Here is a 112,314-nt window from a genome sequence, read left to right on the forward strand (position 1 = left end):
CGCCCCCGGCAGCTCTTGCCCCCCCCCACACCCGCAGTGGTGTATCCGAGGCTCGCAAGTATCGTGCGACGCTCCGCGTCGCATGCCGTTCTGGACGCTCTGCGTCCTCTAGCATCAGCCGTCTATCGGCCTGACGATCACCGTGCAGGTCATTCCCGCAGCCAGCAATACGCTTTCCGGTACGGAATCCAGATGAATGCGCACCGGCACGCGCTGGGCCAGACGCACCCAGTTGAAGGTCGGGTTCACATCAGCGATCAATTCGCGACTTTGCGGGTTGTCGCGGTCGTAGATACCGCGTGCGATGCTTTCGACATGGCCTTTTAGCACTTCGCCACTCATCAACTGCATATCGGCAGGATCGCCCACGTTAAGGTGCGGCAACTTGGTTTCCTCGAAAAAACCGTAGACCCAGAACGAGTTCATATCGACCACGGCCATCTTCGCTTCGCCAATGCGTGCATAGTCGCCACGATGGACATTGAGGTTGGTGACGTAACCGTCCACCGCCGCCAACACCCGCGTGCGGGACAGGTTAAGTTCGGCCGCTTCCAGTTGCGCCTGCGCCAGCTGGTAATCAGCCAGCGCCGAGGTGGCGACATTGCTCGCGTCATCACGGTTTTCTGCCGAGATGACCAGTTCATCCATGTCGGCACGGCGCTTCGCGTTGAGCTTGCGCATCTCCCACGTCGCCTTGCGTGAAGCCAGCAATGCCTGCGCCTGGCGGACTGCGATCCGGTAATGTTCCGGGTCGATCTGCATCAGCAAATCGCCGCGTTTTACCCGTTGATTGTCGTGCACCGGCACATCGACCACGGTGCCGGACACATCGGCGGCTACATTGATGATATCGGCGCGTACCCGACCATCACGAGTCCACGGCGTATCCATGTAGTCGACCCACAGCGTACGACCAACCCAGAGCGCGATTGCCAACACCAACAATGTGGCAAGAAGGCTATAGAACTTTTTCATGCGGATATTTCTCGACTCAGGCGTCAACGATAAAGGGGCAGCGCCAGAGCGCCGAAGATGCAGATAAACACGCACAAGCGCAGCAAGGCCGGGTGCCAGAAATGCCGATACAGGTCAAAACCAGCCAGCAGACGATCCAGCGCCCATGCCAGAACGACAGCCAGCAGAAACATCAGCGTCAGGCTCGGCATGTACAGACCGTGGAAGGCTATTTCACGCGGCATGGGCCATTCCTGAATGGGCGCGTTCGACGCCATAGGCGGCCAGCGGCGATTGCGGGTCCAGCAGCGAGGTGCGGATAAAGTGCAGATAGCTTTTCACCCGACGCAGCACCGAGGTGTCGAAATGCGAGGCGAAGGGTTCATCGGCCTCCTGCACCCGTTTGATGGCCTGATCGACCGCCGACAGGCCGCGCTGCAGATTGACCGCATCGGGCTGGATGAACAGGCGTACCAAGGCGCGTCCCATGACGCGCAACGCGATGCGCCAGGGTTGGTATTCGGCGTAGGCCGGATGAATCGGCAGAATTGCCTGTTCGCGGCGCAGCTCGATAATGGCGTGGCCGATTTCCAGCACCACGAACATCCAGCGCAACAGCTCGCGCTGCACCAAGGGTTTGCTGATCGCCAGACCGTACGCCTGATGCATCAGGTCGCGGGTCTGGCTTTCGAAGCTTGAACCCAGACGCTTGAGCGGTGCGCCAATCGCAAACACCACCTGATTGCGCAAGGCCTGCTCCAGACGCTGCCACATCCAGCGGCTGTTGGGTGGCAGGATGATCGCCCCCGCTGCGGCACAGATCAGCATGCCGATGACCATCGCGAGGTAATCGTTGATGAAGGTGTAAGGGTTGTAGACCGTCAGGTTGTCCGGCACCGAGCCCAGGCTGAAAAAAATCAGCAGCCCCAGGCCGTATCCCGTCCACTGCGGACGTGAACCCAGAAAGGCGCCGAGCACAAACACCGGGGCCAATAGCAGGCACAGCAGCGGGAAGCCGTCGATGTGCGGGAACAGAAAAAAGGTTTCGACAAAACCCAGCAGTGCGCCGAGCAAAGTACCGCCGGCCATCTGCAACGACATGCGCCTGGGGTTGTGGGTGGTCGATGACAGCGCGACAGTCGCCGCCGAAGCCAGGACCATGCTCGCGCCGCTGGGCCAGGCTGTCAGCACCCAATATGCACTCATCAGGCCGACTACGCAGGTCGCGCGGGCTCCGGACGCCAGGGCTGTCATCCAGTGGGTACGCGGCACGAATGAAGCGTTCCACTGCTCACGCGCATGGATGTGATCGGCCAGCGATGCGTGGGTCAGTGCGTAATCATGCAGCTCGCTGACCAGCCGGTACAGCAGCTCGAACGCCGTATGAAAATCGAGTCGTTCGGCGTCGCTCGGCAGGGTGTGTTCCAGCTCGGCGCGCAGGCTTCTGACCCGCTCGGGCAACTGCGCCCTGCACGTCTCAAGGCGCGTGACCAGCAGCGCAGCATCATCGTTGGTCAACGCGCGGTCGGCGAACACATCAAGCAGCTCTGCGAGGGTTTCAAGACCGGGACCGATGTACCTCAACACCGTATCGGCACGTTCCAGCCGCAGCCGTTCAAGCAACTGATGCAGTGCATTGAAGCGCGTCGTAACGGCCATGAACTCGCTGTTCAAACGATTGAGCCGCCCGTTGCGTCGGCGCATGTGCGGGTCCTCGAACACTGTGACGCTGCGCAGCCCTTCCAGACCGATGGCCTCGGCGACGAAGCGCACGTTTCCGGTTTCAAATGCCGTGCGTGCAATCTCCCCGCGCAAACCCTCGGCCATGAAACGGGCGAATACGCCGAAGCGCTGGTACAGCGCATTGCGCATGGCGGCACTGGAACTCTGCGGCAGAATTGCCGCACTCACCGCAGTGGAACAGAGGATCCCCAGGGTGATTTCCAGCACTCGCCACACCGCTGACATGAATGAACCTTCGGGATGCGCCAGGGCGGGCAGCCCTACCATCGCGGCCGTATACCCCGCCAACACGAAGCCGTAAGCACGAAAGTTGCGATAACGCGCCGCACCTGCGGAACAGATACCGACCCAAAGCGCCAGGCTGCCGAGAAACGGCAGCGGGTTCTGCGCAAACAGGGCCATCAGCAGCACCATCATGGCCGACCCGGCCAGCGTACCCAGCAGGCGGTAAAAACTTTTGGCGAACACCTGCCCGCTCTGCGGCTGCATGACGATGAACACGGTGATAATCGCCGTGTGCGGCTGCGGCAACTCCAGGCGCAGAGCCAGCCAGTACGTCAGAAATGCAGCGATCAATACCTTGAAAAGGTAAACCCAGGTCACCCCGTCACTGCGCGCCCAACTACGAAATTCACGACGCCAAGGCAAAGCGGTCACGCGCTCAAAGGCAGCAATCATTTCGCACACTCAAGATCAGCAGTGGTGCCTGAAGAATGGCAACCGCCGCTCTCCCCGCCCAGCGCTACCACCAGCCCGGCATAGGCATTAAGGCGCGCAGCCTCAACCTGTTGCTGAATCTGCTGCTGGCGAAACAACTGGGTCCGGGCGTTGAGCACGTTCAGGTAATCGGTCAGCCCGCGCTGCCAGGCAATCAATGCGATGTCGTAGGTCTTTTGTGCCGACGTTACCGACTCGGCGGCCAATGCCTGTTGCTTGTCCATCGAGGCGCGACGAATAAGCTGGTCGGAAATACTTTTCAACGCCATCACCAGCGTCTGGTTGTAATGCGCCACGGCCTGGTCATAAGCGGCCGACGCCTGACCCAGCTGCGCCCGCAAGCGCCCGCCGTCAAAAATCGGCAAGCTGATGGCTGGCCCGACCTTGTAACCCAGCTTACTGCCGGTCAGAAACTCCAGCATGCCGCCGCCCGTGGCCATGTAGCTCAGGCTGCCGACCAGATCGACATTGGGATAAAAGCCCGCATGCGCAACGTCGATACCGCGCGCCTGCGCCGCAACCTGCCAGCGCGCGGCCACCACATCGGGCCGCCGTCCCAACAGTTCGGCGGGCAATGCCGACGGCATTTTCAGCTCGGTGTGCAACGACAGCGTGGGCCGTTGCAGCGCCGCGCTCTCTCCCGGCCCTTTACCTGCCAGAGCAGCCAGCTGATTGCGGCTCAGGGCGATGGCCTCTTGCAGCGCATCAATCTGCCGGTGGGCCTCGGGCAATGGCGTTTCGGCCTGACTGATCTCGAAATGCGTGCCGATCCCGCCCTTGAGGCGACGCTGCGCCAGATCGAGTATCTGTTGCTGCTGGGCCAGCGCTGCCTCGGCGATGTCCAGTCGGGCGTATTCAAGGGCCAGCTGGATGTAGGCGCGAACCACGTTTTCCTGCAATTCGAGCTGCGCCTGACGCTGCTCGGCAGCACTCACGTGCGCCAGATCAAGGGCCTGCTCGCTGGCGTTGCGTTCACGCCCCCACAGGTCCAGCGCGTAGCTCAGGCCCAGCGACGCATTGTTGTCCCAGGTGCGAGTATCGGCCAGCGCTCCGGGACCATAAAACTGATCCTCGGGCCAGTCGTGGCGCATCAGGCTGGCACTGCCCTGCACCTGCACCGACTCGGATGACTCGGCGATCTGCGCCATCGCTCTTGCCTGGCGCACACGGGCAGCGGCCAGCGCCAGACCCGGGCTGCCAAGCGTAGCAATATCGACCCAGTGATTGAGTTGCGCATCGCCGTAGGCACGCCACCATTGCGCTGCGGGCCAATGGGCGTCGAGGGCAGCGCTCTGAATCGCCTGATCGGTGGCCAGGCTGTCCGCGTGCAGAAGACTGCCCTGCGGTTTGATTCCATGTGTTCCGATACAGCCGTTGAGGACCAGCGTAAAAGCCAGGATACCGACGGGCCAGAGCCCTCTGATGATGCGACGCGGCACAGCTGCGAGTTCCCGAACGGAGGTAATACACCTTGAATGGCGGCGATTCTAGGCGGCGCTTGACGCGGCGATAAGCGGGGATATTTGTGAATCTTTGTTACTGAAACGGCGATAATCCTTTGGTCTGGATACATGCATCCGTTACTTCATGTCACAATTTGCCATCTACTCAGAGAAGTACCCATGGACACCCTGCAAAACATGCGTGCCTTCAGTTGCGTGGCGCAAGCGGGCAGCTTCACTGCTGCCGCCGCCGTGCTGGATACCACCACCGCCAACGTCTCGCGCGCGGTCTCCAACCTTGAAGCACATTTACAGACGCGCCTGCTCAATCGCACCACCCGACGCATTGCCCTCACCGAAGCAGGCAAGCGCTACTTGTTGCGCTGCGAGCAGATTCTCGCCTCGGTAGAAGAAGCCGAAGCCGAAGCCAGCGACGCGCATGCCCGCCCGGCCGGGCAACTCAAGGTGCATTCGATGCCCGGCGTCGGCCAGCATTACGTGATTGACGCCATCGCCCGTTATCGCCGCAACCACCCTGACGTCGCGTTCGACCTGACCATGACCCACCGCGTGCCGGACTTGCTGGAAGAAGGCTATGACGTGTCGATCGTGCTGGCCAGCGAACTGGCAGACTCCGGCTTTGTGTCTCAGCGACTGGGCATTACCTACAGCATCGTGTGTGCATCGCCCGAGTACGTCAAAACCTTTGGCATGGCCCACAAGCCTGCCGACCTGCTGAATCATGCGTGCCTGCGCCTGGTCAGCCCGGTGTTCCCGCTGGACAAATGGCTGTTCGATGGCCCGGAAGGTCAGGAGATGGTCACCATCAACAGCTCGCCGCTGCTGGTCAATTCTGCGGATGCCATGAAAACCGCGATTTCCAGCGGCATGGGAATTGGCATTCTGCCGATCTATTCGGCAATAGAAGGGTTGCGCAACGGCACGTTGGTGCGAGTGCTGTCGGATTACCGCTCGCAGGAGCTGAACCTGTACGCCATCTATCCGTCACGCCAGTATCTGGATGCCAAGATCAGAACCTGGGTCGAATACCTGCGAGGTTCCCTGCCGGAAATTCTCGCGGCCGATGAGGCGGATCTGCATGTGCAGGCCCTCAAGTCCTCGTTCTGACATCGTACAACTGTAAAAAGCGGCTGCCAAAGAGCGGAGAGGAATGTTAGCGTGCTACTCATTCAACCGCTCAAGAGTGACTGCCCAATGAAAAAAACCGTACTCGCCTTCAGCCGTGTTACTCCAGAAATGGCCGAGCGCCTGGCACAAGACTTCAATGTGATCGTGCCCAACCCCAAGCTGGGCGACATCAGCGCCCAGTTTAACGAAGCCTTGCCTGAATCCCATGGGCTGATCGGCTCAGGCCGCAAGCTGGGTCGCGAGCAGCTGCAAAATGCAACGAAACTGGAAGTGGTTTCCAGCATCTCGGTGGGCTACGACAACTACGATGTCGACTACCTGAGCGAGCGCGGCATTCTGCTCACCAATACGCCGGATGTACTGACCGAGAGCACCGCCGACCTGGGCTTCTCGCTGATCATGAGCAGCGCCCGCCGCGTCGCCGAACTGGATGCCTACACCAAGGCCGGACAGTGGACGCGCAGTATCGAGCCTCCGCACTTCGGCACCGACGTGCACGGCAAGACGCTGGGCATCGTTGGCATGGGCAATATCGGCGCAGCCATCGCCCGTCGTGGCCGTCTGGGCTTCAACATGCCGATCCTGTACAGCGGTAACAGCCGCAAGACCGAGCTTGAAAAGGAACTGGGAGCACAGTTTCGCAGCCTGGACCAATTGCTGGCCGAAGCGGATTTCGTCTGTCTGGTAGTGCCACTGAGCGAAAAGACCAAACACTTGATCGGCCGTCGCGAACTGAGCCTGATGAAGCCCGGTGCCATCCTGATCAACATCGCCCGTGGCCCGATTGTCGACGAGCCCGCGCTGATCGAAGCCCTGCAGAACGGCACCATTCGCGGTGCCGGTCTGGACGTTTACGAAAAAGAACCGCTGCAAGAATCGCCGCTGTTCCAGCTCAAGAACGCCGTCACCCTGCCCCACATTGGCTCGGCCACCACCGAAACCCGTCAGGCGATGGCCGAGCGCGCTTATCACAACCTGCGCAATGCGTTGCTGGGCGAGCGGCCGCAGGACCTGGTCAATCCGCAGGTGTGGAAGGGCTAAGGCATTCCTGCTCTATAACCGAGGATGAACATCGACTCAGGCCAGTTTGCCGCCGACCAAGACGGCAACCGGCCTGGTCTTCCTGAACACCAGCACATTGCCCGCCATCACCAGCACAAGCCCGAGCAAGGCAGCCACGGTCCACTGGTAGCCTTCGACCCACGTCGAGATGTTCAGCGCCACAATCGGGAACAGCACAGTGCAATAAGCTGCGCGTTCCGGCCCCATGCGCCCGACCAGGGTCAGGTAGGCGGTGAACGCAATCACCGAGCCGGGAATAACCAGGAACAGCAGTGAGCCTACGTAACGCGTGTTCCATTCGAAGGTGAACGGCGTGCCGCTGAGCAGGCAGTAGAGCCCCAGTATCGTCGCCCCGTAGAACATTCCCCACGCATTGGTGGTCAGCGGACGCAGGCCGGCTTTCTGTTGCAGGCTCGACAGCATGTTGCCCGCCGAGAAGCACAGTGTGCCCAGCAGGGCCAGGCCCAGACCGATCAGGGTCTCGCGGCTGGCGCTGTGCCCGGACAGCTCGGGCCAGAACAGACATGCCAGCCCGATCAGGCCCATGGCACCACCGGCCATAACGTTACCGGCGATTTTCTGGCGAAAGAACACCCGCGCATTCAGCGCATTCCACAGCGTCGAAGTCGAGAACACCACAGCGATCAGCCCGCTGGGTATCCACTGGCTGGCCGTGTAGAAACACATGAAGTTGACGCAGAACAGGCACACGCCTTGCGCAAGACAAATCAACTGACCACGACGGTTGACCGGTTGCAGACGCTTTGTCAGCAACAGGAATGCAAACAGCACCAGAGCCGCCAGCGCGAAGCGATAGACGATCGATACCGGAATCGCGACATCGCCGAGTTGAAGTTTCAGGGCGATCCAGGTCGTACCCCAGATCAGCACAGTCAGCAGATAAAGCGAAATGTTCATGGTGCAGGCTCCTTGATGAGCCATCAGTCTGCTGCGTACCGGTCTGCCAGCGCTTGCACAATCTTGCGCATTTGCTTCAAGCGCTACTGGCAGCGGCGTCGCCAGCGAGTAGGATACAAATCCTAGAGGAATCGTCATGCCCGCTATTGAATCCATCCAGGTCTTTCAGGCCCTGAACAGTTCACCCAATGCCAATCTGGAGCAGAGCGCCCCGCTGGGCGACGGGTTGGTGGCGGCGTTGTGGAACAATCGGCATGACTCGCAGGAATATCACGCACCGACCCACCACACGCTGTCGTGCTATATCGAGGACGGCACCGGGACGTTTCGCCGCGGCAGACCCGACCAGAAAGGTGCGCCGGGCAAGCTGTGCATCTTGCCTGCCGGTCATGAGTCCGCCTGGGTGGTGAACGGCGAGATCCGTCTGGCGCATCTGTATTTCAGCCCGGAACAGTTTGCGCTGGGCTGCGTGACACTACTGGATCGCGAGCCGCGTGAGATGCAACTGCGGGAAAACACCTTTCTGGAAGACCCCGCACAAGCCGCACGCTTCCGGCAGTTGATCCGCCTGAACTGGGCAGAGCCCGGCGAGCGTCTGCTGACCAGCAGCCTGGCGCACGAGATGGTCAGCCATGCGTTGCTCAGTCAGGTAGGGTTGCGCGAGGGGTTGCGCCTGAAAGGCGGCCTGGCACCACACCTGCGGCGGCATCTGGTGGACTTCATCGAAATGCACCTCGCCGACCCGCTGAGCCTCGGTCAACTGGCAGGCCTGTGTGCGCTGTCGGAATACCACTTCGCGCGAATGTTTCGCGAAAGCTTCGGCTTGCCGCCACACCAGTACCTATTGGCGCGACGTATCGAACAGGCTCGCCAGTTGCTGCGCAGCACCGGCAAGCCACTGGGCGAGATCGCGCTGGCCTGCGGCTTCGCCAGCTCCAGCCATTTCAGCAACCGGTTTCGTCAGGCCACGGGGGCCACGCCGGGCGAATACCGGCTGGCGTTAGGCCAATAATTGACTCACGGCTGCCAACGGGCTGAGCAGCACGCCACAGCCTGCCAGCGCCAGCACCCAACGCGGCCGGAACGGCAGCAGCGCAACCAGCAACACCGCGCTGCTCATCAATGCGGCGAACCAGTGCACCGTGCCCATCATCCAGCCATCGGCCTGAACCGCCGCCCATGACGACAACAGCAGCGCGCCCCAGCCGACCAGTTTGAGCGCCCGACGCCGCTGTTCAGTCAACGGGCCTTTGAGCAGTTCACTGTAATGGCGCGCCATGGACAGGCACAGGCAGGTGAACCCTACGTAGCACAACAAGGCAGCCAACAGCATCAGTGGCTCTCCTGAGGTGTGGGCTGCAAGGCAACGCCGGATGTTTTACGGGCGGGTACAGCCGTGAACTTCAGTGCCGCCCAGCCAAGAAACAGCCCGGTGACCAGCGCCGTCAGGTCAAAGGCCGTCATTACCCAGCTTCCCGACATCAGCGAACCCAGCAGATAGCGGCCGCTGGTCAGCAGATCGAGCAGCGGCAGCCCGGCAAACAGCACCGCGCCCAGCCCCAGTTGCTCGCGCCATGCACTGCGCCCTTTGCGCACCAGGGCGTGCAGCACTGACAACGCCCAGCATGTGAAGAACACGCTGACTTCCCAATCGGCACGCCCGATGAAACCCGAAGGCAGCAGACGATTGGCCCAGAAGAAGCTGGCCACGGCAATCATCAACCCGGACATGCTGGCGATGTTCAGCACTTCCACCAGACGCAACTCCAGTGGCAGCACGCCGGTTTTAGCGTGCTTGAGCTGACGCTTGCCCAGCCACATCACCAGCCCGGTGCCGATCATTGCGGTTCCGGCGACCCCGAAAATGAAGTACATCCAGCGCAGCAGCGGCTCGGCGAAATGGCCTACATGCAAACCGTACATCCCGCTGGAAATCAGCAGCGCGACCGGGCGCTCGGGTACTTCGTTCAGCAACGCGCCGCTCGACCCGCTGAACGTCAGCGCCCCGCCCCGATCCGGCACGATGCTGCCCTTGTCATCACGCGTCAGCAGAACCGAGGCGGTGCTGTCGCCCGGATTATTGACGATCACCCGACCCACCTGACCGCTGTCCCACTTCGCGTTCGCCGCATTGACCAACGGCGCAAGTGCTACCAACGGCGCAGGCTTGCCTTCTCGCTTGAGCATTTCCGGGGACGGATAGGCTTCGCGGTAGAACGCTTGAACCGTGTCGTACTGGCTGAGGATGCTCGCGGGCATCACCATCGACATGAAGATCACCAGACTGCTGTAAGTGATCATCAGATGGAACGGCAACACCAGCACGCCAAGCGCGTTATGCCCGTCCAGCCAGGAACGCTGGCCCTTGCGTGGACGAAACGTGAAGAATTCCTTGAAGACTTTTTTGTGAATGATGATGCCGGTGATCAACGCAACGAACATCACCATCGCGGCGCTCGTCGCCAGCCAGCGCCCCCAGGGATAAGGCATCTGCAGTTGATAGTGAAAACGGTAGAAGAAATCACCGCCGCGCGTGTCGCGTGCCTGCACCTCGCTGCCGGTCTGCGGGTCAAGTAGCTTGCGCACGAAGTTATTGCGTTGGCCCTGCTTGCCTTCGGGCAGCCAGCCAGCCGTCAGGCCCGGCGTGCGCTCGTCCGGCAGGCTGATGAACCAGCGCGTAGCCCCGGCGGCGTGGCTTTGCAGATAATCCTGAGCCCGCTGCACGCTGGCACCGGCATCCAGAGCGCGCACCGGAATTTCCGGCTGCATCCACTGGGTAATTTCATCCTTGAAGTAGGAAAGCGTGCCGGTCAGAAAAATCGCGAACAACAGCCAGCCGAACAGTAAGCCGACCCAGGTGTGCAACCAGGCCATCGACTGACGAAAACCCTCTTTCACAATAGCCACCGACCGCAGGCGCAGGCAGCCGCCAGCAATGCGCACGGCGCTAGCACTCCGACCCAGGCCTGCAACGCCGTGCGGCAGGCAAAACACCAGAGCACCGCGACCAGATAAACCAGAAAGGACAGCATCATGCCTGTCACCACTGCTTCGGCGCGGGGGATGGGCAGCCACTGCGCACCGCAGATGCTGACCACTGAGGCAAGCAGATAACCGGCAAACACGGCCGCCAGCGCCCGCGAGGTAACGGCAAGCCGATAGGCAACCGTCAGGCCCTTGCTTCTGGATTTCGCCATGCGTTTTTCCGGCAGCGAACCGCTTGCGGTGGTGACATCCATCAAAGGGTCTTCATTGATTCGTGAAACCTGGGAAGCCGGCTCACCAGCCCTCGGGAAGAGGCCGCGATGAATGCCAGCTGTTTGCGCCATTCGTCCCTGAGTGGGATAAATGAACCGCAATATTAATGATAAATATTCTCATACGCAAAAGAGTCTGCCAGAATCCACGCCATCAACGAGTCCCCGTGGATTGTTCCCCGTGATGCCCATCGCCCACTCCGCTCTCAATCACACTGTCGAAAGCCTGTACAGGGCACACAACACCTGGCTGACAACCTGGTTGCGGCGCAGGCTCGGCTGCCCGCACAGCGCAGCGGATCTGGCCCAGGACACCTTCATCAAGGTATTGGGCGCACGCGATACGCAGCAGATCGTCGAGCCTCGCGCCTTTCTGACGACGATTGCCAAACGTGTGTTGTGCAATCACTACCGGCGTCAGGACCTGGAGCACGCCTACTACCAGGCGCTGGCCGAACTGCCGGAATGCGTGGCGCCTTCGGAAGAAGAGCGGGCAATCATTCTCGAAACACTGGTGGAACTCGATCAACTGCTGGACGGCCTGCCGCTGCTGGTCAAGCGGGCGTTTCTGATGTCGCAGGTCGACGGGTTGAGCCACGGCCAGATTGCCGCCGAACTGGGCATCTCCATTGCAACGGTCAAACGCCATCTGAACAAGGCCGCACTGCGCTGCTATTTCGCCTTATGAACCCGAGCAACGAGTCCTTGAACAAATCCGACATCTCGCCTGGCGTGGCGCAGCAGGCGGTCGGCTGGCTGCTGGAAATGCAGGAAGGCACGCTGGATGCGCGTCGTCAGCAGGCCTGGCAGCTCTGGCTCAATGGCAACGCCGAACATCAGCGGGCCTGGGCGCATATGAAGCGGGTCAACCAGCGCCTCAGCGGACTGTCTTCGCCGCTGGCGCATGCGACACTCAATGCGCCGAAATCCGCCAGCCGTCGGCACGCTCTGAAACTGCTGTTGTTGCTCGGCGCAGGCTCGGCAGCAGGCTGGAGTCTGCGCGAGCAGATCGCCCTGCAACCCTTGCTGGCCGACTACAACAGTGGCGTTGGCGAGCAGCGCAAGGTGGCTTTGAGCGATGGCAGTCAGGTGCAGTTGAATACTGCCAGCGCGGTCGATGTGCGTTTCGATGCACAGCAGCGCCTGATCAAGCTGTTGCAGGGCGAAATCCTCATGACCGCCTCGGCGGACAGCCGCCCGCTGAGCCTGTTGAGCGCCGAGGGCACGGTCAGGGCATCGACAGGCGCCAGCCGTTTCAACCTGCGCCAGCTGGATGGGCGCACGCAATTGGCGGTGTTTGCCGGAGCCCTTGAAATAGCCCCGCTTGGCAGGAGCGGCCCCGGTTTGATGCTGCGGGCCAGCCAGCAAGTGACCTTCAGCCGTGATGCCTGGGACAGCGTGAAACCTATAGATGCGGGCAGTGGCGCGTGGGCGGACGGGATGCTGGTGGCGTCGCGCATGAAGCTCTCCGACTTCCTTGCCGAGCTGGGTCGCTATCGACGCGGTCGTTTGAACTGCGATGCAAAAATCGCCAGCCTGCTGATTTCCGGCAGCTATCCGCTGGCCGACAGCGAGCGCATCCTCGACATGCTGGAACTCGCCCTCCCGGTGCATGTACAACGCTTCACCCGCTATTGGGTGAACGTGCAGGCGCGGGTTTGATGTCTCCTCAAATGCTGACCGCTCGCTCCTGCGTTCCAGTGTTTATGGAGATACCGAAATACGAGGCTGAAACCACGCTGACTATCGTTCCCACGCTCCGCGTGGTAATGCAGTTCGTGACGCTCCGCGTCACACAACTCTGCGATTCAGTGAGATTTCGGCTCGACTCAAGTCACCTTTTCGCCCCTCGGCGAGTTACTTTGAAGGGGCCAAAGTAACCAAAGCCCCTCGCTCCTGTTTCCGGCCCGACTTCGTCGGGTTCCTTCGCCCTGTCACTGATCCGGGGGTCGCAATTTGCGTCGTCTGTGTCATCGGGGTAGACAAGCGCTTTTATGCGCAGTGAACGCTGCAGCACGGCGCAGAGCGTCGCCAAACGCATCACCACGCGAGGCGCGGGTACGATAATCAAACCCGGAAAAAATAATTTCAAAACCCGTGAGCCGTTTTCTGTTGCTCGCGTGACAGACAGGGAAAGCCTCTCTCAACCTTCCGGTCAAAGGACTCCTGCATGTCAGCCCGCCCTACTCAACTTTCACCGCTGGTGCGTACGTTGCGCCATGTCATTTTCGGTGCCAGCCTTTCGGTCGGCAGTCTGTCGATGGCGCAGGCTGCCGAGGTGGCACCCAAGGCGTATCACATTGCGCCAAGCGAGCTTGAAGCTGCGCTGAGCCAGTTCGGTCGAGAGTCCGGCGTGTTGATTTCCTACGGTTCGCAAATCACCAGCGGCCTGAAGAGCCGTGGTCTGGAAGGTCAATACACGCCCGAGCAAGGCCTCAATGCGTTACTCGAAGGGACGGGGCTGCAGGCCTTGGCCGACGGCAATAACGGCTTCACCCTGCAGCAGGCCAATGCTGCTGGCGCGCCGATCGAGCTGGGTGTGTCCACCGTAGTCGGCGACTGGCTGGGAGCCGCGCAGCAGACCAACGTTTTCGAACACCCCGGCGCACGTGATGTGATCCGCCGTGAAGAGTTCGAGCGTGTCGGCGCAACCTCGGCGCGTGAAGTGCTCAATCGCATTCCGGGCGTCAATGCGCCGGACAACAACGGCACCGGCAGCCACGACATGGCGCTGAACTTCGGCATTCGTGGCCTCAACCCGCGTCTGGCGTCACGCTCCACAGTATTGATGGACGGCATCCCGGTGCCGTTCGCACCTTATGGTCAGCCGCAACTGTCCTTCGCGCCGATCAGCATGGGCAACATGGACGCGGTCGACGTGGTGCGTGGCGGTGGTGCAGTGCGTTACGGGCCGCAGAACGTGGGCGGTATCGTCAACTTCGTGACCCGTGCCATCCCCGACGCCCCTACCCTCAAAGGCGGCATACAGACCGAAACCAGCCCGTCGTCCAGCCACGATGGCTTCAAGACCACCGGCAACCTGCTGGCAGGCGGCACGGCGGACAATGGTCTGGGCGGCGCGATTCTGTATTCCGGCGTACGCGGCGGTGACTGGCGCGAACACAGCGATACCCAGATCGACGACTTGATCCTCAAAGGCAAATACCAGATCGACGAAGCCAACAGCCTCAACGCCATGGCGCAGTATTACGATGGCGAAGCGCAGATGCCCGGCGGCCTGAACGTCAGGGATTACGATGCCGATCCGTACCAGTCGACTCGTCTGAAGGACAAGTTCTGGGGCCGTCGCACCATGTTCAACTTCGGCTACCGCTATGAAGAGGATGCGCGCGTCTTCACCGCCAACACGTTCTTCACCAAAACCCTGCGCAGCGGCTATCTGGATCAGGGCAGCTTCGTTTCCCTGTCGCCCCGCGAATATTGGGTACGCGGTCTGGAAACGCGCTTCTCGCAAGGCTTTGCACTGGGCGAAACCTGGCATGAAGTCGGTGTTGGCTACCGCTACGTCAACGAAGCCGGTCACGAACTGCGCTATCGCGAACCGGTGACCGGTAACCTGCCGACCACCGCCAGCCGCAACGACCGTGACACCCGCGGCGCGACTGAAGCGCATGCGTTCTACATTGATGACCGTATCGACATCGGCAAGTGGACCATCACGCCCGGCGTTCGCTACGAGATGATCGACACCGCGCAGAACAACAACCTGACCAACGCCCGCTATCAAGGCGACTACAGCACCGCACTGCCAGCGCTGAATGTGCTTTATCACCTGACCGACACCTGGAACCTGTACGCCAACACCGAAGGCTCGTTCGGCAGCGTGCAGTACAGCCAGATGCCCAACCGCGTTACCGGCGATGAAGTCAAACCGGAAAAAGCCCGCACCTGGGAACTGGGTACGCGCTACGACAACGGCAACCTGCGAGCCGAGATCGGTGCATTCCTGATCAACTTCGATAACCAGTACGACAGCAATCAGACCAACGACACCGTGATCGCACGCGGCGAGACGCGTCATCAGGGGATCGAGACCAGCGTCAACTATGCGCTGGAAGGCCTGAGCCCGGTATTGGCCGGTTACGATGTCTACGCGAGCTACGCTTTCGTTGACGCGACAATCCGTGAAGACGGCCCGAATAAAGGCAACCGCGTGCCGTTCTCGTCAAAACACAAAGGAACGATGGGCGTCAGCTACACCGAAGGGCCGTGGAAGCTGAATTTTGACAGCTCTTTCCAAAGCGACCAGTTCGCCGACAACGCCAACACAGCGGCCGAAAGCGCCGACGGCAGCACTGGCAAGATCCCTGGTTACATGCTGTTCAGCACCCGCGCCAACTACGACTTCGGCCCGCAACTGTCGGACCTCAACGTAGCGGTCGGGATGAAGAACATCTTCAACCGCCAGTACTACACCCGCTCGTTCGACGACAACAACCGTGGCAAATACGTCGGCGAACCGCGCACGGTGTACGTACAAACGTCAGTTGCATTCTAGTTCCCGGACGCCAGAGCGTGAGAGAAGTGTTATCCCGGACACCTCTCGTTCCTCACGCTCCGCGTGGGCGTGCCGTTCTGGACGCTCTGCGTACGCTCCTGATTCTCAGCCTTGAATCAGGGCGGCCATTTTTTGCTGCGAAATATTTCTTACACATTGGGGTTGAATTGTCAGGCCATTGCCGCCAACACTGTGAATGAGCGCAAACGAAATCGATTCCGCAAGGAATCACGTAGTCCAGCCTCGCACGAGCAAGCCCTAATAAGGATTAACTATGCAAATCCAGGTCAATAGCGATAATCACATCGAAAGCAGTATCCGACTGGAGGAGTGGGTTCGTACCACCGTTGAAAGCACGCTCGAACACTACGATGAAAACCTGACCCGCGTGGAAGTCCACATCCGCGACGAAAACGGCGACAAGCCTGGCCCGCACGACATCAAGTGCCAGATGGAAGCTCGCCCCAAAGGACACCAACCTATTTCTGTTTCCCACAAGGCCGATACGGTAGATCAGGCTGTGGATGGCGCTGCTGTAAAACTCGATCACGCCCTCGAGCATCTGTTTGGCAAGCTGCGCGGCAAACGAGGTGCCGCACCGATCATCGCCGAGCAGGATGAAGATCCGGTCAGCCCGGACGCGCTGCTCGAAGAAGAATTTCTGGAAAAAGAGCAGGAGAAAGAAGCCGCTCGTCTGACCTGATGTTCCACTGACACGTTTTGCAAAAAAAGGGCGAACCGGCAACGGTTCGCCCTTTTTGTTTGCCATGGATTGTTCCCCATGAGCAGGCAAACGCAGCGCTCCACGCACGCCGACAATCTGTCGACCAGCGTGCCCTACACACGGTTGTGCCCCAATCAGTGCGCACCACAAACGCTCGCTGCACAGCTTTGGCCACCTTGCCCCATCGCTCGCCTCGCAGCGATCTCGATCGCCGGTTGCCGTCTATCGAATTTAACATTCAGCACCGGGCAGTCCGAGCACGGCACCTGACAGCCATAGGCGAGCAAAAAATCATGCCCCTTGCCTACATGAGCAGGCGGGTCAGCCCTTCAAACCGACAAGCGTTCAACACTCACCCTGCCGCTCTGCAGCAAGACGCTCAACGTCAGGACCTGGGCAGCAGGCGAGTACGGTTTCGACCCGTCTTTACGAATCTCTGACGCCAGAATTCGGTTGTCGGAGTGTCAGACAATCACTCGAAAAAGTCGTACGCAAACTGCATTCGCGAAAGGAGCAGGCCATGTCAGGGACGTGTTCTTCGCGCCTCTTCAAGAGCTCTTTTGCCAACCAAATCACCGGTTCGCATTGAAGCCGAACAAGCCGTGAAGCAACTGCAATGGGCTCCCGTTCAGCGGCTTATCGCGCATCACACATGCAATATGGCCCGAACCATGCAATGCCCTGCAGTACGCGCCACGAGGCTGGCCATCAGGAGGGCCACTTCCAGGCGCGGACTCGTTAAAGCGTCTCAAACGAAACCTGTCATCCACGCGAAAGACGACAGCAAACTGTCAGCAGCAGGCGAAGGAGTAACGCAACCGCTGATCAGTCGTCGAGAACCAAAAGGACTATTACCCGGTCAACTTATGCAGACCATTGAGCAGGTGAATGATATGGACAATCCTTTTCAGATGATCACGGACACTTTTCACCCCGACTATCGGGTGAATCTGAGCATTCAAGGGCTGGACGGCAGCATCATGCTGACCCTGTCCAACGAATGCGGAGTCGTTGCCAAACGCCTGATCAGCGCCGCGCAACGCAATGACCCACAACGCCTGCGCAAGCTTATCGAAAGCGTGCAATTCGGCATCGCCATCGAGCGTGGCGAAAGCGCGATCAAGATTCTTGCAGCGATGACTGATGGTGCCACGCTCAAAAAGACACCCGGCCCGGCCAATGGTCTGTGGTCGCAGAATCAGGCCGCGGTGAATGCCGGGGTTTGACGGGCGCTTTCTTCTTCCGATTCAGTGCCTTTGATGGCGCTGAATCGGGATGGAATTCATTGATGCCGTTTTTCATCAGTTACGTTAACTGAATATCTTCAGCGGCGTGTATCGCGGCCGATTGGTCATCAACTTCAAGAAAAAACCCATACTCGCCATGCCCCCTTGTGCAGCCTGCAAGGCCTGAAAAATCAGGCAGTTCGCCATCAAACTCCCTCCCGCCTCTTCAGCAAAAGTACAGATACATCCTGCTACAACAATCCTTGCGCAGAAACATTCGAGCGACTGGGCACTGCGTTCAGCGCCACTGCACCTGCGGATGATTCCGAGGAGGCAACATGTTCTTAAGGTATGGGGTATTGATCGCATCACTTGCGATAGCGTCAGGCTGTGTCGAAGAGCGGGTAGTCCATGAGCGACCACACGTACATCATGAATACGTCGAAGAAGTCATCGCGCCACAACCACCCCCTGAGCGAGTAATTGAAGTAGAACCGGCGCCTCGTCCCGGCTACATCTGGGCACGCGGTTACTGGCACTGGAACGGGCAGCGGTTCGTACCGGTTCATGGTCACTGGGAGGCGGAACGACCTGGCTACCACTATGTGCATCCGCACTGGGAAAGCGCCGGAGACGGCTGGCACTGGCGTGCCGGTGTGTGGCTTAACTGACAGGCGACTTCCATAGCAACGTACTGGCGGCATCGATCACGGATGCCGCCAGTGTCTCGATCAGACCTCGCCTTTCTCTTCGGTCACAGCGCCTTTGACCGAACTGGACGAATCAGGAATCTTCGCCGACGGGTATTTGTACGACGCGTAGCGCACCACCAGAATTGCAAACGCCAGCAACAGAATGCCGCCACACAGGTAGATGATGCCAATGTCCGGCGGGTTGTGGTGGGATACGTCGGAAATCAGCAGACGGGTCAGTGCAGTGATCGCAACGTAGATCAGGAAGCGCACGGGCATGTGGTTGGTCTTGAAATAAATCCCGGTCATCGCCCCCAGTTCCAGGTAGATGAACAGCAGCAGGATGTCATCGACCGTGACGTTGCCTTTCTCGACCATGCCCAGGAACGCAACCACTGACGCCCAGGCAGTGATCGCGCCAATCGCGAACAGCGCCAGAAAGTGAAAGCTCTCGACGCAGAGATTACCCAGTGACTCGGCCTGGCCATGCACGCGGTGTCTTATCTTTACTGCCCATTTGTTTCCCATGACGCTCTACCTCTGAACCTTCGTTTATGCCGACCGGATAATGCCGGGTGCTGGTGACACCTTTGTGGCCTGCTTTTTAAAGCAGGAACAGGGCCATAGGCTATGGTTGAGAGCGCGACGGGTTGTCGCAAGGCACATTTGCAGCGCAAAAAAGATGCTTAAACGCCACTATTCAGCGAGGGGTTGATTGGTACAGGCTTTTTACTGTATAAAAACACAGTAATCAAGAAATCACCTTCAACGCCGATGCGTCGGAGAGCGGGCTTCATGCAGACCCTCATATGGATATGCATGCAGCGCCCCGCTACACCTGACCGGCATGCTGGTCTTGCAGGATCAATGCTTTTGCATACCCGCTGGTCAGAGCGTGAAGCGCTGAACGTCCGGGTCTAGCCCTTTCAACACTGGATAACACGACGAGGCCAAAATGGCTGTTGAAACCCTTTACCGCAGTACCCGCGATCTGGAGACTACTTTCGTGGACCGTAAACTCGCCGATGCGCACGATCAAATGCTCGAGCTGGCCGAGCTTCTCACCGACGTCCTGATCAAGAACGTGCCGGGGATCTCGGAGAAGCATGCAGAGGATGCGAGTATCTACATGGCGAAAAATCGCGCCGTCTTCGCCGCAGCCTTCAAAAACAACGCGACTGCGCTCAGCGAGCTGTCGGAGCCTGCCGAGTCGGAAGGCTGATTGCGTTCTGCACCGCGACCCCCTCATTTGGAGGGGTTCGCTAATCATTCTCATTTAATAACTGGGCAACTGTCCGCATTGCTGCTACAACTCAATAGTGCAGCTCACTTAACTTTAGCGGTATGTAAGCTATTCCTTAACATCTCGTTCACCTGCAGCGCATCAAACTCGATACAAAAGCAAAGTTCCACACTGTCATTATATCAGCGCCATTTTTGTGAACCCCTTCGCTTTTCCTGTCATTAATCAGGCGTCAGTATTCTGCTGTAGTGATGCACGCCACAGCACGGCGATTTTTGTTGGAACTTTTTGCCATCATGGCGACTTTCAGCACATTAGCGTCCTTTGAAAACAGCCTGACCGACGCTATCATGCGCCCGCAAAACCCCCGTATTCATTGGGCAAAACGGATTTTTCAAAAGTTATAACCCTGAACTGACCATCCTGAAAAACCAAAGTTCCTGAAAACTATTACTTTGAAAAATAGTTAATAAAACATTTTGCTTTATTATTTTGTTCTGCTAATAATCCCGACAATTCCGGGTAACAAGGCACATTGCTACATCACATTGAAGTGAATATCGAGCTATGCACTCCGATCTTCCCCGCCCGAGAAACTCATTAACTCGCCAGCTGGTCACGCTGCTCTCAGCCTGGCTTTGCTATTGCGCGGCGCGCTCAGAGCGCGGGAGGAAATAATGGCTGGTCAGCAACCGAGGATGAAGGTCCTTTCCATATTCGGCACTCGTCCAGAGGCCATCAAGATGGCTCCGTTGGTCAGAGCACTGGCCGCAGAGCCGGGTATCGATTCGAGAATCTGCATCACCGGACAGCATCAGAGCATGCTGCAACAGGTGCTGGACATGTTCGAGCTCAAGGCCGATTACAGCCTTGATGTGATGCGCCCCGATCAGACTCTGAACTCCCTGACCGCGGCGCTTTACGCAGCTATCGATCCGATTCTGGACGAGATGAAACCGGACAAGGTGCTGGTTCATGGCGACACCACATCAGCAATGGTGGCGGCCATGTCGGCCTTTCACCGACGTATTCCCATCGGCCACGTCGAAGCGGGCCTGCGCACTGGCGATATCCGTCAGCCGTGGCCTGAAGAGATGAACCGTCGTTGCATCGATCTGATCTCCGATCATCTGTTTGCACCGACGGCCGAGTCGCGCCGCAACGTACTGGGCGAACGCCTGCAAGGTATTTCGTTCGTGACCGGCAATACCGTGATCGACGCCCTGCACCTGACGGCTCAGCGGATCGACAGCAACCGCCAGCTGCGCCACGCACTGGATCGCCAGTTTTCATTTCTGGTACCTGAACGCAGGGTGTTGGTGGTGACCGGGCATCGTCGCGAGAATTTTGGCGACGGCTTCCTGAACATCTGCAAGGCGCTGAGCGAACTGGCCCGACGCGACGACATACAAATCGTCTACCCGGTGCACTTGAACCCCAACGTACTGGGGCCGGTCACCGAGCATCTGGGCGATTTGCCGAACGTGCACCTGATCAAGCCTCTGGATTACCTGTCGTTCGTGCGCCTGATGCAACGCGCCCACGTCATCCTTACCGACTCCGGCGGCGTGCAGGAAGAAGCGCCGTCGCTGGGCAAGCCGGTGCTGGTCATGCGTGATGTCACCGAGCGTCCCGAGGCAGTCGCAGCGGGTACTGTACGTTTGGTAGGCACCGAGACCGACGCGATCATTAGTGGCGTGAACGCCCTGTTTGATGACGACGCCTTGTGGCAGAGAGCCTCCCATGCCGCCAACCCTTACGGCGACGGCAAGGCCAGTGCGCGCATCGTCGATGCCCTGATGGGTCGTCCGGTGGATGAATTTGTCGCCGAGCTGCCGCGTTATCGCACCGACCCGGTCGATGTGCAGCTCGACACGCTTATCCAGCCTCAGCCTCAGCACCAGCATAACCAGATGCGCTCGATGGCAGGTTAGCGAGAACACGCGCAGGTAGCGCAAAAGAACACCAAACATATCCGCAGGAAGCAGTCCGCAGACGATACGGGCACCCGGTTCACACCGAGTGCCCGAAAAACGTTGTAGCAGACCGGCAGCCTGTATCAAGACCCAATGGCCTTGAGCCTTTACCGAGATCTGCACGATGAAATCTTCCGTTGCCGTAAACATGGGCGCGTTGAACGTCCTTGCCTGCGGGATGAGCCTGCTGGCTCTGATGCCTGCATTTGCCCTGGCTGCCGAAAGCCCGTTGACCCAGGCGATCAACCGAATCACTGCCGACAGCCGTCAGGAGCGAGTGATCGAGCTGCGGGAACTGGGCATTGATCGCCCGATCATTCTCAGTGCCACTGATGCGCGCCGTGAGCTTTACCTGCCGGTGCCCGCCAATGTGCCGCTCACGGATGCGACGCTGAATTTTGACGCTAGCTATCTGAATGGCGAAGCAGGCCGCAACACGCTGCTACTGTCGCTGGACGGTTATCCGGTGCGCGCGCTGGGCCTCAACGAAGAACAGGGTAATGCCAGTGCCGTACTGGGCGTCGACAAGGCAGCCCGGGAAAGCGGCTCGGTGCGCCTGGGCATTGCCTGGTCCTCGGTGATCTCGAAAGTGCTCTGCGAAGACGAACGCGCCATCGGCAATGTGCTGCGCATTGATCCGCACACGCGCCTGACTTACGGCTATGACGCCAGCCAGTTGCAGGATGTGGGTGCGGCGTGGAATGCACTGCCCGGCAAACCTGGCCTGTTGGTCGCCCCAGGCACCTTGTCGAGCGCCAGCTACGACGCCGCCTGGCGTCTGGGCGTAGCGCTGGAACGCATCGGTAAACAAGCGCGTATCCTGCCGTTTCCTGCCGTGCAGGACAGTGTGGACCTGAGCGGCCTGAATATTCCGGCAGAACTCAAGCAGATTCCGGCATTCGCCAGCCTTGACGGCAAAGGCCAATACACCTTGCTCGACCCGGCGCAGATCGGCGCATTGCTGATGCTTGGCCAGACCCCGGCATTGCAGGGCGATCTTGCGATCAGCGATCCGCAACTGCTCAAGGCAATCGACGACGCTCTGAACGCCCTTCAGGCACAGGTACAAGGACTTGACGCAACCGCCGCCGCAGCACTGGGCCAGTGGCGCGAACGTCATATCAAGCAACCGCTCGCCAACAGCAGCGAAGACGTGAGTCTGGCCCTGCTGGGCAATCGCGCGCTGCTGATGATCAAGCCGGAGTCGGCGAACAAGGCCATCGGCCTGTTCAGCTCTGCGTGGAACAAACTGGCGCGCAATCGCCAATTGACCATCGGTGAAGAAACCGCAATGCCACTCAGCGAAGACGGTCGCGTTGCGCTGACGCGCCTGGGCGGCAAGCCCGGCACTGTGGATGTGCTGGCTAAAACCGATTGGAGCGCCTCGTTCCCGCTGGGCAGCGTGGCCTATGACGGGCGCGTACCGGTAACCGCGATGATTGATGTTGCTGCGGCCCCCGGCGCATCCGGAACGCCACCGGTTGCGACACTGTTTCTCAACGACTACCTGATCGGTGCGATGCAACTGACTGCCGATGGCAAGAAAGAGCGCATCGAAGCAAGAATTCCGCAATATGCACTGGCAGCGCAGAACACCTTGCGCGTCTCGTTCCAGCGTCAGCCGGTCAGCAACCAGTGCCTGGAGACGCCGCAGGCGTTCCCGATCTCGGTATTGCCGACCAGCCATGTGGTACTGGACAAGGTCACGCCTGACGAAAACTTTTCGGGCATGGCAGCACGCTTCGCTACGGACACTCAGATAATGGTGCCCAAGGCCTATCTCGAGCGCCCGGCCAGCAGCCTGCCGCAAGTGATCCGCGTCGCCAGCGCTTCCGGTGTCTCGCCGCTGCGTGCGCAACTCAGCGTCAGCGATGACGCCAGCGTAGCCGTGACGCCCGCCAAAGCGTTTCTGGCGTTCGAACTGCCAGTCAAGGATGGCGCCGAGTCGGTCAAGGCCAGCAACGACGGGCATCTGCTGATCAATCACAAAGAGCAGACGCTGCTCGACCTCAAATCCCTCAACCACCTGGCCTCGTTGCAAGTGATCGACGCGGGCGGCCAGCACGGCATGATCTATCGCACGCTTGGCGGTCAGGCCCCGGTTTTCGAGCGCCCGCTACTGCTGGAGCGCGGCAACGCCACGCTGTTGGCTGACAACGGCCCGATCGCCACCTTTGACGCCAAGGATCCGACCGGCAGCCAGATGATCGAAGACGAGCAAAGCACTGGCCTCGACGCCTGGCGCAAACCGTCGCTGCTGTGGCTGATTCCGGCTGGCATCGTACTCTTTCTCATCCTGTTGCTGGCTGGCCGTAGCGCCCGTCGCAATCGCTCGTAACGGGCCGCCGCAATGACGTCGCTCTATTGGCCTTACTGGCTGGCCCATTACTACAGCGTGCTGGAAGTCGCGACGATCGTTGTCGGGCTGATTATCCTGGTATCGAGTATCGATGACCTGTTCATCGATATCTGGTACTGGGCCAGGCGGCTGTACCGCAAGTTCACCGCCGAACGCCGCTACCGGCCACTGACCGCCGAGCAGTTGATTGCCCGCGACGAGCAGCCGCTGGCAATCATGGTCCCGGCCTGGCTGGAATACGACGTCATCGCGCCGATGATCGAAAACATGGTGTCGACGCTCGATTACCAGAACTACGTTGTGTTCGTCGGCACCTACATCAACGACCAGCGCACCATCGATGAAGTAGAGCGCATGCGTCGCCGTTACAAGCAGTTGCACCGCGTGGAGGTGCCGCACGCCGGCCCCACCTGCAAGGCCGACTGTCTGAACTGGGTGATCCAGGCGATTTTTCTGTACGAAAAGACTCACGCCGTACAGTTCGCCGGGACCATCCTGCACGACAGCGAAGACGTGCTGCACCCGCTTGAATTGCGCCTGTTCAATTACCTGCTGCCACGCAAGGACATGATCCAGTTGCCGGTCGTGTCACTGGAGCGCAACTGGTACGAATGGGTTGCAGGCACCTACATGGACGAGTTTGCCGAATGGCACGGCAAGGATTTGGTCGTGCGCGAAAGCATGACTGATACCGTGCCTTCGGCTGGCGTCGGCACCTGCTTCTCGCGACGTGCACTGATGGTGCTGGCCGATGAAAACCAGAACCAGCCTTTCAATACCGAAAGCCTGACGGAAGACTACGACGTAGGCGCTCGGCTGGCGAAATACGGTATGCAGGCGATCTTTGTGCGCTTCCCGGTGCAATTTCGGGTGTTGCGCAAATCGTGGTTCCGCAAGCCGTATGAGTCGACGCTGGAAATGCCGCTGTGTGTGCGTGAATTTTTCCCGGACACCTTCCGTACCGCCTTTCGCCAGAAAGCGCGCTGGACTCTGGGCATCGGCCTGCAGGGCTGGGAGCAAATGGGCTGGACCGGGTCGCTGGCCAACCGTTACCTGCTGTTTCGGGATCGTAAGGGCGTGGTGACATCGTTCGTCAGCATCCTCGCTTACTTTATCCTCATTCAATTGCTGGCCTTGATTGTGCTGCGCTCCAGCGGACTGTGGAACACCAGCTTTCCGACCCCGTTTGAAACCACAGGTCTGATTCAGTACCTGCTGGTGGCCAACGGCATCGCGTTGCTGTGGCGGATCCTGCACCGCTGCTACTTCACTACGGTGCTTTACGGTTGGCAGCACGGCTTGTTGTCCATACCGCGCATGGTGGTGGGCAACTTCGTCAACTTCATGGCTGCGGCACGCGCCTGGCGGATGTTTCTGGTGGGCAAAGTGCTCAACCGCAAGCTGGTCTGGGACAAGACCATGCATGACTTTCCGTCTACCGATCTGGTCGCCGTCGCGCCACGTCGTCTGGGCAGCGTGCTGATCTCATGGCAGGCCATCAACGACGAAAAACTGCAGACCGCGCTGACTGAGCAACAGACTCGCCAAGTGCCACTGGGCCGGATTCTGTTGAGCCATGGCTGGCTCGATGACGAGACCCTGGCTGAGGCCATCGCCTTCCAGAACGACCTGCCGCGGGTCTTCGACGTCGCTGGCAAACGTTCGGCAACCAGTGTCCTGGCCGATGAGTTCTGCCTGCGCTGGCGCGTTGTACCGTTGCAAATGAATGCGCTGGGCCGTCAGGAAATTGCCGTGGCCAGCCCGTTGACGGATGAAGGTCTGCAACAGATTACCGAGCAACTGGGTGCCGAGCCGGTGCAGTTGATTGCGCGTGAAAGCGACATCGTCGCGCAGTTGCGTCAGCTTCAGGTAGTCGAGGGCCAACCATTGCCAGCCACTGCCCCGCTGCTGGGCGACCTGCTGATCGAGCAAGGCCTGTTGGACCGCGAAGTATTCCAGAAAGCCATGCTCGGCTACCGCCCGCATGTGCATGGCCGGATCGGCGATTACCTGGTCGACATCGGCGTGCTGCCCCGAGAAACCATCGAGCAGGCAGTGGCGCGTCAACACAACCATTACCGATCTGACGATCATACGGAGCAGCCACTATGAAGCGCCCCTTCATCCTGTCGCTGCTGGTGAGCGGCCTGAGTCTTGTTGCACCACTCAGCCAGGCAGAAACACTGCCTTTGCCGTTGACCGGTCCTGCGTATGCCATCGCCAACGAAGCCTACATGGCCTACAACCGCAAAGACTACGACCTCGCTATTGCCAAAGCGCGAGAGGCATTGCGCCAGCGTGCGGATGCCGATCAGTTGCGTGATCTGATTGCCCTGGCCGAACGCGACAAATACCGACGCGATCACCCTCAGCGCTTCCCCAAGGCTCGCCCAAAACCGGGCTACCTGGAGGGAAATCAGGCGCTGCGCGCGTATGCCAATCGCGACTACGACGGCTCGGCAAACCATGCGCGCAAGGCCATCGCACAGGCACCGAAAAATCTTGATTACCGCATGATGCTGATCGAGGCGCTGCAACGTCAGCAGCGTCTGGACGAAGCACAGCTGGCCATCAACGATGCAGAGCAGGCAGTCGGTCCACAGCCGGTTTTGACTCGTCGTCGGCAAGCGATTCAGGAACAGGCAGCAGTCGATAAGGCAGCCTCTGGTTATAAGGCACTGGCACGCGGAGATAACGACACCGCTGTCAGCGAGGCGCGGGAGGCTGTGCGCAGTTTTCCCAAACAGATGGCCTACCGCAAGCTGCTGGTCAGCGCCCTGATTGCTCAGGGGCAATATGCCGAAGCGCGCTCTGCGGCTACCGAAGCACTGGCGCTGAATGGCAACGACGCCACCCTGCTCGTCCAGCGCGGACAAATGCGTCAACGCCTGGGCGATCAGGACGGTGCGCGTCAGGACTTCGCTCAGGCACTCGCCGTGGGTAATCTGCCCCTGCGCGAGCAAGCTTCCTTGTACGCAGCGATGGACCAGCCGAGCGAGGCGCTGCAACGTCTGCAGAAAGCTCGCGATGCGGGCGAACTGCAACCCGGCGATGAAGTGCAGATTGCCTATTTCCTCAGCCAGGCGGGCGACGATCGTGGCGCGCTGGACGAGTTCAAACGAGTCGACCGCAGCGCCGGGCTCAAGCCTCGTGAAGTCCAGGACGCGGCCTACAGCGCCATGCGTACACCGGACGACGTGCAGGCCATCGCCTACTTCAAACGCGTGCTCGACTATCAGCAGGCCGGTGATTTGCAGATGCCCGCGCAACAGGTGTTCGACACCCGGCGCGCCGTTTCCGATCTGTCCCGTGAATGGGGTTTGACCAACACCACGACGTACCGCGGTGCCAGCACCAGCAGCGGCCTGAGCGGCGCGCCCGGCGGCAGCAATGACAGCGTGCAGAACAGCACCGAAGTGTTTTGGCGCCCCTTCGGTTACCGTAACGCGCGCTTCGTCGAGCTTTACGGACGCGTCACCGACACGCTGTGGAGCAAGGAAGGCGACTCTGACACAGGCGCGGATGCCTTGCAGGGCGCGCTGGGGGTCAGGGTCAAGCCGTTCAGCTCAGTCAACGTCATCGGTGCTTTTGAGCGTACCTTTCCGTTGGGCAACTCCAACGCCGACGGCGACTGGCTGGTACGTCTGGGCTATGGTTCCAGCATCGGTACTGATTTGCGCGTCGACGTGCCCAGCTGGTGGACCTCGCAGCTGTATGCTGAGGGCGGCCGTTATTTGCAGGACAAGCGCAACTATTTCAACAGTGAATGGCAGGTCGGACGCAGCTTTCGTCTGGACAGCATCAGCCCCAGACTGGTGGTGTTTCCACACGTGGTCGCCGCAGTGGATTACGATTCGAAGATGCGCAGCGAAGTCGACAGCAGTGGCCGCAGCAGTACGTCATCCGGCAACGCTGGCGGGCTGGGTGTCGGCACCGGCGTGCGCTACTGGTTTCGCGAGGACACGTACAAGGCGCCACAGTCGTATGTCGACTTCTCGGTGCAGTACCGCGAGAAAGTCTTTGGCGACGACCGCGCAGAAGGCGTGTTCGCACGCATGACATTCTCGTGGTGACAATCGCGAGTCATCCATCAGGGAGTAATGTTTGAAGGCTTTGGCCGCACTGCTACGACAGACAGCATTGATCAAGACCTCGCTGGCAGCCGCCCTGGTAGGTGCGCTGACCCTCGTCTCCAGCGAGCTGTATCAACTGATACAGCCCAGTGGGCCGGGAATTGTCGGCATCGTCTGGCAACCGGATAACGCAACGGTGGGGATAAGCGGCAACTGGGACAAACTCGGCGCACGGCAGTTGCTCGTGCAATGGACGGCGGTCGATGACCAGTCGTTCATACCAGGTACCCAGATGGCCAACGTGCCGGTGCTGCCGGACTGGGCGCGGATCGGCAAGGAACCTTGGGCGCAGGAGGTGATTCTCGGGCTGGCCGGGTACTTCAGCGAAAACCGCTCACGGGACAATATCGAACAGTTGGCGGTGCTTTCGGCACAGCTGGCCAAAGTGAAAACGCCGCTTAATGTCACTGGCTGGTATTTCCCGGCCGAGGTCGACCCCAGCTGGAGTCGCGCCAAGGAATTACCCGCGCTGCTGGCGAAGCTGCCCAGGCCGTTATGGATCAGCGTCTACGATGGTGCCAACATCGGCCCCGCCGCCACTGCGGACTGGCTGAAAACCTGGCTGCCGGACGATATCGGCGTGTTTTTTCAGGACGGTGTGGGTGTCTATGCGCGCACCGCTCCGGTTGCCCGAACCTACGCAGACGCGTTACGTAAACGGCTGGGCAAAAACCGCGTCAGAATCATCGTCGAAGCGTTTCGCCCGCAAGTGGGTGGCGGTTTCCGACCGGCGACGGCTGCCGAACTGAAACCGCAAATAGCGGCTTTCGATGGCTATCCGCTGTACCTGTTCGACGGTCCGCACTATGTGACGCCCGACTTGATAAAAGCCCTGAACAAGTAGAAACAACTGGCGCTGGACGAAATTCCCGCGCGGGGCTACAAAGAGTCTTCCTACTGGATTTTCAGTTGCACGGAGCGGTCGATGACTCCACGTCAGCATTGCCTGGCCTGTCTGCAACAGACACCGCCCTCGGTGTTTGAAGCCGCGCTATGGGTGTCGAGCGAGCATGACGCACACTTTGCCCGGCATGCGGTGATCAGCGACATGGACCAGCTACAGCGCCAGATCGACGCTGCGCTGCCTGTCTTGCCTGCCCCCGAACTCGCGCAACCGCTTTTGCGACAACTCAATGCACTGGGTTTTCAGCAAGATGACTGGAACCCGCCCAAACCCGACTCGGCGCTGCTGCACAAGGTTATGCAGCAGCGTCGCGGCCAGCCATTGGGGCTGGCACTGATCGCGCTGGAGATAGCACGGCGGCTGGAGATTGCGCTGGAGGGCGTGAACTTTCCAGGCCACTTTCTGCTGCGTGTGCCAGGTGCCGATCATTTGCTCGACCCCTGCAGCGGGCGCAGGCTTTACCCCAGAGACTGCCGCGAGCTGTTGATCCGGCAATTCGGCCCGACCATGCAATTGCGCGCCGAACACATGACACGCGCAACACCGACCAGCATGCTGCAGCGATTGTCGCGTAACCTGCGGCATCTGCATCAGATCAACGATGACTTTCTCGCTGCGCTCAAGGACGCCGACCGCATCGTCGAGCTGGGTCAGGCAACCAGCGGAGATCACCTGGCCCGCGCCAGCCTTTATCAACGCCTTGAATGCCCGCAGGCCGAACGTTTCGACTTGGAGCGCGCGCTGTTGCTCAGCGAAGACCCCCTGCAACGAATCGAGCTTGCCGAGCGCCTGAGCCGGTTGCCGGCGAACCACAGCGTTCACTGACGCCCTTGCACATTCCCCGCGAATTATTACCTGCGGAGTAATGCTGCATATCCTGTACGGGGATTTTTCAGAACAGTAATGGCAGGTAACCTGCGCCCGTTAAATCGACGTGGATTTGCAAGCTCCCTTGATCCTGCGTTTTGTTTGGCCGCTGCGTGGCGATCTATGCAGCGGCCTTTTTTATTGCCGGACGTTTTAGTGTCGAAACACCCTCACGCCTTGGCGTTTGGTGTTTTTTTGACCAGCCCCTTGTTTTCCATGTCCTTGATCTTGAGCATCTCGTAACTGTCGCCCGACTCGGCAAACGTCTGAAGATTCTGCATGATATGGATCGTGCGAATGTAATCAGGCAATAACACTTTGGCGTACGGGTCTCCGCTCATTGCCTTTTCTTTCATTTCAATAATTCGATTGGCAAAGAATTCCAGTGCATTGATTTCCTTGCTCGGGTCGACCAGTTTGCCTTTCTTGTCGAACTCATCGCCCGCTCGGCTCATGAGTTCGGCCGTATGATTGTCGATCATGCCGAACTTGTACAAGATCATCCCTGCCCTGTTGAGGTCCTTGGGCGTAATCTGCTCAGGGTTGAATCCCTTGAACAGCGGTTTCATCTTACGCTTTTCCATCGCCAGCGAGTTGAGCGCAACGGCGTTCTCACCGACCTCCTGCAACACCTGGCTAACCTGAGCTGCGGCCTTCTTGAGCTTGAGTCTTTCAGGCGGCGCAGCGACAGTTACCGGTGGCAGGTCACCCCACATTGTTCTTCCCACGAGATACTCCCTATATGAATGCGTTCAAACTTCATATCGGAGCAAAAACTGCCTAATTAATAGCCACACCAAAATCCATACCGAGCCTACAAAGCCAAAAGACAGTTCTTACAGGACACGGTAACAATTCCGATAAATAACTAACCAGTTATAAAATCGTGCACCTAACAGAGACTTCTTTTCCAAAGCCGCCTCGTATCCCAGAACCTGCTTAATTAGCGTATTTCTGCAGATTGGCCATCATTTCTTTCAACGCCTCGATATTGTCGGCGGGGTGCGCGGCCTGATCGAAATCAGCAATCGTCTGCCATTGTGCAGCAACGTCTTCGGGGCTGAAGCCTGCCTGCGGATCGAAGCATGCTCCCTGACTGCGCTCCCAACGGACCTTGCCGATCCAGCCGCCGCCCACTTCAAACAGATCGCCACTGTCCTGACACTGTTCGCTGCCCAGGTACACCACCAACGGGCTGATCAGTTCAGGTTTGAGCAGCTCGAATACGTTGGCAGGAATAAGACCCTCGGTCATGCGCGTGCCCCCGGTCGGGGCTATGGCGTTGACGAAAATCCGGTGCTTGCGGCCTTCCAGCGCGAGGGTGCGAGTCAGTCCGTAAAGCCCGAGCTTGGCGGTTGCGTAATTGGATTGGCCGAAGTTGCCATAGATGCCGGATGTCGATGAAGTGAAGATCACACGCCCGTAGTTCTGCTCTCGCAGGTATGGCCAGGCGGCATGTGTGACCTTATAGGCACCCTCGACATGGACGCGGTAAACCAGGTCCCAGTCGGCGTCCTCCATTTTGGCGAAGGTCTTGTCGCGCAGGATGCCAGCGTTGTTGACCAGCACATCTATGCGACCGAAGGCATCAAGCGCGTGTTGCACTATGCGCCCGCCGTCAGTCACCGAGTCATGGTTGGCTACAGCGGTGCCACCGGCTTCACGAATCTCGGCCACAACGCGATCGGCAGCAGAAGCACTGGCCCCTTCGCCATGGGCAGAACCGCCCAGGTCGTTGACCACTACCCGCGCGCCGTGCTGTGCAAACAGCAGCGCATGAGCCCTTCCCAGCCCGCCTCCTGCGCCCGTCACAATCACGACTTTATCTTCAAAACGCACTGACTCACTCATCGCAGGCTCCAGGATCAAAGGAAACGTTGCGATGAGTGTCGTCCAGGCACCTGCCAGTCACAATCAACACGCGCAGTGCTGAATCATGCTCAATAAAGCAGCGGGATGATTTCAGCCCAGGTGTTTGATGAACGCTGCCAGCCAAGGCTCGGCGTCGGTTTCCGGGGTCACGCTTTCACTTCCGTCCAGACGCAGCATGTCCTGCACTTCATTCACACCCAGTTCAGCGAACAATTCACGCATCTGCTCGCCGCCTGCACAAAAGGTGTCGCCGTAGCTGGCATCACCCAATGCGATTACACCACCCGGCAAGCCGCGCAGCTGGGCAGGCAAAAGATCACGAAGCTCTGAATAGAGAGGCATGAGGTTGTCGGGCAGTTCTCCCATCCCGGTGGTAGACGTCACCGCGAGGATGGCCTGCGGCTCGAAAGCCAGCACGTCAGGCAACGCGAGCCGAGGGTTTACGAGTGTGTCGTGACCAGCAGCACGTAACAGTGCAGAGGCGTGTCTGGCAACTTCTTCGGCCGATCCGTAAACCGTTCCACACACGATGGCAACTTTCATGGCTATTCCTGCAGCAGCTGAAAAAAAGTGAAACATTATGCCCTAGAATGCCATCTGAATTTTCTACGGACCCTTTTGCCTTTGGCCGGCACGGAAAAAGCACAGCCAAGTTGAAACATTAAAATGGAAAAATATGATGAGCGGTCCGAACAACTTGCGGAATCAATGGTCTTTGTTCTCAATAACCGGTCAGACCGAGCTTTCCGCCAATGCAACCTGATTCTCTCCTCACACAGGCTGAACTGGATTTTATCCAGAGCATGCAGCGCAATCCGAAGCTGAACGTGCGCGACAGCACGCGTAGCCTTCTGGTCAATGGCGGGGTTCAGATTCAGGATCTGCTGACACGTCTGGCTGCTCACGAGCAGGTCACGATCCATGCGCAGTTCGAAAACCAGCAGATGAATTTCCCTCTGCATCTGGTCGAGGACGAATTCCATGCTCTGCATCTGGAACTGGGCGCACCGAGTATTTTCGAGGAAGGCCCGAAGATTCGCCCCTGGCGGCTCGTGCTTGAAGAGCCGATCCCGCTTGAGACCGAAAAGGGTGCATTGACGGCGCTCTGGGTTCACGAGCTGTCGTTCAAGGGCGTGCTGCTTGAGTACCGTAAGGAAGGCAAGCTGCCGAGAAACTTCTCAGCCTGGTTCAACCCGCCAGGTCAGGCTCCTATCCCGATGCGTGGCAAGCTGGAGCGAATGACCGAACACAGTTTCGGCGCCTATCACTTCAGCAAGCATGGCAAGGACGACGCCGAGCGCTTGCGTCAGTACATCCTGCAAGAGCATCGCCGCAAGCACCCTTCCCTGCACAAGTAATCAGCCAACACCGCAAAGCTCTACCGGTCCGTCAGCGTTTCAGGAATAATCCTTGCTTGCTTTTCAAGTGAAGCTGTCGCGACCCACCACCCCGGATCGCGGCATGTGACCTCCCTACCCGGGAATCTCACGCCTCTACCGGAGATACACAATGTCTACCTCACCCGTCACCTTGATGGTCGCCCGCCGCGTGGCACAGGGTCGCTACCATGAAATGATGGCCTGGCTGCACGAAGGCGAACAGTTGGCCACGGATTTCCCGGGGTATCTGGGTTCCGGCGTGCTGGCGCCTCCGCCTGGCGATGATGAATTTCAGATCATTTTCCGCTTTACCGATGAGCACACCATGCACGCTTGGGAGCATTCCGCCTCTCGACGCTCCTGGCTGGTGCGCGGCAGCGGTCTTTTCGCACAACCTTCGGAGCATCGGGTCAGCGGCATCGACGGCTGGTTCGGCGCAATCGATCAGCGTCCGCCACGCTGGAAACAGGCTGTCGCGATCTGGCTGGCGTTTTTCCCCGTGTCGCTGATCTTCAACTTTCTACTCGGCCCGTTGCTCAATCATCTGGACCTGTTACCGCGCATCATGATCAGTACAGCGGTGCTCACCCCGCTGATGGTCTACCTTTTCATCCCGCTGTCCACGCGCCTGCTCGCACCCTGGCTGCAGAGCACGCCTGCACCGGTACGCCCTACGCAATCACCTTCCCCTCGCTAGACTCATAAAGACCTGTACACCTTTACACCTCGGTACAGGTCTTGGTCGCGTCTGAGCCCCGCTCGTTCCCTCAGCCTCCCCGTGCTCAGCGCCTGCGAGCACTGCCTCGGCGAGTTTCATGATGTCCAGGGTTGTACAAAAAAATTCTCTGGTATAACTTTGCCTGTAAACCGGAAGAAACAATCGACCGTACAATCCCCGTCCACTGTGGATAACCGATACGTGAGCTGTCGATGACATTATCTTCTGCACCGATTCTGATCACCGGAGCCAGCCAGCGCGTAGGCCTGCATTGCGCCTTGCGCCTGCTTGAGCATGGACATCGGGTCATCATCAGTTATCGCACTGAACACGCAAGCGTGACGGAACTGCGCCAGGCCGGAGCGGTGGCCCTCTACGGCGATTTTTCGTGCGAAACCGGGATCATGGCGTTCATCGATCTGCTGAAAACCCAGACTTCAAGCTTGCGCGCCGTTGTACACAATGCTTCCGAGTGGCTGGCAGAAAACCCGGGCGAGGAAGCCGATAACTTCACCCGCATGTTCAGCGTACACATGCTGGCGCCCTACCTGATCAATCTGCACTGTGAGCCGTTGCTGACCGCCAGTGAGGTCGCTGACATCGTGCATATCAGCGATGACGTGACCCGCAAGGGCAGCAGCAAGCACATCGCCTACTGCGCAACCAAGGCCGGCCTGGAAAGCCTGACGCTGTCCTTCGCTGCCCGTTTCGCCCCTCTTGTCAAAGTCAACGGCATAGCACCGGCGCTGTTGATGTTTCAACCCAAGGACGATGCGACCTACCGCGCCAACGCCCTGGCCAAGTCGGCCCTGGGCATAGAGCCTGGTGCAGAAGTGATCTACCAGAGCCTGCGCTACCTTCTGGACAGCACCTATGTCACCGGCACAACACTGACCGTAAACGGCGGACGGCACGTCAAGTAAGCCGCCCCGAGGAACATTCTGATGAGCTCATCCCTGCCACAGCATTACCGGGAAATCCTGCTCGGTCTTGGAGAAGATCCAGACCGCGAAGGCCTTCTGGACACGCCAAAACGCGCTTCCAAAGCGATGCAGTATCTGTGTCACGGCTACACCCAGAGTGTCGACGAAATCGTCAACGGCGCCCTGTTCGCTTCGGACAATGATGAGATGGTCATTGTCCAGAACATCGAGCTGTATTCACTCTGCGAGCACCACCTGTTGCCATTCATAGGCAAGGCGCATGTGGCCTATATACCTACCGGCAAAGTGCTGGGCCTGTCGAAGATCGCGCGCATTGTGGACATGTTTGCCCGTCGCCTGCAGATTCAGGAAAATCTGACCAAACAGATTGCCGACGCCATTCAGCAAGTCACCGGGGCCGCAGGTGTAGCCGTGGTCATCGAGGCAAAGCACATGTGCATGATGATGCGCGGTGTCGAAAAACAGAATTCGACCATGAACACTTCCGTGATGCTGGGTGCCTTCCGCGACTCGAGCACCACCCGCATGGAGTTTCTGCAATTGATCGGACGGAGCAGACAATAATGGCAAGACTCGAACCTGGCACCGCGCGCATCCGGATCAAAGACCTGCGCCTGCGCACGTATATCGGTATCAACGAAGACGAAATCGTCAACAAGCAGGACGTGCTGATCAACCTGACGATTCTCTACGCCGCACAGGAAGCCGTTCGCGATAACGACATCGAGCATGCTCTCAACTATCGCACCATCACCAAGGCCATCATTCAGCATGTCGAGGGCAATCGCTTTGCCCTGCTGGAAAGACTGACGCAGGAAGTGCTGGACCTGGTGATGAGCCACAAGGCTGTGACCTACGCCGAAGTGGAAGTCGACAAGCCGCATGCGCTGCGCTTTGCCGAATCGGTATCGATCACGCTCGCCGGTCAACGCTGAAACTCTTATCATGACGCGAACCGTCTATTGAAAAGAGCCCGTCATGACCGAGCAAGAACGCCTCGAACTCGAAGCTGCAGCCTTCCGTCGCCTGGTCGCGCATCTGGACAGCCGCAAGGATGTCCAGAACATCGACCTGATGAACCTGTCCGGTTTCTGCCGTAACTGCCTGTCCAAGTGGTACAAGGCCGCCGCCGATGAAAAGCACATCGACATCAGCCTTGAGGATGCGCGCGAAGTGGTTTACGGCATGCCGTACAGCGACTGGAAAGCCCAATACCAGAAAGAAGCAAACGCCGAACAACAGGCGGCGTTCGCCAAGGAACCCAAACATGACTGATCTGAACTCCCTGCGCACCAGCCTGCGCAGCGGCGAGCATGTGTTCGCTGATACCCTGGCCTTTATCGCAGAAGGTTACGATTATCAGCCTCAGCCGTTCAGAAACGGCGACGTCGACAATGCCGCCGGGCAAAACGAAGGGTCTTGCAAGACTCTGGGCCTGGCGCTACTCGAAGGTTTGAGCGGTGAAGAGGCACTGTTGGCATTTGGCGAGCACTACCGCTCGGTGCAAGCCACGCCCAAAGGCAGCGACCACGGCAATATCCGTGCGCTGATCAAACATGGGCTGGCAGGTGTGAAATTCGAAGGCGAGCCGCTCAAGCGCAAGGCTTGAGCTGGCGGGTTCTCGTACCAACACATTGGCACGAGAACCCGTTGCAGAGGCTTGGAGGGACGCCAATCAGAACGTGGCGTTTGCCAGACCGTCCAGATAACGCTCGACGTCCAGTGCCGCCATGCAGCCTGCACCAGCCGAGGTGATGGCCTGACGGTAAACGTGGTCAGCCACGTCACCGGCCGCGAACACACCTTCAACGCTGGTCGCAGTCGCATTGCCTTCACGGCCACCGTGCACAACCATGTAGCCATCTTTCAGGGCCAGTTGCCCTTCGAACAGCGAGGTGTTCGGCGTGTGGCCGATGGCGATGAATACGCCGTCGACTTTCAGCTCGTCACTGGTCCCGTCATTGTTCTTCAGACGCGCACCGGTCACGCCCATGTTGTCACCCAATACCTCGTCCAGCGTGGCATTGAGCTTGAGCTCGATCTTGCCTTCGGCGACACGTGCGTGCAGCTTGTCGATCAGGATCTTCTCGGCACGGAAGGTTTCGCGACGGTGAACCAGAGTCACCTTGCTGGCGATGTTGGCCAGATACAGCGCTTCTTCCACCGCCGTGTTACCGCCACCGACCACCGCGACTTCACGGTTGCGGTAGAAGAAACCATCGCATGTGGCGCAGGCAGAAACCCCCTTGCCCATGAAAGCTTCTTCCGAAGGCAGACCCAGGTAACGGGCACTGGCACCGGTGGCGATGATCAGTGCGTCGCAGGTGTAGGTTGCGCTGTCGCCCTGAAGGCTGAACGGCTTGCCGGCCAGATCAACGGAGTTGATGTGGTCGAAGACGATTTCAGTCTCGAAACGCTCGGCATGCTCACGCATACGCTCCATCAGCGCCGGACCGGTCAGGCCATGGGGGTCGCCCGGCCAATTGTCGACTTCAGTGGTGGTGGTCAACTGACCACCAGCCTGCATGCCGGTGATCAGCAGAGGCTTGAGGTTGGCGCGGGCGGCGTAAACCGCAGCGCTGTAACCGGCAGGGCCGGAACCGAGAATGATCACTCGGGAATGACGTACGTCTGACATGACACACTCCTGTCGACCGACTGTTCAAGCCGCAATCGAAACAGCTGGATAAAAAAGGACCGCCGAAACACTTGGGGAAGTGCCATTCACTCGGCGGATCCTGAAAGTTCTGACTCCTGAGACAGGTCCTGAAATTGGTGCAAAGCCTATCGGGGTAGCAAAGGTTAAGGAAATATCGTTTCACAATCCACCCCATAGGTCACTTCTATAGGGTGACTGACCGACAGCAGTGTACTCGCGCGAACATCCGGCCGCGGCAAGCGCGTTCAGGGCTCGGGGAATGGTGCTGAGCGCCGACAGCCATCAACTCTTTCATGGCTATCACAAAGCCGGTAAGGTCACGCCTTTCAAGCACCTGGAGACTGCCATGCCCGCGCCCGCCCTTACCGGCCCGCAATACCTCAGAGAGGGACTGAACCTGGTCCTCAGTCCTGGTTTGCGATTGTTCGTCCTGCTGCCCTTGAGCATCAATGTGGTGTTGTTCTGCGGCCTGATCTATCTGGCGGTGCACCAGTTCGAGCTGTGGGTCGACACCTTCATGCCTACGCTCCCTCACTGGCTGAGCTTTCTCAGCTATATCCTCTGGCCGCTGTTCGTGGTGCTGGTCCTGCTGATGGTGTTTTTCACCTTCACCGTGGTCGCCAACATCATCGCCGCGCCGTTTAACGGGTTTCTTTCCGAAAAAGTCGAAGCCGTGGTTCGTGGCGTGGATGATTCGCCGGATTTCAGCTGGACCGAACTGGTGGCCATGGTGCCACGCACCCTGGCCCGCGAAGCCCGCAAGCTGGGCTATATGCTGCCGCGCATGCTCGGGCTGTTCATTCTGTCGTTCATCCCTGTGGCCAATATCATAGCCGCCCCGCTGTGGCTGCTGTTCGGCGTGTGGATGATGGCGATCCAGTACATTGACTACCCCGCCGACAACCACAAACTGGGCTGGAACGAAATGCTCGGCTGGCTGAAAAGCAAGCGCTGGCAAAGCCTGAGCTTCGGCGGCATTGTCTACGTCGCCTTGCTGATACCGGTGGTCAACCTGCTGATGATGCCCGCCGCAGTGGCCGGTGCGACATTGTTCTGGGTGCGCGAGCGCGGGGCGGATGCGTTGCCGGTGACGCAGGCACGGGGCTGAACCCCGAAACATTGCCGGGCCGCGCAATACGGCCCGGACTATCTGAAAAAAATCACTCGCTATATATATTTACCGCACAAGGCTCTTTCGACTGAGGCTCAATAGAGCCTCAACAAACCCGTTCATGTGAAGTCTGCTTCCATCGAACATGCGACACATGAACTTAACAAGGAAGTTAAATCATGAATACTCCAGTAAACCCTGCAGCATTTGCCGCTGAAAACGCCACAGTCGAAGAAAAGATTCGTGCGTTTCTGGTCAGTGAACTGGCCGAATGGTCGATCAATCCGGACAACGTTTACATCAACGGCGTAAACAACCCGGAAGAACGTTTGGTCATCAGTTCCAGCTCCCTGACTGCCGAGGCAGCCAACCGTGTTTTCGAGAAAGACGCTCCGTCCTACTCTACTCGCACCGCAGGCCTGTTCACCGTGGCGTATTCATATGCCGATGAACATCGCCTGGCTGCGCCGGACCTGGCCAAGGTAGGTGAAGTGATCGGCCAACTGGTCAATGACCTGGGCTGATTACTCTGATTGACTGGCTGAGTGACGACAAAGCCTGAAAGAGTGCCGAATGGATAATGGATGATCTGTTCGGCACTTCAATTGGCGTCAGTAGCATCTACGCTGCAGCAGACGCAGAGAGGTAGGTCGGTATACTCATCAACCAGATAGCACACCCGGCAAGAATCCATAGGCCATTGGCCCATGTCAATCTTGAGTTGGTACTTCCGTCTGGATCAAGCGCCGCGGCATTCATCTTCGACTGCACCAGCATTAAATTAAATGTTTGCGCAGTGGCCAGCAGAACCGCCCATACCAGCCAGCCGCCGACCGGTTTGAATTGCACATGCCCGGAGACACCTTGCGAAAGCACCATCCCCGCAATAGTCAACGCCAGCAACACCAGGCCGCTAATCGCCCAGTACGCCATGTGACCACGCCCCTGTCGCCGCAGACTTTTGTCCACAGTGCGAAATAGTGGAAAGGCGTAAATAACGGCGAAGATCACACGCGCAGCGGGCCACACCTTACTGCCTGAAAATTTCTTGTTCAGCGACCAGTTTCGATAAAACCAGTGAATCGCGAAAAAGCCCGATGTCAAAAGATACAGAATGAAGAATTTCTTTAGAGACACGACATAAAATTCCGGACCTCTACTGTCCGTTTCATCTTTTTCCAGGCTAGCTTTCGGTGGCGCATACATTAAATCTGACATTTCATATCCCTTTGAAAAGAGAGCGGATGCTATCAGACGAATCAAAACCCTGCAAAAAATATAGCTATAAAGAAGCTTCCTACAAACAAAAACCTCAAGCCTTACAACCATGACCAAACTCGTCTATCTGACAGTCGGCAAGCGGTTGCCGCTAAAGAACAAACGTTGCCAGCGTTTCAAAAAATTTCATGTAGGCCGTCTCTGTAGGCAAAAAAATTAACACCCTGCCCACTCGGCTCAAGCGTGTAGGACCAAACTAATATATCAATATTGGCATTGCGCTTGCTCTGTTGCGTCTAGACAACAGGAGCCATAGAGCAATGGAAAGTAAGAGAGGACCGTTGAAATGACCTATAGCAACTCTACGCCGTTTCTGAACGTTACACCGTTGGGAGTACGACAAAAAACAACACCACTCACCACCACATCGACACCTGGAATCTTCGCTAACGTGCTCCAAAAAACCATCCTTGAGAAAGAAGCACCTCATACAATTCTCCGAGGGGGAGAGCTCAGGCACAAGTTGATGGCACAGGCTGAAAACCACCCAAGTGAAGCAAACTTCCTTGCCACGCAATATGCTCATAACTCACTGAATGGTGAAGCGGTGGATTTATCTGATTACCCTGTAATTCGTTACTGTGCTACTGGAAAAGTCGTAACACCCGAGTCAAGCGCTTACTTTCAGAAAATAGAGGGTTGGATGCATAAAGAGAGAAGAGCCCTTTATGAAGAGGAGCACTTGAAAGGTACGCCCGCAGCTAAAATCCTTGAGAAAATATTAAACTTTAATGACTCTCTTCCTAAAGCATTTCGAGACATGGCTAATTGGTAGTATGAGCGCCCTCCCCAGTTGAGGGGAGGGCGCCTGTGAAATTACCAATCGACAGTGATTCTTCCTTGCTGCCCTGCCACCGGGACTCTTCCTGTATCTCCAATCTTCATCGTGTAATAAAACGTGCGACTTGCCAATTGATTGCCAAAGAAAGTTGTGGAGCCCGTTCGCTGGCGGGATACGTTAAGGCACACGCTGGCCCCTTGGCATAAATAGACCTCAAGGCCTTGAGGCCAGCCTGCCACGTTCCAGTTCCAACTGACATTTTTGATCGTTGCTACCGGGGGCACATGCCTGCTTACTGGCAGCGCGGCAGTGTGCATGTAGCCTTTTGAATGAATAACCGGCAAAGCGACCGATGATTGATAGTTCCCAGCCAGTGCAAGATTTGAATAGGCTAAAAGCGCCAAAGCAATTCCTGAGGCCGAACGAGTCCACTTTAACTTTTTGTCATTAAATTTCATTTTATTTTCCCAGTATAGGTACAAGCAGAAATAACTGAAAAACTCAGTCTTTCCAACTCAGAGCTCACGAACCATTAAGTTCGATAACCAGACATTACCGGGCAGACCGTCAACATCAACACTTATTGGAGCGCACTACACACCTTTGGGAAATCTTGTAAACTTTTGTAGGACGCCAATATGCTTAATCATGTTTTTTATAAAAAACACTTTACAGTTAATCCATTTACCTATTGGCTATTACGCGCAATTTCACGCCCGCTAACCTATCTCCCAGCGTCCTATCACCAATCCATCACACAACCGCCACATAACCGAAATGTAACCAGCCGAAACTGCTCCCATGAGCCAAATTCTTAATGTCACCCTGATTACTGAAACCTTCACTCCCGAGATCAACGGCGTTGCCAATACCCTGGGGCGTCTTTGTGAAGGGTTGCGGTTGCGCGGGCACCGGGTCGAGCTGGTCCGGCCGCGCCAGAATGACGAGACCAACGCAGGTGCCGCAGAAGACCTGTTGCTGTGCCGGGGCTGGCCGATACCGGGCTATCCAGGGTTGCAATGGGGTCAGTCTTCTATGCACAAGCTGCTGCGTCGCTGGCAGCGGCGTCGACCGGATGTGTTGTACATCGCCACTGAAGGCCCGCTGGGTTTGTCAGCGCTACGGGCAGCGCGGCGCCTGGGAATAGCGGTGATCAGCGGCTTTCACACCAACTTTCCACAGTACACGCAGCAATACGGCATGGGTTTTATCACTCGGCTGCTGACCCACTACCTACGCTGGTTCCACAACCGCTCGCGTATGACGCTGGTGCCGAGCATCAGCCAGAAGGTGGAACTGGAGCGGCGCGGCTTTGAAAGAATCGAGTTGTTGTCTCGCGGCGTGGACAGCCAGATGTTCAACCCGTCCAGGCGTTCGCAGGCTCTGCGCGAAAGCTGGGGCCTGCAAGCGGGTGATATCGGCGTCATACACGTCGGCCGCCTGGCACCCGAGAAAAACCTGGGCCTGCTCAAAGCCAGCTTCGAAACGCTCAAGGACAGTTACCCGCAACGTAATATCAAACTGATTGTTGTCGGCGAAGGGCCTCAGCGCCAGCAGCTTGAGCAGCAGATCCCGGATGCGATCTTCTGCGGCACTCAACGCGGTGAAGTGCTGGCCATGCACTATGCCTCGGCAGATATGTTTCTGTTCCCCAGCCTGACCGAAACGTTCGGCAACGTGGTCCTTGAAGCGCTGGCCTCAGGGCTGGGTGTGGTTGCTTACGACGAAGCCGCTGCCGGGCAGCATATTCGTCATGGCCACAATGGGGCCTTGGCCATGCCGGGTGACGAGGCGGCGTTCATCGACGCAGCACGCTGGTTGCTGGAAGACAGCGAAACGTTGCGCCGGGTGCGCCTCAATGCCCGTCAACACGCCAGTCGCCAGGGCTGGACGGCGATCATCGATCAGTTCGAACGACAATTGCGTGAGGCCTGCCCGGGCGAAAAACCTGTAAATGCCAAAGAGACCAGGCAGGTGGCTACCAAGAAGATCAGACCAGTGTCGTCAGTGCCTCTCGACTGAATGGCAGGATGTCATGCTCGCGCCCCTCACGCACTTTCAATGCCCAGTCCGGGTCGACCAGCAAGGCACGTCCCACCGCAACCAGATCAAACTCGTCGTTGCCCAGCCGCTTCAGCAGATTTTCCAGGCTGGCCGGCTGTGCGACCTTATCGGTGTTGACCATGAACTGCAGAAACTCACCGTCCAGCCCGACACTGCCGACGGTAATGGTCGGTTTGCCGGTCAGTTTGCGCGTCCAGCCTGCGAGGTTCAGGTCAGAGCCTTCAAACTCGGGTTCCCAGAAACGACGCGTAGAGCAATGGAAGATATCCACTCCGGCGTCAGCCAGCGGTTGCAGGAATTCGCCCAGCGCTTCGGGCGTCTGCACCAGACGTGCGGTGTAATCCTGCTGTTTCCATTGTGAGAAACGGAAGATGATCGGGTAGTCCGCACCAACCGCGACGCGCACCGCCTTGATCAGCTCGATGGCAAATCGCGAACGGTTGGCCAGGCTGCCACCGTACTCGTCACTGCGCTGATTGCTGCCCTCCCAGAAGAACTGATCAATCAGATAACCGTGGGCCCCATGAATTTCGACACCGTCCATGCCAATCGCCTTGGCATCGACAGCGGCCTGAGCAAAAGCGGCCACAACATCATCAATGTCCTGTTTGCTCATGCCATGCACCAGCACTTGACCGTCCTTGACCTTCTCCATCGGCCCGTAGGCAGGCACGCTACCGTCCGGCTCGGTACCGGGACGACGAACCGCACCTACGTGCCAGAGTTGCGGGACGATCTTGCCACCCTCTGCGTGCACCGCCTCAACAACCTTGCGCCAGCCCGCCAGTGGCGCATCACCAAAAAACTGCGGAACGTTCGGGTAGCCGTTGGAAGCCTTGTGGTTGACCGTCGTTCCTTCGGTGACAATCAGCCCGACCCCTGCCGCCGCGCGACGCCGGTAGTACTCGATAACCTTTGAGTTGGGCACATGCCCCGGCGAGAACGAACGGGTCATGGGTGCCATCACCACCCGCGACGACAATTCCAGGCTGCCCAGACGGAAAGGCGTGAACAAGGCTTCTACCGACATGTGAAACTCCGGAAAAATGGTCGATTGCACTACGGCGACAAGCGCCGGATGAGAGGCGCAGAATATCGCCGGGCATCAGCGCTGGCCCAGTACTATTGATTTGGCTGATTTGAGTGCAAAAGCCGCCAAGGCGCAAGACAGCCGGGCGAGCACACGCTAACCCGGTGCTACCCCGGCGATGTGATCAGCTTTGTGCCAGGGCCTTTTCAATGGCCTGAATCACTGCAGGATCATCCGGTGTTGTACGCGGAGAGAAACGCGCGCTCACGCCACCGTTCTTGCCGACCAGAAACTTTTCGAAATTCCAGGTGATATCCCCGGGAAACTCGGCGCCTTCGCCAGCCAGCAGGCGATAAAGCGAATGCCGGTCAGGCCCGTTGACGTCGAGTTTTTCACCCAGCGTAAAGGTCACGCCGTAATTGAGTTCGCAAAATTCGGCGATCTCTTTTTCGCTGCCCGGCTCCTGCCCGGCAAACTGGTTGCACGGCAGCCCGAGGATCTCCAGGCCCTTGTCCTTGTATTGCTGATAGAGGTTTTCAAGTGCTGCGTATTGCGGTGTCAGCCCGCATTTGGACGCGACGTTGACCACCAGAACCACTTTATTCTTGAAACCCGCCATCGGCAGTTCCTGACCACCCAGCGCTTTCAATTTGATGTCGTGAAAAGCACTCATGAGAACCCCTTTTGAAACAAGTAACCCAAAGCCACAACCTGAAAAAAGGCACCGTGACCGCACGCGTAACGAAAGTCGTCATCGCAGAACAGCCAGGGCGCCTTTTCAGTGACCTGAGCTTAGCAGCACAAATCAGTGTTGATGACCGCCTTCACCGTGAACATGGCCGTGAGCCATTTCTTCTTCACTGGCATCGCGGATAGCCACAACCTTTACGTCGAAGTTCAGGCGCTGGCCAGCGAGCGGGTGGTTGCCGTCAACAGTGACGTCATCGCCGTCCAGATCGCGGATGGTCACGATCTGCATGCCGCCGTCAGGGCCGGATGCGTGGAACTGCATGCCGACTTCGAGTTTGTCGACACCTTCGAACATGCTGGCACTCAGGGTGCTGACCAGTTCGGCGGAGTATTCACCATAGGCATCTTCCGGCTCGACGGCTACCTTCAGCTCGTCACCGACGTCCTTGCCTTCCAGTGCCTTTTCCAGGCCCGGGATGATGTTGCCTGCACCTTGCAGGTAAACCAGCGGCGCACCACCGGCAGAGCTGTCGATGACCTCACCAGCGTCGTTGGTCAGGGTATAGTCAATGGAGACAGCCTTATTGGCGGCGATCGGCATGGGGACAAGACCTTTTGCTTAAGATTGAAGAACGAGCAAGTTTAACCAAGCAATCGCCCGAAAGCGAACGCAACTCTGACAAACGGCCCAGAATGGAAGGTTCAACTGTTATCAACTTGCAACAGGATCAAGAAGGGCACTGGATTGCCGTGCTGTCCTGCGGCCACACTCAGCACCTGCGCCATCAGCCACCATGGCAGTCGCGAGCCTGGGTTCTTGACCCGATAAAACGCCAACAGATGACAGGTCAGGCCTTTCGCTGCGGCTGGTGTGCTAATGCCGCAGATAACGATAGTCTTGCCGCAGAGAAATCGCGTTAGACGGTTTCCGGACTTTTTTGGTCAGCAGCTGTTCCCTATGTGCTGCGACCCTTGCACTGCTCAATCGAGAAGCCAGTATGCAGACTTTTTTTATCGCCCCCACTGACTTTGGCGTGGGGTTGACCTCTATCAGCCTGGGCATGGTGCGCACACTGGAGCGCGCAGGCTTGAAAGTAGGTTTTTTCAAACCGATTGCCCAGCCGCACCCCGGCGATCTGGGCCCCGAACGCTCGACCGAACTGATGGCCCGCACCCACGGCCTGAAACCGCCCAAGCCTCTGGGGCTGGCGCATGTCGAGCGCATGCTCGGCGATGGTCAGCTGGATGAACTGCTCGAAGAGATCATCAATCTTTATCAGCAGGCAGCGGTCGGCAAGGACGTGCTGGTGGTCGAAGGCATGGTCCCGACCCGCAGCGCGAGCTATGCCGCGCGGGTCAATCTGCATCTGGCCAAGAGCCTGGATGCTGACGTCATTCTGGTCTCTGCCCCGGAAAACGAAGTGCTTGCCGAGCTGTCGGGCAGGGTCGAATTGCAGGCCCAGCTGTTTGGTGGCCCCAAGGACCCGAAGGTGCTGGGCGTCATACTCAACAAGGTGCGCACCGAAGAGAGCATGGAAGTCTTCGCCTCACGCCTGAAAGAGCACTCTCCACTGCTGCGCAGTGGCGATTTCCGACTGCTGGGCTGCATCCCCTATCGCGCTGAACTGAATGCGCCGCGGACTCGTGATGTGGCCGAATTGCTGGGCGCGCAGGTGCTCAACGCAGGCGATTATGATCAGCGGCGCATGTCCAGAATCATTATCTGTGCTCGAACGGTGCTCAATACCGTTCCGCTGCTCAAGCCGGGCGTGCTGGTAGTAACGCCGGGCGACCGTGACGACATCATTCTGGCGGTGAGCCTCGCGGCAATAAATGGCGTGCCGCTGGCGGGCCTGCTGCTGACCAGCGATACGGTGCCCGACCCGCGCATCATGGAACTGTGCCGAGGTGCATTCCAGGCCGGTCTGCCTGTGCTGTCGGTCAGCAGCGGTTCCTATGACACGGCAAACCGGCTCAATCAGTTGAACAAGGAAATTCCCATCGATGACCGCGAGCGCGCGGAAAACATCACCGATTTCGTGGCCAGCCATCTGGACGCAAGCTGGCTGCACCAGCGCTGCGGCACCCCCCGCGAGCTGCGCCTGTCGCCTGCCGTGTTTCGCTATCAACTGATCCAGCGAGCGCAGGCAGCCAACAAGCGTATTGTCCTGCCCGAAGGCAACGAACCGCTGACCATTCAGGCGGCGGCCATCTGCCAGGCGCGCGGTATCGCCCGCTGTGTGTTACTGGCCAGACCCGAGGAAGTGCAGGCCGTGGCTCAGGCACACGGTATCGAGCTGCCACCGGGGCTGGAGATTCTTGACCCGGAGCTGATTCGCGAGCGCTATATTGCGCCGATGGTGGAACTGCGCAAAAACAAAAGCCTGAACGCGCCCATGGCCGAGCAGCAGCTCGAAGACCCGGTGGTAATCGGCACCGTAATGCTGGCGCTGGACGAGGTCGACGGGCTGGTATCGGGCGTCATTCACTCCACCGCCAACACCATCCGGCCAGCCCTACAACTGATCAAGACCGCGCCAGGCTGCACGCTGGTGTCTTCAGTGTTCTTCATGCTGTTCCCCGAGCAGGTGCTGATGTACGGCGACTGCATCATGAACCCGCACCCGAGTGCCAGCGAGCTGTCCGAGATCGCCTTGCAAAGCGCCGACTCAGCCACTGCGTTTGGCATTTCGCCACGGGTAGCGATGATCAGCTATTCCAGCGGCAACTCGGCCAGCGGCGAAGAAGTCGAGAAGGTCCGCGAAGCAACGCAACTGGCACGGGAAACCCGGCGCGATCTATTGATCGACGGGCCGCTGCAGTATGATGCGGCCGCCAACGAACATGTCGCCCGACAGCTGGCTCCGGACAGCCCGGTGGCAGGACGTGCCAACGTGTTCGTGTTCCCGGACCTCAATACTGGCAATACCACGTACAAGGCGGTGCAACGCAGTGCCGACTGCGTAAGCCTTGGCCCGATGCTGCAAGGCCTGCGCAAGCCAGTGAACGACCTGCCACGTGGCGCACAGGTGGATGACATCGTCTATACCATCGCACTGACGGCGATACAGGCCGACACGCTGTCCTGATGCCTACTCATGATGCCGCAGCCCCATCTGCGGCTTCCGATAACTTGCGGAGCCATCACCTTCATGGATTTCCTGCCTGCCCCGTTACGCGGCGTCATTGCCTCGCTGTTATTGGCGCTGAACACCATCGTCTGTTGCACGGTGTTGTTCGCGGTCACGATCTTCAAGATCTGCCTGCCCTTCTCTGCGGCACAGCGCTTTACCGACTGGCTGATGAGCCACATCCATGAAACCTGGATCGGCAACAACAATGCCTGGATCAAGCTGCTGTGCCACACCCGCTGGCACCTGAGCGGACTGGAAGGGCTGGATTACAAACACTCGTATCTGGTCACCAGCAATCACCAGAGCTGGGTCGACATCATGGTCTTGCAATACGTGCTCAACCGGCGCATTCGCCCGTTGAAATTCTTCCTCAAGCAGGAGTTGATCTGGGTCCCGGTTATCGGTCTGGCGTGGTGGGCGTTGGGTTTTCCGTTCATGAAGCGTTACTCCAAGGCTTACCTTGCGAAACACCCGGAAAAGAAAGGCAAGGACCTGGAAACCACCCGCCGCACCTGCGCGAAGTTTCGTCACAACCCGGTGGGGATTTTCAACTTCGCAGAAGGCACGCGCTTTACCGCTGGCAAACACGCGCAGCAGAACTCGCCGTTCCGCCATCTGCTTAAACCCAAGGCTGGCGGCATCGCTTTCGTGCTCGACGCAATGGGCGAACAGCTGGAGTCGATCATCAACGTGACCATCCACTATCCGGGCGAGCAACCTGGCTATTGGGACCTGCTGTGCGGCAACGTCAAGGAAGTGGTTGCCCACTTCGAAGAGATCAAGATTCCGCAGCAGTTTCTCGGCAGGAACTACGACCAGGACGGCGAGTACCGCCTGGAATTCCAGCAGTGGATCAATGCGCTATGGGAAGAAAAAGACCGGCTGCTGGACCGGCTGCATGAGCAGTATCCAGCGCAGCATTGATAGTGACTTGTGGGAGCGAGCTTGCTCGCGAAGAGGCCATCAAGGCCGCCGCAAACCTAGCGTTTGAGCCATCGCCTTCGCGAGCAAGCTCGCTCCCACTTTGCCCCGCATTCAACCAGTCCGCGACGCGACGGTGTTGTTGATCAGTACTGCTGACCCGGAATCGGCTTGAGGTTGACCTCTACGCGGCGGTTCTGGGCGCGGCCGTTGACGTCGGCGTTGCTGGCAATCGGTTGGTCGGGGCCCGCGCCTCGCACGGAGAGGTGCGATTGATCAACGCCCTGCGAAGTCAGGTACGTCGCAACGCTTTGTGCGCGCTGTTGCGACAGGTCCATGTTGTGCTGACGGCTGCCGGTGCTGTCGGTATAGCCGACGATTTCAATGTTGTTCTGGTTGAACTGCTTAAGCGAATTCGCCAGGTTGTTCAGCGGCGAATAGAAGCTGCTGGCGATAGCCGAAGAGTCCGTTGCGAAGGTGATGTTACCCGGCATGATCAGTTTGATCTGGTCACCCTGACGCTGCACCTCGACGCCAGTATTGGCCATGCTCGCGCGCAATGCTGCTTCCTGCTTGTCTGCGTAATAGCCATACCCCGCCGATGCAGCGCCCGCAACAGCAGCGCCAATCAATGCGCCCTTGCCACGATGATTGTGGTCGATGGCGGCACCAGCTACTGCACCGGCCAATGCGCCGAGTCCGCCGTACTTGGCTGTTTTGCTCATGCCACCGGAGCTTTGCGCCTGGCCTTGATTGTCATAGGGATTGGATGTTGCACAGCCCGACAGCATGGCTACGGCGGTGGCAACAATGATCAAACGACGCGAGGTAAACATTCAGGAGCTCCTGGTTTTGACGAACGCTGGTAACCGGATTAGAGCATGCCGGCTGTCAAAAATTCCTTAACCCGTGCTGAACCGCCCGTATTACGGCGCTTGAAGTGTTTTGCTCAGCGTCGTTCCTCACGAATATAAGGCTCGCCCAACGCACCCGGCTGACTGCTGGATTGACGCTTGCCGCTTGCCACCCAGACCATCACCAACAACGTGACCGCATAGGGCGTCATCAGTACGAAATACTGAGGCAGGCGCACCCCCGTGGCCGCCAATTGCGGAATCAGCGCTTCGATACCACCGAATAGCAAGGCACCGGCCAGCGCACGCCAGGGTGACCAGCGCGCGAAGATAACCAGCGAAACCGCAATCCAGCCACGTCCGCCTGTCATGTCCGCGATCCACATCTTGGTACTGAGTACGGCAATGAAGCCGCCCGCTAGGCCCATCAATGCAGAACCGGCGACAATCGCCGCCAGACGGTAACCCAACACGGAAATGCCTGCGGCATCGGCAGCCTGGGGGTTCTCGCCAACTGCCCGCAAACGCAGCCCGGTTCGGGTGCGGTCAAGCAGCCAGACCACCGCAATGAAAATCACCATGGTCAAATACACCAGCGGGTTCTGGACAAACACACGGCCCACCACCGGTAGCTCGGACAACGGCCACAGTTCCACCGCTTGCAAGCCGCTGACCGGACGATTGGTCCAGCCAAGCAGCGTGCCCAGTAGCCCGGTCAAGCCCTGGCAGAAGAACACCAGCGCCAGCCCGGCAATCACCTGATTGATCCGCAGCACCAGTACCATCAGCGCAAACAGCAAAGACACCAGACCTGCCGCCACCATCGACGCCAGCAACGAAAGGCCAGGCGAGCCCAGGCTCAATTGCATGCCGATGCCCGCCAATGCGCCGACCAGCATCAGCCCCTCGACACCCAGCGCCAATACGCCACTGCGCTCGATGAGGATCAGGCCCAGCGCGGCCAAGGCGAACGGCACGGCAAAATCCGGTGCGCTGCCCAGCCAGTGGGAAATAAGCTCCATCAACGTTCTCCTGCCTGAATGCGCCGCAGGCGATGGCGGATGAAAAAGTCCGACGACGCGACGCAGATCACCAGGATTGCCTGGATCAGTTGCACCATCGAAAACGGAATCTGATAGAACACCTGCAGGTTGCGCCCGGCCACGAACAGCATGGCGATCAGCAGCGCGACCACGGTGGCGGCCACCGGGTTATTGCGGGCCAGAAAGGCGATGAGAATCCCGGAAAACCCGTAGCCCTGATAGAACGACTGGGTAAGGCGCCCTTCCTGCCCGGACGTCACAACGAAACCTGCGAGCCCCGCCAGTGCACCTGAAAGCAGCACAGTGCCAATGATCATCTTGCGCACCGGCACTCCCACAGCCCCGGCGACCTTCGGGTTGGCATCGACGAAGCGCAGGTACAGCCCGGCCCGCGAGACGCCGACAAACCACAGGGTCAGGCCGGTGACCAATAGCGCCAAGGGGATCGCCGCGTTATACCCCGCAAGCAGATCAGGCAAACGCTCAAAGCTCTGAAACGCAGGTGAGTAGGGAAAGTTGTCTCGCGGGTCTTTCCAACTGCCGTAAACCAGATGCAGGAGGAAATTGGCGGCAATGTAATTGAGCATCAGGGTCGAGATGATCTCGTTGACCTGCCACTTGAGCTTCAACAGCACCGGCCCCAGGCTCCACAGCAACCCGCAGATCACAGCCGCCGCCATCATCAGCGGCAGGCGCAGAACTTCCGGCCCCACCTGGAACAGCGAAATCGCCGTGGCGCCAATCGCTCCCCAGATCATCTGGCCTTCCAGCCCCAGGTTCCAGAAGCGCGCGCGAAACGCCATGCACCCGGCCAGGCCGACCATAATCATCGGCGATGCCTGAAACAGCACAGCCTTGAAGTTCTGGGCATCGAACACCGTCTGCACGACGAATTCGTTGAGCAACTCGTCAGCAGGCACCCCGGCAAGAATCAGGATCGTGGTACAGATCGCCAGGCCGACCAGCAACGCCACGGCTATGATCAGCGCCTGCAAGGGCCAGCCGGTCTGCTGACGAAGTTCCAGCGTGTAGCGGCGCGACAGCAACGGTTGGCGTGCCGGAGCAGTCTGTTGCAATGCAGTTGTGTCACTCATGGCTCACCATCGCTTTGCCGATGGCCTGACGATCAGCGGGGTAATCGAACTCGGCGACAATACGCCCGCCGTTCATTACGCCGATACGGTCAGCCAGGCTCAATACTTCGTCCAGGTCTTCGCTGATCACCAGCACCGCAGCGCCTGCGTCGCGTGCTGCGCGCAGACGGGCATGCACTGCCTGTGTGGCACGCACGTCCAGGCCACGGCTCGGGCTATGCACCAGCACCAATTGCGGGTCGCGGCTGAATTCACGGGCGATCACCAGTTTCTGTGCGTTACCGCCCGACAGCAGTGCAGCTTTCTGATCGAGAGAGCGCACGCCCTGCACATCGAAGTCCGCCACCGCGCGTTGCGCGTCCTGTTTCAGGCGCTTGTAGCCCAGACGCCAGAAAGAACCGTATTGCCCGCTATGGATGTTGCCGATGCCGAAGTTCTCGGCCACCGACAGCGACCCGGCCAGCGCCGCGCCGTAGCGGTCCGCCGGGATGGAAGCGATGCGCAGTTGCCGACGCTGATCAGCCGACGCACTGCGCAGGTCGCCGAAAGAGGTCATGTGGATTTCACCCTCAGTGGCTTGCGGCAGCCCCATCAATGCGTTGGCCAGTTCGGCTTGACCATTGCCGCCAACGCCTGCAATACCGTAGATCTGCCCGGCGTGCAGGGTCATGTTCACGCCGTTGAGTGCGCCGCCGACACTGCGCAAATCGCGTACCTGTAAACGAACCTCACCAGGCGTTGCGCAATGATGTTCTGCGACCGGCACCGACTCACCCACGGTCAGTTGCACCAGTTGCTCGACACTCACCTTCTGCGGGTCAAGGGTTTGCACGGTGCGCCCGCCACGCATCACGGTCACCCGGTCGGCATAGCGTTTGACGTCGGCCATCTTGTGCGTCACCAGAATCACCGCAGCGCCCTGCCGCGCAAAGGCCTGAACGGTCAGCAGCAAACGTTCGGCCTCCTGATCGGTCAGGACCGCGGTCGGCTCATCAAGGATCAGAATGCGCGCACCGGCCAGCAGCACCTTGAGAATCTCGACGCGCTGCTGCTCGGCAACCGACAGGCTGTCGACGGTCCGGGCCGGGTCAATCGCAAACCCCAACTCGTCCGCCTTGCTGACAATCTCTTGCTCCAGCGCACGCAGACGCTTGCGATAGCTGCCTTCACCCGGTTGCTCGGGCAGTGCCAACAGAATGTTCTGCGCCACCGTAAAGGGCTTCACCAGCTTGAAGTGCTGGTGAACCATGCCAATCCGGTAACGGCTGGCGTCCCTGGGCCCCTGAAGCTGAACCGGGTTGTCGTCCAGCAGCAGCGTGCCGGTTTCCGGTGCGTACAGCCCGGCTGCAATGTTCATCAGCGATGACTTGCCTGCACCGTTCTCGCCCAGCAACGCATGCACTTCGCCCCAACAGGCGGTGAAGTCGGCATCGATCAGCGCCTTGAAGCCATCGAACGATTTACTGATGCCAGTGAGTTGCAGCGCGTTGACCTGACTCATTGCTGAGTCTTCACGCCTTCGACAAACCAGTCCATTTTCCACAGATCCGGGTCAGACAATTGCTGACCGGCCGCAACACGCTCCTTGCCGTCACGGTCCGCCAGCGGTCCGCTGTAGATGATTTTCCTGCCTGCCAGCAGTTCGTCACGCTCGGCCATGATCTTCTTGCGATTGTCTTCCGAAATGATCGGGTCTTTGCTCAGCGTGATATCGGTGCCGCCCTGCTGCATCGACAGCAGTGCACCGTTGGCGGGCGGGGTCCAGTTGCCCGCGATGACCTTTTTGAGCTCTGGCCCCAGGAAGCGGTCCCAGACCCACAACGAAGAACAGACGGTTGCCTTGGGGGCAAACTCGCTCAGATCCCGATGGTGGCCGGTGCCATGAATGCCGCGCTCCTGAGCGACGATCTGCGGTGTCGGGCTGTCGACGTGCTGGCCGACCACATCGACGCCGTTGTCGATCAATGCCATGGTTGCCGCGCGCTCCTTGACCGGGTCATTCCAGGCGCCGGTATAAACCACAGTGACGGTGGCTTTCGGATTGATCTGCTGGGCGCCCAGCTCATAGGCGTTGATGGTCCAGTTGACCTGGCCGAACGGGTTGGCGGCGACGAAGCCCAGCTTGCCGGTTTTCGACGCAGCACCAGCGGCCATGCCGCACAGGTACTGGCTCTCGTAGGTACGGCCATAAAACGATTCGAGGTTCGCCGCGTTGGTGGTGCCCGAGCCGTTAAGAAACGCGACATCAGGGTATTTTTTGGCCAGCGCAAGGAAGGTGTCGGAATAGCCGAATGCAGTGCCGACGATGATGTTGGCACCGCGTGCGATGAGTCGGTCGACCACGGGGGTAATGGCTGCGGCGTTCTCGGGCACGCTTTCAACGAACTGGATTTTTGTGTCCAGATCCTTCTCAAGCTTCACGCGCGCCTCATCGAATGCCTGAGTCCAGCCGCCGTCATTGCGCGGGCTGATGTAGACCATGGCGATTTTCGCGGGTCCCTTCAGGGTCAAGCCCTCGGCCTGAGCGAAGCCGGCGGCCCCGAACGCTACAGCCGCACACAATGTCCCGGGCAACAGTTTCTTGTACATAGACGTTTTCCTGAGGGTAATGGCCAATGAGGGCAGCACGCGGCCGACTCTCAGGCCATAGCAGCATCCATGCCACTACCGGGAAAACGCTATGGAACAACGGTCTGACTCGATTGCATCGGACAGAACAGATCAAACGGTCTGAATCAGAGCACTTGGTTTGTGCATGACGTGCATTCGCTGCGCGTCCGGGGTGCGCGTGTCGGGGCACGCGCAACTTTTCAGGCAGTCCGCGGCAGGATGCCGTCCAGGATCATGCTGCGCAGGCTCGCCAGCACTTCTTCGAAAAACACTGGGTCGTCCAGCGTCATGCCGGTAACCGCCTCGACCTGAGTGCGGAAGTCGGCGTAATGCTGAGTGGTCGCCCACAGGGTGAAAATCAGATGGTGCGGGTTGATCGGGGCCAACTGGCCACTGTCGATCCAGTGCTGAATGACTGCCACCTTGGCCTGCACCGTGTCGCGCAACGGGTGCTGCAACTCGCCCTGAATCAGCGGCGCGCCCTGCATCACTTCCATACAGAACAGCCGTGATTCGGCCGGGTGATCGCGAGACATTTCCAGCTTGGCCTTGATGTAGGCACCGATAGCCTGCACCGGCTCCTTGTCGGCAGTGAAATGCACCAGCGGGCTCAGCCAGACCTCAAGCAACTGACGCAATACGTTCAGATACAGATCATCCTTGCTGCTGAAGTAATACAGCAGGTTGGTCTTGGAGACGTCCGCCAGGCTCGCGACCTGATCCAGGCTGCTGCCGTGCACGCCATAGCGGGAAAATATCTCCAGCGCCGCATCGAGAATCAGCGTGCGCTTGCCTTCCATCAGGCGCATGCGCCGCTTCAGTGAAGTAGCGCTGGGCTCGCGAGTGGTCTTGACCACGGTTTCGGGCTTGACCTTGCGTCCGCGCTTGCTCGCGGGCTCCGTCACAGGAGGTTTCTTGTTCACGCACATCCATCCAGTGATGCCGAAATGAGCGGGCATCTTAACGGGCGCAGCTGTTTTGTCGATATGGGTTACCCACCCGGTCGGCTCTGCCCCATCTGCGTGCGCCCTGCACAAACCAAGTGCTCTGATTCAGACCAAATGGTCTGCAAAAAATGATTTTTATTTGTAAGCAATTGAATAAAAACAATAAAAAATTATGGCCCGCTTAATGCAATGGCGAATTAAGAGATGAAACAAGTGCTCTGGCACGCATCGACCAACGCAGAGAGGCCTTATATGGACATCGGTATCTTCATCCCCATCGGCAACAACGGCTGGCTGATTTCCAGCAACGCACCGCAGTACATGCCGACTTTCGAGCTGAACAAACAGATCGTGCAGACGGCCGAGGGCTACGGTTTCGACTTTGCGTTATCGATGATCAAACTGCGCGGCTTCGGCGGCAAGACAGAGTTCTGGGAGCACAACCTGGAGTCCTTCACGCTGATGGCTGGGCTGGCCGCAGTGACCAGCAAGATCCAGCTGTTCGCCACCGTCGCCACCCTGACCATTCCACCTGCCATCGCTGCACGCATGGCATCGACCATCGATTCGATCTCCAACGGCCGCTTCGGGATCAACCTGGTCACCGGCTGGCAGAAGCCGGAATACGAGCAGATGGGCCTGTGGCCGGGCGATGAGTTCTTCCACACCCGCTATGAATACCTGGCCGAGTACGCTCAGGTTCTGCGCGACCTGTGGGCCACCGGCAGCAGTGATTTCAAGGGCGAGCATTTCAGCATGCAGGACTGCCGCGTCAGCCCTCGTCCAAAGGCCGACATGAAGCTGATCTGCGCCGGTCAAAGCGAAGCAGGCATGGCTTTCTCGGCGCAGTACGCCGACTACAACTTCTGCTTCGGCAAAGGCGTGAACACCCCTACAGCCTTTGCGCCCACCGCACAGAAACTGATCGAAGCCAACGAAAAGACCGGCCGCAACGTTACCTCCTGTGTGCTGTTCATGATCATCGCCGACGATACCGATGAAGCAGCAAGGGCTCGCTGGGAGCACATCAAGGCGGGTGCCGACGAAGAGGCCATCGCCTGGTTGAGCGAGAAGGGCTCGGCGGATAAAAGCGCTGGTTCGAATCTGCGGCAGATGGCCGACCCGACCTCGGCGGTCAACATCAACATGGGCACGCTGGTCGGCTCTTGGGCCACCGTGGCGCGAATGCTTGATGAAGTCGCCAGTGTGCCGGGGACTCAGGGCGTGATGCTGACCTTCGATGACTTCGTGAAAGGCGTCGAGGATTTCGGCGAGAAAATCCAGCCGTTGATGACCAGTCGCAAGCACATCGCGCAGCTCAAGGAGGTGGTCTGATGAATGCTACGGCAACTGTCGCAGGCGTTGACCTGCCGGACGGACAACCCGCCCGCGTGCTGCCCGCCCGCCCCGAGCCGCTGCGCATGAAGCCCGGCGAAACCGCGCTGGTGGTGGTCGACATGCAGAACGCCTACGCATCGCTCGGCGGGTATCTGGACCTTGCCGGGTTCGATGTCAGCAGCACCGGGCCGGTCATCGCCAATATCAACAAGGCCTGTGCCGCAGCGCGTGCAGCAGGCATCCCGGTGATCTTTTTCCAGAACGGCTGGGACCCGGCCTATGTCGAGGCCGGTGGGCCCGGATCGCCGAACTGGCATAAGTCCAATGCCCTGAAAACCATGCGTAAGCGCCCGGAGCTCGAAGGGCAACTGCTGGCCAAAGGCGGATGGGACTATCAACTGGTCGATGAACTCAAGCCACAGCCTGGCGACATTGTGGTGCCGAAAATCCGTTACAGCGGCTTCTTCAATTCCAGCTTCGACAGCGTGTTGCGCAGCCGCGGCATTCGCAACCTGGTGTTCACCGGCATCGCCACCAACGTCTGCGTTGAGTCCACCCTGCGTGACGGCTTTCACCTGGAGTACTTCGGCGTGGTGCTGGCGGATGCAACCCATCAGGCAGGCCCCGAATTCGCTCAGCAAGCCGCGCTGTTCAACATCGAAACCTTCTTCGGCTGGGTTTCCAGCGTCGATGACTTCTGCACCACTTTCAGCCCTGTCGGGCAACCTTCGTGAGGACATACGCATGACCAAGAAAGCGATTATTCCTGCTGGCACCACCAAGCCCATTGCTCCGTTTGTGCCGGGCTCCATGGCCGATGGCGTGCTCTACGTTTCGGGCACGTTACCGTTCGACAAGGACAACAACGTGGTGCACGTCGGCGATGCGACCGCCCAGACCCGTCATGTGCTGGAAACCATCAAAAGCGTGGTCGAAACCGCTGGCGGGACAATGGACGATGTCACCTTCAACATGATCATGATTCGCGACTGGGCCGATTACGCCCAGGTCAACGAGGTGTACGCCGAATACTTCGCGGGCGAGAAACCGGCCCGTTACTGCATCCAGTGCGGTCTGGTGAAACCCGAAGCCCTGATCGAAATCGCCAGCATCGCCCACATCGGCTGAGCACTGACTTAAAAACCGACCTGAAGCCCACCCGGAGAACGTGCATGTTTCATGAAATTCATCGATGTCAGCATGCCGATGCGCCCCTGTTGGTGCTCAGTTCCGGGTTGGGCGGGTCCAGCCGTTACTGGGCGGATGACCTGGCAGCGCTGACCCGCGACCATGACGTACTGGTCTACGATCACGCCGGGACTGGACGCAGCCCTGCGGCTTTGCCGGCAGACTATTCGATCCGCCATATGGCCATGGAATTGCTGACCCTGCTCGACTCGCTCGATATCCAGCGCTGTCATTTCATAGGCCATGCGCTGGGCGGACTGGTGGGCCTCGAGCTTGCACTGTTGCGCCCCGGATTGTTGCAAAGTCAGGTGCTGATCAATGCCTGGAGCAGCCCCAACCCACACAGCGCGCGCTGCTTTTCAGTGCGCAAAAAACTGTTGTTGAACAGCGGGCCGGACGCTTACGTGCAAGCGCAGGCACTGTTTCTGTATCCGGCAGACTGGATAGCCGCCAACGGTGCCCGGCTGGCCGATGACGAGGCCCATGCGCTGGCGCACTTTCCCGACACCGACAACCTGCTGCGGCGTATTCATGCACTGCAAACCTTCAACGTCGAGGCTAGCCTGGCTCGTATCCAGACACCCACCCTGCTGATTGCCAACCGCGACGACATGCTGGTGCCCTGGCAACAATCGCAGCATCTGGCCGAGGCACTGCCCAACGCCAGGCTGGTGTTGCTGGAATATGGCGGCCACGCCTCGAACATTACCGACCCATTGCCCTTCCAACGCACCCTGCTCGACTTTCTCAACGCACAGACCTGAAAGGACTCATCCCATGCATGCCGACTCTGAAACCCTTGCCACCCTCCCTGCTGCCCCGGTCAGCCAGCTGGCGTTTCGCGATGCGATGTCCAGCCTTGCTGCAGCCGTCAACGTCATTACCACCGATGGCCCCGGCGGCCGCGCCGGTTTTACTGCGACAGCGGTCTGCAGCGTGACCGATCAGCCTCCGACGCTACTGGTTTGTATCAATCGCAGCGCATCGGTATACGAAACCTTCATCGAGAACGGCCTGTTGTGCGTCAACACACTGGGCAACGGTCAGCAGGACTTGTCCAACCTGTTCGGCGGCAAGCGTTCACAGCAGGAGCGTTTTGACGGTGGCCAGTGGGAAAGCGGAGTGACGGGTGCGCCGATACTGAACAGCGCCAAACTGGCCCTCGACTGCAAAGTGACCCAATCCGTCAGCGTCGGCACGCACGACATTCTTTTTTGCCAAGTGCTGGATATCAGGCATCAGGGTGAGTCAGACGCCTTGGTGTACTTTGCCCGTCAGTATCATCACTTGCCAGGTGCGGCACCCGCTGCCTGAAGATGCTTTTCAGCACTTGAACGCGTCAGAAAATCTACACTGCGCCTGTTTTGCACAGGGCACTGCGGGCTGCCTGACGGGTTGCTGACACACAACAAATAGACAAGATTTTTTCGCAGGCAGCGCCGTATACTGGCACCTTGAGATCAGGATGATCCTTGCAGTCAACGAGGTGAAATCATGTCGATCGGTAGCTGTTGCACTCTGCTGGCCTCAGCCGGTAGTCGGCCGTCTGCTTTCTTCGCTTGCCCGTTGCCTGCCATGCCAACGCACCCGGGTGACTGAGCATGCTGAAAAAAATCCCCGTCGCTGACCTTGCCCTTGGCATGCACATCCATAAAATCTGTCGCCGCTGGACCAACGATCCGTTCTGGATAGGCCTGGTCGAGGTCATGCTTGATGACGTCGAGGTGCTCAAGCGCATCCAGCAATCGGGCACCCGGGAAATCTGGATCGAAACCGGCAAAAGCCGAGTACTGGCACCCCAAACCGCAGCAGCCTTCGCATCAGCCATAGATGACACCGCGCCAGCCAGTCTGGACAAGGAAGTCCTGCGCGCCCGGGCCATTTGCGGTAGAGCCAGAAACGCCGTCATGGCCATGTTTACCGAAGCCCGCATGGGCCAGGCGATGGATGTGGATAACGTGCAGTTGCTGGTGGAAGAAATCTCCAGTTCGATCCTGCGCCACCCGCACGCGCTGATCAGCCTGTCACGCCTGAAAACGTCCGACGAGTACACCTACATGCATTCGGTGGCGGTCTGCGCGCTGATGGTTGCGCTCGCCAGACGCATGGGCCTGCCTGATGACCAGGTGCGCGAAGCGGGTGTGGCCGGGCTGATGCACGATGTCGGCAAAATGATGATTGCTCCGCACGTGCTCAATAAACCGGGCCGCCTTACTCATGACGAATTCGAGATCATGAAGGCTCACCCCGAACTGGGTCTGAAGATCCTCAAGGAAAATCAACCCGTGGCGGCGACGGTGATGGATGTGTGCTTGCACCACCATGAGAAGGTCGACGGCTCGGGCTATCCCCACGGCCTGAAAGGCGACCAGATCAGCATCTTTGCGCGCATGGGCGCAGTCTGCGATGTGTATGACGCCATCACCTCCGATCGTCCCTACAAAAAGGGCTGGGGCGTTGCCCATTCGATTCGCGAGATGGCTTCATGGAAAGGCCATTTTGATGATGTGGTGTTTCAAAGCTTCGTCAAGACCGTAGGCATTTACCCGACCGGTACGCTGGTGCGTCTGGAAAGCGGGCGCCTCGGCGTTGTGGTCGAGCAAAGTGAGGCGTCGCTGCTGAAACCGAGGGTGAAGGTCTTCATGTCGGCGCGGACCGGCAAGACGTTCGCCGCGCAGATCATCGATCTGGGCAGCTTTGCCGACCCGGACGCGATCGTCAAAATCGAAACGCCGACCGACTGGGGGCTGGAAGAGGTTGATACGCTGTGGGCGGGCAGCCCGGCCTGATCAGTTGATGAGTCGCCCTGCCGGCTAACCCAGCAAGCCCAGTACCTTCGCCCTCGCCACCGCCTGGGTACGCCGCTCGACGCCCAGCTTGCTGTTAATGTGGCTGGCGTGAGTCTTGACGGTGTGCAGGGAAATGAACAGTTGCTCGCTGATCTCCTGGTTGGAACAGCCCTGTGCAATCAGTTGCAGTACGCCCAGCTCACGCACACTCAGGCAGTCGCTGCCATGCGCAGGCTCAGGTGTCGGCGTGCAAGAGGCCGGGAGCGCTTCCAGCAAGGCCTCGCGAACCTTGCAGGACGGCAGTTGCAGCAGTTGCTCATGCAGCCACTGGGAATGCTCGCCCAGCAGCGTTTTAAAGGGAATAAGAGCCCCTCCGGCCGCTGACTGCAGACTGCGCAGTAACAGCTCTCGCGCTTCGTCGTACCGCGTCTGGCTCAGCAGCAGACCAATTTGCTGGGTCATCGCTATAAGCCCGAGCAGTTGCGCCCCCACCTCCTCAGCGCGCAGCTCAAGCGCCTGCAAGCGCTGCTCGCAGGCAACGCCGTCACCCAGCAACCGTTCGAGTACGGCACGCTGCAACTCGATGTGTTGCGGCAGTTGTGGATGGCATTCGGGGGCCGCAGCGCCGAGACCGCCGTTGTAGGTCTGAGTCAGGCGCAGCAGCCACGCTTCGGCAAGGTCCATGCGCCCTTGCAGCAGCCACAATTCGCATTTCACCAGAGTCACCATCGCCAGGTAGTAGATCGGTGGCACATCCCAGATGTGCATCAGACGTTCGGCCTCGGCGAGTTCGGCGAAGGCTTCGGCAAACCTACCGGCGCAGCCCTCCATGGTGGCAATCACGCAGTGGCCGATCAGCACACTGATGTCGCGACAGGCGCGCGCTTCGGCCAGTCCGGCCAGCAATAAAACCCGCCCTTGATCCACTTGCAGGCGCAGGGTCAGCAAATAGCCTTCATACAGTGTCAGGCGCGCGCGAACTGCGTATAAGCGCACGGTGGACAACCCTTTGAGGCGCTGCTGCCCCCGGCGTACTTCATCAAGCGCACGCAGAATTTCGCCCCGAGCCTGCAAAACCCTGGCGCGGTCGTAATGCGCCAGCGCTTCGAACAATGGATTGGCAACCCGCTGTGCCAGCTCCAGCGCATCACGATTCAACAGGCGGGCGCGCCACAGATCACCATTGGCAACCGCAAGGTTGGCCAGCGTCGACAGGCAGACAAGCCGTTGGCCATAGCGTTTTTCCGGCAAGGTCAGCAGGGCTTCAGTGCAATAGCGTTCGGTCTTTTCACTGTCTCCACGGCCACGCGCAATAATGCCGCTGAGCGCCAGCCACTGGGCAAGCATGGATTTTTGCGCGGTCGCCGAGGGCGCTGGCAGGAACCGGCTCAATTGATTGGCCAGTTCCTCGGCGGCGTCCAGTTGGCAGGCCAGCCCCAGCGCCCAGGCGTAGAGCACAATCAGACGTGGCGTGCTGGTCAACAGATCATCCGGCAAGTCCATCTTCCAGCGCAGCAACATGCCGACATTCTGCTCGGCCAGCAATTGCTCTTCAGAGAGGTTCTGCACCAGATTGGCGGCTACATCCAGATGCCCGGCGCGCAATGCCTGTTCCACCGCTTCATCCAGCTGGCCCTGAGCGCTGAACCAGCGGCAGGCGTTGAGGTGCAGGCGAGTCGGTTGCGCACCGCCAGCCTGGCGGGCGCGCAACAGATCGGAAAACAGATGGTGATAGCGAAACCAGTGGCCCTGCTCGTCCAGCGGCACCAGAAAGACCTGATGCGCCTGTAGATAACGGAGCATCTCGGCACTGTCATGGCTGTCCCGCGCGGCGTCGCACAGCTCGGCGCAAAAGCGCTCCAGACACGCAGTGTCATAAAGAAACGCCTGAACATCGGCTGGCAGACAGTCGATCACCTCTTCAAGCAGGTACTCGCGAATCAGCACCTCACTGCCGCGCAGCGCCTGCGACAAGGCGCTTTCGTCACCCGCTTCGGAGGCCGCCAGCAACCAGAATCGCAACCCGGCCACCCAGCCTTCACTGCGCTGAATCAGGTTTTGCAGCACCTCACTGTCGAGCGAGCTGCTATGCCGGTCCAGCACTGCCATCGATTCTGCGTGTGTCAGGCGCAGATCCTGCTCGTTGATTTCCAGCAACTGGCGCGTCAGACGCAGGCGTGCCAGGTGCCAGTCCGGGCGCTGGCGGCTGGTCACCATGACCACCAGCCCAACCGGAAGATGATTGAGAAAAAACTGCAGGCAGCGGTCAAGCACCGGGCCCTGGGCCAGATGATAATCATCCAGTACCAACAGCAGCGGCTTGCTTAGCATCAGGTGCATGGCCAGTTCGTCGAGCAGACCATCGAGCCATTCCTCGAACGCGAAAGGCTGATGACGCTGGCGCATTTTCAGCAGGCCCATTGCCTGCGTGCCCAGTTGCGGGAAAAACTGCTGAAGGCTGCCCAGCAAGCGTTCGAGGAAACGGCCCGGATCGCTGTCCCGTGCGCTCAGGCCCAGCCATACGTTCTGCCATTGGTCCGGCAAGCCCTGACAGAATTCAACGGCCAGCGAACTCTTGCCAAACCCGGCCGGGGCGCATACCAGCAGCAACCTGCCGCTCAGCCCCTCATCAAGGCGTTGGCACAGGCGGGAACGAGGGACGTAACCCTCAGGGAGTGGCGGGCGAAAAAATCGCCCCTCCAACGCAGGAATCGCGCTGTCTGCGAACCCTTGCATTCGGGACAGATCAGTCATGGCCGGCTCGTGTGAAAATCGTTGTCGCGGCATAGCGGTGTTCGGAGACTAGCGGGTAAATCGCCTCTTTTGAAAGGTCATCACGGAAAAGACTGTAACAAAATTCCTACAGCTTATAAGACCATGTCCTCTACGTGAAAAAGCCCCATTAAAGGGGCTTTTCAAGCACATGGCCATGACATTGATTTACAGCGTGTATCGGTCAGGTATCAACGAACCCCTTCCTGACGCAGCGCGTTGGGGGTGAAGTCGCTGGTGCCGGCAGTGAAGCCGAACTCGTACGCCCTCTTCTCTTCGTTTTTCATGCCCAGTGCCACGTAGCGACCGGATTGCAGGTCGTACAGGGTTTCAATCGCGTACCAAGGCACTTGTTTGTCGTAGTAGTTTTCCGAGTGTGCCTCGGCAACGCGCCACAGCTGGCCACGGCCGTCATAGTGGTCGATAACGGCGGCCTGCCAGGTGTCTTCGTCGATGAAGAAGTCACGTTTGGCGTAGATATGACGCTGACCTTCCTTGAGGGTCGCGGTCACGTGCCAGACGCGACGCAGCTCATAGCGGGTCAGGTCCTGGTTGATATGGCCAGCCTTGATGATGTCAGCGTACTTGAGCGTCGGATCGTCCAGCTTGTGGCTGTTGGAGGCGATGTACATTTCCTGCTTGCCGATCAGTTTCCAGTCATAGCGATCAGGCGCGCCGTTGTACATGTCCAGGTTGTCGGAAGTACGCAGACCATCCGACGCGGTGCCCGGCCCGTCATACGAAACCTGCGGCGCACGCCTTACACGGCGCTGACCGGCGTTATACAGCCATGCCGAGCGCGGTTCGGCGACCTGATCCAGGGTTTCATGCACCAGCAGCACACCGCCCGCCAGACGTGCTGGGGCGGTCACCTCCTGTTTGAAGTAGAACAGGATGTTGCCCGGGTTTTTCGGATCGAAATCCCTCATCTTGTCGCGAAACACGAATTGATCGGAGAAATACACCAGGCTGTACGAGCCATTGGGCTGTGGCGTGGCCTGGGTAACCAGACGCTTGACGCTGCCGCCCCGGTAACGGGTGATGTGGTTCCAGATAACCTCGACGCCACTGGCCGGGATCGGAAACGGGATGGCCGTATCGAAGTTTTCCAGACCGCTGCCGCCACCGACCAGTTTGGTGGTCGTCGCGTTCTTTTTGATGGCGGCAAACACTTCATCCGGCACGGTGGCACCGCGATGGGTCGGGTAGACCGGAATCCGGTAGCTGTCCGGATAACGTTTGAACATCGCGTACTGGCCCGGCGCGAGTTTGTCCTTGTACTGCTCTACATTGGCCGCGGTGATGGTAAACAACGGCTTTTCGCTGGCATACGGGTTGGCGAGGAACCCTTTGCTGTCCACCGCCCCGGCATTTTTCGGCATCGGGCTCCAGGCAGGGATGGTGTTGGCCGCATTGCCGGCCTTTTCAGCGCCCATCGGCGTCAGCGAGGTACCCAGCTTTGCCGCGTCGGATGCGGAGACCGCCGCCATCACGTTGGTCGCCAGCAACGACATGCCCAGAACCCCGGCTTGCAACAGACTTTTTGTTATTTTCATATTCATCGTCATCCTGAAAACCATGCTCTTAGAAGTTCATGCCAAAGCTGAGCGCCACGAAATCCCGGTCATCAACCGTGGTGTATTTGCCATCAAAGAAGTTGGTATAGGAAAGGTTCGCGGTGTAGGTGTTCTGGTACTCGGCATCGAGCCCCAGGCTGACGGCCTTGCGTCCCTCTTCGAAGTTGCCGCCAGGGCCCGGCGAATAGCCTTTGACGTCGTGCGACCAGGCCACGCTCGGCTTGAGGTTGACCCCGGCAAACACACTGTTGTAATCCCAGATGGCACGGGCGCGGTAGCCCCAGGAGTTGGCCGTGGTAAAGCCGTCGTCTTCGCAATAACGGGTCAGGTTATTCTGCTCGGCACCGGTCAGAGTGCCTGCGTTGAGCGTCGCGCATTGGCCGCCAGGCAGCGGGCCAGGACCATACACAGGGTCACGGCCGTAGCGAATTTTGGAAGTGCTTTCCAGGCCACCCACGTGGGTCCAGCCCACTTCACCGACCACCGTCAGACGCTCTGCGCCCATGACCTGGTCGAAGAACTGGGTGAACGTGGTTTGCAACTGAGTGATTTCCTTGCGGCGATAACCGGGCTGATCGGTATTGGGCTGCCCGCTCAGCAGCGAAACGTTGGGGTTGAGCGGCGAAATACCCGAATACAGGATGTCGGTGGTGTTGACCTGAATCGGTGCATTCGGGCGGTAGCTGATCTCGCCGCTCCACGCGGTGCCGGTAGGCAAGGTGGTCGAGAAGCTCAGACCGTACAGACGGATGTCTTCCGGGTATTCGACGTAGTAACTGGAGTTGCCTGCCACGACAACCGGCAGTAGCGTGGGTGCGAGTCGCGTCGCCGTTGCTGCCGGTATACCGTTACGGACCAGCGAGCCCACCAGGCCTTGAGGGCTGAACGAAGCAGCCGAGCCGCCGCGTCCGCTGAAGATCGGCGCACGGCTGTGGTAATTCATCATGTAGGCACCGAACTCGGTATCCAGAGGCTCGAAGTTGTAACGCAAGGCAAAGCCGAACTGGCCACTGTCACGCGCATCGCGGTCAGGCCCACGGCGCACCACAGCGCCCTCATCCGGGTTACCGAACACTACGCCCTGCTGCGACAACGAGTTGAACACCGCGCCGCGTGCGCCTGCTGGCAAACCGGCAGCCGTCAGCGAACTGTTCAGGCCGCTGCGGCTGCGCAATACCGCGAGGTTGTTGTTGCAGCCATCGGCGATCACGTCCGGCTGCGAGAAGAAGGTGCCGCAGTTGTCGACGACAGTCTGGTCCCACTCCAGCTGGTAGAAGCCCTCGGCAGAAAGGTTGTCAGTCAGGCTTTGCGACAGGTAGAACATGTTGACCGGAATCAGGCCTTCCTTGATTTCAGAGCCTGGACGCCGAAAGGCCGAGACATCGACCGGGTTGACGCTGTTGATACCGCCCTGAATGAAGGTACTTTCACCCCAACTGATGACCTGCTTGCCGAAGCGCACGGCACCCGGCTGATCAGCGATCGAATAGTTGTGGTAGACAAACGCATCCAGCAACTGGAACCCGGACGACTTGGCGCCCTCTTTGCGGCCTGAGTCGCTGATGTCCTTGAACTCACGGTTTTCATCCTTGAGCTCAAAGTCGTACCAGTATTTGCCACGCAGGAACACCCCGGTATCGCCGTACTTGAGTTCCAGGTCATGGATGCCCTTGAAAATCTTCGAAAACGTTTCCCCACGCTTGAAGTTCAAGTGGCCGTCATCGGAGGTCTGCGACAGACCACGCCCGCCATTGTTGGCGCCGATCAGGTTTTTATTGGGGTTTGCAGTCGACCAGCTGGCGCCTACCGACAGCGATGAGTCGAAACTGCCTTCGATTTCACCGACGTTGAAGGTCACGCCAAAGGCGGGGCCGGCGAGCGAGGAAGCAAGGCTGACGGCCAGAGGCAGCCTGGCCCGACGCCAGAATGGGGGTGTGCTTGTCATCGACGCTACTCCTTGTGTTTTATTGTTATGGCAGTGGGGAAATCCAAAAACGACTCTGTCTTCGAATCACTACACACAGCCAGCTCCGCTCTTGCTCATTCCCTGTGCTGACTATAGCCAGCACGCCCTGACGCTAGATCCCTCTAAAGTGTGATTTGCAGGACCAACGCCTCTGGCCCGCCCGTTTCCGGAAGGCCGCTAAAAAACCTGTGGCGGGGAGGATGGATTAAATTGGAAATTTGGCAAGTCGCAGAACAGGACCTGCGACGCAGACACTTGCCGCGCCCGATGGGCGCGGCAAGATAAGAAGGTGTCACAGCGTGGAAAGGAACGTGCTGTTGCTGTTCTGCCATTCCACAATATCCAGACGCATGCGCTTCTTGTCGAGCTTGCCGACGCTGGTCTTGGGAATTTCAGTAACAAGCGCGATCTGGCTGGGAATTGCCCACTTGTTGATGTGACCTTGCTCGACGAACGGTTTGAGATGCTCCTTCAAGCCCTTGGCATCAAGCTGATGGCCGTCGCGAATCACCAGCAAGGCAAAAGGCCGCTCACCCCATTGCGGGTCGGCGATACCGACCACAGCCACTTCGCGCACAGCCGGATGCCGGCTGCACAGGTCTTCAAGCTCCAGCGAAGAAATCCATTCGCCACCGGTCTTGATCACATCCTTGATACGGTCGCGAATATCGATGAAGCCCATACCGTCCAGCGTTGCCACATCGCCAGTGTGCATCCAGCCGCCCGCCCACAACTCAGCACCTTTCTCGGGCTCGCGGAAATAGCTTTCGGTCAGCCAGGGCGCACGCAGAACCAGCTCACCCTGGGTTTCTCCATCGGCCGGAAGGAAGTTGCCTTGCTGATCGACGATGGCTGCTTCTACCAGCATTCCGGGCACACCGGCCTTGATGCGGTAGGTAATCTGCTCGTCTTCGCTGCCGGCCTTCAGCTCGTCGTTGATGTGCGCAACGGAAATCAGCGGCCCGGTTTCAGACATGCCATACGCGGCGGTGAGCTGGATGCCCCTGGCCTTGGCGGCCTGGTACAGGCTGCGGTTCAGCGAGCTGCCGCCAATGATGATTTTCCAGCCGCCAAAGTCCGCATCCTGCGCAGACTTGGCGTTGAGCAACATTTGCAGGATGGTCGGCACGCAATGCGAGAACGTGACTTTCTCCTTGCGCCAAAGCTCTACCAGCAATTCGGGCTCGTAGCGGCCGGGGTACACCTGTTTCAGGCCCAGCATGGTCGCTACATAGGGAATGCCCCAGGCATGCACGTGGAACATCGGTGTGATAGGCATGTAGACGTCATCGTTGCCCAACTGCCGCGGACTTTCGACGCACCCCAGGATGGCCGCCACACCCATGGTGTGCAGTACCAACTGGCGATGGGTGAAATAGACGCCTTTGGGGTTGCCCGTAGTGCCTGTGGTGTAAAACGTGGTCGCGACCGAGTTCTCGTCGAAGTCCTCGAAAGCGTACTCGGGGCTGGCTGCCGCCAGCAGGGTCTCGTATTCGCCGACGAGGTTTGGCAAGTCGGCGGTCTTGTCGGGCAGGTCCGTCAGCAGCAGGGTCTTTTCAACGGTGGTCAAATGTCCGGACATAGCCTGATACAGGCCCGTGAATTCGCTGTTTATCAATACCAGCCGGTCATCGGCATGGTTGATGGTATAGGCGATCTGCTCGGGCGATAGCCGCACGTTGACGGTGTGGATCACTGCGCCAATCATCGGGATGGCGAACATGCATTCCAGATAGCGATGGCTGTCCCAGTCCATGACTGCCACGGTGTCGCCAGCTTTCACGCCTGCCGCCGTCAAGACGTTGGCCAGGCGGCAGATGCGCTCGTTGAGGGTCGGGTAGGTATAGCGAACGGAGTCGCGGTAAATAATTTCACGCGTCTTTTCATAACGACTGCCGGACGACAACAGGCGCTTGATCAACAGAGGGTACTGGTAAGCGCCATCGGCGGGCGCAAGAACGCGAGTCTGTAACATATGAGTCCCTTTTCAAAGTCCACAGGCGGAGCTGGAAATATGGACTCTAGAGCCCTCGCCTGCCAGTGAAATCAGTAAAAGGGATGATTTTTCGAAGCGCCTCTCGCTGTCTGCAAGAGGCGCTCGCACTCGTTATACGCTTTGCAAAAGCGTTGTTGAATGCAGGTTTCAGTGCACTTCGGTGAACGCCAGTTTGATACCCAGCGCGACCAGCACTCCGCCCATGGCCCGATCGAACCAGTGGCCCATGCGCGCAAAACCCGCGCGTACCCGCGCCTGGCTAAACAGCCGCGCCACCAGGCAGAACCACGCGGCCGTCGCCACTGCGAGGTAGACCCCATAACCGCCCTGCACCAGCAGCGGCGTGTGCGGATTGATCACTACGGTGAACAGCGAGAGGAAAAACAGCGTGGCCTTGGGGTTAAGGCCGTTGGTGACGAAACCGCTGATGTAGGCACTCTTTGCTGTGCGCTCGCCCGGGATCGCCTTGATGGCGGCATCGCCTGTCGCCGCAGCCGGTCTGGCACGCAGGGCCTTGATACCGATGTACAGCAGGTACGCGGCGGCCGCCCATTTCAGCGCGTTGAACAGCACGATGGACTGGGAAACGATAATCCCGATCCCCAGCAGCGAATAGCCCACATGAAGAAAGATGGCCGAGCCGACGCCAAGCGCTGACCAGGTACCGGCCTTACGCCCATGCGTGACGCTTTCGCGCACCACCACCGCGAAGTCCGGACCGGGGCTGGCAACGGCCAGCAGGTGGATCAGCGCAACGGTAAGAAATTCTGCCCAATACATGTGGGACCTCCTGGAGGATTGACGTCAGACCCGGCAGATTACGCTGTCTGATGTCTGCGCAACAGTTACTGACAACGATCACCTCAACTATCGTGCGATCATCGCAATTATCGTGCGGCGCTCCGCGTCGCATGCCGTTCCGGACGCTCCGCGTCCTCTTGACGACGCAGAGCGTCGTGAACTGCATCCCCACGCTGGAGCGTGCGGAACGATCATCTCAACTATCGTGCGGCGCTCCGCGTCGCATGCCGTTCTGGACGCTCCGCGTCCTCTTGACGACGCAGAGCGTCGAGAACTGCATTCCCACGCTGGAGCGTGCGGAACGATCATCTCAACTATCGTGCGGCGCTCCGCGTCGCATGCCGTTCCGGACGCTCCGCGTCCTCCTGACCCATATCCTGTTAGACTGCGCGCTTTTTCAGGAGCCATTCCATGGACCCGCGCAGTGAAGTGTTACTCCGTCAGGCCGAGCTGTTTCAGGGCTCGCTGTTGCTGGTCGGGCTGCCCGCCGATGACCTGCTCGGAAAACTGCCGGAAGCGCGTGGATGGTGCTGGCATGCCGGTGATCAGGCCGCGCTGGATGCGCGGTTCGAGGGCCGTGTGGATTTCGGCGTTGAAGCGCCAGAGGCCGCCTTCGAAGCCGCCGTGCTGTTCCTGCCCAAAGCCCGCGATCTGACCGATTACCTGCTCAACGCCCTGGCTTCCCGCCTGGCCGGGCGCGAGCTGTTTCTGGTCGGTGAGAAACGTGGCGGAATCGAAGCGGCTGCAAAGCAACTGAGCCCCTTCGGCCGCGCGCGCAAGCTCGACAGTGCCCGCCACTGCCAGCTCTGGCAGGTTACTGTCGAGAACGCACCGCAAGCCGTTACGCTGGAAAGCCTCGCCAAGCCCTACCAGATCGACCTGCAGGACGGCCCGCTCACGGTTGTCAGCCTGCCCGGCGTTTTCAGTCATGGTCGACTTGATCGCGGTTCGGCGCTTTTACTGGAAAACATCGACAAGCTGCCGAGCGGCAACCTGCTCGACTTCGGCTGTGGTGCCGGCGTACTCGGTGCAGCGGTCAAGCGTCGCTACCCGCACAACGACGTCATCATGCTGGACGTGGATGCGTTCGCAACCGCAAGTTCGCGCCTGACCCTCGCCGCCAATGGCCTGCAAGCCCAGGTGTTGACCGGTGACGGAATTGACGCAGCGCCAATGGGTTTGAACACGATTCTCAGCAACCCGCCGTTCCATGTGGGGGTTCATACCGACTACATGGCAACAGAAAACCTGCTGAGAAAAGCCCGCCAACATCTTAAATCAGGCGGCGAACTGCGCCTTGTCGCGAACAACTTTCTGCGTTATCAGCCACTGATCGAAGAGCACGTCGGGCAGTGCGAAGTCAGGGCTCAGGGCAGCGGTTTTAAAATCTACAGCGCCAAACGCTCCTGAAATAAGCACTTGCCGAAACGTTTTTGCGGAGGCAGAATCCGCTCCGTCCTAGGGGAGTAGTCTCCCACGAGCGCCATGCTCGTCCGGCACGTATCAACATACTTGGTCCTCAGACCATGGTACGTGCGACCCGGAATCCGCTCAGACGGATCGGTGGTTTGACAAGACCTATGACACGAACACCTTACCCGGGGCGGGGAGGTCGTACGTGTCATAGCCGTGTCGACCCGCCCCTTAGGAAACCTGATGCTGGAATCATTCTTAATCCCCACCGCTGTGGTTGCGCTCGCCGAAATCGGTGACAAGACGCAATTGCTCGCACTCATTCTCGCCGCACGCTTTCGCAAACCCTGGCCGATCATTGCGGGCATTGTCGCCGCAACCCTGGCCAATCATGCGGCAGCAGGCGCTGTAGGTGCATGGTTCAGCAGCTTCCTGTCAGACGCAGTGCTGCACTGGATCCTTGCCGCCAGCTTTACCGCCACGGCACTGTGGACACTGGTGCCGGACAAGATGGACGATGACGAAGCCAGCACGGCGCGCAAGTTCGGCCCGTTCATGACCACGCTGATTACGTTCTTCATCGCTGAAATCGGTGACAAGACGCAGATCGCCACGGTGATGCTGGCGGCGCAGTATTCCTATCTGTGGCTGGTCATTCTGGGCACCACGGTGGGCATGCTGCTGGCCAACGTGCCGGTGGTACTGGCGGGCAATTTCGCCGCCGAGAAACTGCCGCTGACCCTGATCCGCCGACTGGCTGCCTGCGCGTTCTTCGTGCTGGCGCTGGTGGCGGTTTACAAGGCAATGCAAGTCAGCGGCTGGGTGTAATGCTGGCCCGTAGCGTTGCAAAGACACTCGCAACGCTACGGGCGACTCATTCACTCAGGATTTGGGGGCAGCCTGATACAGCGGCATGACTTTCGGAATCGCAGCCTGCAACGAAGCGATGCGACTTTCCGAGGCCGGGTGAGTGCTCATGAACTCAGGCTGCGAACCACCGGAGTTCTGGGTCATCTTCTGCCACAGGGTGATCGCCGCATTCGGGTTGTAACCGGCACGTGCGGCCAGTTCCAGACCGAGCAGATCGGCTTCGTTCTCGTTACTGCGGCTGTTGGGCAGTGTCAGGCTGTAGTTGACCACGGTATCTGCCAACGCCAGGCTGTCCTGTCCCAATCCCAGCAAGGCACCTGCGCCCTGCTTGGCCATTGAAACGCCGTATGCCTTGGACATCGCTTCACGCCCGTGCTCGCGCAGGGCATGGGCGATCTCGTGGCCCATGACCGCAGCGATTTCATCGTCGGTCAGCTTGAGGGTATCAATCAGACCGGTGTAAACGAAAATCTTGCCGCCAGGACCACAATTGGCGTTCAGCTCGTCGCTCTTGATCAGGTTGACTTCCCACTGCCACTGCGCCGAATCAGGCCGCAATTTGGGCGCCTGGGCAATCAGTCGATTGGCGATTGCATGAACCCGCTTGGCATTGGCGCTGGTGGTGTCCAGCACCCCTTTGCTGGTCGCCTCGCCAACGGTCTGCTGGTAGGACTGGGCGTACATTTTGTTGACTTCATCCGTGGAGAGCATGCTGAACATGTACTGTTTGCGCTCCACACCGACCGAGTCGCCACTCGTGGTATTGACTGCCTGACACCCGCCGAGCAGCAACGCAGCGCTCAAGGCACAGAAGGCAAATGAAGGACGCATGGTGTATCTCCTTGTGTGTAAAACGGTCAGTCCCGGGGCAGACCTCTGCGCCAGATACCGGCCAACTGGCATCTTGGTCTTTGACAGAGGTGGATGGTTCCCGCAGGTATGTCCAGTTTGTATCAGATGCGCTTCAAGGCGGATATCGGATTTGTCTGATTCATCGGTCTTATCCCTGCCCGCCTAGCTCAATGGCGTCAGACACTCAGGTGCATTGAGCTTCGGATCGTTGACCAGATTGGCCAGTGGTCGCTCTCGCAATGCGGTCTGCGGGGCAGCCAGCAAGGCTTGCAGGGTCGGCAGCGGCGTGTCGGCGGCCAGCCAGTCTTTCTGGCCCTTGGCATCCAGAATCAATGGCCGACGCTGGGTCGCAGCCGCCTGGGTGACCACCGCGACGCTCAGGTACGTATGCCCCTGCACCGGATAGGCTTCCCAGATGGCGGCGAAAAACAGCGCGGCGCCCTCCCCCGGCGTCAGCCAGAACGGACGCTTGCGCACCGTGCCGCGCCATTCGTAAAAGCCGTTGGCGGGGAGCAGACAGCGGCGATGGGTGAAGGCATCGCGAAACATCGGCTGCTCGGCCACGGTTTCGGCGCGGGCATGGGCGGGAGTTTTCGACAGATCGGTGAGCCAGGCCGGGGTCAAACCCCAGCGCGCACGCACCAGTTCGATACCGCCCTCGTTTTCGGCGGCACGCATGATCAACACCCAGTCGGCTGGCGAAATGTTCCATTGCGCCTGCTGATCGGCGGGAAAACCGGGCAAGGCGGCAAAGGCAGGGGTCCAGCGAAACAGGGCGAAGCGTCCACACATGGGGGCTAATCAGACTCTATTGAAGGTGCTCAGCACACCAGTACATCGGGGAAGTCGTCCGGCTCATCGCCAGACAAGGGCGAAGCGCTATTGTACGCAGTGATCAGCTCGCGTGCCCGTTCGACCTGTGCATCGTCGACCTTGAGCGCCAGAAGCCCCAGCCCCGGCAGCTCGCCCATCGCACCGAGCAGGTCGCGACCGGCGAGATGCGCCTTGATGCCTTCGCTGGCGAGCATTGCCAGCAGCAACTCGGCCTCCATGAGGTTCTCGGGCTCGTAGATCTTTTGCATCACTCGTTCTCGCTGCGAACATCCAGGTTCCAGTCTTCGCCGTCGGTCTGCAGGTCGAAAATGATCGGGCGGCAACAGACCGGACAGTCTTCAATGTACTGTTGATCGCCACCGGACAGGTCCAGTACGGCCTCGACAGGCTCGCCGCAATAAGGGCAGTCGTAACTCTGTAATTCCTGCATCAAGGTCTCCGGGATCAGTTATGCGTATAATTGCCCCATTCTTCAGAAGGCTGTTTTAACAAGTACGTCTTCTTTTTACCCTATCCGATTCCAACAAGAGAGCATGATGGGCGAATTTGATGCCATCCGACCGTACAACGATGCAGAAGTCCCCGCCGTCTTGGCACGCCTGCTGAGCGACAAAGCCTTTCTCGCAATTCTGACCCGATTCCGTTTTCCCCGCCTGGCGGGCGCATTCGGCTGGCTGCTGCAGCCGACACTGGCGCGCAAGCTGCGTCGCGAGTTTGCCGGTATCGACTCGGTCGCCACGCTGCAGGACAAAGTCGAATATTACGTCGACCACACCATTGAGCGCGCCACGGACGGAGTCACCTACACCGGCGTCGAGCAGCTCAAGTCCGGTTGTGCCTATCTGTTTCTGGCCAACCACCGCGATATCGTCATGGACCCGGCGTTCGTCAACTATGCCGTGTACCACGCAGGCCTGCCAACTCCGCGCATTGCCATTGGCGACAACCTGCTGCAAAAGCCGTTTGTCAGCGACCTGATGCGCCTGAACAAGAGCTTCATAGTGCACCGCTCGATTATCGGGCGGCGCGAGAAAATGGCGGCTTACCAATTGCTGTCGGCGTATATCAACCACTCGATTACCAAGGATTGCCAGTCCATCTGGATCGCCCAGGCCGAAGGCCGCGCGAAGGATGGTGACGACCGCACCGAGTCGGCAATCCTCAAAATGTTCCACATGAGCCGCAAGGACGAGCCGTTTGGCGACGTGATTCGCTCTCTGAACCTGATCCCGGTTTCGATCAGCTATGAGTACGATCCGTGCGACAGCGCCAAGGCCCGCGAGCTGTACATTCGTGCAACTACCGGCTCATACACCAAGACGCCGGGCGAAGACGACGTGAGCATTGCATTGGGCATCACTGGCTATAAAGGTCGCGTGCATGTGAACTTCGCGCCGCCGATCACCGAGCACTTCGAGGACACCAAGCAACTGGCTATCGAAATGGACCGGCAGATTCTAGGCGGCTATCGTCTGTTCCCGGTGCATTACCTGGCGTACGCGCAATGGAGCGACGCCGACCCGAGCCTCGACGTACCGCCAGCGTCCGCAGTGTTTGCGGCCGACGAACTCGAACGCGCCAAAGATGAATGGGAAGGTCGCCTGGCAGGCGTGCCGACCGAGCATCGCCCTTACCTGATTCAGCAGTACGCGACACCGGTGCGCAACCAGTACCGGGTCAAGGCCGGGCTGGCGCTTTAAGAACTGCGAACGCCTATCGTGCCCATGCTCCGCGTGGGTACGCCGCTCTGAACGCTCTGCGTCCGGTCTTGAGCGCGTCAGCGCGCCGTGACGCAGAGCGTCACCCAAAATGCATTGACTGAAACACCGCCTTCGCAAGCAAGCGAAGCGTCGCCCGGCTCGCTCCCACAGGGCTTGTTCTGATCCAGGCGGTGTTCCAGAAACATCCTGCATGACAATTCGCTGCCACTGTCACCCAAGCGTAACGTGACACCCTCATTGTGTGGCTCCTCGAGAAACGGACTTCCCTCTTTTTGGAGCTTGTCATGCTGCACGCAAAAAATCAGGATCGCCTTTACCTCATCGCCCAGAGCGATGAACAGCAGGAGTTGATCGACGGTCTGGCCTTCAACGTTCAGGACCGCCATTGGCTGGTCTATTGCGCACTGGGCGGGCACGTTCATCATGACCTGCCGGATATGGATCAGGACACCGGTTTCAGTTTTCTGGATTTTTATCAGCAGGCAGCCTGAGCCTGACAACGACCTCACGGCCTATACCGAATAAAGCAAAAAGCCCGGCCCCCTCAACAAGGGCCGGGCTTTTTTTCGCTGCGGGGATTACTGCGCCAGGGTCGAACCGATGGTCGGGTCCTGGAAGACGCGGGTCAGTGCATCACTCAACACGTCACTCACCAGCTTGGTGTTGGTTTCCTGGTTCGGGGCCATGCCGAAACGCTGATCCAGCGATGCGGCGTAACGGCCACTGTAGCTGCGACCGTTATTGCGTACGTCAGCGCGGAACGTCGAGCTGATGGTGGCTTCAGTCACGTACAGACCTTCTTTGGGCGACTGGTACTTCAAGTCTGCCAGGGTCACGGTCAACTGCGGAGCGTTGCCACCCTGAGTCGGCGTAAAGCCCAACAGGCGTACTGCCGCCTCGGCCTGAGCCTGAAGCTTGGGAACGATATCCGCACCGTTGACGCTGATGGCACTGGTTTCCGGGTACATGCCGCCACGCGTGCCCAGCGTCGGACCAGGGCGGCCGTCGACTACGCGCACCACCACAGGCTGACCACGCCCTACGGCCGCAAGCTGCGCGTTGAGCTTGGGAGTGGGGCTGAGTTGTTGCGGACTGTGGGCACAGCCCACCAGGGTCAAACTGCTTACAGCAAGCAAACCGAACAAAATGCGACGCAGCATGCTCATTTCTCCATGGGCCAGACACTGAATGTGCCGCAGTATAGCGGCCAGCAACAGCCGCTAACCAGAGGGCGCTGACCGTTAAGCCTCGGACATTCGGCACGTCTCGGGGTTCAGGCAGCAGCTTAGGCAATGATTCGTGCAGCGCAATGTAATCAGGGCGTCACATCCAGTTGGCAGACTCGCCCTCATCGCACAGACGCTCATCCACGTCACAGGAGCTGCGCCATGAATCTGTTCCGGTCTCTGTTCACCGCACGCCACCAGCATCGCTATTACGCACGCATTGATCAGGCAGGCATTTGCTGCGCGTTCAAGCATTGTGCGCAACGCCCGTCTGGCGTCGAGTGGGTGGAAGTGACCGAGCAACGACTTGCCTGGCTGAACCAGCCACTGCCCGCCAGCGCCCGGGTGACACAGCACAGCGCACGTTCAACGCGCGGCCAGTTGCTCACCGCCTGACCCGATAGAGAATAAAAGTCATTTAAAGCGATCAATTCCTGCCATTTCATCGCTATAATCTCCCCCCGATTATAAGGACGTCTCCTGATCGGGCCTCGCAGCATTGCTAATCACCGTATTAGCGCCTTCGTACTGCCCACAGAGAGCCGCCCACACAGGTCATGTGCGCACGAGTGTGCTCGATGAAAGGTGAAGAATGCTCGAATCGTATCGAACCTTTCTCGCCCGCCAGCGCCTCACTCTTGGTGCCCCTGACCTGCCAGCGCTGTCATCGCAGCCATTTTGAGGTTTGGTTCACGTTCCCAAAAGGACGTGAAAAACGGGTTTCACTACTTCACAAGAGTGTGGCGAGCAAATGAATAGGTACGCGTTTGTAAATGCACCATCAGCCTCTGAACCGGCTCTCTTGAACAGGACTGACCGCGACTGCGCCTCCATCACCGGAGCCTGACGCCATCGACAGGAGCCCATCGGGCGATGGGTTCCCTGACGATGGTCGAATGGCCTTGCGGGCCTGGAAATGCGTTCATGAAACATTGATGAACCATGACCGGGCCTGACCGGGACCTGCGCTTTAAATGCGGAAAATTGCGAAGAATCGGTCAGGCGATCCTGGCCAGGAAAGCGAGGGCACCCTTTTGATCCAGACCCCGAACACCTGGCAACCAGCCTCAGGATCGTATGCCGTCAATTTGGTGCTGCAGATTTTGGAGACGCGTTAATGGCGCATAACGAAGCAGTCGACGTAGTACTGGTCGGAGCGGGCATCATGAGTGCCACTCTGGCGGTATTGCTCAAGGAGCTCGACCCCGGCCTCAAGCTGGAAGTCGTTGAGCTGATGGACTCCGGTGCTGCGGAGAGTTCCAACCCGTGGAACAACGCCGGCACCGGCCACGCTGGTCTGTGCGAGCTGAACTACACGCCGCCTGCGGCTGATGGCTCTATCGACATCAAGAAAGCGGTGCACATCAACACCCAGTTCGAAGTCTCGAAACAGTTCTGGGCTTACCTGGCGCGCAAAGGCACCTTCGGTTCAGCCCGTTCATTCATCAATCCGGTCCCGCACCTGAGCTTTGTGCAAGGCGAAAACGGCATCTCGTTCCTCAAGACCCGTTTTGAAGCCATGAGCAAGCATCACGCCTTCTCGTCGATGGAATACACCGAAGACAAGGCAAAGCTGGCCGAGTGGATGCCGCTGATGATGCCTGGGCGGCCGGCTGATGAAAGAATTGCCGCAACACGCATGATGAACGGCACTGACGTCAACTTTGGCGCACTGACCAATCAACTGCTCAGCCATCTGTCCAGCGCTCCGGGCACGCAGATCAAGTACCGCAGCCGGGTCACCAACCTGACCCGCAACGGCGCAGGCTGGACCGTGAGCGTCAAGGACGTGAATGGCGGCGGCACACGCGAGATAGATGCCAAATTCGTATTCCTCGGTGCAGGTGGCGCAGCATTGCCGCTGCTGCAACTGTCAGGCATCGAAGAGAGCAAGGGTTTTGGTGGCTTCCCGGTCAGCGGCCAATGGCTGCGTTGCGACAACCCGGAAGTGGTCAAACACCATCAGGCCAAGGTTTACAGCCAGGCAGCCGTGGGTTCGCCGCCCATGTCGGTGCCACACCTGGACACCCGCGTGGTCGATGGCAAGAAGTCCCTGCTGTTCGGACCGTATGCCGGCTTCACCACCAAGTTCCTCAAGCACGGTTCGTTTCTCGACCTGCCACTATCGGTACGCGTCGCCAACATCAAACCGATGCTGGCAGTGGCCCGCGACAACATGGACCTGACCAAGTACCTGGTCAGCGAAGTGATGCAATCGATGGAGCAACGCCTGGAGTCGCTGCGCCGCTTCTATCCGGAAGCGAAAGCCGAAGACTGGCGTCTCGAAATCGCCGGTCAGCGCGTGCAGATCATCAAGAAAGACGCGAAAAAAGGCGGCGTGCTGCAATTCGGCACCGAGCTGGTGTCCGCGAAGGACGGCTCGCTGGCCGCCTTGCTGGGTGCTTCGCCGGGGGCTTCTGTCACCGTGTCGATCATGCTGGAACTGCTGGAACGCTGCTTCCCGGAGAAAACCCGCACCGAGTGGGCTGCCAAACTCGACGAGATTTTCCCGGCTCGGGAAAAGATCCTCGAAACCGATGCGCAGTTGTATAACCGCGTCCGCGCCCAGAATGACGAGGCGCTGGAGCTGGTCGAGAAAAGCAGTCAGGAGCAGAGTTTCGCCTGAGCTGATTGCGTTGCCATGAAAGCCCTGTGCATCTGAAACGCTGTATAAACAAAAAGCCCCGTGGCTCTACCGAGTCACGGGGCTTTTTGTTGCGAACGTCAGTCAGAGGCTTTTGGACAATACAGCGATGTGCTCCGGACCAATGCCGCAGCAGCCGCCGATGTGCGTGGCACCGCGCGTTACCCAGTCTGCCGCCCACTGCTGATAACCCTGCGGGTCAAGGTCTTCTCGCAGCTCATCCAGACCGTCGTTGGCCTTGGCGTCCTTGGGTTGCGGCGGGAAAGCGTTGGCGTAGGCACCAATGGCAATGTCGACGTTCAGGGCTTTGAACACCTCACGCGCCGCATCGATTGCACCACCAATCACCTCTGGCTGGCTGCAGTTGAACAGCAGCGTCGCAACGCCCATCCCGGCAGCAGCCTTTGCCGCATCGGCAACGGGCTCGCCTGAACGCAAACGCGGCACCTCATCGGTGTCTTCATCCTGAAGAGTAAACGACAACCAGAACGGTTTGCCGTCATTGGGCAACCCGGCGCGGATGGTTTGCGCTTCAAGAATGCAGCTTTGCGTCTCGGCCAGCCACAGATCGACGTACGGCGACAAACCGGCAACCAGTGGTTTCAGAACATCGGCGGCCAGTTCCGGCTTGTACAGGTCAGGGCGATAGGAGCCGAACAGCGGCGGAATGGAACCTGCCACCTTTGCACGACCGCCAGAAGCGTCGGCCGACTCACGCGCCAGTCGCCCGGCCAGCGCTGCCAATGCCTGACCTTCGCGGGCAAAGCGCTCTTCGCCAATATGAAACGGCACGACGGCATAGCTGTTACTGGTGATGACCTGAGCGCCGCTTTCGATGTAAGCGGCGTGTACCGCACTGACGGCCTCAGGTGCTTCGCTCAATGCCAGAGCCGACCATTCAGGCTGGCGAAACGGGGCACCGCGGCGCTGCAGTTCACGGCCCATGCCGCCATCAAGAATTACAGTTGTGCCTTGCGTCATATGTGATCTGCTTATATGTATATGAAAAAAACTCATTATGAGTCAGTCTTGTATAACGTATTTAATACGGCCCTTTAATCAAACTACAAACACTTTTTCAGGGGATTTCTGTGAACTATCGCGCTCTGCTGGGCATTGGCCTGGTCACTCTGGCTGCCTCCACTCAAGCCCTGGCCGGTGCCACGCTGGATCGCGTGCAGAAAAACAAAGAGCTGGTCAACGTCCTCATGGAAAGTTACCCGCCCTTCTCTTTCCTGAATGACAAGAACGAACTCGACGGTTTCGACGTGGATGTCGCCAAGGCCGTGGCGCAAAAGCTGGGCGTCAAGTTGCGCCTCGAAACGCCCTCCTGGGATGTCATCGCCGCAGGCCACTGGAGCGGCCGTTACGACATCTGCGTGTGCTCGATGACCCCGAGCAAGGCACGCGCTGAAGTCTTCAACTTCCCGGTCGAGTATTACGCATCGCCTGCGGTGATTGTGGTCAATGCCTCGGATGATCGCATTCATTCGGCCAAGGACCTGAGCGGCAAGAAAGTCGGCCTGACCAGCGCCTCGAGCTACGAAAGCTACCTGAACAAGAATCTGGTCATCGATGGTGCGGAAGACAAGCCACTGCAGTACCCGTTCGACGATGTGCAGATTGCCCCGTACGACAACGACAATGTGGCGTTTCAAGACCTGGGGCTGGGCGCTGGCAAGCGGCTGGACGCCATATTGACCAATCTGGTGACGGCAAAACCGCGTCTGGACCAGGACAAGCGCTTCAAGCTGGCGGGCGAAACGCTGTACGAAGAACCCAACTCCGTGGCCATCGAAAAGGACGACCCGGAATGGGACGCCAAGGTTCGCGAAGTGTTCGCCGAACTCAAGAAAGACGGCACGCTGAGCAAGCTGTCGCAAAAGTGGATCGGTGCTGATATCAGCAAATGACTTCCTTCCAGCCCCAACGCCCACCCGAGCAGGCTGATCAAGGCCTGCTCAAGCGAGTTTTCGGTTTCCGTACGCGGCTGTACCTGACCTGGCTGGTCATGTTTGTGCTGTTCGCCGGCTTCTTTCTGAGTTTCGATCTGAAGCTTGCGATCATCCTCGACAAACTGCCCAACCTGATCGGCCTGCACCTGGCTCCCAACGGCTTTCTTCAGGGCGCTGCACTGACGCTGTTTGTTTCGCTGTGTTCGATTGTGGTTTCAGTGCTGCTGGGTTTTGTCACCGCACTGGCGAGGCTGTCCAGCAGTGCAGTGGCGTTCGGCATCGCCAGCTTTTATGCGTCGTTCTTTCGCGGCACGCCGCTGCTGATCCAGATTCTGCTGATCTATCTCGGCTTGCCGCAACTGGGCATCGTGCCCGGCGCAATCGCGGCGGGGGTTATTGCGCTGTCGCTCAACTACGGGGCTTACCTGAGCGAGATTTTTCGCGCGGGAATCATCGGCGTCGCAGCCGGACAGCGAGAAGCCGCACTGGCCCTGGCGTTGCGCCCTGCGCAGATATTCTGGCGCGTCACCCTGCCCCAGGCCATGCGCACGATCATTCCGCCGACCACCAACCAGTTCATCTCCATGCTCAAGGATTCGTCACTGATTTCAGTGATGGGCGTCTGGGAGGTGATGTTTCTGGCTCAATCGTATGGCCGCTCCAGCTATCGATACATCGAAATGCTGACCACTGCAGCGGTGCTGTACTGGATCATGTCGATCGGCCTGGAGCTGTTGCAGTCCAGGCTGGAACGGCATTACGGCAAGGCGTATCAGGCGCGCAAATGACTGCAGTTCTCACGCTCCGCGCCTAGCCCTGGCAACAAGAAGCATTGCCACGAGAGGTGTTCTCCCGCGCGCCTCTCGTTCCTCACGCTCCGCGTGGGAATGCAGTTCCGGACGCTCTGCGTCCAGCCCTGGCAATGCGGTGCATCGGCAAGATAATTACGTACGGGCTTTTTCGATCAGTTCGATGTATTCATCGGCATTACGCTGATCCTTGATCAGGGCAATGAAGTCGTTGTCGTGCTCGTCCTTGCCGTCGAAGTCGTGGCCCGCTTCCCTGAAAAACACCAGAAAGCGTTCAAAATCGTTGATGCGCAGCCCACGGTAGGCCTTGATCAGTTTGTGCAGCGACGGCGAGGTAGCATCATACGGCTCGAAGTCGAGGAACAGTTTGATCTGCTCATCGCCGATCTCATCGCCAATCAACTGCTTCTTATCTTTACGCATTACAGGCTCCAGCAGGTCGCAGACACTTTCACGGGCGGGCAGTTTACCCCTCGGCAAGCACAGCGCTCAACGCGCACGTGCAGAGGTGGTATGCAAATCGGCCCAGATATGCCCGTTGGCGTAACTGAGGAACTGGCAATAAACCTTCTCGTTGCGCAGCAAGTCGACCAGTACGCGGTACTGGGCCAGTGGGTAATAAAGCGTCAGGGTGCTAGTTGGCTCGTCGTAGGTCGGCTTTTTCAGGCTTTTGCTATCGCCACCATCAAAGTGCACAAGCACCTGTGAAATGGACGCGCCCTTGTTCAACGACTTGCCTTTGAGGCGCAGCGACAGCGGGGAAGTGACCGGAATCGGCTGCTGGCTGGATTGCCGCTGGTTACCGGCAACGATGGTGTATTCGGTGACACGCATCAACTGTTGCTGCTCGGGCGCACCCTCACGCAGGCTCAGGTCATCAGGCGGCAGATATTGCTCGTGCATCGGGCTGGCCGATACCGGCGCAGCAACTGTCAGACCAGACAACAGCACCAACGCCACAGCGCCGGGAATCATTAGCTTCATTGAGGGTTTCCATATAATCGCGAATCGACGACCGCCCCTGTTCGCAGAAGCGGTCGTCAGAATGCCTTACATCCCTTTGACCGCATAGATACCGGCAGCGTTACGCCAGTAGCCTTTGTAGTCCATACCGAAACCGAAGATGTAGCGGTCGATGCACGGCAGGCCGACGTAGTCGGCTTTCAGGTCCGGGCGGGCCTTGCGGTCGTGGTCTTTATCGATCAGCACGGCAGTGTGCACAGCGCGGGCACCGGCGTGTTTGCAGAAGTCGATGATGGCGCCCAGGGTGTGACCTTCATCGAGGATGTCGTCGATGATCAGCACGTCACGGTCGATGAACGAGACTTCGGGTTTGGCTTTCCAGAACAGATCGCCGCCAGTGGTTTCGTTGCGATAGCGTGTTGCGTGCAGGTAGGACGCTTCCAGCGGGAAATTCAGATGAGTCAGCAGCTTGCCAGAGAAAATCAGGCCGCCATTCATCACGCAGAACACCACCGGGTTGCGTTCGGCCAGTTCGGCATTGATCTGCGCGCCGACGCGGGCAATGGCAGCATCCACTTCGGCCTCGGTGTACAGGCAGTCGGCTTCGCGCATGATTTGACGGATATGCTCGAGATCAGCGGACATGACGCTCTCCAGGTAAGGCAGTTTGAGAAAAGCGGGCAAAGGTACGCATCCGTTCAAGCCAGAGCAAGTGATTCTGGACTAACGTTGCGTGTGTCTTGCAAAAGCCGCGAACGTCGAAGCTTCGTAACGATACTGCACGTGCTTTAAGACAGTAACAGCTGAATAGATTAACCTAGACCGATTTTTGCCCCGCTGGAGCCTTTCCCCATGCCCATTCGTGAGATCCGTCACCCGCTGATCCGCCACAAGCTCGGCCTTATGCGCCGCGCCGACATCAGCACCAAGAACTTCCGTGAGCTGGCTCAGGAAGTCGGCGCGCTGCTGACCTATGAAGCCACGGCTGACCTGACCCTGGAAAACTACGACATTCAGGGCTGGGCCGGTACGGTTTCAGTCGAGAAAATCGCGGGCAAGAAAATCACTGTCGTGCCGATCCTGCGCGCCGGTATCGGCATGCTCGACGGCGTCCTCAGCCTGATTCCGGGTGCCAAGGTCAGCGCGGTCGGCGTGGCCCGCAACGAAGAAACCCTGCAGGCACACACTTACCTAGAAAAACTGGTCCCGGAAATCGACGAGCGCCTGGCAATGATCATCGACCCGATGCTGGCCACCGGCAGCTCGATGGTCGCCACCATTGACCTGCTGAAGAAGGCTGGCTGCAAGGAAATCCGCGCGATGGTTCTGGTCGCGGCACCTGAAGGCATCGCGGCCGTAGAGAAGGCACACCCGGACGTGATGATCTACACCGCCTCCATCGACGAGCGTCTGAACGAACACGGTTACATCATTCCGGGCCTGGGCGATGCCGGTGACAAGATTTTCGGCACCAAACAGAAGGACGCGTAACCCGATGACGCAGCAGGAGTTCAACGATCCACTGTGGCGCACGATTCTTTCCGGCGCGCAAATGCTGTTCGTGGCCTTTGGCGCACTGGTATTGATGCCGCTGATCACCGGGCTCGATCCAAACGTGGCGCTGTTTACGGCAGGCCTTGGCACATTGCTGTTCCAGATTGTCACCGGGCGTCAGGTGCCGGTGTTTCTGGCCTCGAGCTTTGCGTTCATCACCCCGATCATCCTCGCCAAGGGCCAGTTCGGTCTGGCCGCGACCATGGGTGGCGTGATGGCGGCAGGCTTCGTCTACACCTTTCTCGGTCTGGCGGTGAAGATCAAGGGCACAGGTTTCATCGACCGGCTGCTGCCTCCGGTGGTGATAGGGCCGGTGATTATTTCCATCGGTCTGGCCATGGCCCCGATTGCGGCCAATATGGCGATGGGCAAGACCGGCGACGGCGTAGTGCTGATTCCTTATCAGACCGCCATGCTGATTTCGATGCCCGCGTTGCTCACGACTCTGATCGTGGCGGTGTTCGGCAAAGGGATTTTCCGTCTGGTGCCAATTATCTCAGGTGTGCTGGTGGGCTTTGCGCTGTCGTTCTACTTTGGCGTGGTCGACACGAAAAAGATTGCTGACGCGGCCTGGCTGGCACTGCCGCACTTCACCGCACCGGAATTCAACTGGCAGGCGATTCTGTTCATCGTCCCGGTTGCTCTGGCCCCGGCCATCGAGCACATCGGCGGCGTGATCGCAGTCGGCAGTGTGACCGGGCGCGACTACCTGAAAAAGCCGGGCCTGCATCGCACGCTGTTCGGTGATGGCATCGCCACGACGGCCGCAGGCCTGTTTGGCGGCCCGCCCAACACCACTTACGCCGAGGTGACCGGCGCAGTGATGCTGACCAAGAACTACAACCCGCAGATCATGATCTGGGCGTCGTTCTTTGCCATCACCCTGGCGTTCATCGGCAAGTTCGGTGCGTTGCTGCAGAGTATTCCGGTGCCGGTAATGGGCGGGATTCTGTGCCTGCTATTCGGTTCGATTGCAGCGGTGGGGATGAACACGCTGATCCGCCACAAGATCGACCTGGCCGAAGCCCGCAACCTGGTCATCGTCTCGGTGACGCTGGTATTCGGAATCGGCGGCGTACTGATCGGCACCGGCAACGGCCCGAACGACTTTGGCCTGAAGGGCATCGCCCTGTGCGCCATCACCGCGATCATCCTCAACCTGGTCCTGCCGGGGCATGACAGCTGGAAGCGCAACAAGCCGGATGATCAGTTGCTGTAATGGCTGGAGCGTGAGGCACGATAGTTTGACTATCTTGCGACGCTCCGCGTCGGCATGCCGTTCTGGACGCTTCGCGTCCGATTTTGAAGCTGTGGCGCTGCACAGATCTGTGACGCAGAGCGTCACCCAAGGCATTCCCACGCTGGAGCGTGAGGAACGATAGTTCTGCGACTATTGCGTGCGGCGCATCACAGCATCAACGGCGCTCGCTCGCAAAGCCTGTTCAGCTCTTTCGCCCAGTTGGGGTCGTCGTTCAGGCACGGTACCAGCACCAGTTCCTCTCCCCCCGCTTCCTTGAACTGCTCGGCACCACGGTCGCCGATCTCTTCCAGGGTCTCGATGCAGTCAGCCACGAATGCCGGGCACATGACCAGCAGCCTTTTCACGCCCTGCGCAGCCAGTTCATCGAGACGCGCCTCGGTGTAGGGTTCGATCCACTTGGCACGCCCCAGACGTGACTGAAACGACACAGACCATTTGCCGTCAGGAATGCCCATGCGCTTGGCGAACGCCGCCGCCGATTGTATGCACTGGGCGCGGTAGCAGGTGGCAAGCACTTCGGCCGGCGCGGTCATGCAGCAATCGTCCTTGAGGCAGTGTTTGCCGGTCGGGTCGAGCTTGTGCAAATGCCGCTCGGGCAAACCATGGAAACTCAGCAGCAAGTGGTCGTAAGGTTGTTCCAGATGCGGCCGCACGCTTTCCACCAGCGCACTCAGGTATTCGGGCTGATCGTAGAACGGCTGCAAAACCGAGAACTGCATCTTCAACGATTTGGCGCGCACCACGCGCTTGGCCTCTTCGATCACCGTCGTCACGGTACTGTCGGCAAACTGTGGATAGAGCGGCCCCAAGGTGACTTTCTTGAAGCCCTGCTCTGAAAGGCGCGTCAGCATCGTTTCGATAGACGGCTCGCCATAGCGCATCGCCAGCTCGACCGGCCCGTGCGACCACTCTTTTTTCATCGCCTGCTGCAGGCGCTTGCTCAGCACCACCAGCGGCGAACCTTCATCCCACCAGATGGACGCATAGGCATGCGCGGACTGCTCTGGCCGCTTGATCAGAATCAGCGAGACCAGCAGCCTGCGGACGGGCCACGGCAGGTCGATCACATAGGGGTCCATCAGGAACTGGTTCAGATAGCTGCGCACGTCTGCCACTTGAGTAGAAGCAGGCGAACCCAGATTGACCAGCAACAAAGCGTGATCGGTCATGCAACATCCTATTTCAAAGCGTTCAGTGGCGACCCAGCAAATCCTGCAGGGCAGTGTCGAGTTCGGTGTACTTAAATGTGAAACCGGCTTCCTGCAAACGCTCCGGCCGGGCACGCTGGCCACCGAGCAGCAGTACCGAAAGCTCACCCAGCAATACTTTCAGGGCCAGCGCAGGCATGGGCATGAATGCCGGTCTATGCAGAATGCCTGCCAATACCTTGGCAAACTGACGATTGCGCACCGGTGATGGCGCACAAACATTATAAGGACCCTTTGCTTCATTCGTATTCAACAGAAAATCAATCGCCGCAATTTGATCGTCAATGTGAACCCAGGGCATCCATTGCCTGCCATTACCGATAGGCCCGCCCATGCCGAACTTGAAGGGCGGCAACAAGCGCTGCAGGAACCCGGCGCGGTCCGACAGCACCAGTCCGGTACGGATCAGCACCACACGTACACCCAGCGACTCGGCACGTTGCGCGGTTTCTTCCCATGCGTTGCACAACTGACTGGCAAAATCTTCTTTGGCAGGCAGTGAAGTTTCATCGATTTCACGCTCGCCGCTGTCGCCGTACCAGCCGACCGCAGAACCGGAAATCATCAGCGCAGGCTTTTGCGAGCGGGTACCCAGCCAGGTCAGCAGTTGTTCGGTCAGCCCGATGCGGCTTTCCCACAGCAGCAGGCGACGCTTGCGGGTCCAGGGGCGATCCGCAATAGGCGCGCCCGCCAGATTGACGATTGCATCCACCGGCTGCGCACCCAATTCATCAAGGCTGGCAATGCCACGCACCGACGCGCCGCACAGGTTGGCGACATCGGCGGGTTTTCGGCTCCATACCGTCAGTTCATGGCCCTGAGCAGACCAGAAACGGCAGAGCGCTCGTCCTATCAAACCAGTACCACCGGTCAGCAATATGTGCATGGCAGATAACCTCGCGTGGCGTACGTGACAATTGAGTAGTCTTATTTTTACCAGTGGCGATCTCCGTGACGCTTGTCCGGAAAACGAAACTGTCAGTTGAACCATAGGCCACAGCTTAATGGAGCGCAGCCATGAGGCCCTTGCCTTTATGGCTGCCACGTTCGACCCTGAAAGCAGCAATGTGACTCAACAGGCAAACTCCGAAACCACTGCAAGTTATACCAAAGAAGAAGATTGTACAGGTTTTAACTACGGCGTAGTCTGTACAGACAAGGTAACGAGGCCCCTATGACTGTCCCTATCGCAATCATCGGTACCGGTATCGCCGGACTTTCAGCAGCCCAGGCGCTTACATCCGCCGGGCATCAGGTGCACCTTTTCGACAAAAGCCGCGGCAGCGGCGGTCGAATGTCCAGCAAGCGCAGCGACGCAGGTTCGCTGGACATGGGCGCACAATATTTCACTGCTCGTGACCGACGTTTCGCCACCGCCGTGAAGCAATGGCAGGCCCAAGGGCACGTCGCCGAGTGGACGCCCTTGCTCTACAACTTTCACGGCGGCAGGCTCAGCCCATCGCCGGACGAGCAAGTGCGCTGGGTCGGCACGCCTGGCATGAGCGCCATTACCCGGGCGATGCGCGGCGATCTGCCGGTTTCGTTCTCGTGCCGCATCACTGAAGTGTTCCGCGGGGAGCAGCACTGGAACCTGCTGGATGCCGAAGGCGAGAACCATGGCCCTTTCAGTCACGTGATCATCGCCACCCCGGCCCCTCAGGCCACTGCCCTGCTGGCCGCCGCACCGACGCTGGCAAGTGTGGCGGCAGGCGTCAAGATGGATCCGACCTGGGCAGTTGCCCTGGCCTTTGAAACCCCATTGCAAACTCCCATGCAGGGTTGCTTCGTACAGGACAGCCCAATTGACTGGCTGGCCCGCAACCGCAGCAAACCCGAACGCGACGACACGCTTGATAGCTGGGTCCTGCACGCTACCAGCCAGTGGAGCCGACAGAACCTGGACGCCTCCAGAGAACAGGTGATCGAACACTTGCACGGCGCGTTTGCGGAATTGATCGACTGCGCCATGCCCGCGCCGGCTTTCAGCCTTGCGCATCGCTGGCTGTATGCACGACCTGCCACCTCTCATGAATGGGGCGCGCTATCGGATGCCGACCTGGGCATTTATGTCTGTGGCGACTGGTGCCTGTCAGGGCGCGTCGAAGGCGCCTGGCTGAGTGGCCAGGAAGCAGCGCGCCGACTGCTGGAACACCTGCAATGAATCAGATCAACCCCCGCAAACTGCTGCTGTCGAAATGGACAGCAGCCACCCCGCTCAACCGGGAAAAACACTTTCTGGTGACAGAGCTGTTCAAGGACGAAGAAGGCACCGTGCTGGAAATCGAGCTGCAGGCCGTGCTGACCCAGCGCAGCGAGCGCCTGCCGTGGCAGGTGCTGCAGCAGGCGGATACGTGGCGGATGGGCTGGAAGTAGCTGGCTTGCCCGGATTCAGATGATTATCGTGCCGATGCTCCGCGCCAGCATGCAGTTCGCGGCGCTCTGCGTCACGGAATGCGTGCGAACGCAGCTTTGGCTCTGGCCATTTCGGAGCAGTCTTCAAAACCCTCTACAAAGAATTTGACTTGTACACCTATCCCCCTATGATGAAGACAAGTTGTACAGCGCTAACTATCTGTACAAGTCTTCTGTAGAGGTGACCGATGCCAATGTCCGCAATCGAAAAACCCAAGCTAGGCATCAGTGCCTGCCTGATGGGTGCCGAGGTTCGCTTCAATGGCGGCCACAAGGAATCTCATCTGTGTACGCAGGCGCTGAGCAAGTATTTCGATTTCGTCCAGGCGTGCCCCGAAGTCGCTATCGGCATGGGTATCCCCCGCGAGCCGATCAGGCTGGTAGGCGACGCAGAAAATCCAAAGGCGCTCGGCACAGTCAATCGTGACCTGGACGTTACCGAGGCATTGGCGGATTACGGCATACAGATGGCCGATGAGCTGGGTGATATCTGTGGTTACATTTTCATGCAGAAATCCCCGTCCTGCGGCCTGGAGCGAGTCAAGGTCTACCGCGAAAACGGTGCCCCGGTAGACGGCGGCGGTCGTGGTATCTACGCGCAGGCCTTTTGCGAGCGCCACCCCAACCTTCCGGTCGAGGAAGACGGGCGTCTGAATGATGCCGTGCTGCGGGAAAATTTCGTGACCCGCGTGTTTGCCTATGCCGCTTGGCAACAATTATTGAAAGACGGCGTCACCCGACGCGCGCTGACCGAATTTCACTCGCGTTACAAATACCAACTGATGGCCAACGACCCGGTGCAATACAAGGCACTGGGCAAAATGCTTGGCAGCATGGGCCGTACCGACCCGAACGAAATCGCGCCGCTGTATTTCAGCCAACTGATGGCTGCCTTGAAAAAGTGCGCCACGCGCAGTACTCACACCAACGTTCTGCAGCACCTGTGTGGTTATTTGAAACAAACCATTACCAGTGAGGACAAGCAGGAAATCCAGCAGGTCATCGCCCAGTATCACCAGGGCATCATCCCCTTGATCGTGCCGCTGACCCTGCTCAAGCATCATTTTCGCCAACATCCGGATCCGTATGTAGCGCTGCAGGTGTACATGCAGCCCCACCCGGAAAACCTCAGCCTGCGCAATGCGATTTGACTCATGAATGAAACAGACACAGAGGTGCCGGGCGACTGGCTGCCTATCCGCGAGGTCGCACGGCAGACAGGCGTCAACGCCGTTACCTTGCGCGCCTGGGAACGCCGTTACGGACTGATCGTCCCGCACCGCACCGCCAAAGGCCACCGGCTTTATTCGGACGAGCATGTGCAGCGCGTCATGAAGATTCTGACCTGGCTCAACCGTGGCGTTTCCGTGAGCCAGGTCAAAGGCCTGATCGATGACAACCGCCAGGACGCCCTGCCGCCGACCAACGACTGGGACGCCTTGCGTCAGACACTGCTGGTGGCGATCGGCGAACTGGCTGAACGCCGGGTCGATGACGTGTTCAATCAGGCCATGTCGCTGTACCCGCCGCGCACGTTGTGTGAACAGCTGCTGCTGCCGCTGCTGGCCGAACTGGAGCAGCGCTGGCAAGGCAAGTTCGGCGCACAACTGGAGCGCACGTTTTTCTACTCCTGGCTGCGCAGCAAGTTTGGCGCACGGATCTACCACAACAACCGCCAGCTCAATGGCAGCCCGCTGCTGCTGGTCAATCAGTCCGATCTGCCGCTCGAACCACACCTGTGGCTTGCGGCCTGGCTGGTGAGCAGTGCCGACTGCCCGGTCGAGGTGTTCGACTGGCCCTTGCCGGTCGGTGAGCTGGCGCTGGCCGCGGAATACCTTAAGCCACGTGGCATATTGCTGTACTCCAGCAAAGCCCTGAATGTGGCCCAACTGCCCCGTTTACTGGCCAATATCACCTGCCCTGTGGTGCTGAGCGGACCAACGGTGCAGATCCATAACGCCGAGCTGCTCGTACAGGCTAGCGAGATAGCTGGACTGACCCTTGCCCACGACGCACTCAGCGCGCAGATCGAGCTGGGCAAGCTCGGACTTATCTAAGGACTTCTCATGCAACTGATCTGGCTGCGTAGCGACCTGCGCGTTCAAGATAACACTGCCCTGACCGCTGCCATGGAGCGCGGTCCGACGCTGGCGGTTTACCTGCTCAGCCCGGCACAGTGGCGCAGCCACGACGACGCTGACTGCAAGGTGGATTTCTGGCTGCGCAATCTGGTCGAGCTGGAAAAGGCGCTGGGCGCGCTGAACGTACCGCTGTTGATTCGCGAAGCCGATACCTGGGATCAGGCACCTGAAGTGCTGTCGACACTGTGCACACAGTTCAAGGTCGAAGGCCTGCACCTCAATCAGGAATACGGTATCAACGAAACACGCCGTGATCAGGCGGTGCAAAAGGCGATGGAAAAAGCCGGTGTGCAGGTCACCAGCTACCTTGATCAGCTGTTGTTCAAGCCGGGTAGCATACTGACCAAGACCGGCAATTATTTTCAGGTGTTCACCCAGTTCAAGAAAGTCTGCTACAACCGGATGCACCAGGCCATGCCGCAGCCGGTGCGCACACCCAAGGCGCAGCAATCACTGTCGATCAAAAGCGATTCGATCCCTGATCAGGTCAAGGGCTTTGCCACGCCCTCGAAGGCATTACGTGACCTTTGGCCGGCAGGCGAGGCCGAAGCCAGACGGCGCATGGCGACCTTCGCCGACGCGCAAATCAGTTATTACAAGACCGAACGCGACTTTCCCGCCAAACCCGGCACCAGCCAGCTGTCAGCGTACCTGGCGGCAGGGGTGATTTCGCCGCGCCAGTGCCTGCATGCGGCGCTGGGCAGCAACCAGGGGGAATTCGAAACCGGCGACGTTGGCACTGTGACCTGGATCAACGAGCTATTATGGCGAGAGTTTTATAAACACACGCTGGTCGGCTACCCTCGTGTATCACGTCATCGTGCCTTCCGCCCGGAAACCGAGGCGTTGAAGTGGCGCGATGCCCCCGAAGAACTGCTGGCGTGGCAAGAGGCGCGTACCGGACTGCCGATTATTGACGCAGCAATGCGCCAGTTGCTGGAAACCGGATGGATGCACAATCGGCTAAGGATGGTCGTTGCGATGTTCCTGACTAAGAACCTGTTGATCGACTGGCGCGAGGGCGAGCGCTTTTTCATGCGCCACCTGATCGACGGTGACTTGGCTGCCAACAACGGCGGCTGGCAGTGGAGCTCGTCCACAGGCACCGATTCGGCACCCTACTTCCGTATTTTCAATCCGCTGTCGCAGTCGGAACGCTTCGACCCCGAAGGTGTGTTCATCAAGCACTGGCTGCCAGAGCTGGCCGATTTGAACAAAAAGCAGATTCATGACCCCGCGTCCATCGGCGGCCTGTTTGGCGCTGCCGACTACCCGAAACCCATCGTCGACCTGAGCAAAAGCCGCGCCCGCGCCCTGGCAGCGTTCAAAGCGCTCCCGGCTCGACAGCCGGCCGCAGGAGCCGAACATGGCTAATTTCCTGCATCGCTTCGCCGAAGGTTTTGCCGCGCTGAACAAGGACAACCTTGATCAGGTCGCCGAGCTTTATAGCGACGACGTGTCGTTCAGCGACCCGATGCACGATATCCACGGCCTTGCCGCCATGCGCCGCTATTTCGGCGAGCTGTACGCCAACGTCCAGGACCTGCGCTTCGACTTCCACGCCTTCGACGAGGTTCGCCCCGGCGAGGGCTATCTGGTCTGGACCATGAGTTATTCGCATCCGCGTCTAGCCGCCGGCCGGACAATTCAGGTAGAAGGCTGTTCGCACCTGAAGTGGCACGACAAGGTTTATCGACACCGGGATTACTTCGATGCCGGTGCATTGCTCTACGAACATCTGCCCATCATGGGTCGAGTCATCCATTGGCTGAAGAAGAGGTTGGGATGAGCACTCCTGTTGCACGACGCATCTGGTTGACCGGAGCAAGCAGCGGCATTGGTCTGGCGCTGGCCAAAGAACTGCTCAACGCCGGACATCGGCTGGCGTTGACCGCCCGAACGCTTGAACCGCTGCAGAACCTGGCGACTGTTTACCCGACGCAGGTGCTGCTGGTGACAGGCGACATCACCGAGCCTGCGCAGGTCAAGGCCATGGCCGACCTGATCGCGCAGCAATGGGGAGCGTTGGACACCGCTATCTTCAACGCGGGTACCTGTGAATACATCGACGTGCGGCAGTTCGAAGCGGCAATGGTCGAGCGCGTGGTGCGCACCAACCTGCTGGCCAGCAGTTATTGCATCGAGCAAGCACTGCCGCTGTTACGCAAGGGGCATCAGCCGCACCTGGTCGGCGTGGCCAGTGCGGTGACCTACCTGGCGCTACCTCGCGCAGAAGCCTATGGCGCGTCGAAGGCCGGCCTGCGTTATCTGTTTGAAGCGCTGCGTCTGGATCTGGCCAGCGAGAACATCGACGTGACAGTGGTAAGCCCCGGATTCGTCGACACGCCCCTGACGCAGAAAAATGATTTCCCCATGCCGATGCGCTGGCCTGTCGAGAAGGCCGCCAAGCATATCGCCAGCAAACTGGGGCGCAACAAACGCCCACTGGATATCGCCTTCCCGGCGCTGTTCATTTTCAGCATGCGCGCGCTGGCAATGCTCCCGGCACGCGCCAGACTGGCCCTCGGCAAACGCATGGCGCGGACCGAGTCGTCGAATAAGGATGCGCAATGAAAATCGCCGTCATTGGTAGCGGGATCGCTGGCCTGACCAGTGCCTACCTGCTCAACCGCGCGCATGAGGTGACAGTGTTTGAGTCCTCCGACTGGATCGGCGGGCACACTCATACGGTGGACGTGCAGGTCGAAGGCCGGGCTTACGCCATTGACACCGGTTTCATTGTCTTCAACGACTGGACCTACCCCAATTTCATTCGCTTGCTGAGTCAGCTGGGTGTTGGCTTCAAGCCCGCCGAAATGAGCTTTTCGGTGCACGACCCGCGCACCGGCGTGGAATACAACGGCAACAACCTCAACAGTCTGTTCGCACAGCGCAGCAACCTGCTGTCACCCAGGTTCTGGGGCATGCTGCGCGATATCCTGCGTTTCAATCGTCAATCGGTCGATGACCTGGAAAACCAGCGTATCGCGGCCGACACCACGTTGGGCGAGTACCTGAAGAGCGGCGGCTACGGGCAGCGCTTCATCGATCACTACATCGTGCCCATGGGCGCGGCCATCTGGTCGATGTCGCTGGCCGACATGCTCGGCTTTCCCCTGCAGTTCTTCGTGCGCTTTTTCAAGAATCACGGCCTACTCTCGGTCACCCATCGGCCGCAATGGTGCGTGATCGAAGGTGGCTCCAGAAGTTATGTCGAACCGTTGACAGCCTCGTTCCGCGAGCGGATTCGTCTGTCATGTCCGGTTACACGTGTCGAGCGCGACAGCGAAGGTGTGACGCTGCACAGCGCCATGGGCAGCGAACGTTTCGACAAGGTGGTGTTTGCCTGCCACAGCGATCAGGCCCTGGCCCTGCTGGCTGAGCCGTCAAGTGCCGAGCAGTCGGTGCTCGGCGCGCTGCGCTATGCCGAAAACGACGTGGTGCTGCACACCGATACACGACTGCTGCCCGAGCGCAAACTGGCATGGGCCAGCTGGAACTACCGGCTGGGCGGCAGCGAACAGCAATCGGCAGCCGTCACTTATGACATGAACATCCTGCAAGGGATCGACAGCGACACAACCTTCTGCGTCAGCCTCAACCAGACCGCCGCCATCGACCCGGCCAAAATCCTCGGCCGCTACCGTTACGCGCACCCGCAATACAGCCTTGGTGCAATCGCTGCGCAGGCGCGCTGGGAAGAAATCAATGGCGTCGACCACACCTGGTACTGCGGCGCGTACTGGGCCAACGGTTTTCACGAAGACGGCGTGGTCAGCGGCTTGCGTGTCGCCCAGGCGTTTGGTGAAACGCTTTGAACAGTGCGCTCTACAGTGGCTGGATCAGCCACCGGCGGTTTGCGCCGCGTGCCCATGAGTTCACCTATCGGATAGGCCTGCTCTATCTGGATCTGGATGAACAGGACAGCGTGCTGGGGCTTTCGCCGCTGGCTGGCAGCAAGCGTTTCGCGCCCTTCTCGTTCCGCGAACGTGACTACCTGCCAGCACTGACCGGGCAAGGCATGAGCCTGATAGAGGCGGTCCGCGAGCAGGTTGGCAAAGCGCTGGGCCGCATACCATCAGGTCGCGTCTGCCTGCTGACCCAGGCACGCAGCTGGGGCTTGTCGTTCAATCCGGTAAGCTTTTTCTACTGCCATGAGGCAGACGGCACACTGGCAGGCATTCTCTGTGAAGTCACCAACACACCGTGGGGCGAACGCTACAGCTATGTGCTGCCCGCGACAGGTGAAGGGCATCAGTATTTCGCAGTGGCCAAGGCCTTTCACGTTTCACCGTTTTTGCCGCGCGACCTTGAATACCGCATGAGTTTCAGCCAGCCCGCCGAGCGGATTGGTGTGCACATGGCTGACTGGCAAGGCGAGCTGAAAATGTTCGACGCCACGCTCAACCTGACCCGTCAGAACCTCAGCCGCCAGACGCTGCATCGTTACCTGATCACTTACCCGTGGATGACCGCCAAAACATGTTTGGCGATTTATTGGCAGGCGATGCGTCTGCTGGTCAAGCGCATCCCCATTTTTTCTCATCAGGCCGCCGACGGTGAGTACCGTGCTGCCGCCGCTCAAACCAAGGACTCACGCCATGAAAAGCAGTAGCAGTAGTTTTTCTGCCAATCTGGGCACCAATGGTCTGACGGCCAATATCCTGCGCCGAGGTGTGCTGCGACAACTCGCAGGCCTGCGCAATGGCCAGTTGGTGGTTATCGATTCGGGAGAGCGCCATGTGTTCGGCAAGACCGGCGCGTTGATTCAGGCGGAAATTCATATTCTCGATTCCGCAGCCTGGGGCATGGTTGCCAGCAACGGCTCCATCGGCGCTGGCGAGGCGTTTATTCACGGCTACTGGACCACTCCGGACCTGACAGCGGTAGTCCGGGTGTTTGTCAGCAATCTGGATGTGCTGGATGCAATGGAAGGCGGCGTGGCTCGCCTGACCCGCCCGTTCATTCACGCCCTGCACTGGCTCAATCGCAATACGCGCGAAGGCTCGCAGAAAAACATCGCCGCTCATTATGACCTGGGCAACACGCTGTTCGAGCAATTTCTCGACTCGACGATGATGTATTCCGCCGCACAGTTCCTCAGCGAAGATGACACGCTGGAACAGGCGCAGTTGAATAAACTGGAACGCATCTGTCAGAAGCTGGCCCTGAAACCTGAAGATCACCTGCTGGAAATCGGCACAGGCTGGGGCAGCATGGCTATCTATGCTGCGCAGCATTACGGCTGCCGGGTGACTACCACGACCCTGTCCAGAGAACAGTTCGCCTACACCGAACAACGCCTGATCAAACTGGGCCTGCAGGAACGCGTCACGCTGCTGCTGACCGACTACCGGGACCTGACCGGCGAATATGACAAGCTGGTGTCCATCGAGATGATCGAAGCGGTCGGCCATCGTTTTCTGCCGACGTACTTCAAGCAATGCGCGAACCTGCTCAAAAGCAACGGCATGATGCTGCTGCAGGCGATCACCATCCGCGAGCAGCGTTATGCTCAGGCCAAACGCAATGTGGACTTCATCCAGCGTTACATCTTCCCCGGTGGTGCCCTGCCCTCGGTGGCGAAAATGCTGGACATTGTCGGCAGCGATACCGACATGAACCTGCTGCACATGGAAGATTTCGGCCTGCACTACGCGCGCACGCTGCGCCTGTGGCACGACAACTTCAAACACGCCCACGGCAAACTGGCAGAACTGGGTTACGACGAACACTTCCTGCGTCTGTGGGAGTTCTACCTGTGCTACTGCGAAGGCGGCTTTCTGGAACGGACCATCGGTACGGCGCAGCTACTTCTGGCCAAGCCTGATGCCCTGCGCGAACCCTTGCTTGGGCGCTTCAATGCTTAAATCAATCGCCAACGCGCTGCTCTTTCAGATCGGCTGGTTCGCCTGCGTATTGGGCGGTAACAGTTACTGGCTGCTGATTGCAGTCGGCGTGCTGGCGGTGCATTTTCTGTGGACCAGCTCATGGGCAGCGGAAGGCCGGCTGATCCTGACGGTTACATTGATCGGTATCGTGCTCGACAGCGCCTTGATGACACTCGGCGTTTTCGACTTTGGCAGCGGCGGCTACCTGCTGCCGCTGTGGCTGGCGTTATTGTGGGCGGTGCTGGGCACCACGCTCAATCATTGTCTGGCGTGGACCGCAAAGCCGCTATGGCGCGCCGCCGTGCTGGGCGCTATTGGCGGCCCGATGTCGTACTATGCCGGCTCACAACTGGCTCAGGTCCACCTTCCCCTCGGAGTGTGGCCTGGCATGCTGGTGCTGGGGCTGGTCTGGGCGGGTGTATTTCCCCTGCTGCAATGGCTGGCAGCACGCGCAGCCAGACAATCGGGAGAAACGCTCTGAACGCTACACTCATTCCGCTCGCAGACATTCAAAGCGAAACGGAAGTCACCTGCTCGACCTGCGCAGCCTGCTGTTGCCAGCTGGAGGTGATGCTCATCACCGACACGGGCGTGCCTGAGCGCTACATTGATACCGACGAGTGGGGTGGCGAGGTCATGTTGCGTCTGGACGACGGCTGGTGTGCGGCACTGGATCGCAACACCATGATGTGCACGATCTACGAGAAACGCCCGCTGATCTGCCGTGAGTTCGAAGCCGGAGCAGAAGACTGCCTGAACGAACGCAAAGGGATTGCGACGGCTTATCTGTAATAAATACTGCTGACTTGACGTTCATTATCGTTCCCACGCTCCGCGTGGTAATGCAGTTCGTGACGCTCCGCGTCACCCAGCAGTTCTGCGACTTCAGGTGGATTGAGGTTCGACTCAGGTCACCTTTTCGCCCCTCGGCGAGTTACTTTGATGAGGCCAAAGTAACCAAAGCCTTTCGCTCCTGTTTCCGGCCCGACTTCGTCGGGTTCCTTCGCCCTGTCACTGATCCGGGGGGCGCCGCAACGGGCCATCCTTGGCCCGGTGCGGCTTGCTCGGCGTCCTGCCTCGCATCCCCCGGATCAGCGTCAGAACTCAGCCGTCACTAGCGTCGCACTCTGCGTTGTCAGTGCCATCGCGATAAAAAAGCATTTTATGCGCAATGGCTTTGGGCAGGGCATTACGTCGTGCTGCAGCGAAGCGTTGGCACGAATGCCAGTCAAATCAGAACGGCATCTTGTAGTGCAGTGCGTAGCTTTCTATACCGTCGTTCGGCTCTTTGATGCCGGCGTTGGAATAGTGAGTCGCGCGGATGCCGACTTCATGCCCGCCCGCGAAGCGCAGGCCGAAACCGATGCGGTCTTCGAAGTTGAAGGCAGAACCGAACTTGCGATCTTCAACCTGGGTGTTCGAGAACACCGAGACGCCGATACCGGCTTCTACGTAAGGCTTGACGTTGCCGTTGCCGAACTCGTAGACCAGAACCGGGGAGAACGACAGGCTGTGGTTATCCTTGTAGTCCTTGCCATCCCAGTAGGTGTAAGCGCCGTCCCAGTAACCGGTCAGACGGCCAATGTCACTTTGCAGCCAGGTTTTATCCCAATCAAACTGCACGCCCAGACGATAGGTCATGGTCGACTCACCGGTCTGCCCGACCGAAAACTCAACACCGTCGGCTTGCGCCATTGAAGCTTGCCCTGCCAAAGCGGCCGAAATCACGGCCAGGCAAAAGAGTCTCTTCATGAGAAACGTCCTAAATATATAAAATTGTATGAAAGTGTTGAAATTCATCAGCCGCTTTTATAGAAGCCAGCGAGGTGAGGTTAGTTCACCCGAAAAGCGCCTTTTTTCACGTTTTTTTTACAAACGGAAGCTTCTCACATTGCCAGGATTTTGCGACAAAAAAGGTAGGATTTTTCTGAAATTGTCCGGTATGTCACTAGACCAATACATAGTCTCTCGCGCGGTGCCAGTGGCAAGAAGGCTGGAACGCGACAAAAGACGCTGCAACTGACGCGCTACCGCAGCCCCGGTGTCGATCAGGGTGACCGACTCGGGAAGCATTTCCCGTAGCAAAGGCTTGAGAAACGGGTAGTGAGTACAGCCGAGAATGATGGTGTCACAGCGCGCGGCCAGCAGCGGCTCGACATAATGCTGCAGCAATTGACGGATTTGCGGACTGACCAGATCGCCGGTTTCGATCAGTTCGACCAGCCCTGGGCACGGCTGGGTGACGACACGTACATCGCTGGCAAATCGGTCCAGCAACGCCGCAAAGCGGGCGCTTTGTAGCGTTCCGGTAGTCGCCAGCACGCCGACAACGCCGCTGCGAGTGGCCTCGGCAGCAGGTTTGACAGCAGGCTCCATGCCCACAATCGGCCAGTCCGGGTAGCGTTGACGAATGTGCGCCACGCCCGCAGCCGTCGCGGTGTTGCAAGCGACGACCAATGCCTTGGCACCCTGCTCGCGGAAGAACCCGGCAATTGTCAGGCACCGTTCAGTAATGAATTCAGGGGTCTTTTCGCCATACGGAATATGCCCGCAGTCTGCCAGATACAGCAGTGACTCGCTGGGCAGCAACTGGCGGATTTCATTGAGCACTGAAAGGCCACCGACCCCGGAATCGAAGATTGCGACAGGCGCATCGCTGGCGTAGCTCATCTGCATGTCAGGCATGTTCGTCCTGCCCGCTTGCTGCACTGCAAACGCTGCACGCCGGGTCGCGCTTGACTTTCAGTTCTCGGAAACGGGTACTCAAGGCATCAATCAATAACAGTCGCCCAACCATTGGCTCGCCAAAACCGGCCAGCAGCTTCAAGGCTTCCAGCGCTTGCAGGCTGCCAACCAGGCCAACCAGCGGGCCGATGACGCCGGCCTCGCTGCAGGTCAGTTCGGCTTCGCTGCCGTGACCGTACAGGCAGTGGTAACAAGGACTGTCGGCACGACGCGGATCGAACACCGACAACTGCCCTTCAAGCCGAATGGCCGCACCGCTGACCAATGGTTTGCCAGCAGCGAAACAGGCGGCATTGACCGCTTCGCGGGTGGCGAAATTATCCGAGCAGTCCAGCACCAGATCGACAGCCTGTACCGCGGCCGCCAGTGAGTCGGTATCCAGCGCTGAGCGGTGAGCGACAAGAGTGATCTCGGGATTGATCGCCTTGAGCCGGGCCAGAGCCGAGTCTACCTTGGCCTGCCCGATGCTATGAGTGTCGTGGATAATCTGACGTTGCAGGTTGGTCAGGTCGACGTGATCAAAATCCGCCAGATGCAGTTCACCGACCCCTGCCGCGGCCAGATAAAGGGCCACCGGCGAACCAAGCCCGCCGACGCCGACGACAAGCGCACGACTTTGCTTGAGGCGCAGCTGGCCGTCGATATCAACATGTTGCAGCAGAATCTGGCGACTGTAGCGCAGCAGCTCCTGATCACTCAGCACGGCTTGCATCCGAACGTGATGCGCTCGTGTTCACCCAGATCACGGCGGGTCTGGATGCGCTCGAAACCATGACGAATCAACAGTTCGCGCACCGCTGGGCCTTGATCGTAGCCGTGCTCAAGCAGCAGCCAGCCATCGGCGCTGAGGTGCGCCGGCGCGTCGGCAATGATCGTGCGCAAATCGTCCAGCCCGTCGGAACCGGCAGTCAACGCACTGCTCGGCTCGAAACGCACGTCACCGGCCGACAGATGCGGATCAGCGTCGGCGATGTACGGCGGGTTACTGATGATCAGATCAAACTGACGCCCTTCCAGCGCACTGAACCAGTGGCTGTTGAGCACCTGGGCGTTATCCAGTTGCAAACGTTGCCGGTTGCGTTCGGCCAGCGCGACCGCCTCGGGTACACGGTCCACCGCTGTCACTTTCCATTGCTGCCGGTCGTTGGCCAGCGCCAGGGCAATCGCTCCGGTGCCAGTGCCTAAATCCAGAACCTGAGCCGGGGCAAAGGCAGGCACCAGTTCCAGCGCAGCCTCGACCAGCATTTCGGTCTCTGGTCGCGGAATCAGGGTATGCGGCGCTACTTCCAGATCGAGCTTCCAGAAACCTTGCTGACCGAGAATGTAAGCCACCGGCTCGCCCGTGCGTCGACGCTGCAGGTAACCTGCAAAGGCCAGTGCAGCCTCGGTGCTGACGATACGCTCAGGCCAGGTGTGCAGAAAGCTGCGCGGTTTGCCCAGCGCTGCCGCCAGCAGCAGCTCTATGTCGAGCCGCGCGGTCGGTGAATCGGGAAGCTCGGCGCTTCTTAACAAACTTGCGATGATGGTCATTTACTCACCCAGTGCCGCAAGTTGATCAGCCTGATATTCAGCGAGTAGCGGCTCTATCACTGCATCGACCCCGCCCGCCAGAACTTCATCCAGCGAATACAGAGTCAGGTTCACGCGGTGATCCGTCACTCGCCCTTGAGGGAAATTATACGTACGAATGCGCTCGGAACGATCACCCGACCCCACGAGCAGCTTGCGCTCGCTGGCAATGGCATTGGCCGCCGCGCTGGTCTGCTGATCATTCAGTTTGGCAGACAGCCAGGACATCGCCCGGGCTCTGTTCTTGTGCTGCGAACGCTCTTCCTGGCACTCGACGACAATACCCGATGGCAAGTGGGTAATGCGGATCGCCGAATCGGTTTTGTTGACGTGCTGACCGCCGGCCCCTGAAGAGCGATAGGTGTCGACACGCAGGTCGGCCGGGTTGATCTCGATCGCCTGTTGCTCGTCAGGTTCCGGCAACACCGCAACGGTACAGGCAGACGTGTGGATGCGACCCTGCGACTCGGTCTCGGGCACGCGCTGCACACGGTGCGCGCCGGACTCGAATTTCAGCTTGCCATAGACACTGTCACCTTCGACGCGCGCAATGACTTCTTTGTAGCCGCCATGCTCGCCTTCGTTTTCGGACAGAATCTCGACTCGCCAGCCACGCCGCTCGGCGTAACGCGAGTACATGCGAAACAGGTCGCCGGAGAAGATCGCCGCTTCATCACCGCCGGTGCCCGCGCGAATCTCCAGAAACACGTTGCGGCCGTCGTTCGGGTCCTTGGGCAACAGCATGCGCTGCAATTGCGCTTCCAGCTCGACCAGTTGCTGTTTTGTTTCGCGAACTTCCTCGACGGCCATTTCGCGCATGTCCGGGTCGCTGTCCTTGAGCAGCGCCTGCGCGCCCTCCAGATCACCCTGCACCCTGATCAGCTGTTGGTAGAGCGCAACGACCGGCTCCACTTCGGCGTACTCACGGGAATAGGCGCGAAAGCGTGTCTGATCGCTGATGACTTCGGCATCGCCGAGCAGCGCGGTCAGTTCCTCGAAACGGTCGCTGAGGACATCCAGCTTATTGAGCAGTGAAGCTTTCATTGCGGGGTTTTATCCGTCGAGCCCTCACCGAGGGCAAAAAGTTCCTGGGCCATGGCCAGCGCATCGACGCGACCTTCGGCAGACAGCTTCTTGAGCTGCACGCTGGGTGCGTGCAGCAATTTGTTGGTCAGGCCGCGTGCCAGCTGGATCAATACGTCCTCGGCATTACTGCCGTTGGCCAGCATACGTTGCGCCTTGCTCAGTTCTTCGTCACGCAGCCGTTCGCTTTGCTGACGATAGGCGCGCAACACATCGACCGCCGCCAGTTCGCGCAGCCGCGACATGAAGTCTTCGGCACCCACGCTGACCAGCTGCTCGGCAGCCAGTGCAGCCCCCTGGCGACTCTTGAGATTTTCTGCCACCACTTCGTGCAGATCATCAACGCTGTACAGGTAAACGTCGTCCAGTTCGCCGACTTCAGGCTCGATATCCCGCGGTACGGCAATATCGACCATGAAAATCGGTTTGTGCTTGCGCAGTTTCAGCGCACTTTCCACGGCCCCCTTGCCCAGGATCGGCAACTGGCTGGCGGTGGAGCTGATCACGATATCGCTGTTGACCAGCTCGGCCGGGATATCCGAGAGCAACACCGCATGGGCACCGAACTCGGCAGCCAGCATGCTGGCGCGCTCCAGCGTACGGTTGGCAACCACGATACGCTTGACGCCCAGGTCATGCAGATGCCGGGCGACCAGAGTAATGGTCTCGCCCGCACCGATCAACAAGGCCTGACTGCGTTGCAGGTCACTGAAAATCTGTTTGGCCAGACTGACCGCGGCGAAGGCCACGGACACCGGGTTTTCACCAATTGCAGTGTCTGTACGCACCTGTTTGGCAGCGCTGAACGTGGCCTGAAACAGACGTCCCAGTAACGGCCCGACCGTTCCGGCCTCGCGCGCAACGGCATACGCAGACTTCATCTGGCCGAGAATCTGCGGCTCGCCGAGCACCAGGGAGTCGAGCCCTGAGGCGACACGCATCATGTGTCGCACGGCGGCATCGTCCTCGTGGACGTAAGCGCTGGCGCGCAGTTCTTCCAGGCTGAGGTGATGGTAATTGGCGAGCCAGGCAAGAATGCTGTCCGCACCGAGATGCTCGTGCTCGATGTACAACTCGCTGCGATTACAGGTTGAAAGAATCGCAGCCTCGCGACTTTCGGTCAGGTGGCAAAGCTGCTGCAACGCCTCCACCAACTGTTCCGGGGTAAATGCCACGCGCTCGCGAACGTCGACCGAGGCGGTCTTATGATTGATACCGAGTGCAAGGAAGGCCATTCAGGGTCGCAGGTGGTGACGTGAAGCCGGTAATTGTCCTACTTCAATAAGCTCAGAACAACCACCACATATTATTGTCCCACTACAATCGATCGTCGCAGCCTGCGTTTTCAGGCTGGCGACACTGCAAACACAAGCATTGCATCAGTTTTTCCGACGGCTGTGGGTTTTGCCAACAGCCTTGTGTCATGATGCTCCCACCGCAGGTAAGCCGCCCTTCTTATATATGAATAGATCCTCCGCGTTGTTCCTTGCTCTTGCCTTTCTAGGCGGCTGCCAGTCAATGGCCCCCGCCTCGTCACAGCCCGTGCCCGCTCAGAAAGACGCCCCTCCCGCGCCTGAAGCCAAGCCGAAGGTCTATGGTTCGTTCACTCAGGACACCCTGGTCAGCCTGTTGAGCGCGGAGCTGGCCGGCCAGCGCAACCGCTTCGACATCGCCCTGGACAACTACGTGACCCAGGCGATCAAGACTCAGGACCCGGGGGTCTCCGAACGCGCCTATCAGATTGCCGAATACATGGGCGCTGATCAGTCTGCACTGGAAACCGCGCTGATCTGGGCAAGAAACGCACCGACCGACCTTGAAGCGCAACGCGCCGCAGCCATTCAACTGGCGCGCGCGGGACGTTACGACGATTCTCTGGTGTACATGGAGAGAGTCCTGCAGGGTCAGGGCGACACGCACTTCGACTTTCTGGCCCTGTCTGCGGCCGAAACCGATCCGGACACCCGCAACGGTCTGCTCAAAAGTTTTGATCGGTTGCTGGGCAAATACCCGAACAACAGCCAGCTGATTTTCGGCAAGGCGCTGTTGCTTCAGCAGAATGGCGACGCCGAACAGTCGTTGAAGCTGCTGGAAGACAACCCGCCCAAAGAAGGTGAAATCGCGCCCATCCTGCTGCATGCCCGTCTGCTGCAAAGCATGAACCGGGGCAAGGAAGCGGTGCCCCTGCTGGAAAAAAGTATCAAGAAGTACCCGGACGACAAACGCCTGCGCCTGACGTATGCGCGCATGCTCGTTGAGCAAAACCGTATGGAAGACGCCAAAGTGCAGTTTTCTGCTCTTTTGCAGCAATATCCGGACGATGACGAACTGCGCTTCTCGCTGGCTCTGGTGTGCCTTGAAGCCAAGGCCTGGGACGAAGCGGCTGGCTACCTGGAAGAACTGATCGCCCGTGGTGCACACGTCGATTCAGCGCATTTGAATCTGGGCCGCATCCACGAAGAGCGCGAGGACCCGCAAAGCGCGCTCAACGAATACGCTCAGGTCGGACCGGGCCCGGACTTCCTGGCGGCTCAATTGCGCCAGGCCGATATTCTGGTCAGCAATGGCAACGGCGCAGAAGCTGCCAAACGCCTGGCTGAAGCACGTGCCGAAGAGCCCGATTACGCCATTCAGCTGTACCTGATCGAAGCCGAAACCCTGACCAGCAATGATCAACTGGATCGCGGCTGGCAGGTGCTGAACACGGCGCTCAAGCAGTACCCGGACGACGCCAACCTGCTCTACACCCGCGCCATGCTGGCTGAAAAGCGCAATGATCTGGCGCAGATGGAAAAAGACTTGCGCAGCATCATCAAGCGCGAGCCGGAAAACGCCATGGCGCTGAATGCACTGGGCTACACCCTTTCCGATCGCACCACGCGTTACGCCGAAGCCCGCGAACTGATCGAGAAAGCCCATCAGATCAGCCCCGACGATCCGGCGGTTCTCGACAGCCTTGGCTGGGTGAATTACCGCATGGGCAATCTGGACGACGCCGAACGCTACCTGCGTCAGGCGCTCGAACGCTTCCCCGACCACGAAGTAGCCGCACATCTGGGAGAAGTACTCTGGGCCAAAGGCGAACAGCGCGAAGCCCGGAAAGTATGGGCCAAGGCCCTGGAACAACAACCCGACAGCACCGTCCTGCGCAGCACACTGCGACGCTTGACCGGTTCAGAGACCCTTTGACGTTATGTTTTTGCGCCACGTAATCGTATTCAGCCTCATCGCCCTGCTCACCGGCTGTGCCGGTCTCACTTCCCGCGAAGCCGTTCAGGGCAAGGGCGACCCCGCGCAATGGCGCGAACACAAACAGCAACTGAGCAGCCTTGATGGCTGGCAGATCAACGGCAAGGTCGGTATTCGTGCGCCGAAGGACTCCGGCAGCGGCACCCTGTTCTGGCTGCAGCGCCAGGATTACTACGATATCCGCTTGTCCGGTCCGCTTGGCCGCGGCGCAGCACGACTGACCGGCAGGCCCGGCGCTGTCGCGCTTGAAGTCGCCAATCAGGGCCACTACGAAGCCACGACGCCGGAAAGACTGCTTCAGGACCAACTGGGCTGGAAACTGCCGGTTTCCCACCTCGTATGGTGGGTGCGTGGCTTGCCGGCACCGGACAGCAAAAGTAGCGTGACACTCGACGGTGACAGCCGTCTGGCCAGCCTTGAGCAGGACGGCTGGCAGGTGGAATACCTCAGTTATGTCGAACAGAATGGCTACTGGCTGCCCGAACGCGTCAAGCTGCACGGTCAGGACCTCGATGTCACGCTGGTCATCAAGGACTGGCAGCCTCGCAAACTGGGGCAATGACCATGACTGCATTACAGGATATGGCCAAGGCCCAGCTGGTTTTGCCTGCTCCGGCAAAGCTGAACCTGATGCTGCACATTCTGGGACGCCGTCGGGACGGCTACCATGAGTTGCAAACCCTGTTTCAGTTTCTCGATTACGGTGACGAACTGGGCTTTACCGTTCGCCAGGACGGCGAGATTCGCCTGCAGACCGATGTCCCCGGCGTCCCGCATGACAGCAACCTGATCGTCAAAGCCGCCCGCGCGCTGCAAAAACAGTCCGGTTGCACACTGGGCATGGATATCTGGCTGGAAAAACGGCTGCCCATGGGCGGCGGCATCGGCGGCGGCAGCTCGGATGCAGCCACCACACTGCTGGCGCTGAATCATTTGTGGCAGCTTGGCTGGGATGAAGATCGTCTGGCGCAACTGGGCCTGACCCTGGGCGCCGATGTACCGGTTTTTGTCCGTGGACACGCCGCATTTGCTGAGGGTGTCGGGGAAATTCTCACCCCGGTTGACCCCGAAGAACCCTGGTATTTGGTGCTCGTTCCGCAAGTCGCTGTAAGTACAGCAGAAATTTTTTCAGATCCGTTGTTGACACGCGACACGCCTCCCATTAAAGTGCGCCCCGTTCCCAAGGGAAACAGTCGAAATGACTGTAAGGCGGTTGTAGAGAGGCGTTACCCAGAAGTACGTAACGCTTTGAATTTGTTAGGTAATTTTACCGAAGCAAAATTAACCGGAACTGGAAGTTGTGTGTTTGGGGCCTTCCCAAACAAAGCTGAAGCTGATAAAGTCTCGGCCCTTCTTACAGAGACCCTTACGGGGTTCGTAGCGAAAGGAAGTAACATTTCGATGTTGCATCGCAAGCTGCAAATTCTGTAACAGGAATTGAGTGTCAAGCACTCGATTGATTCAATACAGGGGCGTCGCCAAGCGGTAAGGCAGCAGGTTTTGATCCTGCCATGCGTTGGTTCGAATCCAGCCGCCCCTGCCATTTTCTATACTCATCCAGGTTACCCTCAGCCTCTAGGTACTGCGCGTGTCCAAGATGATGGTCTTTACGGGGAATGCCAACCCCGATCTCGCTCGGCGTGTAGTACGTCAGCTGCATATCCCACTGGGTGATGTCTCTGTCGGAAAATTTTCCGACGGTGAAATCAGCACTGAGATTAATGAAAACGTCCGCGGTAAAGACGTCTTCATCATTCAGCCGACCTGCGCACCAACGAACGATAACCTGATGGAACTGGTGGTGATGGCTGATGCCTTCCGCCGCTCCTCAGCGTCCCGAATCACTGCTGTGATTCCCTACTTTGGTTATGCCCGCCAGGATCGCCGTCCGCGCTCCGCACGTGTTGCCATCAGCGCGAAAGTTGTCGCTGACATGCTCACCGTGGTGGGAATCGACCGTGTTCTCACGGTTGATCTTCATGCTGACCAGATCCAGGGGTTCTTCGATATTCCGGTAGATAACATCTACGGCTCCCCCGTTCTGGTGGATGACATCGAAGACCAGCGCTTTGAAAACCTGATGATCGTTTCCCCGGATATCGGCGGCGTCGTGCGTGCACGTGCTGTTGCTAAATCCCTGGGCGTCGATCTCGGTATCATCGACAAACGCCGTGAGAAAGCCAATCACTCTGAAGTGATGCATATCATCGGTGATGTCGAAGGGCGTACCTGCATTCTGGTCGATGACATGGTCGACACCGCCGGCACCCTGTGCCACGCGGCCAAGGCCCTGAAAGAGCATGGCGCAGCCAAGGTCTTCGCCTACTGCACACACCCTGTGCTGTCGGGTCGGGCGATCGAAAACATTGAAAATTCCGTGCTGGACGAACTGGTGGTGACCAACACCATCCCGTTGTCCGCAGCAGCACAAGCCTGCAGCCGTATCCGTCAACTGGATATTGCGCCGGTAGTCGCCGAAGCGGTTCGCCGCATCAGTAATGAAGAATCGATCAGCGCGATGTTCCGTTAACTGACATCACGCAGACGAAAAGCGCCCCGCCCTGACATCCTGTCAGGGCGGGGCTTTTTTGCCCATACCGCCCGAGCGCTGGTCGCAAACGCAACGGCGGATGTGGTTAATTTGGAGATACAACATGAACGAATTTACCCTGAATGCAGAACAGCGTTCCGACCTGGGGAAAGGTGCGAGCCGCCGCCTGCGTCGTCTCGCCAGCCTGGTTCCAGCTGTAGTCTACGGTGGCGACAAAGCCCCTGAGTCCATCAGCATGCTGGCCAAGGAAGTTTCCAAACTGCTCGAAAACGATGCGGCCTACAGCCACATCATCGAGCTGAACATTGGTGGCAAGAAGCAAAACGTCATCATCAAGGCGCTGCAACGTCACCCGGCCAAAGGCCACGTGATGCACGCTGACTTCGTGCGCGTTATTGCCGGCCAGAAACTGACCGCAATCGTGCCGATCCACTTCCTGAACGAAGAAGCTCCAGTCAAGAAAGGCGGCGAGATTTCGCACACTACCACTGAACTGGAAGTGACCTGCCTGCCTAAAGACCTGCCTGAGTTCATCGAAGTTGATCTGGGCGCGCTGGAAGTGGGCGACAACGTTCACCTGTCCGAGCTGAAAGCACCTAAAGGCGTCGAGTTCGTTGCCTTGGCACACGGTACAGACCTGGCAATCGCCAACGTCCACGCACCGCGCATCGTCAAAGACGAAGCAGAAGAAGGTGAAGAAGGCGCAGCCGAGTAATTCATTACTTGGTAACGTCGGAGTTGCTCAGGAAACATCGCGAGCGATAGCAGGCAAGGCGGGCGAGATCGCTGAGTTTACATCATGGTAAATGAGCAGTTTTCGCCCACATTGCCGCTGTCGCAAGCGGTTTAACCCTCAACTCCAAAGGAAGAGCCCCTGTCGTGACCGCCATACAACTGATCGTTGGCCTGGGAAATCCAGGCGCTGAATACGAACAGACCCGGCATAACGCAGGGGCTTTTTTTGTTGAGCGTATTGCTGCGGCGCAGCGAGTCAATCTCGTTCCCGAGCGCAAATTCTTTGGCCTGACCGGGCGTTTTACGCATCAGGGTCAGGATGTTCGTCTGCTGATTCCCACCACCTACATGAACCGCAGCGGCCAGGCCGTCGCGGCACTCGCCGGTTTCTACCGTATTCCGGTTGAGTCGATTCTGGTGGCGCATGACGAACTGGACCTGCCTCCGGGCGTTGCCAAACTCAAAGTGGGCGGCGGCCATGGCGGTCATAACGGCCTGCGCGACATCATCGCGCAGCTCGGCAACCAGAACACATTTCATCGCTTGCGGCTTGGCATCGGCCACCCGGGCGATGCCAGCAAGGTATCCGGCTTTGTCCTGGGTCGAGCGCCACGCGCCGAGCAGGAAAAACTGGACGCCAGTATCGACTTTGCCCTCGGCGTGCTGCCGGATATCTTCGCCGGTGAATGGAACCGGGCGATGAAAAACCTGCACAGCCAGAAGGCCTGACATCACTCGAGGGGAAACACCATGGGATTCAATTGCGGCATCGTCGGCCTGCCTAACGTCGGCAAGTCCACCCTGTTCAACGCCCTGACCAAATCTGGTATTGCGGCCGAGAACTTCCCCTTCTGCACCATTGAACCGAACAGCGGCATCGTGCCGATGCCTGACCCGCGCCTGGCGGCCCTGGCAGCCATCGTCAACCCGAAACGCATCCTGCCGACCACCATGGAGTTCGTCGACATCGCCGGCCTGGTGGCAGGTGCCTCGAAAGGCGAAGGCCTGGGCAACAAGTTCCTCGCCAACATCCGCGAGACCGACGCCATCGCTCACGTGGTGCGCTGCTTTGAAGACGAGAACGTGATTCACGTCTCCAACAGCGTCGACCCCAAGCGCGACATCGAGATCATCGATCTGGAACTGATCTTCGCTGACCTCGACAGCTGCGAGAAGCAACTGCAAAAGGTCACGCGCAATGCCAAGGGCGGTGACAAGGACGCAGTGGTCCAGAAAGGCCTGCTTGAACAGCTGATCGCCCACTTCAGCGAAGGCAAGCCAGCACGCAGCCTGATGAAGAGCATGAGCAATGACGAGAAAGCCATCATTCGTGGCTTCCACTTGCTGACCACCAAGCCGGTCATGTACATCGCCAACGTTGCCGAAGACGGTTTCGAGAACAACCCCCTGCTGGACGTGGTCCGCGCCATCGCTGAAGAAGAAGGCGCAATGCTGGTGCCGGTCTGCAACAAGATCGAAGCCGAAATCGCCGAGCTGGATGACGGCGAAGAAAAAGACATGTTCCTCGAAGCTCTAGGCCTCGAAGAACCCGGCCTGAACCGCGTCATTCGCGCTGGCTACGAAATGCTCCACCTGCAGACCTACTTCACCGCAGGCGTCGAAGAAGTCCGCGCCTGGACCGTCCGCGTCGGTGCCACCGCACCACAGGCCGCAGGTGTCATCCACACCGACTTCGAAAAAGGCTTCATCCGTGCCGAAGTGGTGGCCTACGACGACTTCATCCAGTTCAAGGGCGAGTCCGGTGCCAAGGAAGCGGGTAAATGGCGTCTGGAAGGCAAGGAATATGTCGTCAAAGACGGTGACGTGATGCATTTCAGGTTTAACGTGTAGGCCATAGGCAGCATCCAGCGGGATCTCGGCAAGTGCAGATCCCTCTATCACGAAAGCCCCTTTATCTGGGGCTTTCGCGTTTCAAGCATTGGCACCGTGGAGCTCGCCAAACTATTGCAGGCACCCTCAAATCATTTGATGGGGATGTCTATTTTTCTATGTAAAATGTCGTTTTAACCGCCGCTCATCCACGTCATTTAAACATTCATGTTTAACGCAGGCAGATATCTCAAGACGGCGACTGATCAGCGATCGTTTCCACGGACCGGGCAGAGCCTTGTCATAACCCAAGGTAGATACTCTTTTGAAGATCTTAGTAACAGGCGGTGCTGGTTTCATCGGTTCGGCAGTGATTCGGCACATCATTGCCAATACAGCCGACTCAGTCGTCAATGTCGACAAACTGACGTACGCAGGCAATCTTGAATCACTTCAGTCGGCTGATCAAAGCGAGCGTTATGCCTTTGAGCACGTGGACATCTGCAACCGTGAAGACCTGGACCGTGTTTTTAAAGAGCACCAGCCCGACGCTGTGATGCACCTGGCAGCCGAATCGCACGTAGACCGCTCCATCACGGGTCCGTCGGAGTTCATCCAGACCAATATCATAGGCACCTATGTACTGCTTGAAGCAGCACGCAGCTACTGGAGCCAACTGGACGAAGTGCGCAAAGCCAGCTTCCGCTTTCACCACATCTCGACTGACGAAGTGTATGGCGACCTGGAAGGCCCGGAAGATCTCTTCACCGAGACAACGCCTTACCAGCCAAGCTCGCCCTACTCGGCCAGCAAGGCCAGCTCCGACCACCTGGTACGCGCCTGGAGCCGCACCTATGGCCTGCCGACCCTGGTAACCAACTGCTCGAACAACTACGGCCCATGCCATTTCCCGGAGAAGCTGATCCCGTTGATCATCCTCAACGCACTGGAAGGCAAGCCGCTGCCTATCTATGGAAAAGGCGATCAGGTTCGTGACTGGCTCTATGTCGAAGACCATGCCCGCGCACTGTACAAAGTCGTGACCGAAGGCGAGATCGGCGAGACCTACAACATTGGTGGCCACAACGAGAAACAGAACATCGAGGTGGTCAACACCGTTTGCGCGCTGCTCGACCAACTGCGCCCGGATTCAGCCCATCGTCCGCACGCCAGCCTGATCACTTACGTTCAGGACCGCCCGGGCCATGACCTGCGCTACGCTATCGATGCCAGCAAGATTCAGCGCGAGCTGGGCTGGGTGCCGGAAGAAAGCTTCGAATCCGGTATTCGCAAGACAGTAGAGTGGTACCTGGATAATCCTGAATGGGTTGCTCATGTGAAGAGCGGAAGCTACCAG

Annotated in this window: 112 protein-coding genes, 1 tRNA gene and 1 riboswitch (1 of these 114 only partly in view); of the genes, 67 read left to right on the top strand and 46 right to left on the bottom strand. The window is 58.9% G+C overall.

Annotation, left to right across the window (positions count from 1 at the left end):
• Positions 1–114: 114 nt before the first annotated feature.
• The 4 genes from RYB09_RS20285 to RYB09_RS20300 are packed head-to-tail and all read right to left on the bottom strand — an operon-like array spanning position 115 to position 4,853.
• Positions 115–975 carry an HlyD family secretion protein gene (locus RYB09_RS20285; protein ID WP_219171030.1) on the bottom strand — a complete coding sequence of 287 codons (861 nt, stop codon included), beginning with the start codon at positions 973–975 and terminating at the stop codon, positions 115–117.
• A gap of 23 nt (positions 976–998) precedes the next feature.
• The gene (locus RYB09_RS20290) at positions 999–1,199 is read right to left on the bottom strand and encodes a DUF1656 domain-containing protein (RefSeq protein WP_058408858.1); all 201 of its coding nucleotides are present in this window, start codon (positions 1,197–1,199) and stop codon (positions 999–1,001) included.
• Positions 1,189–3,375, bottom strand: coding sequence for an FUSC family protein (locus RYB09_RS20295; RefSeq protein WP_316889935.1), 2,187 nt, complete (start codon positions 3,373–3,375; stop codon positions 1,189–1,191). The genes RYB09_RS20290 and RYB09_RS20295 overlap by 11 nt, the downstream gene beginning before the upstream one ends.
• Entirely contained in the window at positions 3,372–4,853 is a 1,482-nt protein-coding gene (locus RYB09_RS20300) for an efflux transporter outer membrane subunit (RefSeq protein WP_316889938.1), read from the bottom strand. The genes RYB09_RS20295 and RYB09_RS20300 overlap by 4 nt, the downstream gene beginning before the upstream one ends.
• A 183-nt stretch (positions 4,854–5,036) precedes the next feature.
• Between RYB09_RS20300 and RYB09_RS20305 the strand changes: the two genes are divergently transcribed.
• Positions 5,037–5,984 carry a LysR family transcriptional regulator gene (locus tag RYB09_RS20305; RefSeq protein ID WP_002552240.1) on the top strand — a complete coding sequence of 316 codons (948 nt, stop codon included), beginning with the start codon at positions 5,037–5,039 and terminating at the stop codon, positions 5,982–5,984.
• Positions 5,985–6,071: 87 nt separating this feature from the next.
• Complete coding sequence (locus RYB09_RS20310) at positions 6,072–7,046, top strand: 2-hydroxyacid dehydrogenase (RefSeq protein ID WP_058400607.1); 975 nt, start codon at positions 6,072–6,074, stop codon at positions 7,044–7,046.
• Between the two features lie 36 nt (positions 7,047–7,082).
• On the opposite strand, the gene RYB09_RS20315 is transcribed toward RYB09_RS20310, so the two are convergent.
• Positions 7,083–7,985 carry a DMT family transporter gene (locus tag RYB09_RS20315; protein WP_057422374.1) on the bottom strand — a complete coding sequence of 301 codons (903 nt, stop codon included), beginning with the start codon at positions 7,983–7,985 and terminating at the stop codon, positions 7,083–7,085.
• Positions 7,986–8,121: 136 nt separating this feature from the next.
• Between RYB09_RS20315 and RYB09_RS20320 the strand changes: the two genes are divergently transcribed.
• On the top strand, positions 8,122–8,997 hold the full coding sequence (locus tag RYB09_RS20320) for an AraC family transcriptional regulator (protein WP_316889940.1): 876 nt from the start codon (positions 8,122–8,124) through the stop codon (positions 8,995–8,997).
• On the opposite strand, the gene RYB09_RS20325 is transcribed toward RYB09_RS20320, so the two are convergent.
• The 3 genes from RYB09_RS20325 to RYB09_RS20335 are packed head-to-tail and all read right to left on the bottom strand — an operon-like array spanning position 8,986 to position 11,224.
• Positions 8,986–9,318, bottom strand: a complete 333-nt coding sequence (locus RYB09_RS20325; RefSeq protein WP_057401246.1) for a DUF3325 domain-containing protein — start codon at positions 9,316–9,318, stop codon at positions 8,986–8,988. The two genes, RYB09_RS20320 and RYB09_RS20325, sit on opposite strands and share 12 nt — an antisense overlap.
• Positions 9,318–10,859: a PepSY-associated TM helix domain-containing protein gene (locus RYB09_RS20330; protein WP_316890031.1), complete on the bottom strand. Its 1,542-nt coding sequence runs from the start codon at positions 10,857–10,859 to the stop codon at positions 9,318–9,320. The genes RYB09_RS20325 and RYB09_RS20330 overlap by 1 nt, the downstream gene beginning before the upstream one ends.
• 20 nt (positions 10,860–10,879) lie before the next feature.
• On the bottom strand, positions 10,880–11,224 hold the full coding sequence (locus tag RYB09_RS20335) for a DUF3649 domain-containing protein (RefSeq protein WP_122281319.1): 345 nt from the start codon (positions 11,222–11,224) through the stop codon (positions 10,880–10,882).
• A 202-nt stretch (positions 11,225–11,426) separates the two neighbouring features.
• Here RYB09_RS20335 and RYB09_RS20340 point away from each other — a divergent pair, with 202 nt between their 5' ends.
• The 6 genes from RYB09_RS20340 to RYB09_RS20365 all read left to right on the top strand — a co-directional run bounded on the left by RYB09_RS20340 (position 11,427) and on the right by RYB09_RS20365 (position 18,382).
• Complete coding sequence (locus RYB09_RS20340) at positions 11,427–11,930, top strand: sigma-70 family RNA polymerase sigma factor (protein ID WP_316890032.1); 504 nt, start codon at positions 11,427–11,429, stop codon at positions 11,928–11,930.
• Positions 11,927–12,904, top strand: a complete 978-nt coding sequence (locus RYB09_RS20345; RefSeq protein WP_316889943.1) for a FecR family protein — start codon at positions 11,927–11,929, stop codon at positions 12,902–12,904. The genes RYB09_RS20340 and RYB09_RS20345 overlap by 4 nt, the downstream gene beginning before the upstream one ends.
• Positions 12,905–13,412: 508 nt before the next feature.
• Positions 13,413–15,761 carry a TonB-dependent Fe(3+) dicitrate receptor FecA gene (gene fecA, locus RYB09_RS20350; protein ID WP_122258158.1) on the top strand — a complete coding sequence of 783 codons (2,349 nt, stop codon included), beginning with the start codon at positions 13,413–13,415 and terminating at the stop codon, positions 15,759–15,761.
• A gap of 274 nt (positions 15,762–16,035) precedes the next feature.
• Entirely contained in the window at positions 16,036–16,464 is a 429-nt protein-coding gene (locus RYB09_RS20355) for an HPF/RaiA family ribosome-associated protein (protein ID WP_002552231.1), read from the top strand.
• A 914-nt stretch (positions 16,465–17,378) separates the two neighbouring features.
• Positions 17,379–17,711, top strand: a complete 333-nt coding sequence (locus RYB09_RS20360; RefSeq protein WP_004663953.1) for a DUF3509 domain-containing protein — start codon at positions 17,379–17,381, stop codon at positions 17,709–17,711.
• A gap of 338 nt (positions 17,712–18,049) precedes the next feature.
• Positions 18,050–18,382: a YXWGXW repeat-containing protein gene (locus RYB09_RS20365; RefSeq protein ID WP_011167889.1), complete on the top strand. Its 333-nt coding sequence runs from the start codon at positions 18,050–18,052 to the stop codon at positions 18,380–18,382.
• 60 nt (positions 18,383–18,442) lie between these two features.
• On the opposite strand, the gene RYB09_RS20370 is transcribed toward RYB09_RS20365, so the two are convergent.
• Entirely contained in the window at positions 18,443–18,931 is a 489-nt protein-coding gene (locus RYB09_RS20370; RefSeq protein WP_054077840.1) for a phosphate-starvation-inducible protein PsiE, read from the bottom strand.
• A 427-nt stretch (positions 18,932–19,358) separates the two neighbouring features.
• On the opposite strand from RYB09_RS20370, the gene RYB09_RS20375 reads away from it, so the two are divergent.
• From RYB09_RS20375 to RYB09_RS20405, 7 genes are all read left to right on the top strand, one after another.
• Positions 19,359–19,625: a YebG family protein gene (locus RYB09_RS20375; protein ID WP_005615333.1), complete on the top strand. Its 267-nt coding sequence runs from the start codon at positions 19,359–19,361 to the stop codon at positions 19,623–19,625.
• Between the two features lie 698 nt (positions 19,626–20,323).
• Entirely contained in the window at positions 20,324–21,580 is a 1,257-nt protein-coding gene (gene wecB / locus RYB09_RS20380; RefSeq protein ID WP_316889947.1) for a non-hydrolyzing UDP-N-acetylglucosamine 2-epimerase, read from the top strand.
• A 166-nt stretch (positions 21,581–21,746) separates the two neighbouring features.
• A complete protein-coding gene (locus tag RYB09_RS20385; protein WP_122258156.1) occupies positions 21,747–23,960 on the top strand; it encodes a cellulose biosynthesis cyclic di-GMP-binding regulatory protein BcsB in 2,214 nt (737 codons plus the stop codon).
• A 12-nt stretch (positions 23,961–23,972) separates the two neighbouring features.
• Positions 23,973–26,093 (top strand): glycosyl transferase family protein, encoded by a 2,121-nt coding sequence (locus tag RYB09_RS20390; protein WP_058400598.1) that lies wholly within the window; start codon positions 23,973–23,975, stop codon positions 26,091–26,093.
• Positions 26,090–28,054, top strand: coding sequence for an NfrA family protein (locus RYB09_RS20395; RefSeq protein WP_316889950.1), 1,965 nt, complete (start codon positions 26,090–26,092; stop codon positions 28,052–28,054). Before RYB09_RS20390 ends, RYB09_RS20395 begins: the two co-directional genes overlap by 4 nt.
• A gap of 31 nt (positions 28,055–28,085) precedes the next feature.
• Positions 28,086–28,958 (top strand): hypothetical protein, encoded by an 873-nt coding sequence (locus RYB09_RS20400; RefSeq protein WP_316889952.1) that lies wholly within the window; start codon positions 28,086–28,088, stop codon positions 28,956–28,958.
• Between the two features lie 81 nt (positions 28,959–29,039).
• A complete protein-coding gene (locus RYB09_RS20405) occupies positions 29,040–29,843 on the top strand; it encodes a SirB1 family protein (RefSeq protein WP_316889954.1) in 804 nt (267 codons plus the stop codon).
• Positions 29,844–30,055: 212 nt separating this feature from the next.
• Here the strand turns inward: RYB09_RS20405 and RYB09_RS20410 are convergent, their stop codons facing one another.
• The 3 genes from RYB09_RS20410 to RYB09_RS20420 form a co-directional block, all read right to left on the bottom strand.
• Positions 30,056–30,601 (bottom strand): hypothetical protein, encoded by a 546-nt coding sequence (locus tag RYB09_RS20410; protein ID WP_058400594.1) that lies wholly within the window; start codon positions 30,599–30,601, stop codon positions 30,056–30,058.
• Positions 30,602–30,824: 223 nt separating this feature from the next.
• Entirely contained in the window at positions 30,825–31,736 is a 912-nt protein-coding gene (locus tag RYB09_RS20415) for an SDR family oxidoreductase (RefSeq protein WP_058408868.1), read from the bottom strand.
• A 111-nt stretch (positions 31,737–31,847) separates the two neighbouring features.
• On the bottom strand, positions 31,848–32,300 hold the full coding sequence (locus tag RYB09_RS20420) for a flavodoxin (RefSeq protein ID WP_230017561.1): 453 nt from the start codon (positions 32,298–32,300) through the stop codon (positions 31,848–31,850).
• A gap of 209 nt (positions 32,301–32,509) precedes the next feature.
• On the opposite strand from RYB09_RS20420, the gene RYB09_RS20425 reads away from it, so the two are divergent.
• The 7 genes from RYB09_RS20425 (at position 32,510) to RYB09_RS20455 (ending at position 36,407) form a co-directional block, all read left to right on the top strand.
• Complete coding sequence (locus tag RYB09_RS20425) at positions 32,510–33,115, top strand: hypothetical protein (RefSeq protein ID WP_002552218.1); 606 nt, start codon at positions 32,510–32,512, stop codon at positions 33,113–33,115.
• A gap of 151 nt (positions 33,116–33,266) precedes the next feature.
• Positions 33,267–33,833, top strand: a complete 567-nt coding sequence (locus RYB09_RS20430; protein ID WP_058408869.1) for a hypothetical protein — start codon at positions 33,267–33,269, stop codon at positions 33,831–33,833.
• Positions 33,834–34,066: 233 nt separating this feature from the next.
• Entirely contained in the window at positions 34,067–34,777 is a 711-nt protein-coding gene (gene folM, locus RYB09_RS20435) for a dihydromonapterin reductase (RefSeq protein ID WP_058408870.1), read from the top strand.
• A 21-nt stretch (positions 34,778–34,798) separates the two neighbouring features.
• Positions 34,799–35,362: a GTP cyclohydrolase I FolE gene (gene folE / locus RYB09_RS20440; protein WP_058400591.1), complete on the top strand. Its 564-nt coding sequence runs from the start codon at positions 34,799–34,801 to the stop codon at positions 35,360–35,362.
• Positions 35,362–35,733, top strand: coding sequence for a dihydroneopterin triphosphate 2'-epimerase (gene folX / locus RYB09_RS20445; protein ID WP_316889957.1), 372 nt, complete (start codon positions 35,362–35,364; stop codon positions 35,731–35,733). The genes folE and folX overlap by 1 nt, the downstream gene beginning before the upstream one ends.
• 43 nt (positions 35,734–35,776) lie before the next feature.
• Entirely contained in the window at positions 35,777–36,073 is a 297-nt protein-coding gene (locus RYB09_RS20450) for a DUF1244 domain-containing protein (RefSeq protein ID WP_316889958.1), read from the top strand.
• Positions 36,066–36,407: a HopJ type III effector protein gene (locus RYB09_RS20455; RefSeq protein WP_316889960.1), complete on the top strand. Its 342-nt coding sequence runs from the start codon at positions 36,066–36,068 to the stop codon at positions 36,405–36,407. The genes RYB09_RS20450 and RYB09_RS20455 overlap by 8 nt, the downstream gene beginning before the upstream one ends.
• A 66-nt stretch (positions 36,408–36,473) precedes the next feature.
• Here RYB09_RS20455 and trxB read toward each other — a convergent pair whose 3' ends face one another.
• Positions 36,474–37,436, bottom strand: coding sequence for a thioredoxin-disulfide reductase (gene trxB / locus RYB09_RS20460; protein ID WP_004659967.1), 963 nt, complete (start codon positions 37,434–37,436; stop codon positions 36,474–36,476).
• A gap of 367 nt (positions 37,437–37,803) precedes the next feature.
• On the opposite strand from trxB, the gene cysZ reads away from it, so the two are divergent.
• On the top strand, positions 37,804–38,565 hold the full coding sequence (gene cysZ, locus RYB09_RS20465; RefSeq protein ID WP_316889962.1) for a sulfate transporter CysZ: 762 nt from the start codon (positions 37,804–37,806) through the stop codon (positions 38,563–38,565).
• A gap of 182 nt (positions 38,566–38,747) precedes the next feature.
• Entirely contained in the window at positions 38,748–39,092 is a 345-nt protein-coding gene (locus RYB09_RS20470) for a hypothetical protein (RefSeq protein ID WP_004659963.1), read from the top strand.
• A gap of 97 nt (positions 39,093–39,189) precedes the next feature.
• Here RYB09_RS20470 and RYB09_RS20475 read toward each other — a convergent pair whose 3' ends face one another.
• Complete coding sequence (locus RYB09_RS20475) at positions 39,190–39,786, bottom strand: hypothetical protein (RefSeq protein WP_057401707.1); 597 nt, start codon at positions 39,784–39,786, stop codon at positions 39,190–39,192.
• Between the two features lie 346 nt (positions 39,787–40,132).
• Here RYB09_RS20475 and RYB09_RS20480 point away from each other — a divergent pair, with 346 nt between their 5' ends.
• Positions 40,133–40,621 carry a hypothetical protein gene (locus RYB09_RS20480; protein ID WP_058400586.1) on the top strand — a complete coding sequence of 163 codons (489 nt, stop codon included), beginning with the start codon at positions 40,133–40,135 and terminating at the stop codon, positions 40,619–40,621.
• 41 nt (positions 40,622–40,662) lie between these two features.
• Here the strand turns inward: RYB09_RS20480 and RYB09_RS20485 are convergent, their stop codons facing one another.
• On the bottom strand, positions 40,663–41,085 hold the full coding sequence (locus RYB09_RS20485; RefSeq protein WP_080394934.1) for a flagellar protein FlhE: 423 nt from the start codon (positions 41,083–41,085) through the stop codon (positions 40,663–40,665).
• A 343-nt stretch (positions 41,086–41,428) separates the two neighbouring features.
• On the opposite strand from RYB09_RS20485, the gene RYB09_RS20490 reads away from it, so the two are divergent.
• Complete coding sequence (locus RYB09_RS20490) at positions 41,429–42,649, top strand: glycosyltransferase family 1 protein (RefSeq protein ID WP_316889965.1); 1,221 nt, start codon at positions 41,429–41,431, stop codon at positions 42,647–42,649.
• Here the strand turns inward: RYB09_RS20490 and RYB09_RS20495 are convergent.
• The 3 genes from RYB09_RS20495 to RYB09_RS20505 form a co-directional block, all read right to left on the bottom strand.
• Positions 42,618–43,721, bottom strand: coding sequence for an NADH:flavin oxidoreductase (locus tag RYB09_RS20495; protein ID WP_316889967.1), 1,104 nt, complete (start codon positions 43,719–43,721; stop codon positions 42,618–42,620). The genes RYB09_RS20490 and RYB09_RS20495 overlap by 32 nt on opposite strands.
• A gap of 184 nt (positions 43,722–43,905) precedes the next feature.
• Positions 43,906–44,394 (bottom strand): glutathione peroxidase, encoded by a 489-nt coding sequence (locus RYB09_RS20500; protein WP_316889968.1) that lies wholly within the window; start codon positions 44,392–44,394, stop codon positions 43,906–43,908.
• Positions 44,395–44,526: 132 nt separating this feature from the next.
• Positions 44,527–45,012 (bottom strand): peptidylprolyl isomerase, encoded by a 486-nt coding sequence (locus tag RYB09_RS20505; RefSeq protein WP_002552205.1) that lies wholly within the window; start codon positions 45,010–45,012, stop codon positions 44,527–44,529.
• Between the two features lie 14 nt (positions 45,013–45,026).
• Here RYB09_RS20505 and RYB09_RS20510 point away from each other — a divergent pair, with 14 nt between their 5' ends.
• The 3 genes from RYB09_RS20510 (at position 45,027) to RYB09_RS20520 (ending at position 48,469) form a co-directional block, all read left to right on the top strand.
• Complete coding sequence (locus RYB09_RS20510) at positions 45,027–45,332, top strand: DUF3565 domain-containing protein (RefSeq protein WP_005733216.1); 306 nt, start codon at positions 45,027–45,029, stop codon at positions 45,330–45,332.
• A 77-nt stretch (positions 45,333–45,409) separates the two neighbouring features.
• Complete coding sequence (gene pta, locus RYB09_RS20515) at positions 45,410–47,500, top strand: phosphate acetyltransferase (protein WP_316889970.1); 2,091 nt, start codon at positions 45,410–45,412, stop codon at positions 47,498–47,500.
• Between the two features lie 63 nt (positions 47,501–47,563).
• Positions 47,564–48,469, top strand: a complete 906-nt coding sequence (locus RYB09_RS20520; protein ID WP_316889972.1) for an acyltransferase — start codon at positions 47,564–47,566, stop codon at positions 48,467–48,469.
• A gap of 143 nt (positions 48,470–48,612) precedes the next feature.
• Here the strand turns inward: RYB09_RS20520 and RYB09_RS20525 are convergent, their stop codons facing one another.
• The 6 genes from RYB09_RS20525 to rutR all read right to left on the bottom strand — a co-directional run bounded on the left by RYB09_RS20525 (position 48,613) and on the right by rutR (position 54,996).
• A complete protein-coding gene (locus tag RYB09_RS20525) occupies positions 48,613–49,302 on the bottom strand; it encodes an OmpA family protein (protein WP_005733218.1) in 690 nt (229 codons plus the stop codon).
• A gap of 113 nt (positions 49,303–49,415) precedes the next feature.
• The gene (locus tag RYB09_RS20530) at positions 49,416–50,342 is read right to left on the bottom strand and encodes an ABC transporter permease (protein ID WP_316889974.1); all 927 of its coding nucleotides are present in this window, start codon (positions 50,340–50,342) and stop codon (positions 49,416–49,418) included.
• On the bottom strand, positions 50,342–51,457 hold the full coding sequence (locus tag RYB09_RS20535) for an ABC transporter permease (RefSeq protein WP_316889976.1): 1,116 nt from the start codon (positions 51,455–51,457) through the stop codon (positions 50,342–50,344). The genes RYB09_RS20530 and RYB09_RS20535 overlap by 1 nt, the downstream gene beginning before the upstream one ends.
• On the bottom strand, positions 51,450–52,958 hold the full coding sequence (locus RYB09_RS20540; RefSeq protein WP_316889978.1) for an ABC transporter ATP-binding protein: 1,509 nt from the start codon (positions 52,956–52,958) through the stop codon (positions 51,450–51,452). Before RYB09_RS20540 ends, RYB09_RS20535 begins: the two co-directional genes overlap by 8 nt.
• Positions 52,955–54,046 (bottom strand): BMP family ABC transporter substrate-binding protein, encoded by a 1,092-nt coding sequence (locus tag RYB09_RS20545; protein ID WP_122258142.1) that lies wholly within the window; start codon positions 54,044–54,046, stop codon positions 52,955–52,957. Before RYB09_RS20545 ends, RYB09_RS20540 begins: the two co-directional genes overlap by 4 nt.
• 221 nt (positions 54,047–54,267) lie before the next feature.
• Positions 54,268–54,996: a pyrimidine utilization regulatory protein R gene (rutR, locus tag RYB09_RS20550; RefSeq protein ID WP_316890034.1), complete on the bottom strand. Its 729-nt coding sequence runs from the start codon at positions 54,994–54,996 to the stop codon at positions 54,268–54,270.
• A 270-nt stretch (positions 54,997–55,266) separates the two neighbouring features.
• On the opposite strand from rutR, the gene rutA reads away from it, so the two are divergent.
• From rutA to RYB09_RS20580, 6 genes are all read left to right on the top strand, one after another.
• A complete protein-coding gene (rutA, locus tag RYB09_RS20555; RefSeq protein WP_058400631.1) occupies positions 55,267–56,349 on the top strand; it encodes a pyrimidine utilization protein A in 1,083 nt (360 codons plus the stop codon).
• Complete coding sequence (rutB, locus tag RYB09_RS20560) at positions 56,349–57,086, top strand: pyrimidine utilization protein B (protein ID WP_019741090.1); 738 nt, start codon at positions 56,349–56,351, stop codon at positions 57,084–57,086. Before rutA ends, rutB begins: the two co-directional genes overlap by 1 nt.
• A gap of 10 nt (positions 57,087–57,096) precedes the next feature.
• On the top strand, positions 57,097–57,480 hold the full coding sequence (gene rutC, locus RYB09_RS20565) for a pyrimidine utilization protein C (protein WP_219171012.1): 384 nt from the start codon (positions 57,097–57,099) through the stop codon (positions 57,478–57,480).
• A 44-nt stretch (positions 57,481–57,524) separates the two neighbouring features.
• Complete coding sequence (gene rutD, locus RYB09_RS20570) at positions 57,525–58,304, top strand: pyrimidine utilization protein D (RefSeq protein ID WP_316889984.1); 780 nt, start codon at positions 57,525–57,527, stop codon at positions 58,302–58,304.
• A gap of 13 nt (positions 58,305–58,317) precedes the next feature.
• Positions 58,318–58,854 carry an NADH-dependent FMN reductase RutF gene (gene rutF, locus RYB09_RS20575; protein WP_002552192.1) on the top strand — a complete coding sequence of 179 codons (537 nt, stop codon included), beginning with the start codon at positions 58,318–58,320 and terminating at the stop codon, positions 58,852–58,854.
• A gap of 287 nt (positions 58,855–59,141) precedes the next feature.
• Positions 59,142–60,329: an HD-GYP domain-containing protein gene (locus tag RYB09_RS20580; RefSeq protein ID WP_219171010.1), complete on the top strand. Its 1,188-nt coding sequence runs from the start codon at positions 59,142–59,144 to the stop codon at positions 60,327–60,329.
• Between the two features lie 24 nt (positions 60,330–60,353).
• Here RYB09_RS20580 and RYB09_RS20585 read toward each other — a convergent pair whose 3' ends face one another.
• The 5 genes from RYB09_RS20585 to RYB09_RS20605 all read right to left on the bottom strand — a co-directional run bounded on the left by RYB09_RS20585 (position 60,354) and on the right by RYB09_RS20605 (position 69,420).
• Complete coding sequence (locus RYB09_RS20585) at positions 60,354–63,083, bottom strand: LuxR C-terminal-related transcriptional regulator (protein WP_316889987.1); 2,730 nt, start codon at positions 63,081–63,083, stop codon at positions 60,354–60,356.
• A 209-nt stretch (positions 63,084–63,292) separates the two neighbouring features.
• Positions 63,293–64,657 carry a DUF1329 domain-containing protein gene (locus tag RYB09_RS20590; RefSeq protein ID WP_058400574.1) on the bottom strand — a complete coding sequence of 455 codons (1,365 nt, stop codon included), beginning with the start codon at positions 64,655–64,657 and terminating at the stop codon, positions 63,293–63,295.
• 28 nt (positions 64,658–64,685) lie between these two features.
• Positions 64,686–66,623: a DUF1302 domain-containing protein gene (locus RYB09_RS20595; protein ID WP_005778004.1), complete on the bottom strand. Its 1,938-nt coding sequence runs from the start codon at positions 66,621–66,623 to the stop codon at positions 64,686–64,688.
• A 313-nt stretch (positions 66,624–66,936) separates the two neighbouring features.
• Positions 66,937–68,619, bottom strand: a complete 1,683-nt coding sequence (locus RYB09_RS20600) for a fatty acid--CoA ligase (RefSeq protein ID WP_122281305.1) — start codon at positions 68,617–68,619, stop codon at positions 66,937–66,939.
• Positions 68,620–68,787: 168 nt separating this feature from the next.
• The gene (locus RYB09_RS20605; RefSeq protein WP_002552186.1) at positions 68,788–69,420 is read right to left on the bottom strand and encodes a LysE family translocator; all 633 of its coding nucleotides are present in this window, start codon (positions 69,418–69,420) and stop codon (positions 68,788–68,790) included.
• A 432-nt stretch (positions 69,421–69,852) separates the two neighbouring features.
• Between RYB09_RS20605 and RYB09_RS20610 the strand changes: the two genes are divergently transcribed.
• Positions 69,853–70,851: a class I SAM-dependent methyltransferase gene (locus RYB09_RS20610; protein WP_316889991.1), complete on the top strand. Its 999-nt coding sequence runs from the start codon at positions 69,853–69,855 to the stop codon at positions 70,849–70,851.
• 39 nt (positions 70,852–70,890) lie between these two features.
• Positions 70,891–71,084: riboswitch (yybP-ykoY riboswitch) on the top strand.
• A gap of 13 nt (positions 71,085–71,097) precedes the next feature.
• Entirely contained in the window at positions 71,098–71,682 is a 585-nt protein-coding gene (locus RYB09_RS20615) for a TMEM165/GDT1 family protein (RefSeq protein ID WP_002552184.1), read from the top strand.
• A 54-nt stretch (positions 71,683–71,736) separates the two neighbouring features.
• Here RYB09_RS20615 and RYB09_RS20620 read toward each other — a convergent pair whose 3' ends face one another.
• From RYB09_RS20620 to RYB09_RS20635, 4 genes are all read right to left on the bottom strand, one after another.
• The gene (locus RYB09_RS20620) at positions 71,737–72,555 is read right to left on the bottom strand and encodes a M48 family metallopeptidase (RefSeq protein ID WP_003365550.1); all 819 of its coding nucleotides are present in this window, start codon (positions 72,553–72,555) and stop codon (positions 71,737–71,739) included.
• Between the two features lie 183 nt (positions 72,556–72,738).
• Complete coding sequence (locus tag RYB09_RS20625; protein ID WP_058402420.1) at positions 72,739–73,368, bottom strand: SOS response-associated peptidase; 630 nt, start codon at positions 73,366–73,368, stop codon at positions 72,739–72,741.
• Between the two features lie 29 nt (positions 73,369–73,397).
• Positions 73,398–73,658, bottom strand: coding sequence for a DUF2007 domain-containing protein (locus tag RYB09_RS20630; protein WP_057421880.1), 261 nt, complete (start codon positions 73,656–73,658; stop codon positions 73,398–73,400).
• The gene (locus tag RYB09_RS20635; protein WP_002552181.1) at positions 73,658–73,840 is read right to left on the bottom strand and encodes a CPXCG motif-containing cysteine-rich protein; all 183 of its coding nucleotides are present in this window, start codon (positions 73,838–73,840) and stop codon (positions 73,658–73,660) included. Before RYB09_RS20635 ends, RYB09_RS20630 begins: the two co-directional genes overlap by 1 nt.
• Positions 73,841–73,946: 106 nt before the next feature.
• Here RYB09_RS20635 and RYB09_RS20640 point away from each other — a divergent pair, with 106 nt between their 5' ends.
• Positions 73,947–75,110: a 1-acyl-sn-glycerol-3-phosphate acyltransferase gene (locus RYB09_RS20640; RefSeq protein ID WP_010192881.1), complete on the top strand. Its 1,164-nt coding sequence runs from the start codon at positions 73,947–73,949 to the stop codon at positions 75,108–75,110.
• Between the two features lie 305 nt (positions 75,111–75,415).
• Positions 75,416–75,622 (top strand): hypothetical protein, encoded by a 207-nt coding sequence (locus RYB09_RS20645; protein WP_057413506.1) that lies wholly within the window; start codon positions 75,416–75,418, stop codon positions 75,620–75,622.
• Between the two features lie 87 nt (positions 75,623–75,709).
• On the opposite strand, the gene RYB09_RS20650 is transcribed toward RYB09_RS20645, so the two are convergent.
• Complete coding sequence (locus RYB09_RS20650; RefSeq protein ID WP_002552178.1) at positions 75,710–76,291, bottom strand: YajG family lipoprotein; 582 nt, start codon at positions 76,289–76,291, stop codon at positions 75,710–75,712.
• Positions 76,292–76,519: 228 nt separating this feature from the next.
• Here RYB09_RS20650 and RYB09_RS20655 point away from each other — a divergent pair, with 228 nt between their 5' ends.
• Entirely contained in the window at positions 76,520–76,753 is a 234-nt protein-coding gene (locus RYB09_RS20655; RefSeq protein WP_122259514.1) for a hypothetical protein, read from the top strand.
• A 721-nt stretch (positions 76,754–77,474) separates the two neighbouring features.
• A complete protein-coding gene (mqo, locus tag RYB09_RS20660; RefSeq protein ID WP_058407978.1) occupies positions 77,475–78,983 on the top strand; it encodes a malate dehydrogenase (quinone) in 1,509 nt (502 codons plus the stop codon).
• A 102-nt stretch (positions 78,984–79,085) separates the two neighbouring features.
• On the opposite strand, the gene RYB09_RS20665 is transcribed toward mqo, so the two are convergent.
• Complete coding sequence (locus tag RYB09_RS20665; protein ID WP_058402417.1) at positions 79,086–79,982, bottom strand: homocysteine S-methyltransferase family protein; 897 nt, start codon at positions 79,980–79,982, stop codon at positions 79,086–79,088.
• 110 nt (positions 79,983–80,092) lie between these two features.
• Here RYB09_RS20665 and RYB09_RS20670 point away from each other — a divergent pair, with 110 nt between their 5' ends.
• Together RYB09_RS20670 and RYB09_RS20675 are read left to right on the top strand one after the other, a co-directional pair.
• Positions 80,093–80,914, top strand: a complete 822-nt coding sequence (locus RYB09_RS20670; RefSeq protein WP_002552174.1) for an ABC transporter substrate-binding protein — start codon at positions 80,093–80,095, stop codon at positions 80,912–80,914.
• Positions 80,911–81,744, top strand: coding sequence for an amino acid ABC transporter permease (locus RYB09_RS20675; protein ID WP_058402416.1), 834 nt, complete (start codon positions 80,911–80,913; stop codon positions 81,742–81,744). The genes RYB09_RS20670 and RYB09_RS20675 overlap by 4 nt, the downstream gene beginning before the upstream one ends.
• 156 nt (positions 81,745–81,900) lie before the next feature.
• Here RYB09_RS20675 and RYB09_RS20680 read toward each other — a convergent pair whose 3' ends face one another.
• The 3 genes from RYB09_RS20680 to RYB09_RS20690 all read right to left on the bottom strand — a co-directional run bounded on the left by RYB09_RS20680 (position 81,901) and on the right by RYB09_RS20690 (position 83,373).
• Positions 81,901–82,188, bottom strand: a complete 288-nt coding sequence (locus RYB09_RS20680; RefSeq protein WP_316889999.1) for a PA4642 family protein — start codon at positions 82,186–82,188, stop codon at positions 81,901–81,903.
• 66 nt (positions 82,189–82,254) lie between these two features.
• Positions 82,255–82,749, bottom strand: coding sequence for a hypothetical protein (locus RYB09_RS20685; RefSeq protein ID WP_230017543.1), 495 nt, complete (start codon positions 82,747–82,749; stop codon positions 82,255–82,257).
• Positions 82,750–82,815: 66 nt separating this feature from the next.
• The gene (locus tag RYB09_RS20690) at positions 82,816–83,373 is read right to left on the bottom strand and encodes a hypoxanthine-guanine phosphoribosyltransferase (protein ID WP_002552171.1); all 558 of its coding nucleotides are present in this window, start codon (positions 83,371–83,373) and stop codon (positions 82,816–82,818) included.
• Between the two features lie 207 nt (positions 83,374–83,580).
• On the opposite strand from RYB09_RS20690, the gene upp reads away from it, so the two are divergent.
• Both upp and RYB09_RS20700 read left to right on the top strand, forming a co-directional pair.
• A complete protein-coding gene (upp, locus tag RYB09_RS20695) occupies positions 83,581–84,219 on the top strand; it encodes a uracil phosphoribosyltransferase (protein ID WP_002552170.1) in 639 nt (212 codons plus the stop codon).
• A 4-nt stretch (positions 84,220–84,223) separates the two neighbouring features.
• Entirely contained in the window at positions 84,224–85,501 is a 1,278-nt protein-coding gene (locus tag RYB09_RS20700) for a uracil-xanthine permease family protein (RefSeq protein ID WP_002552169.1), read from the top strand.
• 188 nt (positions 85,502–85,689) lie between these two features.
• Here RYB09_RS20700 and hemH read toward each other — a convergent pair whose 3' ends face one another.
• The gene (gene hemH / locus RYB09_RS20705) at positions 85,690–86,712 is read right to left on the bottom strand and encodes a ferrochelatase (RefSeq protein ID WP_316890001.1); all 1,023 of its coding nucleotides are present in this window, start codon (positions 86,710–86,712) and stop codon (positions 85,690–85,692) included.
• Positions 86,713–86,734: 22 nt separating this feature from the next.
• Positions 86,735–87,637: a TIGR01777 family oxidoreductase gene (locus RYB09_RS20710; protein WP_316890002.1), complete on the bottom strand. Its 903-nt coding sequence runs from the start codon at positions 87,635–87,637 to the stop codon at positions 86,735–86,737.
• A gap of 288 nt (positions 87,638–87,925) precedes the next feature.
• On the opposite strand from RYB09_RS20710, the gene RYB09_RS20715 reads away from it, so the two are divergent.
• The 12 genes from RYB09_RS20715 to RYB09_RS20770 all read left to right on the top strand — a co-directional run bounded on the left by RYB09_RS20715 (position 87,926) and on the right by RYB09_RS20770 (position 97,987).
• Entirely contained in the window at positions 87,926–88,912 is a 987-nt protein-coding gene (locus tag RYB09_RS20715) for an NAD(P)/FAD-dependent oxidoreductase (RefSeq protein ID WP_316890005.1), read from the top strand.
• The gene (locus RYB09_RS20720) at positions 88,909–89,124 is read left to right on the top strand and encodes a TIGR02450 family Trp-rich protein (RefSeq protein ID WP_002552164.1); all 216 of its coding nucleotides are present in this window, start codon (positions 88,909–88,911) and stop codon (positions 89,122–89,124) included. The genes RYB09_RS20715 and RYB09_RS20720 overlap by 4 nt, the downstream gene beginning before the upstream one ends.
• 233 nt (positions 89,125–89,357) lie before the next feature.
• Positions 89,358–90,314 (top strand): YbgA family protein, encoded by a 957-nt coding sequence (locus RYB09_RS20725; protein WP_058402381.1) that lies wholly within the window; start codon positions 89,358–89,360, stop codon positions 90,312–90,314.
• A gap of 3 nt (positions 90,315–90,317) precedes the next feature.
• Entirely contained in the window at positions 90,318–91,220 is a 903-nt protein-coding gene (locus RYB09_RS20730) for a MerR family transcriptional regulator (protein WP_002552162.1), read from the top strand.
• Between the two features lie 9 nt (positions 91,221–91,229).
• Entirely contained in the window at positions 91,230–92,678 is a 1,449-nt protein-coding gene (gene phrB / locus RYB09_RS20735; RefSeq protein WP_316890008.1) for a deoxyribodipyrimidine photo-lyase, read from the top strand.
• The gene (locus RYB09_RS20740) at positions 92,671–93,093 is read left to right on the top strand and encodes a nuclear transport factor 2 family protein (protein ID WP_316890010.1); all 423 of its coding nucleotides are present in this window, start codon (positions 92,671–92,673) and stop codon (positions 93,091–93,093) included. Before phrB ends, RYB09_RS20740 begins: the two co-directional genes overlap by 8 nt.
• Complete coding sequence (locus RYB09_RS20745) at positions 93,090–93,878, top strand: SDR family NAD(P)-dependent oxidoreductase (RefSeq protein WP_044294119.1); 789 nt, start codon at positions 93,090–93,092, stop codon at positions 93,876–93,878. The genes RYB09_RS20740 and RYB09_RS20745 overlap by 4 nt, the downstream gene beginning before the upstream one ends.
• Complete coding sequence (locus RYB09_RS20750; RefSeq protein WP_316890013.1) at positions 93,875–95,122, top strand: NAD(P)/FAD-dependent oxidoreductase; 1,248 nt, start codon at positions 93,875–93,877, stop codon at positions 95,120–95,122. Before RYB09_RS20745 ends, RYB09_RS20750 begins: the two co-directional genes overlap by 4 nt.
• Entirely contained in the window at positions 95,119–95,919 is an 801-nt protein-coding gene (locus RYB09_RS20755; RefSeq protein ID WP_058402375.1) for a DUF1365 domain-containing protein, read from the top strand. Before RYB09_RS20750 ends, RYB09_RS20755 begins: the two co-directional genes overlap by 4 nt.
• Positions 95,906–97,174: an SAM-dependent methyltransferase gene (locus tag RYB09_RS20760; RefSeq protein WP_058407989.1), complete on the top strand. Its 1,269-nt coding sequence runs from the start codon at positions 95,906–95,908 to the stop codon at positions 97,172–97,174. The genes RYB09_RS20755 and RYB09_RS20760 overlap by 14 nt, the downstream gene beginning before the upstream one ends.
• Entirely contained in the window at positions 97,167–97,676 is a 510-nt protein-coding gene (locus RYB09_RS20765) for a DUF2878 domain-containing protein (protein WP_316890016.1), read from the top strand. The genes RYB09_RS20760 and RYB09_RS20765 overlap by 8 nt, the downstream gene beginning before the upstream one ends.
• On the top strand, positions 97,631–97,987 hold the full coding sequence (locus tag RYB09_RS20770; protein ID WP_058402372.1) for a YkgJ family cysteine cluster protein: 357 nt from the start codon (positions 97,631–97,633) through the stop codon (positions 97,985–97,987). The genes RYB09_RS20765 and RYB09_RS20770 overlap by 46 nt, the downstream gene beginning before the upstream one ends.
• A gap of 441 nt (positions 97,988–98,428) precedes the next feature.
• On the opposite strand, the gene RYB09_RS20775 is transcribed toward RYB09_RS20770, so the two are convergent.
• From RYB09_RS20775 to hemA, 6 genes are all read right to left on the bottom strand, one after another.
• Positions 98,429–98,947: an acyloxyacyl hydrolase gene (locus RYB09_RS20775; protein WP_019742552.1), complete on the bottom strand. Its 519-nt coding sequence runs from the start codon at positions 98,945–98,947 to the stop codon at positions 98,429–98,431.
• 117 nt (positions 98,948–99,064) lie between these two features.
• Positions 99,065–99,880, bottom strand: a complete 816-nt coding sequence (gene murI / locus RYB09_RS20780) for a glutamate racemase (protein WP_122259521.1) — start codon at positions 99,878–99,880, stop codon at positions 99,065–99,067.
• Entirely contained in the window at positions 99,873–100,643 is a 771-nt protein-coding gene (locus RYB09_RS20785; protein WP_316890020.1) for a molybdopterin-synthase adenylyltransferase MoeB, read from the bottom strand. Before RYB09_RS20785 ends, murI begins: the two co-directional genes overlap by 8 nt.
• Positions 100,637–101,470, bottom strand: a complete 834-nt coding sequence (gene prmC, locus RYB09_RS20790) for a peptide chain release factor N(5)-glutamine methyltransferase (protein ID WP_122259523.1) — start codon at positions 101,468–101,470, stop codon at positions 100,637–100,639. The genes RYB09_RS20785 and prmC overlap by 7 nt, the downstream gene beginning before the upstream one ends.
• Positions 101,471–102,553, bottom strand: a complete 1,083-nt coding sequence (prfA, locus tag RYB09_RS20795; protein ID WP_002552150.1) for a peptide chain release factor 1 — start codon at positions 102,551–102,553, stop codon at positions 101,471–101,473.
• A complete protein-coding gene (hemA, locus tag RYB09_RS20800) occupies positions 102,550–103,827 on the bottom strand; it encodes a glutamyl-tRNA reductase (protein WP_002552149.1) in 1,278 nt (425 codons plus the stop codon). Before hemA ends, prfA begins: the two co-directional genes overlap by 4 nt.
• A gap of 226 nt (positions 103,828–104,053) precedes the next feature.
• On the opposite strand from hemA, the gene RYB09_RS20805 reads away from it, so the two are divergent.
• The 9 genes from RYB09_RS20805 to rfbB form a co-directional block, all read left to right on the top strand.
• Complete coding sequence (locus RYB09_RS20805) at positions 104,054–105,781, top strand: tetratricopeptide repeat protein (protein ID WP_080394948.1); 1,728 nt, start codon at positions 104,054–104,056, stop codon at positions 105,779–105,781.
• A gap of 4 nt (positions 105,782–105,785) precedes the next feature.
• The gene (gene lolB / locus RYB09_RS20810; protein ID WP_058400567.1) at positions 105,786–106,403 is read left to right on the top strand and encodes a lipoprotein insertase outer membrane protein LolB; all 618 of its coding nucleotides are present in this window, start codon (positions 105,786–105,788) and stop codon (positions 106,401–106,403) included.
• 20 nt (positions 106,404–106,423) lie between these two features.
• Complete coding sequence (gene ispE / locus RYB09_RS20815) at positions 106,424–107,272, top strand: 4-(cytidine 5'-diphospho)-2-C-methyl-D-erythritol kinase (RefSeq protein ID WP_316890038.1); 849 nt, start codon at positions 106,424–106,426, stop codon at positions 107,270–107,272.
• A 37-nt stretch (positions 107,273–107,309) separates the two neighbouring features.
• Positions 107,310–107,384, top strand: a tRNA-Gln gene (locus RYB09_RS20820).
• A 45-nt stretch (positions 107,385–107,429) separates the two neighbouring features.
• Positions 107,430–108,371, top strand: a complete 942-nt coding sequence (locus tag RYB09_RS20825) for a ribose-phosphate pyrophosphokinase (RefSeq protein WP_002552145.1) — start codon at positions 107,430–107,432, stop codon at positions 108,369–108,371.
• Between the two features lie 124 nt (positions 108,372–108,495).
• Positions 108,496–109,107: a 50S ribosomal protein L25/general stress protein Ctc gene (locus RYB09_RS20830; RefSeq protein ID WP_058400566.1), complete on the top strand. Its 612-nt coding sequence runs from the start codon at positions 108,496–108,498 to the stop codon at positions 109,105–109,107.
• A 164-nt stretch (positions 109,108–109,271) separates the two neighbouring features.
• Positions 109,272–109,856, top strand: coding sequence for an aminoacyl-tRNA hydrolase (gene pth / locus RYB09_RS20835; RefSeq protein WP_003317127.1), 585 nt, complete (start codon positions 109,272–109,274; stop codon positions 109,854–109,856).
• A gap of 21 nt (positions 109,857–109,877) precedes the next feature.
• Positions 109,878–110,978, top strand: coding sequence for a redox-regulated ATPase YchF (gene ychF / locus RYB09_RS20840; RefSeq protein ID WP_122281298.1), 1,101 nt, complete (start codon positions 109,878–109,880; stop codon positions 110,976–110,978).
• Between the two features lie 304 nt (positions 110,979–111,282).
• Positions 111,283–112,314, top strand: the 5' portion of a protein-coding gene (gene rfbB, locus RYB09_RS20845; protein ID WP_316890025.1) for a dTDP-glucose 4,6-dehydratase. 42 nt of this gene lie beyond the right edge of the window; the window shows 1,032 of its 1,074 coding nt (coding positions 1–1,032); it begins with the start codon at positions 111,283–111,285; its stop codon lies beyond the right edge, outside the window.

It is taken from the genome of Pseudomonas syringae group sp. J254-4 (assembly GCF_032586855.1).
GTDB classification, from domain to species: Bacteria; Pseudomonadota; Gammaproteobacteria; order Pseudomonadales; family Pseudomonadaceae; genus Aquipseudomonas; species Aquipseudomonas amygdali.

What these genes read in the sequence shown, in the direction of transcription:
- RYB09_RS20285 (WP_219171030.1), bottom strand. Translation starts at nt 975, where the DNA reads ATGAAAAAGTTCTATAGCCTTCTTGCCACATTGTTGGTGTTGGCAATC.
- RYB09_RS20290 (WP_058408858.1), bottom strand. Translation starts at nt 1,199, where the DNA reads ATGCCGCGTGAAATAGCCTTCCACGGTCTGTACATGCCGAGCCTGACG.
- RYB09_RS20295 (WP_316889935.1), bottom strand. Translation starts at nt 3,375, where the DNA reads ATGATTGCTGCCTTTGAGCGCGTGACCGCTTTGCCTTGGCGTCGTGAA.
- RYB09_RS20305 (WP_002552240.1), top strand. Translation starts at nt 5,037, where the DNA reads ATGGACACCCTGCAAAACATGCGTGCCTTCAGTTGCGTGGCGCAAGCG.
- RYB09_RS20310 (WP_058400607.1), top strand. Translation starts at nt 6,072, where the DNA reads ATGAAAAAAACCGTACTCGCCTTCAGCCGTGTTACTCCAGAAATGGCC.
- RYB09_RS20315 (WP_057422374.1), bottom strand. Translation starts at nt 7,985, where the DNA reads ATGAACATTTCGCTTTATCTGCTGACTGTGCTGATCTGGGGTACGACC.
- RYB09_RS20320 (WP_316889940.1), top strand. Translation starts at nt 8,122, where the DNA reads ATGCCCGCTATTGAATCCATCCAGGTCTTTCAGGCCCTGAACAGTTCA.
- RYB09_RS20325 (WP_057401246.1), bottom strand. Translation starts at nt 9,318, where the DNA reads ATGCTGTTGGCTGCCTTGTTGTGCTACGTAGGGTTCACCTGCCTGTGC.
- RYB09_RS20330 (WP_316890031.1), bottom strand. Translation starts at nt 10,859, where the DNA reads ATGGCCTGGTTGCACACCTGGGTCGGCTTACTGTTCGGCTGGCTGTTG.
- RYB09_RS20335 (WP_122281319.1), bottom strand. Translation starts at nt 11,224, where the DNA reads ATGGATGTCACCACCGCAAGCGGTTCGCTGCCGGAAAAACGCATGGCG.
- RYB09_RS20340 (WP_316890032.1), top strand. Translation starts at nt 11,427, where the DNA reads ATGCCCATCGCCCACTCCGCTCTCAATCACACTGTCGAAAGCCTGTAC.
- RYB09_RS20345 (WP_316889943.1), top strand. Translation starts at nt 11,927, where the DNA reads ATGAACCCGAGCAACGAGTCCTTGAACAAATCCGACATCTCGCCTGGC.
- fecA (WP_122258158.1), top strand. Translation starts at nt 13,413, where the DNA reads ATGTCAGCCCGCCCTACTCAACTTTCACCGCTGGTGCGTACGTTGCGC.
- RYB09_RS20355 (WP_002552231.1), top strand. Translation starts at nt 16,036, where the DNA reads ATGCAAATCCAGGTCAATAGCGATAATCACATCGAAAGCAGTATCCGA.
- RYB09_RS20360 (WP_004663953.1), top strand. Translation starts at nt 17,379, where the DNA reads ATGGACAATCCTTTTCAGATGATCACGGACACTTTTCACCCCGACTAT.
- RYB09_RS20365 (WP_011167889.1), top strand. Translation starts at nt 18,050, where the DNA reads ATGTTCTTAAGGTATGGGGTATTGATCGCATCACTTGCGATAGCGTCA.
- RYB09_RS20370 (WP_054077840.1), bottom strand. Translation starts at nt 18,931, where the DNA reads ATGGGAAACAAATGGGCAGTAAAGATAAGACACCGCGTGCATGGCCAG.
- RYB09_RS20375 (WP_005615333.1), top strand. Translation starts at nt 19,359, where the DNA reads ATGGCTGTTGAAACCCTTTACCGCAGTACCCGCGATCTGGAGACTACT.
- wecB (WP_316889947.1), top strand. Translation starts at nt 20,324, where the DNA reads ATGGCTGGTCAGCAACCGAGGATGAAGGTCCTTTCCATATTCGGCACT.
- RYB09_RS20385 (WP_122258156.1), top strand. Translation starts at nt 21,747, where the DNA reads ATGAAATCTTCCGTTGCCGTAAACATGGGCGCGTTGAACGTCCTTGCC.
- RYB09_RS20390 (WP_058400598.1), top strand. Translation starts at nt 23,973, where the DNA reads ATGACGTCGCTCTATTGGCCTTACTGGCTGGCCCATTACTACAGCGTG.
- RYB09_RS20395 (WP_316889950.1), top strand. Translation starts at nt 26,090, where the DNA reads ATGAAGCGCCCCTTCATCCTGTCGCTGCTGGTGAGCGGCCTGAGTCTT.
- RYB09_RS20405 (WP_316889954.1), top strand. Translation starts at nt 29,040, where the DNA reads ATGACTCCACGTCAGCATTGCCTGGCCTGTCTGCAACAGACACCGCCC.
- RYB09_RS20410 (WP_058400594.1), bottom strand. Translation starts at nt 30,601, where the DNA reads ATGTGGGGTGACCTGCCACCGGTAACTGTCGCTGCGCCGCCTGAAAGA.
- RYB09_RS20415 (WP_058408868.1), bottom strand. Translation starts at nt 31,736, where the DNA reads ATGAGTGAGTCAGTGCGTTTTGAAGATAAAGTCGTGATTGTGACGGGC.
- RYB09_RS20420 (WP_230017561.1), bottom strand. Translation starts at nt 32,300, where the DNA reads ATGAAAGTTGCCATCGTGTGTGGAACGGTTTACGGATCGGCCGAAGAA.
- RYB09_RS20425 (WP_002552218.1), top strand. Translation starts at nt 32,510, where the DNA reads ATGCAACCTGATTCTCTCCTCACACAGGCTGAACTGGATTTTATCCAG.
- RYB09_RS20430 (WP_058408869.1), top strand. Translation starts at nt 33,267, where the DNA reads ATGTCTACCTCACCCGTCACCTTGATGGTCGCCCGCCGCGTGGCACAG.
- folM (WP_058408870.1), top strand. Translation starts at nt 34,067, where the DNA reads ATGACATTATCTTCTGCACCGATTCTGATCACCGGAGCCAGCCAGCGC.
- folE (WP_058400591.1), top strand. Translation starts at nt 34,799, where the DNA reads ATGAGCTCATCCCTGCCACAGCATTACCGGGAAATCCTGCTCGGTCTT.
- folX (WP_316889957.1), top strand. Translation starts at nt 35,362, where the DNA reads ATGGCAAGACTCGAACCTGGCACCGCGCGCATCCGGATCAAAGACCTG.
- RYB09_RS20450 (WP_316889958.1), top strand. Translation starts at nt 35,777, where the DNA reads ATGACCGAGCAAGAACGCCTCGAACTCGAAGCTGCAGCCTTCCGTCGC.
- RYB09_RS20455 (WP_316889960.1), top strand. Translation starts at nt 36,066, where the DNA reads ATGACTGATCTGAACTCCCTGCGCACCAGCCTGCGCAGCGGCGAGCAT.
- trxB (WP_004659967.1), bottom strand. Translation starts at nt 37,436, where the DNA reads ATGTCAGACGTACGTCATTCCCGAGTGATCATTCTCGGTTCCGGCCCT.
- cysZ (WP_316889962.1), top strand. Translation starts at nt 37,804, where the DNA reads ATGCCCGCGCCCGCCCTTACCGGCCCGCAATACCTCAGAGAGGGACTG.
- RYB09_RS20470 (WP_004659963.1), top strand. Translation starts at nt 38,748, where the DNA reads ATGAATACTCCAGTAAACCCTGCAGCATTTGCCGCTGAAAACGCCACA.
- RYB09_RS20475 (WP_057401707.1), bottom strand. Translation starts at nt 39,786, where the DNA reads ATGTCAGATTTAATGTATGCGCCACCGAAAGCTAGCCTGGAAAAAGAT.
- RYB09_RS20480 (WP_058400586.1), top strand. Translation starts at nt 40,133, where the DNA reads ATGACCTATAGCAACTCTACGCCGTTTCTGAACGTTACACCGTTGGGA.
- RYB09_RS20485 (WP_080394934.1), bottom strand. Translation starts at nt 41,085, where the DNA reads ATGAAATTTAATGACAAAAAGTTAAAGTGGACTCGTTCGGCCTCAGGA.
- RYB09_RS20490 (WP_316889965.1), top strand. Translation starts at nt 41,429, where the DNA reads ATGAGCCAAATTCTTAATGTCACCCTGATTACTGAAACCTTCACTCCC.
- RYB09_RS20495 (WP_316889967.1), bottom strand. Translation starts at nt 43,721, where the DNA reads ATGTCGGTAGAAGCCTTGTTCACGCCTTTCCGTCTGGGCAGCCTGGAA.
- RYB09_RS20500 (WP_316889968.1), bottom strand. Translation starts at nt 44,394, where the DNA reads ATGAGTGCTTTTCACGACATCAAATTGAAAGCGCTGGGTGGTCAGGAA.
- RYB09_RS20505 (WP_002552205.1), bottom strand. Translation starts at nt 45,012, where the DNA reads ATGCCGATCGCCGCCAATAAGGCTGTCTCCATTGACTATACCCTGACC.
- pta (WP_316889970.1), top strand. Translation starts at nt 45,410, where the DNA reads ATGCAGACTTTTTTTATCGCCCCCACTGACTTTGGCGTGGGGTTGACC.
- RYB09_RS20520 (WP_316889972.1), top strand. Translation starts at nt 47,564, where the DNA reads ATGGATTTCCTGCCTGCCCCGTTACGCGGCGTCATTGCCTCGCTGTTA.
- RYB09_RS20525 (WP_005733218.1), bottom strand. Translation starts at nt 49,302, where the DNA reads ATGTTTACCTCGCGTCGTTTGATCATTGTTGCCACCGCCGTAGCCATG.
- RYB09_RS20530 (WP_316889974.1), bottom strand. Translation starts at nt 50,342, where the DNA reads ATGGAGCTTATTTCCCACTGGCTGGGCAGCGCACCGGATTTTGCCGTG.
- RYB09_RS20535 (WP_316889976.1), bottom strand. Translation starts at nt 51,457, where the DNA reads ATGAGTGACACAACTGCATTGCAACAGACTGCTCCGGCACGCCAACCG.
- RYB09_RS20540 (WP_316889978.1), bottom strand. Translation starts at nt 52,958, where the DNA reads ATGAGTCAGGTCAACGCGCTGCAACTCACTGGCATCAGTAAATCGTTC.
- RYB09_RS20545 (WP_122258142.1), bottom strand. Translation starts at nt 54,046, where the DNA reads ATGTACAAGAAACTGTTGCCCGGGACATTGTGTGCGGCTGTAGCGTTC.
- rutR (WP_316890034.1), bottom strand. Translation starts at nt 54,996, where the DNA reads ATGTGCGTGAACAAGAAACCTCCTGTGACGGAGCCCGCGAGCAAGCGC.
- rutA (WP_058400631.1), top strand. Translation starts at nt 55,267, where the DNA reads ATGGACATCGGTATCTTCATCCCCATCGGCAACAACGGCTGGCTGATT.
- rutB (WP_019741090.1), top strand. Translation starts at nt 56,349, where the DNA reads ATGAATGCTACGGCAACTGTCGCAGGCGTTGACCTGCCGGACGGACAA.
- rutC (WP_219171012.1), top strand. Translation starts at nt 57,097, where the DNA reads ATGACCAAGAAAGCGATTATTCCTGCTGGCACCACCAAGCCCATTGCT.
- rutD (WP_316889984.1), top strand. Translation starts at nt 57,525, where the DNA reads ATGTTTCATGAAATTCATCGATGTCAGCATGCCGATGCGCCCCTGTTG.
- rutF (WP_002552192.1), top strand. Translation starts at nt 58,318, where the DNA reads ATGCATGCCGACTCTGAAACCCTTGCCACCCTCCCTGCTGCCCCGGTC.
- RYB09_RS20580 (WP_219171010.1), top strand. Translation starts at nt 59,142, where the DNA reads ATGCTGAAAAAAATCCCCGTCGCTGACCTTGCCCTTGGCATGCACATC.
- RYB09_RS20585 (WP_316889987.1), bottom strand. Translation starts at nt 63,083, where the DNA reads ATGACTGATCTGTCCCGAATGCAAGGGTTCGCAGACAGCGCGATTCCT.
- RYB09_RS20590 (WP_058400574.1), bottom strand. Translation starts at nt 64,657, where the DNA reads ATGAAAATAACAAAAAGTCTGTTGCAAGCCGGGGTTCTGGGCATGTCG.
- RYB09_RS20595 (WP_005778004.1), bottom strand. Translation starts at nt 66,623, where the DNA reads ATGACAAGCACACCCCCATTCTGGCGTCGGGCCAGGCTGCCTCTGGCC.
- RYB09_RS20600 (WP_122281305.1), bottom strand. Translation starts at nt 68,619, where the DNA reads ATGTTACAGACTCGCGTTCTTGCGCCCGCCGATGGCGCTTACCAGTAC.
- RYB09_RS20605 (WP_002552186.1), bottom strand. Translation starts at nt 69,420, where the DNA reads ATGTATTGGGCAGAATTTCTTACCGTTGCGCTGATCCACCTGCTGGCC.
- RYB09_RS20610 (WP_316889991.1), top strand. Translation starts at nt 69,853, where the DNA reads ATGGACCCGCGCAGTGAAGTGTTACTCCGTCAGGCCGAGCTGTTTCAG.
- RYB09_RS20615 (WP_002552184.1), top strand. Translation starts at nt 71,098, where the DNA reads ATGCTGGAATCATTCTTAATCCCCACCGCTGTGGTTGCGCTCGCCGAA.
- RYB09_RS20620 (WP_003365550.1), bottom strand. Translation starts at nt 72,555, where the DNA reads ATGCGTCCTTCATTTGCCTTCTGTGCCTTGAGCGCTGCGTTGCTGCTC.
- RYB09_RS20625 (WP_058402420.1), bottom strand. Translation starts at nt 73,368, where the DNA reads ATGTGTGGACGCTTCGCCCTGTTTCGCTGGACCCCTGCCTTTGCCGCC.
- RYB09_RS20630 (WP_057421880.1), bottom strand. Translation starts at nt 73,658, where the DNA reads ATGCAAAAGATCTACGAGCCCGAGAACCTCATGGAGGCCGAGTTGCTG.
- RYB09_RS20635 (WP_002552181.1), bottom strand. Translation starts at nt 73,840, where the DNA reads ATGCAGGAATTACAGAGTTACGACTGCCCTTATTGCGGCGAGCCTGTC.
- RYB09_RS20640 (WP_010192881.1), top strand. Translation starts at nt 73,947, where the DNA reads ATGGGCGAATTTGATGCCATCCGACCGTACAACGATGCAGAAGTCCCC.
- RYB09_RS20645 (WP_057413506.1), top strand. Translation starts at nt 75,416, where the DNA reads ATGCTGCACGCAAAAAATCAGGATCGCCTTTACCTCATCGCCCAGAGC.
- RYB09_RS20650 (WP_002552178.1), bottom strand. Translation starts at nt 76,291, where the DNA reads ATGCTGCGTCGCATTTTGTTCGGTTTGCTTGCTGTAAGCAGTTTGACC.
- RYB09_RS20655 (WP_122259514.1), top strand. Translation starts at nt 76,520, where the DNA reads ATGAATCTGTTCCGGTCTCTGTTCACCGCACGCCACCAGCATCGCTAT.
- mqo (WP_058407978.1), top strand. Translation starts at nt 77,475, where the DNA reads ATGGCGCATAACGAAGCAGTCGACGTAGTACTGGTCGGAGCGGGCATC.
- RYB09_RS20665 (WP_058402417.1), bottom strand. Translation starts at nt 79,982, where the DNA reads ATGACGCAAGGCACAACTGTAATTCTTGATGGCGGCATGGGCCGTGAA.
- RYB09_RS20675 (WP_058402416.1), top strand. Translation starts at nt 80,911, where the DNA reads ATGACTTCCTTCCAGCCCCAACGCCCACCCGAGCAGGCTGATCAAGGC.
- RYB09_RS20680 (WP_316889999.1), bottom strand. Translation starts at nt 82,188, where the DNA reads ATGCGTAAAGATAAGAAGCAGTTGATTGGCGATGAGATCGGCGATGAG.
- RYB09_RS20685 (WP_230017543.1), bottom strand. Translation starts at nt 82,749, where the DNA reads ATGAAGCTAATGATTCCCGGCGCTGTGGCGTTGGTGCTGTTGTCTGGT.
- RYB09_RS20690 (WP_002552171.1), bottom strand. Translation starts at nt 83,373, where the DNA reads ATGTCCGCTGATCTCGAGCATATCCGTCAAATCATGCGCGAAGCCGAC.
- upp (WP_002552170.1), top strand. Translation starts at nt 83,581, where the DNA reads ATGCCCATTCGTGAGATCCGTCACCCGCTGATCCGCCACAAGCTCGGC.
- RYB09_RS20700 (WP_002552169.1), top strand. Translation starts at nt 84,224, where the DNA reads ATGACGCAGCAGGAGTTCAACGATCCACTGTGGCGCACGATTCTTTCC.
- hemH (WP_316890001.1), bottom strand. Translation starts at nt 86,712, where the DNA reads ATGACCGATCACGCTTTGTTGCTGGTCAATCTGGGTTCGCCTGCTTCT.
- RYB09_RS20710 (WP_316890002.1), bottom strand. Translation starts at nt 87,637, where the DNA reads ATGCACATATTGCTGACCGGTGGTACTGGTTTGATAGGACGAGCGCTC.
- RYB09_RS20715 (WP_316890005.1), top strand. Translation starts at nt 87,926, where the DNA reads ATGACTGTCCCTATCGCAATCATCGGTACCGGTATCGCCGGACTTTCA.
- RYB09_RS20720 (WP_002552164.1), top strand. Translation starts at nt 88,909, where the DNA reads ATGAATCAGATCAACCCCCGCAAACTGCTGCTGTCGAAATGGACAGCA.
- RYB09_RS20725 (WP_058402381.1), top strand. Translation starts at nt 89,358, where the DNA reads ATGTCCGCAATCGAAAAACCCAAGCTAGGCATCAGTGCCTGCCTGATG.
- RYB09_RS20730 (WP_002552162.1), top strand. Translation starts at nt 90,318, where the DNA reads ATGAATGAAACAGACACAGAGGTGCCGGGCGACTGGCTGCCTATCCGC.
- phrB (WP_316890008.1), top strand. Translation starts at nt 91,230, where the DNA reads ATGCAACTGATCTGGCTGCGTAGCGACCTGCGCGTTCAAGATAACACT.
- RYB09_RS20740 (WP_316890010.1), top strand. Translation starts at nt 92,671, where the DNA reads ATGGCTAATTTCCTGCATCGCTTCGCCGAAGGTTTTGCCGCGCTGAAC.
- RYB09_RS20745 (WP_044294119.1), top strand. Translation starts at nt 93,090, where the DNA reads ATGAGCACTCCTGTTGCACGACGCATCTGGTTGACCGGAGCAAGCAGC.
- RYB09_RS20750 (WP_316890013.1), top strand. Translation starts at nt 93,875, where the DNA reads ATGAAAATCGCCGTCATTGGTAGCGGGATCGCTGGCCTGACCAGTGCC.
- RYB09_RS20760 (WP_058407989.1), top strand. Translation starts at nt 95,906, where the DNA reads ATGAAAAGCAGTAGCAGTAGTTTTTCTGCCAATCTGGGCACCAATGGT.
- RYB09_RS20765 (WP_316890016.1), top strand. Translation starts at nt 97,167, where the DNA reads ATGCTTAAATCAATCGCCAACGCGCTGCTCTTTCAGATCGGCTGGTTC.
- RYB09_RS20770 (WP_058402372.1), top strand. Translation starts at nt 97,631, where the DNA reads ATGGCTGGCAGCACGCGCAGCCAGACAATCGGGAGAAACGCTCTGAAC.
- RYB09_RS20775 (WP_019742552.1), bottom strand. Translation starts at nt 98,947, where the DNA reads ATGAAGAGACTCTTTTGCCTGGCCGTGATTTCGGCCGCTTTGGCAGGG.
- murI (WP_122259521.1), bottom strand. Translation starts at nt 99,880, where the DNA reads ATGCCTGACATGCAGATGAGCTACGCCAGCGATGCGCCTGTCGCAATC.
- prmC (WP_122259523.1), bottom strand. Translation starts at nt 101,470, where the DNA reads ATGACCATCATCGCAAGTTTGTTAAGAAGCGCCGAGCTTCCCGATTCA.
- prfA (WP_002552150.1), bottom strand. Translation starts at nt 102,553, where the DNA reads ATGAAAGCTTCACTGCTCAATAAGCTGGATGTCCTCAGCGACCGTTTC.
- hemA (WP_002552149.1), bottom strand. Translation starts at nt 103,827, where the DNA reads ATGGCCTTCCTTGCACTCGGTATCAATCATAAGACCGCCTCGGTCGAC.
- RYB09_RS20805 (WP_080394948.1), top strand. Translation starts at nt 104,054, where the DNA reads ATGAATAGATCCTCCGCGTTGTTCCTTGCTCTTGCCTTTCTAGGCGGC.
- lolB (WP_058400567.1), top strand. Translation starts at nt 105,786, where the DNA reads ATGTTTTTGCGCCACGTAATCGTATTCAGCCTCATCGCCCTGCTCACC.
- ispE (WP_316890038.1), top strand. Translation starts at nt 106,424, where the DNA reads ATGGCCAAGGCCCAGCTGGTTTTGCCTGCTCCGGCAAAGCTGAACCTG.
- RYB09_RS20830 (WP_058400566.1), top strand. Translation starts at nt 108,496, where the DNA reads ATGAACGAATTTACCCTGAATGCAGAACAGCGTTCCGACCTGGGGAAA.
- ychF (WP_122281298.1), top strand. Translation starts at nt 109,878, where the DNA reads ATGGGATTCAATTGCGGCATCGTCGGCCTGCCTAACGTCGGCAAGTCC.